Source organism: Kineococcus mangrovi (genome assembly GCF_041320705.1).
GTDB classification, from domain to species: Bacteria; Actinomycetota; Actinomycetes; order Actinomycetales; family Kineococcaceae; genus Kineococcus; species Kineococcus mangrovi.
Window position 1 is genome coordinate 228,054 of the sequence record NZ_JBGGTQ010000004.1, and the last position, 114,079, is coordinate 342,132.

Consider the following 114,079-nt stretch of genomic DNA (forward strand, 5'->3'; position numbering starts at 1 on the left):
CTGCCGACCGCCTCGACCAACGCGGCGGGGCAGCCGGTCTCGGTCTTCCCCGACGCGGTCAACCCCCTGCTCGTGGCGCGGGTCTGGACCGGCGACCTGGGCCTGGACGACGGGGTCGCGCAGAACGTCTACACGCTCGACACCTCCGGCATGAGCGAGGTCGCCGGCGCCGACGGGCAGCCGCTGGCGCTGACGATGAGGCCGGGGCAGACGGTGCAGCTGCCGAACGGGCTGGGCTCGGTGGAGTTCGCCGGCGTCGAGCGGTTCGCCAGCTTCGACGTGCGCTACACCCCGGGCCAGACGGCCGCGCTCGTCTTCGCCCTGCTCGCCACGACCGGTCTGATCCTGTCCCTGTTCCTGCCCCGCCGCCGCGTGTGGGTCAAGGCGGCGGCCGGTGCCGGGGGCACCTCCGTGCAGGTCGGCGGCCTGGCCCGCGGCAACGACGCGGGCCTGGCCGAGGAGGTCGAGGGCGTCCTGCGCCGCCTGCGCGAGGCCCTGGGTGAACCGGCACCCGAGCCGGCGCCGGACCCCGGTGGTTCGCCACCACCCCCCGCGGTGGGGGACGATGAGCAGCCAGTGCACGTTCCCGAGGAGAGACCGTGACCGTCGACGAGAACATCGCGAACGTCAGCAACGTCCTGCTCTACGGCGGGATGACCGCGTACCTGTTCTCCTTCATCGCCTACGCGAGCGACCTGGCCGAGGGCGCCAAGGAGATCAAGTCCCGCGAGGCGAGCCGTGCCGCGGCCGCCGCGAGCGCGGGGGGTGGCACGACCACGCTGGAACGCCCGGCCACCGCGCGCCGTCGCCGCGCCGCCGCCGTCGGCACGTCGCTGTTCGTCGTGGCGACCCTGCTGCACCTCGGCGCCGTCGTCACCCGCGGCCTGTCGGTGCACCGCGTGCCGTGGGGCAACATGTTCGAGTTCGCCCTCACCGGCTCGTGCGTGGTGGCCGTGGCCTACCTCGTCGCGGTGCTGCGGGCGCACCGGGCCGGTCTGGGCGGCGGGCGTGACGCCCGCTACCTCGGCACCTTCGTCGCCGGCCCGGTGCTGGCGACGCTCGGCATCGCGCTGCGCAGCTTCTACGTCGAGGCGGCCCAGCTCGTCCCGGCCCTGGACAGCTACTGGCTGATCATCCACGTCTTCGTCGCGATCCTGGCCACGGCGCTGTCGACCCTCGGCTTCTCGGCGACCGTCCTGCAGCTCGTCCAGCAGAAGCGGGACGCCACCCGCGCCGCCGGCGGCCGTCCCGGGGGTGTGTTCATGGACGCCCTGCCGGGGTCGGTGGAGCTGGAGCGCACCGCGTTCCGCCTCAACGCGGTCGCTTTCGTCATGTGGACGTTCACCCTCATCGCCGGTGCGGTGTGGGCGCAGGTGGCCTGGAACCGCTACTGGAACTGGGACTCCAAGGAGGTGTGGACGTTCGTCATCTGGGTCGTCTACGCCGCCTACCTGCACGCCCGCGCGACGCGCGGCTGGGACGGCAAGCGCGCCGCCTGGCTCTCGGTCCTCGGCTTCACCTGCATGCTCTTCAACTACCTGGTCGTGAACATCTTCTTCCCCGGCCTGCACTCCTACGCGGGGGTCTGAACCATGGGTGTGACGCTGCGCTACACCGTCCTGCGGCTCGGCATCTTCGTGCTGTGCCTCGTCGTGGCCCGCGAGGCCGGCGCCGTCGGCTGGCTCGCGATCCTCATCGCCGCCGTGGTGTCCGTGCTGCTCTCGCTCGTCCTGCTGCGCAAGCAGCGCGAGCAGATGGCGACGGCGCTGCAGCAGCGCGTCGACGGGCGCATCGACGCCCGCCAGAACGGCACGGCGAAGAAGTCGCGGTTCTCCCGCGGCCTGGACGAGGACAACGCCGCCGAGGACTGAGCGGCGGTCCGCGCCTCAGCGCAACGGCACGCTCGGCAGCAGCTCGGGCCGCTCGCGGTCCAGCTCGCGCAGGTCGACGACCGCGGGCACCTCACCGCCGGAGCTCTCCACGGTCTCGAGCAGCACCTCCAGCACGCGCCGGACGAGGAACGGCTCCTCGGCCTCGGTCGCCTGGATCCGTTCCAGCAGTTCGGCGTCGCTCGTCACGAGGTGCTCGGTGCGCTCACCCGAGGACGTCTCCAGCACCGCCCGGTAGCGGTGCTCCCCGTCGGCCCGGACGTCGATCTCGCCGCGCACGTCAGTCACGGATCTCACCCATGAGCGAACTGTCCCCCGCCGGCCGCCACCGCGCCAGTCACAACGTCAGTCCGAGGGCGAGCAGCGCGCCGGTCAGCAGCTCGAGCTGACCGGTGTCCTTGAGGACGGGGACCAGGTCGCGCCCCCGGGCGCCGCCCAGGACGGTCCGCAACGGCCGCTGCGCGAGGACGCCGGCGAGCAGCACGAGGGCCGCGAACGGGTGCCGCGGGACGGTCGTGAGGGCCGCGACGAACGCGCCGACGACGAGGCCGGCGTAGAGGGTCCGGGTGCGCCGCTCGCCCAGGCGCACCGCCAGGGTGCGCTTGCCGGCGATCGCGTCGGTGGGGACGTCGCGCAGGTTGTTGGCGACGAGGATGGCGCAGGCGAGGAACCCGACGCAGAAGGCGCCCGCCACGGCGCTGCCGCCGATCCGGCCGGCCTGGACGTACGTCGTGCCCAGCACGGCGACCAGGCCGAAGAAGACGAAGACGAAGACCTCCCCGAGCCCGGCGTACCCGTAGGGGCGCTTGCCGCCGGTGTAGTACCAGGCCGCGGCGACGCTGGCGGCCCCGACGAGCAGCAGCCACCAGGACCCCGACAGGGCCACGACGGCCAGCCCGGCCAGGCCCGCGACGGCGAAGCAGGCGAAGGCGGCGTCCCGGACGTGGCGGGGCTCGGCCGCCCCGGACCCGACGAGCCGGAACGGGCCGACCCGGTCGTCGTCGGTCCCGCGGATGCCGTCGGAGTAGTCGTTGGAGTAGTTCACACCGACCTGCAGCGCCAGGGAGACCACGAGGGCGAGCAGGGCGGGCACCCAGGCGAGGCCGTCGAGCGCGGCCGCGGCGCCCGTGCCCACGAGGACGGGGGTGACCGCGGCGGGCAGCGTGCGCGGGCGGGCCGCGGCGACCCACTGCCGGGCGGTGGCGCGCCGGTGGGTCACCGGGCTGGCGGGCAGGGGCAGGGGTGCGGGGTCGGACACGAGCGTCCATCGTGCCAACCCGCCCCGGAGACCACGGGGTCGGGTTCGGGTGGTCCGTCACAGGCCACGGAGGAAGTCCTCGTCGTCGTCCGGGCCCCGCGGGGCCGGCCGCGAACCGTACGAGCGCGGCGGCTGCTCGACGGGCCGGCCGGCGACGACGTAGGCGACACCGCCGACGAGGGGCAGGAGGAGCACCAGCAGCACCCACGCCCAGCGGGGCAGGTTCCGCAGGGTGCCCTCCGGGGCCTGGGCGATGCTCACCAGGCACCACACGGTGAGGGCCAGGATCAGCACGATCGGCACCACGCGGGTCATGCCCCAGTCTCGCACCCGCCGGCGGGGTCCCCCACCGCGGAGGTCACGGACCCTCGGCCGCCAGGGCCCGCAACCGCGTCCGGTCGGGCTTGCCCGGGCCCCGCAGCGGCAGCTCCGGCAGGACGAGCAGCTGCCGGGGGGCCGCCCAGCGCTCCAGGGCCCCGGCGACCCGGTCGCGGACCTCGCCCAGCGTCGGTGGCGTGCCCGCCGGCACCACGCACGCCACGACGCGCTGGCCCCACTGCGCGTCGGGCACGCCGACGACGACGACCTCGGCGATCCCGGGGGTCCCGGTCAGCGCCTCCTCGACGAGACCGGGGGCCAGCTTCAGCCCCCCCGTGGTGATGAGGTCGTCGACCCGCCCCAGGACCCGCACCCGCCCGTCGCCGACCTCGGCGGTGTCGTCGGTGCGGAACGCGCGCGGGCCCGGACCCGCCGGGAAGGCCGGGTGCCCGGGCCGGCCGCGGTAGCCGCGCGCCACGACCGGCCCGGACAGCACGAGCCGGCCGTCCTGGACCTGTGCGTGGACGCCGTCGAGGGGCCGGCCGTCGTAGACGCAGCCGCCGCACGTCTCGCTGGAGCCGTAGGTGGTGACCACCCGGACGCCGGCCGCCCGTGCCCGGGCCAGCAGCGGGGCCGGGGTCGCGGCCGAGCCGACGAGGACCGCGGCGTACCGGCGCAGCGCGGCGACGGGCTCGTCGTCCGGCGCGTCGAGCAGCCGGACGAGCTGGGTCGGCACGAGGGAGGTCAGCAGCTGCGTGCCGGTGGTGGCGGCGGTCGCGGCGACGAACGCCTCGGGGGTGAACGGGCCGGGGGGCAGCACGACGGGTTCGGTCCCCGCGCGCGCCGACCGCAGCAGCACCTGCAGGCCCGCGACGTGGTGGGCGGGCAGCGCGAGCACCCACTGCTGGCTGCCCGGCCCGGGGGAGAGCCGCGCCGCCGTCGCGGCGGCGGAGGCGCGCAGGGCCCCGGCGGGCAGCAGGGCGCCCTTGGGGGTCCCCGTCGAACCGGAGGTCGCCACGACGACCGCCGTCGGGTCGGCCGGGTCGTCCTCACCGCCGGCCAGGACCTCCCCGGGGCGCAGGCCCGGGTCGGGGGCGGCGCCCGCGGCGTGGGGGAGCAGGGCGTGGCCGAGCTCGCCGGCCAGGGCCCGCGCCAGGGTCGGCAGGAGCTCCAGGACGGTCTCGCCGGCCGGGACGGCGAGGGGGAGCAGCGGTCGCACCGGCGCAGGCTACGTCCGCCGTGCCGTGACCGGGTCGACGCGGGGGGTGGTGATCTTCGAGCGTCGCGGGGGACGTCGCAGGTCAGCGGCGTCGCCGGGTTGCTCCGATCGAGTGCCAGGACTCCGCGCGTCCTTGATCGAGCGTGACCAAGTGGTCTCGGAGTGTCAGGATGAGCCGCGTCCGGGACGGCAGGGGACGACTGGGGGAGGTGCCGATGAGCGCAGGCGTGCGAGAACGCCGGCCGGTGGCCAGCGTCCTGTTCGACGGTGCCGTCACCGTCGCCGCCCTCGCCACCGTCGTCACGGCCGCCGGGTCCTTCCTGCGCGCCGAAGGGGGGCCGGCCTGGTCCGAGCTGGTCCTGTGCCTCGTCCTGGGCGTCCCGCTCATGCAGGTGCTGACGCGGTTCCCCTTCCAGATCAACACCAAGCACGCCGGCGTCGAGGTGCAGTTCGACGTCGGGGTCCTCGTCTTCCTGCTCTGCTTCGCGCCGCCCACCACCGCGGCGCTGGCCTGGTGCCTGTGCGTCGTCCCGACGAACCTGCTGCAGCGCAAGCGCTGGGTCAGCCGGGTCTTCAACGCGAGCGTGGGGGTGCTGTTCCTGCCGGTGGTGCTCGTCGTGCTGGGGGCCTTCGGGGTGTCCGGCGCGCTCGAAGGGGTCGGCCCCGTCCACGCGATCGCGATGAGCCCCAGCGCGACCGAGTTCGTCGCCGTCCTCACCGCCGTCCTCGCCGTGTTCGTCGTCGACGTCGGCATCTCGGCCGTCTCCGTCGCCGTGCAGGAGCGCACCGGCCTGCGCCAGGAACTGCTGCACTCCGGTGCCTGGCTCGCCGGCGGCACCATCGTCGCCGTCGGTGGCCTGGGCTACCTCGGCGGCCTCGTGTACTTCAAGCTGCCGCACTGGGTGGCGCTGCTCCTCGTCATCCCCATGGTCGTGACGATGGTCGCGACCCGCGCCATGCGCGAGACCCGCGACGTCGCCCGCCGCAGCGAGGCCCTCTTCGAGGCGGCCACCGCCCTGCACACCCAGGGCCGGCGCACCGACCTCGCCCGCGCCCTGCAGAAGCACGCCCGCATGGTCGCCGGGACCCCCGCCGCGATGGTGCGCTCCGTCGGCCCCGGGGAGGACGAGATCGGCGTCCCCGTCGTCGCCGGCGACGGCCTCGTCCTCTACATCACCGCCCCCCGGCGTCGCGACCCCAACCAGCGCGCCGCGGACGAGAAGGCGCTGGAGGCCCTGGCCTCCGTGGGGGAGGCGGCGTTCTTCCGCGTCAGCGCCAGCGAGGAGATGCACGGTCTGGCCCGCCGCGACGTGGTCACCAGCCTGCCGAACCGGCTGCAGTTCTCCGAGCACCTCGCCACCGAGCTCGACCGGGCCCGCGAGAACGACCGGCTGGGCCGCCTCGTCGTCCTGTACCTCGACCTCGACGGCTTCAAGGCCGTCAACGACCGGTTCGGCCACGACGCCGGGGACGAGCTCCTGCGGGTGGTGGGGTCGCGGCTGCGCGACACCCTGCGCGGGGGCAGCACGGTCGCCCGCCTCGGCGGGGACGAGTTCGCCGTCCTGCTGCCGGACTGCCTCGACGTCGAGGGCCTGTGCCGGCGGGTGCTCACCGCCCTGCGCGGGGAGGTCCGCATGCGCGGGCACGTCGTGCGGGTCCAGGGGTCGATCGGGTTGTCCCGCGCCCGCCCCGGCGACGACGTCGGGACGCTGCTGCGCAACGCCGACACCGCCATGTACCGGGCCAAGGCCACCGGCAAGAACCGCTGGGTGGAGTTCCGGCCCGAACTGCTCGAGGAGGAGATCGCCCGCCTGCAGGTGATCGAGGACCTGCAGCAGGCGCCCGCCGAGGCGTTCGTCGTGCACTACCAGCCCATCGTGGACCTGCAGCACACCGGGGCCGGGGCCATCGGCGCCCCCGTCGTCGGCCTGGAGGCCCTGGTCCGCTGGCGCCGCGACCGCGGCGGGGCCGTCGAACCCCTCGTGGGACCGGACGAGTTCATCGGGCTCGCCGAACGCTCCGGCACCGTGGTGGGGATCGGCGACTCGGTGCTGCGCCAGGTCGCCCGCGACTCCTCCCGGATCCAGGAGCAGGCCGGCCGCCGGCTCGACCTCATGGTGAACGTCTCGCCCGTGCAGCTGCGCCACCCCGACTTCACCGTGCGCGTGGCGGCCGCCGTGCGCCAGACCGGGGCGAGCGGCTGCCGGCTGCACCTGGAGATGACCGAGTCCGTCATGATTGACGACGACGTCGTGGACCGGTTGCGCGACCTCGCCGACACCGGTGCGCAGCTCACCATCGACGACTTCGGGACCGGTTTCTCCTCCCTCGGGTACCTGCGCCACCGGCCGTTCTCCTCGTTCAAGATCGACCGCAGCTTCGTGCGCGACATCGCGACCGAGCCCACCGCCCGCGCCCTCGTCGAGGGCATGGTGAAGATGGGTCAGGCCCTCGGGCTGACGATCGTCGCCGAGGGCGTCGAGCACGTCGAGCAGGCCGAGATCCTGCGCGAGATGGGGTGCCACCTCGCCCAGGGGCACCTGTACTGCCGGCCGGTGCCCGTGGAGGAGATCGAGGACGTGCTGTCCGCGCCGCTGGCGCCCAAGCTCACCGCCTGACGCGCCGCCTCGACCCCGGGCGACGTCGCGCTCGCACGGGACGACGCGACGTCGTCCGAGCCTCCGGCCACCGGCTCCGGGAACGGCCGGGACCGCTCGCTGCCGACCCCGCTCAGAAGTACCAGGGGAATGGGGACCAGTCCGGCTCGCGCTTGCCCAGGAACGCGTCCCGGCCCTCCACGGCCTCGTCGGTCATGTACGCCAGCCGCGTCGCCTCCCCGGCGAACACCTGCTGGCCGACCATCCCGTCGTCCACGGCGTTGAACGCGAACTTCAGCATCCGCTGCGCCGTGGGGGACTTGCCGTTGATCTCCGCGGCCCACCGCAGCGCCGTCGCCTCCAGCTCGGCGTGCGGGACGACCTCGTTGACCATGCCCATCTCGTGCGCCTGCTGGGCGGTGTAGGGGCGGCCGAGGAAGAAGATCTCGCGGGCGAACTTCTGGCCCACCTGCCGGGCCAGGTACGCCGAGCCGTAGCCGGCGTCGAACGAGCCGACGTCGGCGTCGGTCTGCTTGAACCGGGCGTGCTCGGCGCTGGCCAGGGTGAGGTCGGCCACGACGTGCAGGCTGTGCCCGCCGCCGGCGGCCCACCCCGGCACGACGGCGATGACGACCTTCGGCATGAACCGGATGAGCCGCTGCACCTCCAGGACGTGCAACCGGCCGCCCTCGGCCTTCGCGCGCGCCTCGTCGACCGTGTCCGACGTCTCCCCGCCGGCGTACTGGTACCCCGAGCGGCCGCGGATGCGCTGGTCCCCGCCGGAGCAGAACGCCCAGCCGCCGTCCTTCGGGCTCGGCCCGTTCCCGGTCAGCAGCACGCACCCGACGTCGGGGGTGCGGCGCGCGTGGTCCAGGGCCCGCGCGAGCTCGTCGACCGTCCCGGGGCGGAAGGCGTTGCGGACCTCGGGGCGGTCGAAGGCGATCCGCACCGTCCCGCGCGCCGGGCCGTCCACGACGCTGCGGTGGTAGGTGACGTCCTGCAGGTCCTCGAACCCCGGCACCTCCGTCCAGGCCGACGGGTCGAAGGTCTCGCTCACACCGGGAAGGGCCGACACGCCCCGAGCCTAGGACCCGGACCCCGGGGGACCTGCGCCGGACCGTGCCGGGCCGCGCCATGCTGGGGCCGTGCCCGCCGCCCTCCCCGAGGTCCCGCCCTTCGACCTGCCGCCCGTGCAGGAGCTGCTCGAGCGCGCCCACGTCGTCCGGCTCCCGCTGCGCCGCCGCTTCCGCGGCCTCCTCGAGCGCGAGGCCGTCCTGCTCGACGGCCCGGCCGGCTGGGGGGAGTTCGCCCCCTTCCTGGAGTACGGGCCCGCCGAGGCCGGCCGCTGGCTGGAGGCCGGGGTCGAGGCCGCCTGGCACGGCTGGCCCGCGCCGCGCCGCGACCGGGTCGAGGTCAACGCCACCGTCCCGGCCGTCCCGGCGCACGACGTCCCCGCGGTCCTGGCGGCCTTCCCCGGCTGCCGCACCGCGAAGGTCAAGGTCGCCGAGGCGGGCGCGGACCCCGCGACCCGGCTGCGGGAGGACGTCGCCCGCGTCGCCGCCGTCCGCGACGTCCTCGGCCCGTCCGGGCGGGTCCGCGTCGACGCCAACGCCGGGTGGGGCGTGGACGAGGCCGAGCGCGCCCTCGGCGAGCTGGCCCCCCTGGGCCTGGAGTACGCCGAGCAGCCCTGCGCGACCCTGGAGGAGATGGCCGACCTGCGCCGCCGCCTCGCCGCCGCCGGCACGGTCGTGCCGCTCGCCGCCGACGAGAGCGTCCGCAAGGCCGAGGACCCCCTGCGCGTCGCCGGGCTGGAGGCCGCCGACGTCGTCGTGGTGAAGGTCGCGCCCCTGCGGGGGGTGCGGCCGGCGCTCGCGGTCGCGCAGGCGTGCGGGCTGCCCGTCGTCGTCTCCTCCGCGCTCGACACGAGCGTGGGCATCGCCGCCGGGACGGCCCTGGCCGCGGCGCTGCCGGAGCTGCCGTTCGCCTGCGGCCTCGGAACGGCCGCCCTGCTCGCCGCCGACGTCGTCGTCGCCCCGCTGCTGCCCACCGGCGGCGCGCTCCCGGTGGGCGCGGTCACGGCCGACCCCGACCTCCTGCGCCGCTCCCGGGCCCCGCAGGACCGGGTGCGGCACTGGCACGAGCGGCTGCGGGCCGCGCACGCCGCGGTGACGTCGGCCGCGGACCACCGACGGGACCGCTGACGTGGGCCCTGACGTGGGCACTGACGTGGGCCCTGACGTGGGCGGGCCGGGGAGCGAGCGCCCCCTGCGGGTCGTGGTGGTCGACGACGAGGCCCTGGTCCGTTCCGGGCTGACGATGATCCTGCAGGCCGGGGGTGACGTCCGCGTCGTCGGCGCCTGCTCGGGCGAGGATGCCGTCGCCCTCGTCGCCCGGGAACGGCCCGACGTCGTGCTCCTGGACGTCCGGATGCCGCTCGTCGACGGGGTCACGGTCCTGGAGGAGGTCCTGCGGGCCCCCTCACCACCGGCCGTCGCGATGCTCACCACCTTCGAGGGCGACCAGCAGGTGGCGCGGGCGCTGCGGGCCGGCGCGTCCGGGTTCCTGCTGAAGGACACCGACCCGCTCGGGCTCGTCCAGGCGGTCCGCTCCCTCGCCGCGGGCGGGGTCGTCCTGTCGCCGCGGGCGGCGCGCACCCTGCTCGCCGAGCACGCCGAGGCCGCCGGGGTGGGTCCGCCGACCTCGCGCGCGCTGGCCTCGCTGACCGCGCGTGAGCACGACGTCCTGGCCCTGCTCGCCCAGGGGATGTCCAACGCCGCCATCGGCGCCGAGCTCGACCTCGGCGTCGGCACGGTGAAGGACCACGTCAGCTCGATCCTGGGCAAGCTGGCCGTCCGCAGCCGCGTGCAGGCCGCGCTCCTGGCCCGCCGGGTTCCGCCCGCCGGCTGAGGCGGCGGGCCCGGCCGGGACCACGGCGGTGCGTGCCCGTCGTCCCCCGGGGGGAGGCACCCCCGCCGTCGGAGGGGGGTGCCGAGCCCGGTGGTCCCTCCCGCGGGCTGACGCGCCGGCACCCCCCTGTCGGGCACCGTCGAGGGGAACGGCCCGGGGTCCGGGCCGTCGGGGGGAACCGCGGGGGACCGCGGGGGGAGGCGGAGTCGTGAGCACGGACGTGCGCGGCGAGGTGCGGGTCGCGGAGCGGGTCGCGGGGGCGCCGGAGGGGCGGTGGGCGGGCCGGACCCGGGCGGGCGCCGCGCGGGTCGCGGTGCGGGTCGCGGCCCGGACCACCACGTGGGTCTTCCTGCTCTCGGGGGTGCTGTCGCTGGCGATGGCCGTGCACGCCCCGTTGTCGGACGGTGCCCAGCGGGCCCGTCCGGTCGTCGTGGACCTCGTCTTCGCCACGAGCTGGCCCAGCCTGGGGTACGGGACGGTCCTGCTGCTCCTGGCCCGGTCCCTGGCCCGGCGCAAGCGGGCCGCCTGGTGGACGGCCGTCGTCGTCACCGGTCTCAACGCCGTCTTCAACGTCCTGTGGGGCGCGCTGGACGAGGTCGCGCTGCCGCTGGGTCTGCTGCTGGTGCAGCTCGCCGTGCTGGGCGTCCTGGCGCTGGCGCGCCCGTGGTTCACCGTGCTGCCGTCCCGGTGGGGGGTGCGTCAGGCGGTCCGCACCGGGGGCGGGGCGTTCGCGGTGTGGCTCGTGGTCGGCACGGCGCTCGTCGTGGCGGCGCAGGAGCGCGCGGGCGGGCTGTTCGAGCGCCTCTGGTACGCCGCCGCCGGCACGCTCGTCTCGGTCGACAGCTTCGTGATCTTCCCCGACGGGGTGCTCGTCCCCGGGTGGGTGGACGTCGTCCTCAACGCCGCCGGGACGGTGCTCGTCCTGCTCGTCACCTGGTTCCTCTTCCAGCCCGCCGCCGACCCCGCGGCCCTCGGCGCCGACGAGGACCGGCTGCGGCACCTGCTGGCGACGGAGGGCGAGGGAGACGCGCTCGGCTACTTCAGCCTGCGCCGCGACAAGACGGCCGTCTTCGCCCCCAACGGGCGGGCCGCCGTGGTGCACCGCGTCGTCGGCGGGGTGAGCGTCGCCAGCGGTGACCCGGTGGGCAACGAGACGTCTTGGCCCGCAGCCGTGGAGGCCTGGCGCCACCAGCTCGCCGCGCACGCGTGGGTCCCGGCCGTCGTCGGCACGTCGGAGGCGGGGGCCGCGGTCTACCACCGGGCCGGGCTGCAGGTCCTGGAGGTCGGGGACGAGGCCGTGCTGGACGTGGCGGGGTTCAGCCTGGAGGGCCGTGCGGTCCGCTCGCTGCGCCAGGCCGTCAACCGCGCGCGCCGCGGCGGGACGCGGGTCGCCGTCCGCCGGCAGCGGGACGTGCCGGCCGGTGAGCTTGAGGAGATCGCCGCGTGCGCGGCCGCCTGGCGCGAGGGGCGCGAGCGCGGCTTCTCGATGGCGCTGGGGCGCCTGGGCGACGGCGCGGACCCGGACCTGCTGGTGGCGACGGCGCGGGCGGCCGGAGGGGAGCTGCTCGCGGTACTGACGTTCGTCCCGTGGGGCGAGCACGGGGTGTCGCTGGACCTCATGCGCCGGCGGCCCGGGGCCCCGAACGGCACGGTCGAGCTCGTCGTCACCGACGTCGTGGCCTTCGCCCGCGAGCACGCGCTGGCGCGCATCTCGCTGAACTTCGCGGTGTTCCGGTCGGTGTTCGACCGGGGCTCGCGGCTGGGCGCGGGTCCCGTCCTGCGCCTGTGGTACCGCGTGCTCGTCGTGTTCTCGCGCGCCTGGCAGCTCGAGCAGTTGTACCGCAGCAACGCCAAGTACCAGCCGTGCTGGGTGCCGCGCTTCGTCTGCTTCGAGCGCACGGCCGACCTGCCGCGCATCGGGTTCGCCGTCGCCCGCGTCGAGCAGTTCCTGCCCGGGCGTCCGCGCCGGGTCTGACCCTCGCTCTCCTGTCCCACCTGCACCACTGTGGTGTGACAGGTGGAGGTGTGTCGTGGGTGGTGCCGCCGGTGCCCTCCCGGTCGGGGCGCCGCTGCCGTCGGTGCGGGCGCTGGCGGCCCGCACGCTGCCGCTCGGGGTCGCCGTCCCGCGCGAGCGGGCCGAGGCCCCCGTCGTGCGGCACGCCGTGCGCCGGTACCGGGTGCAGGTCGCGGTGCTGACCGTCCTGGCCGCCGTCGTGGCCGGTCTCGTGCCGTCCCCGGCCGGGCCGCTGTCGTCCACCTGCGGTCTGCTCGTCCTCGGGTTCGCGGCGTTCGTGCTGTGCCGCGGGCCGATCCGGACGGCCGAGGCGTCCCAGGGGTGGTTCCGCGACCTGCCCGTGCGGCTCACCGCGCCCTGGGGGCCGTTCCCCGGCCGCCGGTGCCCGTGCACTGGTACGTGCTCGCGCTCGCCCGGCTCGTGCGGCGCGCACCCCTGCGACCGCGCGCCGGGCAGTCGCTGCCGGGGGTCGTGGGGGCCGTGCTGGGCTCCTGAGCCGTCAGGACGGCTCGGCCGCCCGCACGTAGTTCGTGATGCGCGCCGTGCACAGCCGCCGGCCGTCCTCGTCGGAGACGACGACCTCGTGACTGGTCAGCGTGCGTCCCAGCGAGATCGCGGTCGCGACTCCCGTCACCACGCCCGAGCGCACCGAGCGGTGGTGGGTGGCGTTGATGTCCGTGCCGAGCGCGAGACCGCCGGGCCACACGTGCAGGTAGGCCCCGACGGAGCCGAGCGTCTCGGCCAGCGCGCAGCTCGCACCGCCGTGCAGGAACCCAGCGACCTGGGTGTTCCCCGCCACGGGCATCGTGGCGACGAGGCGCTGCGGGCTCATCTCCAGGAACCGGATGCCGAGGCGGTCCACGAGCGTGTCCCGCGCGAAGGTGGCGAGGATCTCCTCGACGGTCGGGGGCGTTGCGGTCACCGCGGCAGGCTCCCACACGCTCGCGGGCGCACCATGGAGGGGTGAACCCCTCGACCGCCCTCGCGACGGTCCTCCTCGACGCCTTCGTCCGCCTCGGTCTGCGCCACCTCGTCCTCAGCCCCGGCTCGCGCAGCGCGCCCCTGGCCTACGCGGCCGCCCGCGCCGCCGACGAGGGCCGGCTGCGGCTGCACGTGCGCGTCGACGAGCGCAGCGCCGGGTTCCTGGCCCTCGGCCTGGCCCGCGCGGGCGAGCTGGTGGCCGTCGTGACGACGAGCGGGACCGCGGTCGCCAACCTGCACCCGGCCGTCCTGGAGGCCCACCACGCCGGCGTCCCGCTCGTCGTGCTGTCGGCGGACCGCCCGCACGAGCTGCGCGGGTCCGGGGCCAGCCAGACCGCCGACGCCCAGGCGCGGGTGTTCCTGCCCTCGGTCCGCTACAGCGCCGACCTGCCCGCCCCCGTCGACCCCGCCGCGCAGGCCCCCGCCTGGCGCTCGGTCGTCTCCCGCGCCGTGGCCGCCGCCCGCGGGCTGCGCGGTGACGGCCCGGGGCCGGTGCACCTCGACGTGGGCTTCTCCGACCCGCTGACGCCTTCCCCGGACGTCCCGCCGGCCTCGACCACGGGGCTGACGGTCGTCACCGGACCCGCTGCGCCGCAGCCGGTCGTGCTGGACCGCGGACCCCGCACCCTCGTCCTGGCCGGCGACGCCCCCGACCCCGCGACCGGCCGCGCCGCCCGCGAGCTGGCCGAGCACGCCGGCTGGCCGCTGCTGGCCGAGCCCAGCTCCGGGGCCCGGGGCGGGGAGCGCGCCGTCGGGCCCTACCGGCTGCTGCTGGACGCCGAGGACTCCCAAGGACGCCTCGGCGACGTCGAGCGGGTCGTCCTGTTCGGCCACCCCACGCTGTCGCGGCCCGTGACCCGGCTGCTGGCCCGCGACGACGTCGAGCTCGTCGTCGTCAGCCCCGCCGGCACCTGGCCCGACGCCGGCTTCCGGGCCGCCCGCGTCGTCCCGGCCGCCACCGTCGCCGGGCGCCCCGAACCCGGCGAGCAGGAGTTCGCCGCCCGCTGGGACCGCGCCGCCAAGCTCGCGGCCGACGCCGTGGACGCCGTCGTCGACGAGGAGACGGCGCTCGCGGGCCCCTGGGCGGCCCGCGAGGTCGTCCGCGCCTGCGCCGCCGACCGCTCGGTGCTCGTCGTGGCGGCCAGCAACGCCGTGCGCGACGTCGACCTCGCCGGGCACCCCCTGGGGGTGCGGACGGTCTCCAACCGGGGACTGGCGGGCATCGACGGGACGCTGGCCACGGCCGAGGGCGTCGCGACGGTGCTGGGGCCGACCCGGTTGCTCGTGGGTGACCTGGCGTTCCTGCACGACGTCAACGCGCTGCTGCCGGTGCCGGGGGAGCGGCGCCCGGACCTCACCGTCGTCCTCGTCAACGACGACGGCGGCGGGATCTTCGAGACGCTGGAGCACGCCGCGGTCGTGGCGCGCCCCACGTTCGAGCGCGTCGTCGCCACGCCCCACGGCGTGGACGTGGCCGCCCTGTGCGCCGCCTACGGCGTCCCGCACGTGCGCCCGCGCACCCGCGCCGAGGCGGCCACCGTCCTGGCCGCCGCGCCCGCGGGCCTGCGCGTGGTGGAGCTGCGCACCGACCGCGCGGCGGTCCGCCCGCGCCTGGAGCGCGTCGCCGCCGCCGTGCGCGCCGCCGTCCTCGACGCCTGACGGAGGCGGCCCCCGGCGTCACGGGTGGTGGCGGCGCTTCTGCCTGTACATGCCGTCGTCCGCCTGCTTCAAGGCGGCGCTCACGTCCTCGCCCCGGCCCGGGGGCAGGACCGCGGCGACCCCGATGGAGACGCCGACGGTGATGTCCTCGCCACTGCCCTGCAGGGTGATCGGTCCCGTGACGGCCTCCTCCAGCCGGTGCAGCAGCTGCCGGGTGGACGTCGAAGCAGGAGGTCCCGTGTCGAGGAGAGCCACGAACTCGTCGCCGCCGAAGCGCGCGAGGATGCCGTGTCCGTCGATGACCTCCGCGGCGCGCTGGGCCACGACGCGGAGCACCGTGTCACCGGCGTCGTGGCCGAAGGTGTCGTTGACGGCTTTGAAGCCGTCGAGGTCCAGCAGTGCGACGCTCCAGCCGTCGGTCGGCGCCGGCCCGGCCTGCGCCGGGACGAGCCCGGCTCGGGGGTGGCCGCCGGGCGCCGGGTGGCGGCCCGCGGGGTGGTGGTGTTCGTGGAGGTGGCGGAGGGCGAAGGCCGTGAACCCGCGGCGCGTGTAGGCGCCGGTGAGCTCGTCCCGACCCGCGGCGGCGGCGTGCTGCTCGTCCCGGTGGGCACGCACCAGCCGGAGCCCGGCGTGCAGCAGGGACAGCGCCACCGCCGCCGCGGCCGTCCCGACGGTCGCCGCCTGCACCTCGTCCCCGCCGCCGCGCTGGGCGGTCACCACGTGCGCCGTGGCGAGGACGGTGATGACCACCGGCAGGACGAGCTGCACGACGACGGCGGCGGTGACGCCCAGACGGGGGTGGGAGCGCACCGGGGGCGGCGGCAGGGCGGACTCCGGGCCGGTGGGGCGCGGCGCGGGGTGCAGCCACGTGACCATGACGACCACCGCCCCGGTCACCGCGAAGACCACCCCGGCCGTCCAGCCGGGGGACGAGGCGCGGGCCAGGCCCACCGCTGTGAGCGCGTCCCCGAGCACGAGCCCGACGACACCGGTCGCGGTGGCGACCAGCTGACGCAGCTGCCGACGAGGCGGGCGAGCCGGGGCGGCGAGGGCGCGCCCCACGACGGCGGCGGCGACGGCGGTGACGACGAGGTCGAAGAAGGAGTAGACGGAGTAGCTCTTGCCTTCCGCCACGATCGTTCCCACGGGGGTGACCAGCAGGACGACGGCGGCGGTGCTGGCGCCGGCCTGCAGCAGCACCAGGGCCGAGCTGCGGTCCGGCCCCCCGCGTCCGGTCCTCCGTCCTCGTCCGGCCCGGGGTGTGGGCGCCGCGTCGGCCGCCCGCGCAGAGGGGGGTGCCGCTCGACCACCGGGCCCGGGGCCGGGGGGAACGGCGAGGTGCACCAGGAGCACCAGCGCCAGGTAGCGCACGATCTGGGTGGCGACGGTGAAGCCCGGTTCGACCTCACCCGCGGTGTAGTCCGGACCGCCGGGGGCCACGCTCAGCAGCCAGTAGCCGTCGCCGAGCAGCGTCAGGCCGAAGTAGGCGGACAGGAGGAGCAGCGCCCGGCGGGCGTGGGCGGTGCGGGTCAGGAGCGCGCACCCCACCGGGGCGGCCGTCGCGGCGACCTCCAGCGCGAGGACGCCCGCGTCGAAGGCGTCCGTGCGGCTGGTGACGAGGCTCCACGTGCAGGTGACGACGAGCGCGGCGGGCGCCAGCAGGGCCGTGCGGCGACCCCGCAGCGGCGGACGCGGTCCCCGGTCTCGTCGCTGCGGCGCACGGAGCCCGGCCCGGCGAGCGGCCTGGTCGGGACGGGCGGGGCACATGCCGGGGACGCTCCGGAGGTTCTCGCCGGCCGCGGGGCTCGGGCCGGGGTGGCGACGTGGGTGGTGCGGTGGCGCGGACGGCCGGTGCGGATCCCCGGAACGGCACGACCGGGGAGGCGGAGCGCGTCAGGGTCGACGCGCGATGATCATCCCATCGGCGACCCCCGGGCGGGCCTCGATCGACCACTTCCGTCCCGTGGAGGGGGTCGGCGAGCCGTCTGCCGCGCGGGAGCGTGTGACGGCCCGTCGGGCGGGGTGTCCGGGATCACCGCTCCCGGCCGGTGACCGGGACGGCGGGACCGCCGGCGGCTGCGAGACTGGAGGGGTGGGCACCCCCGACGTCTCGACCCGGCACGACCTGGCCGACCTCAGCAAGCGACCGGCGCAGGTCGCGGGCATGTTCGACGACGTCGCGCAGAGGTACGACCGCACGAACGACGTCCTGTCCGCCGGTCAGGACCGGCTGTGGCGCCGGGCCGTCCTGCGGGCCGTCGACGCCCGCCCGGGGGAGACCGTGCTCGACCTCGCGGCCGGCACGGGCCGTTCCAGCGAACCGTTCGCCGACCGCGGGGTGCGCGTGGTCCCGTGCGACTTCTCGGTCGGGATGGTCCACGCGGGCAAGCGCCGCCGCCCCGACCTCGGCTTCGTCGTGGGCGACGCGACGCGCCTGCCGTTCGCCGACGGGGTCTTCGACGCGGCCACGATCTCCTTCGGGCTGCGCAACGTCGTCGACCCGGACGCGGGGCTGCGCGAGATGGCGCGCGTCGTCCGCCCCGGCGGCCGGCTCGTCGTCTGCGAGTTCTCGACGATCCCGAACCCGTTGCTGCGCAAGGCGTACACCACGTACCTGCACCACGGGCTGCCGCGGGTGGCGCGGCTGGTGAGCTCGCACGGGGAGGCGTACAGCTACCTCGTCGACTCCATCGACGCGTGGCCGGACCAGGCCGAGCTGGCCCTGCGCATCGGTGCGGCCGGCTGGGAGCGCGTCGCCTGGCGCAACCTGTCCTTCGGGGTCGTCGCGATGCACCGGGCCGTGCGCGCCGTGGGCTGACGGGGGCGACTAGACTTCGTGAAAACTTTCACGAGCGGAGGGGTGATGGAGACGCAGGACGCGGACGTGCTCGTCGTCGGGGCCGGGCCGGCCGGCGCGACGCTGGCGCGCCACCTCGCCGACGCCGGCCGGCGCGTCCTGGTGCTCGAGAAGTCCTCCTTCCCGCGCGAGAAGGTCTGCGGCGACGGCCTGACCCCGCGGGCCGTCCACGAGCTCGACCAGCTCGGCCTGCGCACCGGAACCTCCGAGGGCTGGATCCGCAACCAGGGGCTGCGACTGCTCGGCGGCGGGGTGCGGATGCAGGTCCCGTGGCCCGAGATCACCGACTTCCCCTCCTACGGCCTCGTCGCGACGCGCTCGAGCTTCGACCAGGCCCTCGTCGAGCACGCCCGCGCCGGGGGCGCGACCGTCGCCGAGCGCACGAGCGTCACCGGTCCCGTCCTCGACGAGCGCACCGGGCACGTCGTCGGCGTCACCGCCCGCCCGGTCGACGAGAAGGGCCGCAAGGCCGGCGATGCCCGCACCTACCGCGCGCCCGTCGTCGTCGCGGCCGACGGGGTCGGCGGTCGCCTCGCGCTGTCGATGGGCCTGGCCAAGCGCGACGACCGCCCGCTCGGCATCGCCGTCCGCACCTACTTCACCAGCCCCCGTCACGACGACGACTGGATGGAGGCGTGGATGGAGCTGCGCGAGGCCGACAGCTCCGCCGGCCCGCTGCTGCCCGGCTACGGCTGGGTCTTCGGCGTCGGCGACGGCACCTCGAACGTCGGCCTCGGCGTCCTGGACCCCGGCTCCGGCGACGTCGACTACCGGGACCTGCTGCGGCGCTGGGTGTCCGGGATGCCCCCCGAGTGGCGGTTCCGCGAGGAGGACCAGGTGGGCCCGATCCGCGGGGCGGCGCTGCCGATGGCCTTCAACCGCACGCCGCACTACACGCGCGGGCTCGTGCTCATCGGCGACTGCGGCGGCATGGTCAACCCGTTCAACGGCGAGGGCATCGCCTACGCCATGCAGTCCGGGCGCCTCGCGGCGCGGGCCGTCGACGACGCCCTGGCCGCCACCGACGAGCGCGCCCGCGAGCGCGCCCTGCAGTCCTACCCCGCTGCGGTTCGCGCGGACCTGGGTGGGTACTACACGCTGGGTCGCGTGTTCGTCTCCCTCATCGGCCACCCCGAGGTCATGCGCGTCGCGACCCGCTTCGGGCTGCCGCGCCCGGGCCTGATGAAGCTGGTCGTGAAGCTCCTGGCCAACCTGGCCGACCCGACGTCGAAGGACGCCACCGACCGGGTGGTCGTGGCGCTGAAGCGATTGGCCCCTGCCTCGTGAACACGTCCGTCAACACCACCGGCACGACCGCGGGGCAGGGCGGGTTGCCGACCACCGACCCGGCCCTGGAGGACGCGCTGCGCGAGGGCCTCGACGCGGTCGAGGTGCGGCTGCGCCAGGCCGTCAGCACCACCGACCCGATCGCCGACGCCCCCGCCCGCCACCTCGTCGAGGCCGGCGGCAAGCGCGTGCGGCCCATGCTGACCCTGCTGGGGGCCCACCTGGCCGCCCCGGGCGCCGCGGTCGTGCCCGGCGACGTCCTGGAGGCGGCGGTCGTGTGCGAGTTGACCCACCTCGCCTCGCTGTACCACGACGACGTCATGGACTCCGCGCCCACCCGACGCGGAGCGCCTGCGGCGCAACAGCTCTACGGCAACAACACGGCCATCCTCATCGGTGACCTGCTCTTCGCCCGCGCCTCGAACGTGGTCGCCGCGCTCGGCCCGGAGGCCGTGCTGCTGCAGGCGGCGACGTTCGAGCGGCTGTGCCTGGGGCAGTTGCACGAGACCGTCGGGCCGCGTCCGGACGAGGACCCGGTGCGGCACTACCTCGACGTCCTCAGCGACAAGACGGCCTCGCTCATCGCCACCGCCGGCCGCTTCGGCGCGCTGTTCGCGGGCGGGTCCGAGGAGGTCGTGCAGGCCATGGTCCGCTACGGCGAGGACGTCGGCGTCGCCTTCCAGCTCGCCGACGACGTGCTCGACCTGGCCAGCGACGCCGGGGAGTCCGGCAAGCGCCCCGGCACCGACCTGCGCGAGGGCGTCCCGACGCTGCCGGTCCTGCTCGCGCGCCGCGCCGCCGCCGAGGGCGACGCCGCCGCCCGCGCCGTCGTCGACCTCCTCGACTCCGGCCGCCTGGCCGCCGACGACGTGCTGGCCGAGGCCGTCGCCGCCCTGCGCGCCCACCCCGCCACCGAGGCCGCCCGCGCCACCGCCCGCGAGTGGGCCCACCGCGCCGCCACCCACCTCACCGCCCTGCCACCGTCGCCCGCCCGCGAGGCGCTCGAGGCGTACGCCGCCACCGTCGCGGACCGGGTGGCCTGAGGCCCGTCCCGGTCGGGCGCCCCCGGTCCCGCGCCCGGTCCCGCGACGGTGCGGCGGAGCTGCTGGCGGGGGTCAGACGCGGAAGCGGCCGACGAGGGCGCTGAGCTCACCCGCCATCCGGTGCAGGTCGTCCGTCGCGGCGCGGGTGCCGGTGACGACCTCGGCCGTCGTCCGGGCCGAGCCCGTGATCCCGCGGATCCCCGCCGAGATCGACTCCGACCCGGCGGCGGCCTCACCGACGCTGCGGCTCATCTCGGCCGTCGTCGCGGACTGCTCCTCGACGGCCGAGGCGATGGTCGTCTGGTGGTTGCTGATCTCGCCGACGACCTCGGCGATGCTCTCGATGGCCCGCACCGCCTCGGCGGTGTCGGCCTGGATGGACCCGACGCGGGAGGCGATGTCCTCGGTCGCGCGGGCGGTCTGGGCGGACAGCTCCTTCACCTCACCGGCGACGACGGCGAAACCCTTGCCGGCCTCGCCGGCCCGCGCCGCCTCGATGGTGGCGTTGAGCGCCAGCAGGTTCGTCTGCTCGGCGATCGCGGTGATGGCCTTGACGACGTCGCCGATCTGGGTGGAGCTGACCCCCAGGCGGGCGACGGTCTCCCCGGCCCGGCCGGCCAGGTCGTCGGCGCGGGCCGCGACCGCGGTGGCCTCGGAGGCACCGGAGGCGATGTCGCGGATGGCGGCCTGCATCTCGGTGGCACCCGCGGCGACGGTCGCGACGCTGGCGGCGACGGTGGCCGCGGTCTCCGCGGCGTCCGCGGCCACGGCGGCCGTCTGCCCGGCGGTCGCGCCGATGCGTTCGCTGTCGGCGGCCAGCTGCGTCGAGGCGGCGGCCAGGGACGCCGACGACGAGGCGATCGCGGCCACCGTCCCGCGCACGCTGTCCCGCGCCTTCTCCAGGGAGGCGGCCATCTGCCCGACCTCGTCGCGGCTGTCGACGTGCGCGGTGACGGTGAGGTCCCCGGCCGCCATGGCCTCCAGCGAGCGCGACACCTCGTGCAGCGGGCGGGTGATGGAGCGCACGACGGCCAGGGCGATCGCGGTGGCCAGCCCCAGCCCGAGCACCAGCCCGGCCAGGACGAGGGTGCGCGAGCGCGCGGAGTCGGAGGCGGCGGTCTGCGCGTTGGCCTCGGCGTCGCGGTCCTCGGCGGCCTCGACGGCGTCCAGCGCGTCGGCGGCCCCGCTGACCAGCGGCTGGGCGACGGCGGAGTTCGCGGCGGCCCAGCCCGCCAGGTCCCCCCGGTCCGAGGCCGGCAGCAGCTGGCTGTCGCGGGCCTGGCGCCACTGCGCCCAGGTGTCGGTGAAGGTCTTCCAGCCCGCCGGGTCGGCCAGCGGGGTCGCGGAGTACCTCCCCGCCCAGTCGTCGAGCTCGGCGTCGCTGTCCTGGATCTTCCGCGCCACCTCGGCCTTGCCGGCCGCGTCCGGCGTCGCGGCGTGCTGCGCCACGAGCATCCGGGTCTTCAGCTCCTCCTGGTGCACGCGCCCGAGCGCGGTGAGGCCGACGACGCTGTCCTGGTAGAGGGTGTTCGACCGCGTCGTGCCCTCGTGCAGCGCGGTGAGGGAGGCCGCGCTGACGGCGACGGTCACCAGGCCGAGCGCTCCCAGGGCGCCGAGGACCTTGGTGCGGACGCTGCGGTCGGCCAGCAGCGAGCGCGAGGGACGGGTGGCGGTGCTCGGCATCGAAGGCTCCCGGGGGTCGCGCCGGGGCGCCCCGGCTCACCTTCTCCTCTCGGCCCGTCCCCGGCGCACCTTGAACCGTCGTCGGTCCCGGTCAGGCGTTCCTGGCCCGCGACGGCTGCACCCGCGCCGGCTCACCCGGCACCTTGGGGTGGTTCGGCGGGTACGGCAGGTCCCCCAGACCGGCCTCGGCGTCGGCGTCGGCCAGGGCCAGCAGCGGTTCCAGCGAGTGCGCCCGCCCGCCGCGGTCGGCCCACACGTCGCCCACCTCGGCGTACCGGGCCGGGAACGTCGTCAGGGTGAAGTCGTCCGGGTCGAGGTCGTCGGTCAGCTCCTCCCACCGCAACGGCGCCGACACCGTCGCCCGGGCCGTCCGGCGCAGCGAGTAGGCGCTCGCGATCGTCCGGTCGCGGGCGTTCTGGTTGTAGTCGACGAACACCGCCTCGCCGCGCTCCTCCTTCCACCAGGCGGTGGTGACGAGGCCGTCGGCCCGCCGCTGCACCTCCCGGGCCAGCGCGATCCCCGCCCGGCGCACCTGCGTGAAGGTCCACCGCGGCTCGATCGCCACGACCACGTGCAGACCCCGCCCGCCGGACGTCTTGACGAACCCCTCGCACCCCAGCTCGGCGAGCAGGGGACGCAGCACGTCCCGCGCCACCGCCCGCGCCTGCGCGAACCCCGTGCCCGGCTGGGGGTCGAGGTCGACGCGCAGCTCGTCGGGGTGGTCGACGTCGGGGGCCGTGCACGGCCACGGGTGGAAGGTGATCGTCGACTGCTGCGCGGCCCAGACGAGGGTGGCCGCGTTCGTGGGCCGGACCACGTCCGCCGACCGCCCCGACGGGAACGTCACGCGCACGGTCTCCACGTGCCCGGGGGCCGACCGCGGGACGCGCTTCTGGTACACCTCCTCGCCCCCGACCCCGTCGGGGAAGCGCTGCAGGTGGGTGGGCCGGTCCCGCACGGCGCCCAGCAGCGCCGGGGCCAGGAGCCGGTAGAACTCCACGACGCGCCGCTTCGTCCCGGCCTCGCCCAGCGCCGGGTAGTACGGCTTGTCGGGGGAGGTCAGCCGCACGGGCGTGCCGTCGACGTCGATCTCCTCCGCCGGTGCCCGCGGGTTCACCGCGACGCCCCCGACAGCACGTCGGCGAGGTCGTGGTCGGCGGGGACGTCGAGCTGGTCCAGCCGGCACTGCTCCGGTGGCTTGTCCGGCCGCCACCGCAGGAACCGCGGGTTGTGCCGGAACCGCCGCCCCTCGAGCTGGTCGTACTCGACCTCGCACACCAGTTCCCGCCGCACCGGGATCCACGCGTCGTCCCGCCGCGCGTTCCACCGGTTCCCCTCACCCCGCGCCGGTTCGTCGCCGGTGCGCAGCGCGGCGAGCTGCTCGAGCAGCTCGACCCGCCGCTGGGCGGTGAACGCCGTGGCCCCGCCGACGAACGCGACGCCGTCGTCGGCGTGCAGCCCCAGCAGCACCGACCCGACCCCGGGCAGGCTCTTGTGCGGGCGGTACCCCACGACGACGCAGTCGGCGGTCCGCCGGTGCTTGACCTTCGTCATGACCCGCCGGCCCTGCTCGTAGGGCGCGTCCAGGGGTTTGGCGACGACCCCGTCGAGCCCGGCCCCCTCGAACGTGGTGAACCACCCGGCCGCCACGGCCGCGTCCCGCGTGGCCGTCGTGACGTGGGTGACCGGGCCGCAGCCCGCGAGCGCCTCGACGAGCCGCGCGCGGCGCTCGGCGGTGCCCGCACCGGTGAGGTCGTCGGCGCCGAGGGCGAGCAGGTCGAAGGCGACGAACTGCGCGGGCGTCCGCCGCGACAGCTCCTCGACGCGGCTGCGCGCCGGGTGGACCCGCTGCGAGAGCAGTTCCCAGGACAGCCGGCCCCCGTCGGGCTGCGGCACGAACAGCTCCCCGTCCACGACGCAGCGCTGCGGCAGCTCGGCCCGCACGGCGTCCTCGACCTCCGGGAAGTACCGGGTGAGGGGTTTGGCGGTGCGCGAGCCGAGCACGACCTCCTCGCCGTCGCGGAACACGATGCAGCGGAAGCCGTCCCACTTCGGCTCGTAGAGCCAGGCCGGCCCGTCGGCGGGCTGGTCCGGGACGGCGGCGGCGGCCCTGGCCAGCATCGGAGAGACGGGCGGGTTCACCGGCAGGTCCACCGCACCCACTCTGCCGCACGGGGGTGTCCCGGCACGAGGACGCAGCAGGAGAACTCGTGCCGGGGTCTGGTCTACTGCCAGGCGTGAACCACAAGACCGTCGTCCTGGACGACGACCCCACCGGGACGCAGTCCGCGACGGGGGTGCGCGTCCTGCTGCGCTGGGGGGCGCCGCACCCGCCGCTGGCCGAGCTGCTGCACGAGGCCCTGCGCGAGGCCGACGGCGTGTACGTGCAGACCAACTCCCGCGCGCTCGACGAGGCGGCGGCGCTCGCCCTCGTGACCGAGGTCCGGGACGCCGCCCGCGAGGCCGGCCGGCTCCTCGGCGCCCGGGTGCGGTGCGTGCTGCGCGGGGACTCCACGCTGCGCGGGCACGTGTTCGCCGAGACGGGCGCGTTCACCGGCCCCGACGACGTCGTCCTCTTCGTCCCGGCCTTCCCCGCGGGTGGCCGCACGACCGTCGACGGCGTGCACCTGGTCCGCACCGCCGACGGCGACGTCCCGGCGGGGGAGACGGAGTACGCGGCCGACCCCGTGTTCGGGTTCACCAGCTCCCGGCTGAGCGAGTACGTGCGGGAGAAGTCCGGGCGCACCCCGGTGCCCGTGGCCCGGCCCGACGCCCTCGCCCGCGCCCTCGAGGAGGCCCCCGCCGGTGCCGTCCTGCTGCCCGACGTGCGCGACGACGCCGACGTGCAGGCGCTGGCGGACGCGGTGCGCGCTTGGACGCCGCCGCCGGGGCGGGACGTCGTCGTGCGCTGCGCCGCCCCGCTGGCGGCCGCGCTGGCGGGGGTGACGAGCACGGGGTTCCTCGACCGGCCCCTGCGGCCGGGGTCCCCGCACGTGCTCGTGGTCTGCGGGTCGCACACCGACGGCGCCCGCGCCCAGCTCGAGGCCCTCGCCCGGCGGCACGGCCCTGCGCACGTCCTGCCCACGGCCGACGCGCTCGCCGACCCCGTCGCCGCGGGCGAGGACCTCGCCGAGCGCGCCCGCGCCGACCTCGCGGCCGGGGTGGCCGTCGTGGCCACCGAACGCGTCCGCTCCGGCGAGCACGGCACCCTCGCCCACGGCGAGGCGGTCATGACGGCCCTCGTGGCGGCCGTGCAGCGCCTCGTCCCGGACGCCGACGCCGTCGTCAGCAAGGGCGGCATCACCGCCGCCGAGGTCGCCCGCACGGGCATCGGCGCGGACACGGCGCTCGTCGAGGGTCAGGTCGCCGCCGGGATCTCCGTGTGGCGGATGGCGGTGCAGGGCGGGGACGGGGACCGCGACGTGCTGCAGGTCGTGGTCCCCGGCAACGTCGGCGGCCCGGACGCGGTCGTCGACGCCGTCGCGGCGCTCGGCCGGTGACGCTGCGCCGACCCGTCGTGCGGCTGGCCGTGGTGCTCGCCGTCCTCGCCGCGGTCGCCAACGCGAACTTCCTCCTCGAGCCCGTCGTCGGCGGGCGCGTCGACCTCGCCGTCGGGGTCGTCAGCGAGCTGTCGGTGCCCTCGGAGCCGGGGTCGGTGTGGTTCCGGCTGGGGGACGGGACCTCCGGTCTCCTCGGCGCCGTCCTGGGGGTCCTGCTGTGGCGCGGGGCCGGGGCGAGGGGGGCCCGGCACGTGAGGTTCCGCGCGCTGTGCCTGCTGGCGTTCGGGGTGGGGACGTTCGTCTCGGCCCTGGTGCCCATCACCTGCGCCCCGTCCCTGGGCCCGTGCCCGCCCTCGTCGGAGACCGCCGAGCTCGTCCACGACGGCGTCTCGGTCCTGGCCACGACCGGGGCCGTGCTGGGCGCGGGGGAGCTGGCCTGGCGGGCGCGCGGGGTGCTCAAGGTCCTGGCGGTGCCCACGGCGCTCGTCTCGGCCGGCTGCGGGCTGTACGAGGTCGTGACGTTCTCCCAGGGCGGCAACGGCGGCGGTGGGGACTCCCAGCGCTGGCAGGTGCTGGCCGTCTCGGCTTGGCTCGTCCTGGAGGCGCTGAGCTGGCGGCCGGGCGCGAGGACCCCCCGGCCCGCGCCGGGGTAGCGACCCGCGGGCGCGAGCCCGGGGCCCACCGCCGGCGAGGACCGCGCTCACGCCTCCTCCGGGAGGGCCGGCGACCCGGCGAGCACGACCGAGCAGCCGACGACGACGAGCAGGGCGGCCACGGTCGGCACCCACCAGCCGGGCCGCACGACGTCCCCGAGCAGCCAGAACCCGGCGACCGCGGGGACGACGACCTCGACCGACCACAGCAGCGCCGTCGCCGGCCCCACGGGGCCCTTCTCCAGCGCCGCCGCGTACCCGAGCGTGCCCGCGACCCCGGCCACCACCACGGCCCACGCCACCGGTTCGAGCCCGACCCGCCACGCCTGCGACCACGCGTCCGGCAGCGTCACCGCCCGCGCCCCCAGCGCCGCGACGGAGTAGCCGAGCCCGGCGAGCCCGGCGAAGGCCGCCGACCCGCTGCGGCGCAGCCCGAGCACGGCGACGAGCGCGAGCCCCGCGGCCACGCACAGCGCGACCTGCCCACCTGGCCCGACGGTGGGGGAGGGCTGCTCGGTGCCGGCCCCGCCGACGACGGCGAGGGCCGCGACGAGCCCCAGCACGGCGGCGGTGTCGCGCGGGCGCAGCCGGGAGCCGAGGAAGGCCCGCGCGAGCAGCACGGTCAGGGCCAGCGACCCGGCCAGCAGCGACTGCACCGCGAACGTCGGCAGCCGGCGCAGCGCCACGAGGGACAGCAGCCACGCCAGCCCGTCGCAGCCCAGGCCGGTGAGGTAGAGCGGGGACCGCGTCAGCGCCGCCGCCCCGGACCCGCCGCGCACCCCGACGGCCTGCAGGATCGACCCGGCCGCGTACCCCAGGGCGGCCAGGACGGCGGCCGCCAGCGCCGGCCCCACTCAGGACCCCGTGCCCGAGGCCGGGGTCGACGGCCGGCGCCCGAGGAACCGGCCGACGACGGGCAGCTCGGCCACGCCCTCGGCGTCGGCGATCGTGAAGCCCTGCGCGGCGGAGAACTCCACGGAGTCCAGGACGACGTACCGCGGCCGCCACTGCGGGTCGTACTTGGCGTTGAACTTCCACAGCGACTCGATCTGGGCGCTGCGCGACAGCGCGTGCAGCGCCTTGCGGCCGAGGTCGGCGAACGTGCCCTCGCGCTCCCCGGCGACGACCTCGCGCAGCACCGCGAAGTTCAGGCCGAGCCCGCGCATCCCGTTCTCCGCCAGGTGGGTCGCCGTCGCCACGATGAGCGCGTCGGTCAGACCGTTGGGCACGTCCTCGGCGGTCGAGCGGCGCATGACGTCGAGGGAGTAGCCCTGCACCTTCGGGGCCGGGGCCCACTGGACGAACCCGGCCGGGCGACCGTCGGCGAAGCGGGCGACGCTCACGAGCACGCCGGTGTCGGCGGGGTCGAACAGGCGCGACAGCGTCATCGAGTAGCCGCGTTCGGCCCCGCCGTGCCGGGACTCCCCGGAGATCGACAGCAGTTCCTGCCGCACCGCGGCCGGCAGCGTCGCGCCGTCGTGGAACTCCACGGTGATCCCGGCCTTGGCGACGCGGTTCACCGCCCCGCGCAGGCTCTTCATCGCCGAGCCCTTGAGGGAGAACCTCGAGCAGTCCAGGACGGCCTCGTCGCCGAGGTAGACCGGGCGCAGCCCGACGGCCTCGTACGAGGGCAGCCAGTCCGCCGCCGCGCCCACGACGGCGACCGACCAGCCCGACCGCTCGCAGTGCTCGAGGAAGTCCAGCAGCAGCGCGCCGCGGCGTTCCCCGGGCCCGATGGGGTCGGGGGAGACGAGGCACACGCCGTTGCGGACGCTGTGCGCCACGACGCCCTCGCCCTCGGGGTAGGTGGCGAAGAAGAAGTCCTTGTCGTCGCGCAGCGCGAAGAAGTCCAGGGTGTCCCCGCCGTGCGCGTCGACGACCGCACGGGCGCGTTCGCGCTGGGCCAGGCGCTGCTCGGCGGTGAGCTGCGGGGCCCGGTGCGGGCTGAACAGCAGCCAGGCCAGCACGACGAGCAGGGCCAGGCCCAGGGCCAGCAGCGAGGGGTTCAGCAGCGGCAGGAAGACGTGGTCCTCGTCCCCGCGCAGCCGCGGCAGCGGGCGGCTCCGGTCCCCGACGAGCCGTTCGACGACGGCGGCGGTCGTCTCCCGCGGGTGCCGCTCCTCCCCGACGGCCACGACGAGCGCCGCGGACACCGCCAGCGTGGCGAGCGCCCCGACGACGAGGACGCGGACCGCCTGCCGCCGGCGGGCCGGGCTCGGCAGGACGGGGAAGGCGCGGGCGTTGGCGATCAGCCAGACCAGGGCCACGACGTCGAGCGCGGCCTCCTCCACGTCGATGCCCTTGACCAGGTGCAGCACCACCGAGGCCGCCAGCAGCCCGATCGTCGTGCCCCACGCGAGGCGCTGCCCGCGGCGCAGGCCACCGGCCAGCAGCAGCAGGGCCAGCGAGACCGGGACCAGGACGGTCTTGCCGAGCAGCGGGACACCGAGCGGCAGCACCTCCAGGAGCGGGCCGAAGCGTTCGCGGGCGGGGGCGGTGATCGCGGACAGGACACCGAGGACCGCCAGGAGCACGACGGCCCCGGCGCCGAGGCGGCGGGTGCGGTCGCGGCGGGCGCGGCCGGCCAGGAGCGGGGGGAGCACGGTCAGCAGTCTGGTGCTCGACCGGCCCCCACCGCAGCGGCACAGCGCACCACCAGGTCAGCCGGCCGGTTCCGGGACCCGGGCCCGCCGCTGGTGGCGCAGCACGTCCACCGTCAGCAGGGCCAGCGCCGCCCACACGAGGCCGAAGCCGATCCACCGCGAGGTGGGCATCGTCTCCCCGAGCAGTAGGGCCGCGGCGAACTGCAGGACGGGGGTGACGTACTGCAGCATCCCGATGACCGTCAGCGGCACCCGGGCCGCGGCGGCCGCGAACAGCACGAGCGGCACCAGCGTCGTGGGGCCGGCCAGGACGAGCAGCGTCGCATGCAGCGGGCCCTCGCTCGCGAACGTCAACCGGTCGCCGAGGACGGCGAGCGCCGCGACGGCGGGCACGAGCAGCACCCCCGTCTCCACCGTCAGCCCCGTCAGCGGGTCCACCCCCGCGCCCCGGCGGGCGAGCCGGTTCTTCAGCAGGCCGTAGCTGCCGAAGGAGACGGCCAGGGTCAGCGCCATCCACGGCAGCCGCCCCAGGTCGGCGGTGATGACCAGGACCGCGACCAGGCCCACCCCGACGGCCGCCCACTGCCCCCGGCGCAGCCGTTCGCGCAGCACGAGCACGCCCAGCAGCACCGTCAGCAGCGGGTTGACGAAGTACCCCAGCGACGCCTCCAGGACGTGCCCGGTGACGACGGCCAGGCCGTACACGCCCCAGTTCGCGGCGATCGCGACCGCCGCGAGCGCGAGCAGCCCGCGCTGGGCCGGGTCGCGCAGGACGAGGAGCACGCGCGCCCACCGGCGCAGCACCGTGACGAGGACCACGGACAGGGCGAGGGAGAAGACGATCCGCCACGCCAGCAGCTCGACCGCCCCCGCCGGTCGCAGCGCGTGGAAGTAGAAGGGGAACAGCCCCCACATCCCGTAGCAGGCCAGCCCCGCGGCGACCCCGGCCGTCCCGGCGCGGGGGGTGCGCGACCGGTGGACGATCCGTGCGCGTGCTGGGCGGGTCCGGCCCGGGGTGTCCTCCACGTGGTTCACGCAGCCATCGTGACGGCGGTCGTGCCCCGCGCCCGGCGTTAGGCTTGCCTACGCACGTTCGCTCCACCGATCCAGCTGCACCGACCGAGAGGGACACCGAGACCTGTGACCGATTCGAACCGTTCGCTGCGCGTCGCCGTCGTCGGAGCCGGGCCGGCCGGGATCTACGCCTCGGACATCCTCTCCAAGGCCGACCTGTCGGGCACCGGGTTCGACGGCGTCGGCATCGACCTCTTCGAGCGCCTGCCCGCGCCCTTCGGCCTCGTCCGGTACGGCGTCGCCCCCGACCACCCGCGCATCAAGCAGATCGTCGTGGCGCTGGAGAAGGTGCTCTCCCGCGGGGACATCCGCCTCCTGACGAACGTCGACTTCGGCACCGACGTCACGCTGGAGGACCTGCGGCGGCACTACGACGCCGTGATCTTCTCCACGGGCTCGATCGAGGACGCGCGCCTGGAGATCCCCGGGGTCGACGCCCCCGAGAGCTACGGCGCGGCCGACTTCGTCTCCTGGTACGACGGCCACCCCGACTACCCGCGCACCTGGCCGCTGCAGGCCGAGCGCGTCGCGGTCCTCGGCGCCGGGAACGTCGCCCTGGACGTGGCCCGCATCCTCGCCAAGCACGCCGAGGACCTCCTGCCGACGGAGATCCCGGACAACGTCCACGAGGTGCTCCAGGCCTCGCCGGTCACCGACGTGCACGTCTTCGCCCGCCGCGGGCCCGCGCAGGTGAAGTTCTCGTCGCTGGAGCTGCGTGAACTCGGTCACGTCCCCGACGTCGACATCGTCGTGGACCCGGAGGACTTCGACTTCGACGAGGGGTCCGAGCAGGCCATCGCCTCCTCCAACCAGACCAGGCAGGTCGTCAAGACGCTCACCGACTGGACCTTGAAGGAGGGGGACTCGACGGCCTCGCGCCGCATCCACCTGCACTTCCTGCACGCCCCGGCCGAGATCGTCACCGGACCCGACGGGCACGTCACGGGGCTGCGCACCGAGCGCACCCGCCTGGTCGGCGACGGCACGGTCGAGGGCACGGGCGACCTGCACGACTGGGACGTCCAGGCCGTCTACCGCGCGGTGGGCTACGTCGGTTCCCCGCTGCCGGGGGTGCCGTTCGACGCCCTCGCCGGGGTCATCGCCAACCACGAGGGCCGCGTCACCGACCCCGAGGGCGGGTCCGTTCCGGGCGTCTACTGCACCGGCTGGATCAAGCGCGGTCCCGTGGGCCTCATCGGGCACACGAAGTCCGACGCGTCCGAGACGGTCCGGCACCTGGTCTCCGACGCCGCCGGTCTGGCCCGGGCCGAGCAGCCGGACCCGCAGGCCGTGCTGGACTTCCTGCGCGGCAAGGGCGTGGAGGTCCTGACCTGGACCGACTGGGAGACGCTGGACGCCTACGAGCGCTCCCTCGGTGCGCCGCGGGGCCGCGAGCGCGTCAAGGTCGTCTCCCGCGAGGACATGATCGAGGCCTCGCGCCGCGCGGGCGCCGGGGAGGCCTGACGTGCGGGTCGTGGTGTGCGTCAAGCACGTCCCCGACGTCCAGCAGCCCCGGTCCCTGCGCCCGGACGGCCGGCTCGCCCGGGGCGGGGACGACGACACCCTCAACGAGCTCGACGAGGACGCGCTCGAAGCGGGCCTGCGCACGGCCGAGGCCGCCGGGTTCCCCGGTGAGGGGCACGACGTCACCGTCCTGACCGTGGGCCCGGCCGCCGCCGTGGAGGCCGTGCGCCGCGGGGTCGCCATGGGCGCCTCGGGGGCCGTGCACGTGCGCGACGACGCCGTGGCCGGTTCGGACGCCGTGGCGACCGCGCGGGTCCTGGCGGCCGCGATCGCCGAGCTGCACGCCGAGGCGCCCGTCGACGTCGTCGTGGCCGGGATGGCCGCGCTCGACGGCCTGACCTCCCTGGTCCCGGCCGCGCTCGCGGAGCTGCTGGGCTGGCCCCAGCTCACGCTGGCCGACCGGATCACCGTCGCCGACGGCGTGGTGACGGTGCGCCGCGAGACGTCCACCGACGTCGAGGAGCTCACCGCGCCGGCCCCCGCGGTGCTCTCGGTCACCGACCAGGCGTTCCGCGCCCGCTTCCCGGGCTTCAAGGGGATCCTGGCCGCCCGCAAGCACCCCGTGACGACGTGGTCGCTGGCCGACCTCGGCCTCGACCCGTCCACGGTCGGCCCGGCCGGGTCCGCGACGCGGGTCGTGCACGCCGCCGAACGCCCCGAGCGGGCCGACCGCGTCCTCGTCACCGGGGACGCCGAGACGGTGCCCGCCCTGGTGGACTACCTGTCGCAGAAGGGTTTCGCGTGAACGAGAGGGAGAACGGCGGACAGGCCGGTGGATCGGTGGCCGTCCTCGTGGACCACCTCGACGGGACGGTCCGGCCGACCGCGCTGGAGCTGCTGACCCTGGCCCGCGGGCTGGGCCGCGAGGTCCACGCCGTGTGGGTGGGGGACCGGGCTCCGGCGGCCGAGCTCGCGGCCCACGGCGCGGACGTCGTGCACGAGGTGGAGGTCTCGGGTGCCGACGCCCGGTTGACGGCCTCGGTCGTCGACGCGCTCCAGGCCGTCCTCGCCGCCGGCGTCGTCGGGCTCGTGCTCGTCCCGTCCACGTTCGAGGGGCGGGAGGTGGCCGCCCGCCTGGCCGTCCGCACCGGCGCCGGTGTCGTCACGGGCGTTTCCGGCGTGGCCGTCGAGGACGGGTGCTGGACCGCCCGCAAGACCGTCCTGGCCGGCGGCTGGGACACCGCCTGCGCCGTCACCGGTCCGCTCGCGGTCGTCGCCGTGGCCCCGCACGCCGTGCAGGCGCTCGCGCGGGACGGGGCGGCGGAACCGGTCGTCGTCCGCCGCACCGCGGAGGCGTCCGCGGCGGCCCGGGCCGTCACGGTCGTCTCCCGCACCCGCCGCCCCGCGAGCGAGCGGCCCCCGCTCGCCGAGGCCGAGGTCGTCGTCGTCGGCGGCCGCGGCGTCGAGGGGGACTTCTCCGGCGTCGAGGAGCTGGCCGACGTCCTCGGCGGTGCCGTCGGCGCCACGCGCGTCGCCACCGACGAGGGCTGGATCGGGCACGAGGCCCAGGTCGGGCAGACCGGGGTGACGATCTCCCCGCGCCTGTACGTCGGGCTCGGCGTGTCCGGCGCCGTGCACCACAAGGGCGGCATGGCGGCCTCCGCCACGGTCGTCGCGGTGAACAACGACCCCGACGCCCCCGTCTTCGAGTTCGCCGACTACGGGATCGTCGGGGACCTCACCGAGGTCCTGCCCGCCCTCACCGCCGAACTGCGCCGCCGCCGCGGCTGACCCGCTGACCCCCTCCCGCGCCCGGGTCCCGGGCGCGGGAGGGGCCTCAGGCCGACGTCGGCGCGAAGCCCTGCAGGTTCTCGCCGAGCCATTCCAGGGCCTGCGGGACGAAACCGGCCCAGATGCTCGTGCGGTGCCCGCCCTGCTGCTGGGTCACCAACGTCACCTGCAGCGGCCCGTGCGCGGCGGCGGCCAGGGCCGACGTCGACGGCCAGGACAGCGAGTCGCTCTCGGAGGCCATGGCCCACACGCGGACGGCGGGCGGGCTGACCTTCGCCAGGGTCACGAGGTCGAGCCGCTGACCCGCGGGGCTGTCCAGCGCGAACGGCGTCCACGACCCGAAGTTCGGCGTGAAGTACCCGCCGAAGGAGATCGTCGCCCCGAACCGGTCCGGGTGCAGCATCGTCAGCTGGTTCGCGCACCACCCGCCCATCGACAGGCCCATCGTCGCCCAGGAAGCGGCCGTGCGGGCGGCCTGGTAGTGGCTCTCGACCCAGTCCGGGACGTCCTTCGACATCCACGTCTCCAGTTGCGGCTCACCGGGTCCACCGTTGACGCACTCGGTGTCGCGGCCCGCGGGGATCTCCAGGTCGGGGAACACGAGGATGGGCGGCACGATCTGCCGGCTGGTCACGGCGCCGTCGACCGCGGGCTGGACGTCCATCGCGTCCAGCCACTGCTGCGGGGTCCCCGGGTAGCCGTGGAAGGCCTCGACGACGGGGTACCCGCCGGCCGGGGCGGGCTTCGTGCCGTACCCGGCGGGGAGCATGACGAGCACCGTCCCGGTGACGCCGGACGCCGGTCCGGGCACCTGCGCCCGGAACACGCGGCCGTCGTAGCCCGCGATCTGCTCGGCCTTCGGGTCGCTCACCGTCGTCGTGCCGCCGGTGTCCCCGCCGGACGTCGTGGTGGTCGTCGCGGACTGGGCGGACCGGGTGCCCAGGAGGTCGTCCCAGTCGGAGTACAGGCCGAACTCGGAGTTCACGACGAGGAACACCGCCACGAGGACGGTCAGGTTGACCGCGATGAGCGAGGCCGCCCGGCCGAGCAGCGCCAGCACCCCCCGTCGCGCCAGCAGCCGCCAGCCGACGACGATCGCGACCAGTGCCGCGCACGCCACCCCGATGGCCACCCCCTGGGTGACCGGACTCGACAGACCCACCGTGGAACCTCCCCCGTGCCTGCGAACGCCGGTGGGCGTTCCTCCCGATCATCGGGGCGGGGAGGACCGGGAGGGAGCGTTCTCAGCGGATGTCCGGTGAACGTGGAGCGCGTTCGGAGGACAGCGCCGCCAGCACGGCGTCCGCGATGGCCCGCTGGCCCTCCGCGTTCGGGTGGTCGCCGTCGTCGGCCAGCAGCGGCGCGGGGTCCAGGCTCCCGTCGTCGCCGTGGAAGACCTGCCGGAGGCCCACGAACGTCACCCGCGCCCCCTCGGCGTCCACGGCCGCCTGCAGCCGGTCGTCGAAGGAGTCCGTCAGCTGCTCCTGCACGGCCCGCTGGGCCGGCGTGTACTCCTGGTCGGCGACCGCCCCGTCGAGACCCACGGCCCAGTAGTCCAGGACGACCACCCGCGCGCCGGTGGGCGCGATGCGGCCGACGGTGGCCGAGACGGTGGCGACGGCCTCGGCCGCGGCGGCGTCGACCTGCTGCTCGTCCGGCAGGGGGTCGGACCCGTCGACCAGGTCGGCGACGTCGTTGGCGCCGGCCTCGAGCAGGACAACGTCGGTGGCGGAGAAGTCCGACAGGTTCTCCTCGACCGTGGCCGCGACGTCGTCGGACGTCGCGCCGTCCTCGGCGAGCTGCTCGAGCCCGACACGCTGCCCGGGGGCCGCCAGGTCGGCCGCGACGAGGACCGGGAACGGGGAGCAGTTGCACTGGGCGCCGGTCGGGACGGAGTCGCCGAGGGAGACGACGCGCGTCGGGCGCCCGGACCCGCCGTCCCGGGTGCTGTCGGTCACCGCGCCGGACTCCTCGGGCAGGGAGGCGGCCACGCTGCCCAGCAGGAGCAGCACGACGGCGAAGACGCGGAGGGGTCTCACGCTCCGCACTGTGACACCACCACCTGTGCTCGACCCGCGGGGCGGGGGAGGGACCGGCCGGGGTCGATGCTCGGTCCTGCGGGCCCTCCTCGCCACCCCGGCCCCGGACGCGACGGGAGGTCAGCCGACGTCGCGCACGGCCAGCACCGCGCAGTCGTCCTCGGAGTTCGCGACGTGCTCGGTGACGAGCTCGTCGAGCAGGGTCTCCAGCGGCGCCGCGCGGGAGCGCTCCAGGCTCGCCCGCAGGACGAGGACGCCCTGCCCGACGTCGCGCCCGCGCCGCTCCACCAGGCCGTCGGTGTAGAGGACGAGCGTCCCCCCGGCGGGCCAGTCGTGGACGTGGTCGTGCCGGGCCCGTTCCGGGGCCACGCCCAGCGGCAGGTCCGGTTCCGCCGCCAGGGCCGTGCTGCCGCCCCGGGCGTCGACGAGCAGCGGCGGCGGGTGCCCGGCGAGCGTCCAGCGCACGACCCGCGGGTGCCCGGGCGGGTCCAGGCGCACGACGGCCAGCGTCGCGAGCGTGGCGTCCCCCAGGACGTCCAGGACGTGGTCCAGCCGCCGGACCAGGGCCGCCGGGTGCTCCTCGGGGCGGTCGACCGCCAGCGCCCGGAACATCGAGCGCACCCGGCCCATCCGGGCGGCGGCCTCGATGTCGTGCCCGGCGACGTCGCCGATGAGCAGGAGCACCCCGCCGTCGGGCAGGGCCATCGCGTCGTACCAGTCCCCGCCGACCTGCTCGTCCGTCGGCGACCACGGCAGGTACCGGCTGGCGAGCTGCAACCCCGGCAGCGCGGGCAGCTCCGGCAGCATCGCGGCCTGCAGCGTGTGGGCCACGTCGCGGCGCTCGCGGTACAGCTGGGCGCGCCGGGCGGCCTGGGCGATCGCGTCGGCCACGGCCGCCACGAGGACGGCCTCCTCCTCGCCCAGGGTCCGCTCGACGTCCCACGCGATCGTCAGCGCGCCGATGCGGAACCCGCCGGCGACCAGCAGGGGCAGCACGACCCCGGAACGCAGGCCCGCGCGCCGGTAGGTGTCGGCGGCGCCGGGGAAGGTCTCCAGCAGGTCGCGCTGGCGGTGGAAGACGAGGGGGCGGCCGGTGCGGGCGACGCGGTGGGCGGGGGAGTCGACGTCGAGCGGCAGCCGCAGCCAGCGCTGCTCGGTGTCGTCGTCGAGCTGACCGAGGGCGGGGGTGGTGAGCCAGGGCCCGTCGATCATCGAGACCGACGTGTAGCTCGCGTCGAGGTCCCGGCGCACGAGGTCGCGCACCGCGAGGGCCACGTCCTCGACGGTGTCGGTGGCGGCCAGCGCGGTCGCCAGGCCCAGCAGGGTCGCGTCGCGACGGCCGGTCGTGGTGCTGGTCGTGGGGGTGGTCGTGGGGGTGGTCGTGCCCGCACTGCTCGCCTCCACGCGCCGCGTCCCCGTCCTGGTGGTTCCCGATGAGTCCCGGGGAGTCCCGGTGAGTCCTGCACGTTGCCTCGACGCCCCCTGGAAGTCACTCACAGTCCTGCCGCGTGACGCAACCACCGCGGGTGGTCCTCCCGACTGGGCCCGGTGTGCCGGTCGTCGTGGGGCGCGCCCGGGTCGCCGCGCCGTCCCGAGGGGCCCGGCACCGGTGGGGGGTGGCGGAACGCGCGGCGGGCGTGCCGCGTTCAGCCTGACGAGACTCACCCGGGGGAAGGGACGGCATGCACCGGCACCACAACGGGGTCAAGACCGCCGTGCTCTTCGGCGCGATCTGGGCCGTGCTGCTGCTCATCGGGGGCCTGCTGGCGTCCTCGTTCCGCGCCCCCGTGATCCTCCTGGTCTTCGTCCTCATCGGCGTCGGGACGTCGGCCTACGGCTACTGGAACTCCGCGACGCTGGCCCTGCGCGCCATGCGGGCACGCCCGGTCTCCGAGGCCGAGCAGCCCGCGATGTACCGGATCGTGCGCGAGTTGTCGACGGCGGCGCGTCAGCCGATGCCCCGGTTGCACGTGTCACCGACCATGGCGCCGAACGCCTTCGCGACGGGACGCAACCCGCAGAACGCGGCCGTGTGCTGCACCGAGGGCATCCTGCAGCTGCTCGACGAGCGCGAGCTGCGGGGGGTCCTCGGCCACGAGCTGATGCACGTCTACAACCGCGACATCCTCACCAGCTCGGTCGCCGGCGCCCTCGCCGGGGTCATCACCTCGATCGCGCAGTTCGGGTTGTTCTTCGGCTCGGTGCTGGGCGGGGGGCGCGACGAGGACCGGCCCAACCCGCTCGCGATGCTGCTGCTCTCCCTCGTGGCCCCGCTGGCCGCGACCGTCATCCAGCTCGCGATCTCCCGCACCCGCGAGTACGACGCGGACGAGGACGGCGCCAAGCTGACGGGGGACCCGCTGGCCCTGGCCTCCGCGCTGCGCAAGCTGGAGATGGGCACCCGTCAGCTGCCGCTGCCGCCCGAGCGCGAGCTCGTGAACTCCAGCCACATGATGATCGCGAACCCGTTCCGCGGGCAGGGGGTCGCCAAGCTCTTCTCCACCCACCCACCCATGGCCGAGCGCATCGCGCGGCTGGAGGCCCTCGCCGGCTACCGGCGCTGAGGGGTCGACCGGCCGGTGGGCCCGACGGCGCCGGGGCGGGGCCGGCGGGGAGGTCCGCACCGGCGCCGCCGCACCCCCGGAGCACCCCGCGAGGACACCGCCGGTCGGTGCCGGCCACCGCCGGGTCGAGCGGGGCTCGCCGGCCCTGACCCGCGGGACCCCCGGGGGGGGTCTCGGTCACCTCAGCGGTAGTTCACGAACTGGAGCGCGACGTCGAGGTCGGCCCCCTTGAGCAGCGCGATGACGTCCTGCAGGTCGTCGCGGCTCTTGGAGCTGACGCGCATCTCCTCGCCGGTGACCTGCGTCTTGACGCCCTTGGGACCCTCGTCGCGGATGATCTTGCCGATCTTCTTCGCGACGTCCTGGGCCAGGCCCTCCTTGAGGGTGGCGGTGATGCGGTGCTCCTTGCCGGACGGGAGCGGCTCGGAGGTGTCGAGCGCCTTGAGGGACACCCCGCGCTTGACGAGCTTGGTCTGCAGCACGTCGAGCACCGCGTTCACGCGGTCCTCGGAGCTGGCGACCATGAGGATCGACTCCCCGCTCCAGCGGACGTCGGCCCCGACGCCCTTGAAGTCGTAGCGCTGGGAGATCTCCTTGGCGGCCTGGTTGAGGGCGTTGTCGACCTCCTGGCGGTCCACCTTGCTGACGACGTCGAACGACGACTCGCTGGGCACGAGGGGGGTCCTCCTGGTGTGGATCGGGATCTCGGTTTCCGAGCAGTGCCTCGGGCTTGCTATCGTCTCACCCGTCACCAGCTCGCTGGTGGCACTGGCGGGTTGCCCGAGCGGCCAAAGGGAGCGGATTGTAAATCCGCCGGCGTAGCCTACGTTGGTTCGAATCCATCACCCGCCACGTCGCGAGTCGCGACCCGGTGCTCCGCGCGGAGCACCGGGTCGTGCCGTGTAAGGTCTTCACCGGCCGCGCACGCGGCAGTACGACCAGCAACATCGCAGCACTGCCCCGATAGCTCAGTGGTAGAGCACTTCCTTGGTAAGGAAGAGGTCTCGAGTTCAATCCTCGATCGGGGCTCGCAGCCGGCGGCCTCCGCCGGACGCACGGCGGGGTAGCTCAGTTGGTAGAGCAAGCGGCTCATAATCGCTGTGTCGCCGGTTCAAGTCCGGCCCTCGCTACAGCGCACGACGCGCCCCGAGCGGTCACCGTCCCGGTGGCCGCTCGTCGCGCGTCCGGGCGTCGTGCGCTCATCGCGTACCCTGGTAGGCAGTTCGGCGGAGCAGTCCTGGACACCGCCCGCAGTTGACGACACGCAGTCGCTACAGACCGAGGAAGAGGCACCCGCCGTGGCCAAGACCACCGACGTCCGCCCGAAGATCACCATGGCTTGCACCGAGTGCAAGGAGCGGAACTACATCACCAAGAAGAACCGCCGGAACGACCCCGACCGTCTCGACCTGGCGAAGTTCTGCCCGCGCTGCGGCAAGAAGACCACGCACCGCGAGACCCGCTGACCCTCTCGTCCCGACCGGGGAGCCGCACCGCCGTGACCGTCACCGTCGACGAGTCCTTCGCGGGGCGCGTCTACCCCTCCACCGGGGCGACCCTGGTGACCGCCGACGCGGTCCGGGCCTTCGCCCGGGCCGTGCGGGCGGCCCACCCCAGCCACCACGACTCGGGCGCGGCCCGTGCGGCCGGCCACGCCGACGTGGTCGCGCCCCCGACGTTCGCCGTCACCCTCGCCCAGGCCGCCGAGCAGCAGTTCGTCGCCGACCCGGCCGCCGGGATCGACTTCTCCCGCGTCGTGCACGGCGAGGAGCAGTTCACCCACCACCGCCCGATCGTCGCCGGTGACGAGGTGGCCGCCGAGCTGCACGTCGACCGCGTCCGCGTCGTGCGCGGCAACGCCATGGTCACCACGCGCGTCGAGCTGACCCTCGCCGACGGCACCCCGCTGACGACGGTCGTCTCGATGCTCGTCGTCCGCGCCCCCGACCCCGCGCCCGCCCCGGAGGAGACCTCGTGAGCGAGGAGCTGAGCGCCGAGGTCGGCACCGAGCTGCCGACCGCCCGCTACGAGCTGTCCCGCGAAGACCTGCGCTCCTACGCCGAGGCCTCGGGCGACCGCAACCCGATCCACCTCGACGAGGCCACCGCGCGCTCGGTCGGGCTGCCCGACGTCATCGCCCACGGGATGCTGACGATGGGCCTGGCGGGCACCGTGGTCGCCGACTGGGTCGGCGACCCCGCGCGCGTGCTGTCCTACGGCACGAAGTTCACCGCGCCCGTCGTCGTCCCCGCCGACGCACCGGCCGTCGTCGAGGTGGCGGGGACGGTCGTCGCGCTCGACGAGGCCGCCGGCACCGCCGAGGTCGACCTCGTCGTCACCAGCGCCGGCGCGAAGGTCCTGACGCGAGCCCGCGCGGTCGTCGCGCTCCGGTGACCACCCCGCCCGTCCCCGCCACCGCGGCGCTGCGGGCGCGGACGGCCGTGTACGCGGCGTTCGTCCTCAACGGCGCCTTCACGTCGGCCTGGGTGTCCCGCATCCCCTCCGTCCGCGACACCCTGGACCTGTCCAACGCCCGGATGAGCCTGCTGCTGCTGGCGCTCTCCCTGGGGTCGGTCACCGCCATGCCGCTGGCCGGGGCCGTCGTCCTGCGCATCGGCCCGGCCCGCACGGTCTTCCTGGGGTCGGTGGCCGTCGCGACCGGCCTGGTCGTCGTGGGGCTGTCCGTCGACGGCCTCGGGCTCGTGGTCCCGGCCGCCGTCGGCCTGTTCGTCGCCGGCGCCGGGACGGCGAGCTGGGACGTCGCCATGAACGTCGAGGGCTCGGCCGTCGAGCGACGGCTCGACCGCGCGATCATGTCCCGCTTCCACGCCGCGTGGAGCCTGGGCACGGTGCTGTCCGCCGGGCTCGCCGTCCTCCTGCTGCGCCTGGGCGTGCCGACCTGGGCGCACCTGGCGGGGTTCGCCGTCCTCGTCGTCACGGGGACGGCGATCGCCACCCGCTCGTTCCTCGTGGGCGCGGCCCCCGCGGCGGGACAGGAGCGCCCCGCGGGCAGCATCACGCTGGGTCAGGCGTGGCGCGAGCCCCGCACCCTCGTCATCGGCGTCCTCGTCCTGTGCATGGCGTTCGTCGAGGGGACCGCCAACGACTGGCTCGCCCTCGGCATCGTCGACGGCCACGAGGCGGCCCACTCCGTCGGCGTCGCGGGCTTCACCGTCTTCGTCGTCGCCATGACGGCTGGTCGCCTCGGTGGCCCCTGGGCGCTGGAGACCTTCGGCCGGGTCCGCGCCCTGCGGTTCAGCGCCGCGGTCGCCGCCGTCGGGATCGGCGCCTTCGTGCTGTCCCCGAACGTGGGTGTGGCGGTGGCGGGCGCCCTGCTGTGGGGGCTCGGCACGGCCCTGGGCTTCCCGACCGGCATGAGCGCGGCCGGTGACCAGGAGGTCAACGCGGCCGTGCGCGTCAGCGTCGTGTCCTCCGTGGGCTACACGGCGTTCCTCGCCGGCCCGCCCCTGCTCGGGCTGCTCGCCGACCACGTCGGCGTCATGACGGCCGTGGTCGCCGCCGCGGTCGCGGCCGTCGTGGGGTCGTTCGTGGCCGGGGCCACCGCCCCGCACGCCGACGGGACGGCCCTCGGATCGGCGCGCCGCCGCCCGGAGGGCAAGCTGTCCTCGTGACCACCACCCTCGCCGACCTCACCACCCTGCGCGTCGGGGGACCGGCCCGGCGCCTCGTCGAGGCGCGCACCGAGGACGAGCTGGTGACCGCGGTCGCCGCGGCCGACGCGGCGGGCGAGCCGCTGCTCCTCGTCGCGGGCGGGTCCAACCTCCTCGTCGCCGACGCCGGGTTCGACGGCACGGTCGTCCACGTCGCCACCGAGGGCGTGCAGGTGGCCTCCGAGGACGCGTGCGGCGGCGGGATCGTCACCGTCGCCGCCGGCCACCGCTTCGACGACTTCGTCGCCACCGCCGTCGAGCGGGGCTGGGCCGGCGTGGAGGCCCTGTCCGGCATCCCCGGCAGCGTCGGCGCCACCCCCGTCCAGAACGTCGGCGCGTACGGCCAGGAGGTCGCCCACACGGTCGAGACCGTCCGCACCTGGGACCGGGTGGAGCGGCGGCGGAAGACCTTCGTGGCCGCCGAGCTGGGCTTCGGCTACCGGACCTCGCTGCTCAAGCGCTCCCGCGTGGCCCTGAACGGCCCGCACCCCGAGAGCCGCTACGTCGTCCTGGCCGTGACGTTCCAGTTCCCGTTGCGCGCCCACGCCTCCGAGGTCCGCTACCCGGAGCTGGCCCGCCGCCTCGGCGTCGCGGTGGGCGACCTGGCCCCCGCCCGCGACGTGCGCCGCGCGGTGCTGGAGCTGCGCGCGGGCAAGGGGATGGTGTGGGACCCGGCCGACCGCAGCGACCACGACACGTGGAGCGCCGGATCCTTCTTCACCAACCCCGTGCTGACCCCCGAGGAGGCCGCGGCGCTCCCCCCCGAGGCGCCGCGGTTCCCCGCCGGGGACGGCCGGGTCAAGACGTCCGCCGCCTGGCTCATCGACCGCGCCGGGTTCGGCAAGGGGTTCGGCGCCCCCGGCCCGGCGACCCTGTCGACGAAGCACACCCTCGCCCTGACCAACCGCGGGTCCGCCACGGCCACCGACCTCCTCGACCTCGCCCGGACCGTGGCCGACGGCGTCGAGAGGGAGTTCGGGGTGCGGCTCGTCAACGAGCCCGTGCTCGTGGGGGCCTCGCTCGACTGACGGGCTTCAGCCGACGGGACGCCGGGACCGTCCCACCGAGTCCAGGGCCGCGCGGACGACGTCGAGCGCCTGGTCGGGGGTCAGTCCCGAGCTGAGCGCCCGCTCGACGAACCCCTCCGCGGCCCACCGCACGTCCTCCTCCACGCTCACCCCGGCCGCGACGACGGTCCCGGTCCGTCGCCGGGAGACCACCGTCCCCGCCAGTTCCAGCTCGCGGTAGGCCCGCTGCACGGTCCCCACCGCGAGTCCGAGGTCCGCCGCGAGCGCGCGCGCCGCGGGCAGCCGGTCGCCCTCGCGCAGCGCACCGGTCGTCACGAGGGTCGTGACCTGCTCGCGCAGCTGCTCGTAGGCGGGGACGGCCGAGGCCGTGTCGACGAGGACCCGCAGCTCGCTCACGAGAGCACGCGCTCGCGCTGAAGGCCACGGGCCGGGACGAGCAGGACGGCGAGGGCCAGGAGCAGCAGCGGGACGCCCGACAGGGCCACGCCCGCCGCGACGGCGTCGAGGGCGGGCGGCAGGCTCGTGGTCCCCGTCACGACCCTTCCGCCCTCCTCGTAGCTCCAGGACCCGCCCGCTCGGTGGGCGGCGGACCCGCCGACGGCGACGAGCGCTGCCGCGGTGGTCAGGACGGCGGCGGTCGTCGCCCGGAGGGCCCGGTGGGCCGCGGCACGGCGCAGCGTGCCGTCGGTCGCCGCGTCGGCCCCCGTGACGGTGGGCCGCTGCGGGACGCGCAGCAGGACGGCGACGGTCAGCGCGACGGCCAGGGCCCCCGCGAGCGCGATCGGGCCCGCGTAGAAGGCTCCGGGGAAGGGGGTGGCGGTTCCGGTGCTCGGGGGGACGGACACGGTGATCCCCCGTCCCGAGTCGTCGGCCAGCACCGTCCCCGCCACGCAGACGGCCCAGAGCAGCCCGCAGGCCCCGGCGAACAGCACGACCATCCCGCGCGGCGCGTCCTGCCGGACGGTGCGCACGGCCAGCCGCGCGGACCGCAGCCGCTGCGCCGGCCGCGGCCAGGTGAGCTCCCCGGCCAGGAGGACCGCCGCGTGCAGGGCGGCCGCGGCCAGCGGGGCCACGGCGACGAGCTGGGTCCGGCGCAGCGACGTCGGCGGCAGCGACAGCCCGGTGACGAGCAGCGCCACGGCGACGGCGAGCGCCGCGCCGGCGACGACCGTCCCGCGGCGCCGGGCACGGACCACGGGCAGGGTGAACTGCGCCGAGGGTGCGTGCCGGACGAGGAGCACGCAGCCCACCACGATCCCGCCGATGAGCAGGAGGGTCAGCGGTAGGGCGACGACGAGCGGTGCGAACACGGCGACCTCCCGGTATCAATGAATCAACTCATTGAGTCAATCACACCGCGACGCCCCGCGTCCCCCGTTCCGCGGACCCGGCGGGCTGCGCGATCCAGTCGTCCACCGTCGCGTGCAGCTCCGCCTTCGTCGCCGCCGGGGCCCGCGAGGCGCTGATCGACGCCTTCGCCAGCCCGGCCAGGCCCTCGTCGTCGAAGCCGTGGTCCTCCCGGGCGCTGCGGTACTGCGCGGCCAGCCGCGGTCCGAACAGCAGCGGGTCGTCCGCGCCCAGGGCGATGATCGCGCCCGCGGACACCAACTGCCGCAACGGGACCCGCGGCAGGTCGGGGTAGACGCCGAGCGAGACGTTGCTCGTCGGGCAGACCTCCAGCGCGATGCCCGCGTGGACCAGCCGCTCCAGCAGTCGCGGGTCCTCGCCGCTGCGCACCCCGTGCCCGAGCCGGTCCGGGCGCAGGGCCCGCAGCGTCGCCTCGACGTGCTGCGCGCCGAGCAGCTCACCGGAGTGCGGCACGCACGCCAGCCCCGCGGCCCGGGCGATGTCGAAGGCCCCGGCGAACTCGGCCGTGTCCCCGCGCCGTTCGTCGTTGGACAGGCCGAAGCCGACGACCGTGCCGGGGCCGTCCCCGGCGTACCTGGCCGCCAGCCGGGCGAGGGTCCGCGCGTCGAGGGGGTGCCGGATCCGGCTGGCCGCCACGACGACCGCCACCTGCGTCCCCGTGAGGGCCGTGGCGTCGCGCGCGGCCTGCAGGACGATCTCCAGGGCCGGGGTGATGCCGCCGACGTGCACGGCGTAGGAGGTGGGGTCGACCTGCAGCTCCAGCCACCGCGACCCCTCCGCCGCGTCGTCGGCGGCCGCCTCCAGGACGATGCGCCGCATGTCGTCGGCCGTGCGCACGCAGGCGCGCGCGGCGTCGTAGAGCCGCTGGAACCGGAACCACCCGCGGGCGTCGGGGGACAGGGTGATCATGGCCTGCGAGCTCAGCGTCGCGGGGAGCCGGGTGCCGTGCCGCTGCGCGAGCTCGAGCAGGGTCGAGGTCCGCATCGACCCGGTGAAGTGCAGGTGCAGGTGGGCCTTGGGGAGGGTCTCGACCGCGCGCGTCACGCTCCGTGAGTCTGCCAGCACGCCCGGCTCCGCGCGGGGCCGGAGGGGCCTGGTGGAACGCCTCGGTGGCCCCGTGGGGTCGATGATCGGCCGCGTGGGGCCACCGAGGTCGACCCCGCGCCCCTGCGCGCATCACGCGGGGGGCGAGAGCAGCCCCCGCTGCAACGCCACGGTCACCGCGTGCGTCCGGTCGTCCACGCCGAGCTTGGCGAACACCCGCAGCAGGTGCGTCTTGACCGTCGCCTCGGCGATGAACAGCTCCCGGCCGATCTCGGCGTTCGTGGCCCCGCGGGCGACGGCGCTCAGCACGTCCAGCTCCCGCCGGGTGAGCGTCTCCTGCACCGGCGCCCGCAGGCGCGCCATGAGCCGGGCGGCCACCGGGGGCGCCAGGACCGTCTCACCCCGCGCGGCCGCCCGCACCGAGTCCACGAGCTCCACGAGCGGGGTGTCCTTGAGCAGGTACCCCGTGGCGCCCGCCTCGACGGCGCGCACGATGTCGGCGTCCGTCTCGTACGTGGTGAGCACCAGCACGTGCACGCAGGGGTGCTCGGCCCGGATCCGTTCCGTCGTGCTCGCCCCGTCCAGCCCCGGCATCCGCAGGTCCATGAGGACGACGTCGGGCCGCAGCGAGGCGACGAGCTCCACGGCCTCCAGCCCGTCCCCGGCGCTGCCCACGACCTCCAGGTCACCCGCGGTCGCCAGGAGCGCCTCGATGCCGCCGCGGACGACGGGGTGGTCGTCGACGACGAGGACGCGGATCACCCGGCACCACCACCGAGGTGGTCGACGGGTCCCGTGGGCACCGCGATCCGCACGCGGGTCCCCGCGCCCGGTTCCCCGGCCACGTCGAGCACCCCGCCGACCTCCTCGACGCGCCGGCGCATCCCCGTCAACCCGAAGCCGGTGCTGCCGGCCAGGTCGGCGGGGACGAGGCCCACGCCGTCGTCCCGGACCTCCAGCGCCGCGGTCCCCTCGGCGCCCGAGAGCACCACCTGGGCCCGGACCGCCCCCGCGTGCTTGCGCACGTTCGCGAGCGCCTCCTGCGCCGCCCGCAGCAGCACGACCTGCTGGGCCCGGGGCAGCGAGCGGGGGTCCTGGCCCGTCACGACGACCTCGACGCGCACCCCGCTCTCGCGCGAGACCCGTTCGGCGAGGCGCCGCAGCGCCTCCGCGAGCGTGCCGGCGTCCTCCAGCCCGACGGGGCTCATCGCGGCGACGAGGGTCCGCGCCTCGGTGAGCCCGGACCGGGCCGCGTCCTCGATGAGGCCGAGCGAGCGCCGGGCCGGTTCCTCGCGCGCCACCGCCCGGGCCGACCGCGCGAGCAGGAGGATGCCCGTGAACCCCTGCGCCAGGGTGTCGTGGATGTCGGCGGCCATCCGCGCGCGCTCCGCCGCCGCTCCCGCGTCGTGGTGCGCCGCAGCGAGTTCGGCCCGGGTGTCCTCCAGCTCGGCGATGAGCTCGGCGCGGTCGGCGCTCTGCTCGACCACGAACGAGATCCACACGCCGAGCACGCACGTGAACCCGACGGACACGAGCATCGACACCGCGATGTCCATCGTGCCCACCGTCGGCCCGTACCCGGCGGCCATCCCGACCAGGCCCGCCAGCGCGGTCGCCACCGTCCACAGCACGCCCTCGCGGCGGGTGTCGGTGAGGAACCACGTCTGCGGGAAGGCGATGAAGAGCAGGAAGTTCAGCTGGGGGTCCGCCGCGTAGGCCGCGCAGCACCCCGCGACCGCGACGGCAAGGTAGGCCCGGGCCCGCCAGTCCCGCCGGCGGGCGCCGGGGACCCCCAGCGCCGCGTACGCGACGGCGACGGCGCCGACGGCCAGGGCCGCCGCGCCCCGGTCGGGGTCGCGCGAGGCGAGGAGGACGGCCGCGGCGATGACGACGAACAGGGCGAACGCCCCGTGCCACCCCGGCACGCTGCGCACCCACCAGGACCCCGCGCCCCGCGGGTCCGTCTTCGACCAGCGCTCCCGGGGTGTCGGCACGGTCCCCATGGTGCCGCCTGCGCGTGCGCGACCGGCCGACGCCGGGTCAGCGCACCTCGGCCAGCAGCCGCTGGACCCGTTCGACGCCTGCGACGAGGTCGGCGTCGGCCAGCGCGTAGGACAGGCGCAGGAACCCGCCGGGTCCGAACGCCTCGCCCGGGACGACCGCGACCTCGGCCTCGGTGAGGATCAGCTCGGCCAGCCGCGCCGAGGACGTGATCTCGTGCCCCCGCAACGACTTCCCGATGAGCCCCTCGACGCTGGGGTACGCGTAGAACGCGCCCTGCGGCAGCGGGCACCGGACCCCCTCGATCGCGTCGAGCATCGAGACCATCGTCCGGCGACGGCGGTCGAAGGCCTCCCGCATCTGCGCGACGGCCGTCAGGTCGCCCGTGAGGGCCCGCACGGCCGCCCGCTGGGACACGTTGGCGACGTTGGACGACAGGTGCGACTGCAGGTTGCCCGCGGCCCCGACGACGTCGGCCGGCGCGATCATCCAGCCCACCCGCCAGCCCGTCATGGCGTAGGTCTTCGCGACGCCGTTGAGCACGATCGTCGTGTCGGCGAGCTCGGGGACCTCCACGGGCATCGACGCGGCGCGCACGCCGTCGTAGACGAGGTGCTCGTAGATCTCGTCGGTGACGACCCAGACGCCGTGCTCGAGCGCCCAGTGGCCGATCGCCCGGACCTCCTCGGGCGCGTAGACGGCGCCCGTGGGGTTGGACGGGGAGCAGAACAGCAGCGCCTTGGTGCGCGGGGTCCGCGCCGCCTCCAGCTGGTCGACGGTCACCTTGTAGCCCGCGTCGAGACCCGCGAACACCTCGACCGCCACCCCGCCGGCCAGCCGGGCCGCCTCGGGGTACGTGGTCCAGTACGGCGCCGGCAGCAGCAGCTCGTCGCCGGGGTCCAGGATCGCCGCGAACGCCTCGTACACGGCCTGCTTGCCGCCGTTGGTCACGAGGACCTGACCGGGGGAGACCTCGTACCCGGAGTCGCGCAGCGTCTTCGCCGCGATCGCCTCCTTGAGCGCGGGCAGCCCCCCGGCGGGCGTGTACCGGTGGTTGGCGGGGTCCTGGCAGGCCGCGACGGCCGCGTCCACGACGGCCTGCGGGGTGGGGAAGTCCGGCTCGCCGGCGCCGAAGCCGATGACCGGCCGGCCCGCGGCCTTCAGCGCCTTCGCCTTGGCGTCCACCGCGAGGGTCGCGGACTCCGCGATGCCGCCGACGCGGGCCGAGACCCGGGTCCGGGCCTGCTCGGGGGCGGTGGGCTGGGGACTCGTCTGCGCGGTCACGCGGCTCATCCTCCCACCCCCGCCGGGGGACGGTTCGACTCGCGGGGCCGCCGTCACCTATGGTGGTCACGGCGGTCCCCGTACCGCTGCGGTGGAGCACGCCTCACGGCGGGCGATCCGCGAAGGGCAGTGGCGCAATTGGTAGCGCACCGGTCTCCAAAACCGGCGGTTGTGGGTTCGAGTCCCTCCTGCCCTGCGAGCACCACCCGTGGGCCGGTCTCCCGGCCCACGTTCCCAGGAGGCGAGCACAGGAGCGGGGCAGCCGACGTGAGCCAGACGACGAAGGCCGTGGCCGAGCCCGGCGAGTCCAAGCGGCGCACCGGTCTCCTCCTGTTCCTGCGGCAGGTCGTCGAGGAGCTGCGCAAGGTCGTCTGGCCGAGCCGCCGGGACCTGTTGAGCTACACGGGCGTCGTCCTCGTCTTCGTCGTGGTGATGATGCTCTTCGTCTCCTTGCTGGACTACGGCATCGGCAAGCTCATCCTGCTGGTGTTCGGGTCCTGACGAACGTCGGCGCGTCCCCGCCCGGGGCGCGTGAGTCCCGAACCCCGAAGGAAGCAGGTCAGCACGTGTCGGAGCAGTGGGGTCGTCCCTCGGACGACGACCGGTCGGACGAGCAGTTCGACGCGACCCAGTCCTACGACGCCGAGGACGTCCGCGACGACGTCGAGGCGGACGTCGAAGCCGACGACGAGCAGTCCGCTGACACCCCCGCGGCCCCCGTGGGCGACGCCCTCGGCGCACCCGAGGCCGAGCTCGACGGCGCCGGGACGGGCGACCTGGGCGCCGGGTCCGACGACGTCCTGGCCGGGGGCGGCGCGGACGAGGGGGCCGGTGAGGCGCTCGACACCGGTGAGGGCGAGGTCGACGAGGCCGAGGAGTTCCGCAAGAAGCTGCGGCGCATGCCCGGCGAGTGGTTCGTCATCCACTCCTACGCCGGCTACGAGAACCGCGTGAAGACCAACCTCGAGACGCGCATGACGTCCCTCAACATGGAGGACTACATCTTCCAGGTCGAGGTGCCCATGGAGGAGGTCGTCGAGGTCAAGAACGGCCAGCGCAAGAACGTGCGCCGCGTGCGGATCCCCGGGTACGTCCTCGTCCGCATGGACCTGACGGACGAGTCGTGGGGCGCCGTCCGGCACACCCCGGGCGTCACCGGCTTCGTCGGCAACACCCACCAGCCCGTGCCGCTGTCGCAGGACGAGATCTTCTCGATGCTCGCCCCAAGCATGACGCCCAAGCCGCAGGCGGGGGAGAAGCCCTCGACCGGCGGTGGCACCGCCACCGCGACGCCGGCCAAGGTGGTCGACTTCGAGGTCGGGGAGTCCGTCACGGTCATGGAGGGTCCCTTCGAGACCCTCCCGGCGACGGTCTCGGAGATCTCCGCCGACCGCCAGAAGCTCACCGTGCTGGTCTCGATCTTCGGCCGTGAGACGCCCGTCGAGCTCAACTTCAACCAGGTCGCCAAGATCTGACGCGCTCCAGCACGAGCGAACCCCCTGTCCCGCACCGGGTCGGGGGGTTCGCTCTTCTCCGGGCCCGCGCGCGGTCCAGAGCCCGGGCGCGGCCGTCGTAGACTGGACGGCGGCCTCCAACCGCTCGTCGCCCGATCCGCGGGCACCGAAGGGCCGTTCACGCATCCGAGGAAGGGATCGCTCATGCCCCCCAAGAAGAAGGTCGCCGGGCTCATCAAGCTCCAGATCAAGGCCGGCCAGGCGACCCCGGCCCCGCCGATCGGCCCCGCGCTCGGTCAGCACGGCGTGAACATCATGGAGTTCTGCAAGGCGTACAACGCCCAGACCGAGGCCCAGCGCGGCAACGTCATCCCGGTCGAGATCACGGTCTACGAGGACCGCTCGTTCACCTTCATCACCAAGACCCCGCCGGCCGCCGAGCTCATCAAGAAGGCCGCCGGCGTCGACAAGGGGTCGGGCGAGCCGCACGTGAAGAAGGTCGCCAACCTCACCCAGGCCCAGGTGCGCGAGATCGCGGAGCAGAAGCTCCAGGACCTCAACGCCAAGGACGTGGACATGGCCGCGCGCATCATCGCCGGCACCGCCCGCTCCATGGGCATCACCGTCTCCGACTGAGCACCCGCTCGGCCGGTCCCAGTGGCAGGGCCCGCGCGGCCCGTCCGACCACGACCTCCCGCAACGAAGGAGCAGCAGTGAAGCGCAGCAAGGCCTACCGCGCCGCCGTCGAGAAGATCGACGGCGACGAGCTCTACGCCCCCCTCGACGCCGTGAAGCTGGCGCGCGAGACCTCCACCGTGAAGTACGACGCGACCGTCGAGGTCGCGTTCCGCCTCGGGGTGGACCCGCGCAAGGCCGACCAGATGGTCCGCGGCACCGTCAACCTGCCGCACGGCACCGGCAAGACCGCCCGCGTGCTGGTCTTCGCCGTCGGTGACCGCGCCGCGCAGGCCGAGGCCGCCGGCGCCGACGTCGTCGGTGGCGACGAGCTCATCGACGAGGTGGCCAAGGGCCGCCTCGACTTCGACGCCGCCGTCGCGACGCCGGACCTCATGGGCAAGGTCGGCCGTCTGGGCAAGGTGCTGGGCCCCCGCGGCCTCATGCCGAACCCGAAGACCGGCACCGTGACCATGGACGTGGCCAAGGCCGTCACGGAGATCAAGGGCGGGAAGATCGAGTTCCGCACCGACAAGCACGCCAACCTGCACTTCATCATCGGCAAGGCGTCCTTCGACGACACCCAGCTCGTCGAGAACTACTCCGCCGCGCTCGACGAGGTGCTGCGCCTGAAGCCGTCGTCCTCCAAGGGTCGTTACCTGCGCAAGGCGACGATCACGACGACGATGGGCCCCGGCATCCCCGTGGACCCGGCCCTCACCCGCAACCTGACGGGCGAGGCCACCTCCGCCTGAGACCGGGCGGCACGACCCGCACCACCCGCAGGGGCGGGATCCCGACAGGGGTCCCGCCCCTGCGGCGTCCCGTCTCCCGTGGACCCGGCGGGCCTCGCGCTCGTGGTCGGGACCACCCCGCGGCGGCGTGTACGCTGGTGGGGTACCGAAGACCGCCGGTCGCCGCCTCCTCCGGGGAGCGGCCGAAGGCCCCGTGCACACGGGCGACCTGCGCAGGTGAGCAAGAGCTTCGAGAGTTCCGACCTTCGACGCCCCGTGCCGCGCCTGCGCCGGGGCGTTTCGTGCGTCCAGGGCCCGACCGGCTCCCCCGAGACGAAGGAAGGAGGGCACCCGTGCCGAAGCCCAGGAACATCGCGGCCGTGAAGGAGATCACGGCCCTGTTCGAGGCGTCCAACGCCGCCGTGCTCACCGAGTACCGGGGGTTGTCCGTCGCGCAGATCACCAACCTGCGCCGGGCGCTGGGTCCTGACACGACCTACGCGGTCCTCAAGAACACGCTGACCAGCATCGCCGCGAAGGAAGCCGGCGTCACGGCTTTCGAGGGGCAGCTGTCCGGCCCCTCCGCGATCGCCTTCATCACCGGTGACCCGGTGGAGGCGGCCAAGGGTCTGCGTGACTTCGCGAGGGCCAACCCCCAGCTGATCGTCAAGAGCGGCATGCTCGACGGTCGCGCCATCAGCGCCGCTGAGGTCACGGCCCTGGCCGACCTGGAGAGCCGCGAGGTCCTCCTGGCCAAGGTCGCCGGTGTCCTCAAGGCGTCCCAGTCCAAGGCCGCGTCGCTGTTCCAGGCGCCGCTGTCGAAGACCGTCCGCACCGTGGAAGCGTTGCGGGAGAAGCAGGCCGGTTCCGAAGCCGCCTGAGCGCGGCCGCGGAGCACGACCACACCACCCGCCCGCAGGCGCACACCTGCGGATCACCCCAGCACAGGAAGGACCGCCACCATGGCGAAGCTCAGCACCGAAGAGCTCATCGACGCGTTCAAGGAGCTCACCCTCATCGAGCTCTCCGAGTTCGTGAAGCAGTTCGAGGAGACCTTCGACGTCACCGCCGCCGCCCCCGTGGCGATCGCGGGCCCGGGCGGCGGCGGTGGCCCCGTCGCCGAGCCCGAGGACGAGAAGGACGAGTTCGACGTCATCCTCGCCGCCGCCGGTGACAAGAAGATCGGCGTCATCAAGGAGGTCCGCGCGCTGACCTCCCTCGGCCTCAAGGAGGCCAAGGACCTCGTCGACGGTGCCCCCAAGCCCATCCTCGAGAAGGTCAACAAGGACACCGCCGAGAAGGCGAAGGCGCAGCTCGAGGGCGCCGGCGCCACCGTCGAGCTCAAGTGATGCCCGCCCCGGTCTGACCGGGGCGCACCACGCCGCGAGGGCGGCCGGACGACTCGTCCGGCCGCCCTCGTGCGTTCCCGGCCGCTCCCGGGGGAGCGGCGTCCGGGTGACGTCCCGTCCACACCCCGGGGAGTCGCCTTGACGCGACCGGCACGGCGGAGCATCCTCGTCACCGGTCGTCCCTGATCCTGGCACCGCAACGACACCGACGTCGTGGGTTCGCCAGGGGTCCGGCCCGGTTCACCGCGAGCCGGGGTTGGACTTGCGCGCCTGCGCACGCTATGGTGCTGTTTTGCGCTGCCCAAAGTCATATGGCCGGTCGTCGCCGTGGGAACGACCGAGTGGGGCGGGGAGCGCGCAACGTTCGCAGGCCCGTGGAAGGACCCCTCTTGGCTGCCTCGCGTCCAGCGTCCGCACCGAACAGCACCGGCACCACCGTCGTCGGCAACCAGTCGCCGCGCACCGTCTCCGGACGGTACTCCTTCGGCAAGATCCACGAACCGCTTGAGGTCCCCGACCTCCTGGCGCTGCAGACCGACAGCTTCGACTGGCTGCTCGGCAACAAGCGCTGGCAGGACCGGGTGGAGGCGTCCACCAACGGTGGCCTCGCCGTCCCGACGACCTCCGGTCTGGAGGAGATCTTCGAGGAGATCTCGCCGATCGAGGACTTCTCCGGCTCCATGTCGCTGTCGTTCCGCGACCACCGGTTCGAGCCGCCGAAGTACTCGCTCGACGACTGCAAGGAGCGCGACCTCACCTACGCCGCCCCGCTGTTCGTCACGGCGGAGTTCATCAACGGCAACACCGGCGAGATCAAGTCCCAGACGGTCTTCATGGGCGACTTCCCGCTCATGACCGACCGCGGGACCTTCGTCATCAACGGCACCGAGCGCGTCGTGGTGTCGCAGCTCGTCCGCTCGCCCGGCATCTACTTCGAGCGCGTCCCGGACAAGACGTCCGACCGCGACACCTGGACGGCGAAGATCATCCCGTCCCGCGGTGCCTGGCTCGAGTTCGAGATCGACAAGCGCGACACCGTCGGCGTCCGCGTCGACCGCAAGCGCAAGCAGTCCGTCACGGTCCTCATGAAGGCCCTGGGCTGGAGCGAGTCCCAGATCCGCGAGGAGTTCGCCGACTACGAGTCGATGATCTCCACGCTGGAGAAGGACCACACCTCCGGCGTCGAGGACGCGCTGCTCGACATCTACCGCAAGCTGCGCCCGGGCGAGCCGCCGACGCAGGAGGCCGCGCGCAACCTGCTCGACAACCTCTACTTCAACCCCAAGCGCTACGACCTCGCCAAGGTCGGTCGCTACAAGGTGAACAAGAAGCTGGGCATGGAGGAGCCGCTGAGCTCCAGCGTGCTCTCGGTCGACGACATCGTGCGCACCATCAAGTTCCTCGTGAAGCTGCACGCCGGCGAGGTCTCGATGCCGGGTGTGCGGGGCGGGCAGCCGGTCGACGTCCGCGTCGAGGTCGACGACATCGACCACTTCGGCAACCGCCGCCTGCGCAGCGTCGGCGAGCTCATCCAGAACCAGGTCCGCACGGGCCTGTCCCGGATGGAGCGCGTCGTGCGCGAGCGCATGACCACGCAGGACGTCGAGGCCATCACGCCCCAGACGCTCATCAACATCCGTCCCGTCGTGGCCTCCATCAAGGAGTTCTTCGGGACGAGCCAGCTGTCGCAGTTCATGGACCAGACCAACCCGCTCGCGGGTCTGACCCACAAGCGCCGCCTGTCCGCGCTGGGTCCGGGCGGTCTGTCCCGCGAGCGCGCCGGCATGGAGGTCCGCGACGTCCACCCGTCGCACTACGGCCGCATGTGCCCGATCGAGACCCCCGAGGGCCCGAACATCGGTCTCATCGGGTCGCTGTCCTCCTACGGGCGCATCAACCCGTTCGGCTTCATCGAGACGCCGTACCGCAAGATCGTCGACGGCAAGGTCTCCGACGACGTCGACTACCTGACGGCGGACGAGGAGGACTCCTTCGTCATCGCCCAGGCGAACGCGCCGCTGAACGCGGACGGCTCCTTCGCCGAGGCCCGCGTCCTGGTGCGCGCCAAGGGTGGTGAGACGGAGTTCGTCCCGAACTCCGACGTCGACTACATGGACGTCGCCGCCCGGCAGATGGTCTCCGTGGCGACCGCGATGATCCCGTTCCTCGAGCACGACGACGCGAACCGCGCGCTGATGGGCGCGAACATGCAGCGCCAGGCGGTGCCGCTGGTCAAGACCGAGGCCCCGCTCGTCGGCACCGGCATGGAGTTCCGTGCCGCCGTCGACGCCGGTGACGTCGTCGTCGCGACCAAGGCCGGTGTCGCCACCGAGGTGTCGGCCGACCTCATCACCGTGTCCAACGACGACGGCTCCACGACCAGCTACAAGGTCGCGAAGTTCCGCCGCTCCAACCACGGCACCGCGTACAACCAGCAGGTCGTCGTCGAGGAGGGCGCCCGCGTCGAGGTCGGCACCGTCCTCGCCGACGGTCCGTCCACCGACGGTGGCGAGATGGCCCTGGGCCGCAACCTCATGGTCGCGTTCATGCCGTGGGAGGGCCACAACTACGAGGACGCGATCATCCTGTCGCAGCGCCTCGTGCAGGACGACGTCCTGTCCTCGATCCACATCGAGGAGCACGAGGTCGACGCCCGCGACACCAAGCTGGGCCCCGAGGAGATCACGCGGGACATCCCGAACGTGGCCGAGGAGGTGCTGGCCGACCTCGACGAGCGCGGGATCATCCGCATCGGCGCCGAGGTCCGCGACGGCGACCTGCTCGTCGGCAAGGTCACGCCCAAGGGCGAGACCGAGCTGACCCCGGAGGAGCGCCTGCTGCGCGCCATCTTCGGCGAGAAGGCCCGCGAGGTCCGCGACACCTCCCTCAAGGTCCCCCACGGCGAGACCGGCACCGTCATCGGCGTCAAGGTCTTCGACCGCGACGAGGGCGACGAGCTGCCCCCGGGCGTGAACCAGCTGGTGCGCGTCTACGTGGCCAACAAGCGCAAGATCACCGACGGTGACAAGCTCGCCGGCCGCCACGGCAACAAGGGCGTCATCTCCAAGATCCTGCCCGTGGAGGACATGCCGTTCCTCGAGGACGGCACCCCGGTCGACGTCATCCTCAACCCCCTCGGCGTGCCGAGCCGGATGAACGTCGGTCAGGTCCTGGAGCTGCACCTGGGCTGGATCGCCAGCCGCGGCTGGGAGATCGAGGGCCAGCCGGACTGGGCCGAGCTCATCCCCGAGGAGATCCGGTCGGCCCCGGCCGGTTCCCGCATCGCGACGCCCGTCTTCGACGGTGCCCGCGAGGAGGAGATCACCGGGCTGCTGAGCTCCACGCTCAAGACGCGCGACGGCGACCGCCTCGTCCAGGGCGACGGCAAGGCGCGGCTGTTCGACGGCCGCTCCGGGGAGCCGTTCCCGGACCCGGTCTCGGTCGGCTACATGTACATCCTGAAGCTGCACCACCTGGTCGACGACAAGATCCACGCCCGCTCGACCGGTCCGTACTCGATGATCACCCAGCAGCCGCTCGGTGGTAAGGCGCAGTTCGGTGGTCAGCGCTTCGGCGAGATGGAGGTCTGGGCCCTGGAGGCCTACGGCGCCGCCTACGCCCTGCAGGAGCTGCTCACGATCAAGTCCGACGACGTCCTGGGCCGCGTGAAGGTCTACGAGGCCATCGTCAAGGGCGAGAACATCCCCGAGCCGGGCATCCCCGAGTCCTTCAAGGTGCTCATCAAGGAGATGCAGTCGCTGTGCCTGAACGTGGAGGTCCTCTCCTCGGACGGCATGGCGATCGAGATGCGCGACAGCGACGAGGACGTCTTCCGGGCGGCCGAGGAGCTGGGCATCGACCTGGCGCGGCGCGAGCCGAGCAGCGTCGAAGAGGTCTGACGGAGGAGCGGGTGGGGGAGCGCCCCCACCCGCCCCCGGCCGGACAACGGAGCCCCCCACCGGGGGTTCCTCGGATCAGTCAGACCTCGGAAGAACCTAGAGAAAGAAGATCACGTTGCTCGACGTCAACTTCTTCGACGAGCTGCGCATCGGGCTGGCCACCGCGGACGACATCCGCACGTGGTCGCACGGTGAGGTCAAGAAGCCGGAGACCATCAACTACCGCACCCTGAAGCCGGAGAAGGACGGGCTCTTCTGCGAGAAGATCTTCGGTCCCACCCGGGACTGGGAGTGCTACTGCGGCAAGTACAAGCGCGTCCGCTTCAAGGGCATCATCTGCGAGCGCTGCGGTGTCGAGGTCACGCGGGCCAAGGTCCGTCGTGAGCGCATGGGGCACATCGAGCTCGCCGCCCCCGTCACGCACATCTGGTACTTCAAGGGCGTCCCGAGCCGGCTGGGCTACCTGCTCGACCTGGCCCCCAAGGACCTCGAGAAGGTCATCTACTTCGCCGCCTACATGATCACGTGGGTCGACGACGAGGGTCGCCAGCGCGACTTCTCCTCGCTCGAGGCCCAGATCGAGGTCGAGAAGCGCGAGGTCGAGAACCGTCGCGACGCCGACGTCGACGCTCGCGCCAAGACGCTCGAGACCGACCTGGCCGAGCTCGAGGCCGAGGGCGCGAAGTCGGACGTGCGCCGCAAGGTGCGCGAGTCCGCCGAGCGCGAGATGGCCCAGATCCGCCGTCGCGCCGACACCGAGATCGACCGCCTGACGACGATCTGGGACCGCTTCCGCACGCTCAAGGTCCAGGACCTCGAGGGTGACGAGGTGCTCTACCGCGCGATGCGCGAGCGCTTCGGCATGTACTTCGAGGGCGGCATGGGCGCGGCGGCGCTGCAGAAGCGCCTCCAGAGCTTCGACCTGGAGGCCGAGGCCGAGTCCCTGCGCGAGACCATCGCGACGGGCAAGGGCCAGCGCAAGACGCGTGCCCTCAAGCGCCTCAAGGTCGTCTCGGCGTTCCTCACCACGCGCAACTCGCCCGACGGCATGGTCCTGGACTGCGTCCCGGTCATCCCGCCGGACCTGCGCCCGATGGTGCAGCTCGACGGCGGCCGCTTCGCGACGTCCGACCTCAACGACCTGTACCGCCGCGTCATCAACCGCAACAACCGGTTGAAGCGCCTCCTGGACCTCGGGGCTCCCGAGATCATCGTGAACAACGAGAAGCGCATGCTGCAGGAGGCCGTCGACGCGCTGTTCGACAACGGCCGTCGCGGCCGGCCGGTGACGGGTCCGGGCAACCGCCCGCTGAAGTCGCTGTCCGACATGCTCAAGGGCAAGCAGGGCCGGTTCCGCCAGAACCTGCTCGGCAAGCGCGTCGACTACTCGGGCCGTTCGGTCATCGTCGTCGGCCCGCAGTTGAAGCTGCACCAGTGCGGTCTGCCCAAGCAGATGGCCCTGGAGCTCTTCAAGCCCTTCGTCATGAAGCGGCTCGTGGACCTGTCGCACGCGCAGAACATCAAGTCGGCCAAGCGCATGGTCGAGCGCGCCCGCCCGGTGGTCTGGGACGTCCTGTCCGAGGTCATCACCGAGCACCCCGTGCTGCTCAACCGCGCGCCCACCCTGCACCGCCTCGGCATCCAGGCCTTCGAGCCCCAGCTGGTCGAGGGCAAGGCCATCCAGATCCACCCGCTCGTCTGCACCGCGTTCAACGCGGACTTCGACGGCGACCAGATGGCCGTGCACGTGCCGCTGAGCGCGGAGGCGCAGGCCGAGGCCCGCATCCTCATGCTGTCCTCGAACAACATCCTCAAGCCGGCGGACGGCCGTCCGGTGACCATGCCCACCCAGGACATGATCATCGGGCTGTACCACCTGACCGCCGACCGGGACGACGTCGAGGGCGTCGGCCGCGTGTTCTCCTCGCTCGCCGAGGCGATCATGGCGTTCGACGCGCAGCAGCTGCACCTCAACGCCAAGGTGCGCATCCGCCTGCAGGGCGTCGTGCCGGCCGAGGGCTGGACGGTGCCCGAGGACTGGACGGCCGGGGAGGACCTGACCGTCGAGACGACGCTGGGTCGCGCGCTCTTCAACGAGACGCTGCCGCTGGACTTCCGGTACGTGAACACGGCCGTGGACAAGAAGCACCTGTCCGCGATCGTCAACGAGCTGGCCGAGAAGTACCCCAAGGTCCAGGTCGCGGCCGCGCTGGACGCCCTGAAGGAGGCCGGCTTCCGCTGGGCCACCCGCTCGGGCACCACCGTGTCCATCGCCGACGTCGTGGCGCCGCCGAACAAGCTGGCGATCCTCGAGACCTACGAGGCCAAGGCCGAGAAGGTCCAGCAGCAGTACGAACGTGGTCTGATCACCGACGACGAGCGCCGCCAGGAGCTCATCGAGATCTGGACGCAGGCCACGAACGACGTCGCCAAGGACCTCGAGCAGGCCATGCCGCAGCACAACACGATCCACCGCATGGTGAGCTCGGGTGCGCGAGGCAACTGGATGCAGATGCGTCAGCTCGCCGGGATGCGCGGCCTCATGGCCAACCCGAAGGGCGAGATCATCCCGCGTCCGGTCAAGGCCTCGTTCCGCGAGGGCCTGACCGTGGGTGAGTTCTTCATCACCACGCACGGCGCCCGCAAGGGGCTGGCGGACACCGCGCTGCGGACCGCCGACTCCGGGTACCTCACCCGTCGTCTCGTGGACGTCTCGCAGGACGTCATCGTGCGCGAGGAGGACTGCGGCACCGTCCGCGGCCTGTCGATGCCGATCGCGGAGAAGGGTGCCGACGGCACCCTGCGCCGCCACGACGACGTCGAGACGAGCGTCTACGCCCGCACGCTGGCGACGGACGTCCTCGCGGGCGGCGAGGTCGTGCTCGCGGCCGGGGCGGACCTCGGGGACGTCGTCATCGACGCCCTCGTCGCCCAGGGCGTGGAGTCGGTCAAGGTGCGCTCGGTGCTGACCTGCGAGTCCCGCGTCGGGACCTGCGCGCACTGCTACGGCCGCTCGCTGGCGTCGGGCAAGCTCGTCGACATCGGTGAGGCCGTCGGGATCGTCGCCGCGCAGTCGATCGGTGAGCCCGGCACCCAGCTGACGATGCGCACCTTCCACACCGGTGGTGCCGCGTCCGAGTCCGGTGACATCACGCACGGTCTGCCGCGCGTGGTCGAGCTGTTCGAGGCCCGCACCCCGAAGGGGAACGCGCCGATCTCCGAGGTCGCGGGCCGTGCCCGGATCGAGGAGACCGACAAGGGCCGCAAGATCGTCGTCACCCCCGACGACGGCGCCGAGGAGGTCGAGTACCCCGTCACGCGTCGTCAGCGCCTCCTCGTCGAGGACGGCACGCACGTCGAGGTCGGGCAGAAGCTCGTCCAGGGTGCGGTCGACCCGAAGCAGGTGCTGCGGATCCTCGGTCCGCGCCGGGTGCAGATGCACCTGGTCGACGAGGTGCAGGAGGTCTACCGCTCCCAGGGCGTGTCGATCCACGACAAGCACATCGAGGTCATCGTCCGCCAGATGCTCAAGCGGGTGACGATCATCGAGCAGAACGGCTCCGAGCTGCTGCCCGGGGAACTCGTCGAGCGCGCGCGCTTCGAGGAGGAGAACCGCCGGGTCATGGCCGAGGGCGGTCAGCCGTCCTCCGGCCGCCCGGAGCTCATGGGGATCACGAAGGCGTCGCTCGCGACCGACTCGTGGCTGTCCGCCGCCTCCTTCCAGGAGACGACCCGCGTCCTGACCAACGCGGCCATGGAGGGCAAGAGCGACCCCCTGCTCGGGCTCAAGGAGAACGTCATCATCGGCAAGCTCATCCCGGCCGGCACGGGGCTGCCCCGCTACCGCAACATCCGGGTCGAGCCGACCGAGGAGGCCAAGGCGCAGATGTACTCGGTGCCCGGCTACGACGACGTCGACTACGCGCAGTTCGGCGTGGGCTCCGGCCAGGCCGTGCCGCTGGAGGAGTTCGACTACGGCAGCAGCGACTACCGCTGACGCCGGTCCGGGCCGCCCCCTCCTCCCTCGCCGGGGGAGGGGGCGGCCCCCTCGCGGGCCCTCACCGCCGGTGTGCGCCCGTTTTGACCACTCAGCAACAGCGCGGGTAGTCTCGTGTCCGCTTGACACGAGCGCGCCCGCGACCAGGTGACAGGACGTCACTCCTGCGGGACCTCGACCGAACGACACGCCCGACCTCGTGGGTCGGCGGGGGTCGAGCGCCAGCCCACGACGGGCGGCGCGTTCCCAGGACAGCCGAACCACCAGATCGAGACAGACGGAGACAGGGTGCCCACCATCCAGCAGCTGGTCCGCAAGGGCCGGGAGGACAAGGTCGTCAAGACCAAGACGCCCGCCCTCAAGGGCAGCCCGCAGCGCCGTGGCGTGTGCACGCGCGTGTACACCACGACGCCGAAGAAGCCGAACTCGGCGCTGCGCAAGGTCGCTCGCGTGAAGCTGACCAGCGGCATCGAGGTCACGGCCTACATCCCCGGCGTGGGTCACAACCTGCAGGAGCACTCGATGGTCCTGGTCCGCGGTGGCCGCGTGAAGGACCTGCCGGGTGTCCGCTACAAGATCGTCCGCGGGTCGCTCGACACGCAGGGCGTGAAGAACCGCAAGCAGGCGCGCAGCCGCTACGGCGCGAAGAAGGAGAAGAGCTGACATGCCGCGCAAGGGCCCCGCACCCAAGCGTCCCCTCGTGGTGGACCCCGTCTACCAGTCCCCGCTGGTGACGCAGCTCGTCAACAAGATCCTCCTCGACGGCAAGAAGTCCGTCGCCGAGTCGATCGTGTACGGCGCCCTCGAGGGTGCCCGCGACAAGACCGGTGGCGACCCCGTCGTCGTGCTGAAGCGTGCGCTCGACAACGTCAAGCCCGCGATCGAGGTCAAGTCCCGCCGCGTCGGCGGCTCGACTTACCAGGTGCCCATCGAGGTGCGCCCGAGCCGTTCCACGACGCTGGCCCTGCGCTGGCTCGTCGGCTACGCCCGGCAGCGCCGCGAGAAGACGATGACCGAGCGTCTGCTCAACGAGATCCTCGACGCCTCGAACGGTCTCGGTGCCGCGGTGAAGCGCCGCGAGGACACGCACAAGATGGCCGAGTCGAACCGGGCCTTCGCGCACTACCGCTGGTGACCCCGGCGGTGAGCTGCGCTCGCCGTTCCACCCCCTCGATCCCAGGGAAGAGGCAGTAAACCGTGGCACAGGACGTGCTGACGGACCTGACCAAGGTCCGCAACATCGGCATCATGGCGCACATCGACGCCGGCAAGACCACGACGACGGAGCGGATCCTCTTCTACACGGGGATCAACTACAAGATCGGCGAGGTCCACGACGGCGCGGCCACGATGGACTGGATGGAGCAGGAGCAGGAGCGGGGGATCACCATCACCTCCGCCGCCACCACCTGCTTCTGGGAAGGCACCCAGATCAACATCATCGACACGCCCGGCCACGTCGACTTCACGGTCGAGGTCGAGCGGTCCCTGCGCGTCCTCGACGGTGCTGTCGCCGTCTTCGACGGCAAGGAGGGTGTCGAGCCCCAGTCCGAGACCGTGTGGCGGCAGGCGGACAAGTACGACGTCCCGCGCATCTGCTTCGTCAACAAGATGGACAAGCTGGGCGCCGACTTCTACTTCACGGTGAAGACCATCGTCGAGCGCCTCGGCGCCGAGCCGCTGGTCATGCAGATCCCGATCGGGGCCGAGAACGACTTCCTCGGCGTCGTCGACCTGGTGTACATGCGCGCGCTGACCTGGCGCGGCGACACCGCCAAGGGCGAGGCGTACGAGAAGGAGGACATCCCGGCCGAGCTGCAGGAGACGGCCGAGGAGTACCGCACCAAGCTGCTCGAGCGCGTCGCCGAGACCGACGAGGCGCTGCTCGAGAAGTACCTGGGCGGCGAGGAGATCTCCCCCGAGGAGATCAAGGCGGCCGTCCGCAAGCTCACGATCGCCAGCGAGGTCTACCCGATCTTCTGCGGCTCCGCGTTCAAGAACAAGGGCGTGCAGCCCATGCTCGACGCGGTCCTGGACTACCTGCCCTCCCCGCTCGACGTGAAGCCGATGATCGGCCACAAGGTCGGCGACGAGTCGGTCGAGATCTTGCGCAAGCCGGACTCCACCGAGCCGTTCTCCGCCCTGGCGTTCAAGGTCGCGGCGCACCCGTTCTTCGGGAAGCTCACCTACGTGCGCGTCTACTCGGGCGTCGTCTCCGCCGGCTCGCAGGTCGTGAACTCGACCAAGGGCAAGAAGGAGCGCATCGGGAAGCTCTTCCAGATGCACTCCAACAAGGAGAACCCGGTCGACGAGGCTCGCGCGGGCCACATCTACGCGATGATCGGCCTGAAGGAGACGACGACGGGCGACACGTTGTCCGACCCGGCGCAGCAGGTCGTCCTCGAGTCGATGACCTTCCCCGAGCCCGTCATCTCGGTCGCCATCGAGCCGAAGACGAAGGGCGACCAGGAGAAGCTGGGCACCGCGATCCAGCGCCTGGCCGAGGAGGACCCGACCTTCCAGGTCGAGCTCGACCAGGAGACCGGCCAGACCATCATCAAGGGGATGGGCGAGCTCCACCTCGACATCCTCGTGGACCGCATGAAGCGCGAGTTCAAGGTCGAGGCCAACGTCGGCAAGCCGCAGGTCGCCTACCGCGAGACCATCCGCCGGGCGGTGCTCAAGGAGGACTACACCCACAAGAAGCAGACGGGTGGGTCCGGCCAGTACGCGAAGGTCCAGGTCTCGATCGAGCCCCTGGACACCACCGACGGGACGTTCTACGAGTTCGTCAACGCCGTCACCGGTGGTCGTGTGCCGCGCGAGTACATCCCCTCGGTGGACAACGGGATCCAGGAGGCCATGCAGGAAGGTGTCGTCGCCGGCTACCCGCTGGTCGGCATCAAGGCCTCCCTCGTCGACGGTGCGGCGCACGACGTCGACTCGTCCGAGATGGCCTTCAAGATCGCCGGCAAGATGGTCCTGCGCGAGGCTGTCCGCAAGGCGCAGCCCGTGCTGCTCGAGCCGGTCATGGCCGTCGAGGTGCGCACGCCCGCCGACTACATGGGCGAAGTCATCGGCGACCTGAACTCCCGCCGTGGGCAGATCGAGTCCATGGAGGACGTCAGCGGGGCCAAGCTCGTCAAGGCCGCCGTCCCGCTGTCGGAGATGTTCGGCTACGTCGGGGACCTCCGGTCCAAGACCCAGGGCCGCGCGGTCTACTCGATGCAGTTCCAGAACTACGCCGAGGTGCCGCGCAACGTCGCGGACGAGATCGTGAAGAAGGTCCGCGGGGAGTGACCCGCTCCTGACACACCCGGGGGAGCGGTCCGCGAAGCCGTTGCCAGCAGACCGCTTCCCCACGGCACGACCCCTGGACCACCGCCGTGTGGGCCAGTGACCAGCCAGGTCACCCACCCACCCGTTGAGAACCGGGTCGGGAAGAAACGACAGTCCGAGGAGGACCCCCAGTGGCGAAGGCGAAGTTCGAGCGGACCAAGCCGCACGTCAACATCGGCACGATCGGTCACATCGACCACGGGAAGACGACGTTGACCGCGGCGATCACCCGCGTGCTGCACGACAAGTTCCCGGAGCTCAACAAGGCTTCGGCGTTCGACCAGATCGACAAGGCCCCTGAAGAGCGTCAGCGCGGCATCACGATCTCGATCGCTCACGTCGAGTACCAGACCGAGGCGCGTCACTACGCCCACGTCGACTGCCCGGGTCACGCGGACTACATCAAGAACATGATCACGGGTGCGGCGCAGATGGACGGCGCCATCCTCGTGGTCGCGGCCACCGACGGCCCGATGCCGCAGACGAAGGAGCACGTCATCCTGGCCCGCCAGGTCGGCGTCCCCTACATCGTCGTCGCGCTGAACAAGGCCGACATGGTCGAGGACGAGGAGCTCCTCGAGCTCGTCGAGATGGAGGTGCGTGAGCTCCTCTCGTCCTACGAGTTCCCGGGCGACGACGTCCCCGTGGTCCGCGTCTCCGCGCTCAAGGCCCTCGAGGGCGACGCCGAGTGGGGCGACAAGCTCATGGAGCTCATGAACGCGGTCGACACCGCGATCCCCGAGCCCGAGCGCGCCGTCGACCAGCCCTTCCTCATGCCGATCGAGGACGTCTTCACGATCACCGGCCGCGGCACCGTCGTGACCGGCCGCATCGAGCGCGGTGTCCTGAACGTCAACCAGGAGGTCGAGATCGTCGGCATCAAGCCGACGTCCTCGAAGACCACCGTCACCAGCATCGAGATGTTCAACAAGATGCTGGACTCCGGCCAGGCCGGCGACAACGCCGCCCTGCTGCTGCGTGGTCTCAAGCGTGACGACGTCGAGCGCGGCCAGGTCGTGACCAAGCCGAACTCGATCACCCCGCACACCGAGTTCGAGGGTCAGGCCTACATCCTGTCCAAGGACGAGGGTGGCCGTCACACGCCCTTCTACAACAACTACCGTCCGCAGTTCTACTTCCGGACGACCGACGTCACGGGCGTCGTCTCGCTGCCCGAGGGCACCGAGATGGTCATGCCCGGTGACAACACCGAGATGAAGGTCGACCTCATCCAGCCCATCGCGATGGAAGAGGGTCTGAAGTTCGCGATCCGTGAGGGTGGCCGCACCGTCGGCGCCGGTCGGGTCACGAAGATCATCAAGTGAGTCGAGCCGCCGCGGGGGAGTGATCCCCCGCGGCGGAACGCTCGCCACGCGAAGGGGCGGGTCCTCCTGGACCCGCCCCTTCGTCGTGGGCGAGCCGCCCAGCACCGGTACGCCGCTGCTCGATTCGCCAAGGGACGCCTCCGTCTGGCACACTGTCGGGGTTGCTGCGCCGCTGGACCGCGCCTGGATCACGATTCCACCCGATCCGGGGACCGGGTCAGAGCACCGGCCCGCAACCGCGAACGTCGAACGTCTCGGACGGGCGGCGAACGGTTCACCTGGACCTCCAGGGCAACCTGAACAGGACGACAGGACCACACCGGGCAACCGGGTGAGGGTGCAGAACGTGCGAAAGCGCGACACGCCCGACCTCGGGGGTCGGGGCCTCACCACACGGGGCTCCGCGCCGCGCGCGAGTCAGTAGCGGTACGAAGAGAGAGAGTCAGACGACGCCATGGCGGGACAGAAGATCCGCATCAGGCTCAAGGCCTACGACCACGAGGTCATCGACAGCTCGGCGCGCAAGATCGTCGACACGGTGACCCGCACTGGTGCTTCGGTCGCAGGGCCCGTGCCGCTGCCGACCGAGAAGAACGTCTACTGCGTCATCCGCTCGCCGCACAAGTACAAGGACAGCCGCGAGCACTTCGAGATGCGGACGCACAAGCGTCTCATCGACATCATCGACCCGACGCCGAAGACCGTCGACTCGCTCATGCGGCTCGACCTGCCGGCCGGGGTCGACATCGAGATCAAGCTCTGAGGGACTGCACACGATGAGCGACAGGCAAGTGCGAGGGGTGCTCGGCACCAAGCTCGGCATGACGCAGCTGTGGGACGCGGACAACCGCGTCGTCCCGGTGACCGTCGTCAAGGTCGAGCCGAACGTCGTCACCCAGATCCGCACCACTACCACCGACGGCTACGAAGCCGTCCAGCTGGCCACCACGGCGATCGCGCAGCGCAAGGCCAACAAGCCCGCTGCCGGCCACTTCGCGAAGGCGGACGTCGCGCCTCGCCGTCACCTGGTGGAGCTGCGCACGACCGACGCCGGTGAGTACCAGCTCGGTCAGGAGGTCACCGCCGAGGTCTTCGAGACCGGCACGACCGTCGACGTGGTCGGCACCACCAAGGGCAAGGGCTTCGCCGGGGTCATGAAGCGTCACGGCTTCTCCGGCGTCGGCGCCTCCCACGGTGCGCACCGCAACCACCGCAAGCCGGGGTCCATCGGCGGCTGCGCCACCCCCGGCCGCGTGTTCAAGGGCATGCGGATGGCCGGGCGCATGGGTGCTGCCCGCCAGACGACCCAGAACCTGACCGTGCAGGCCATCGACGCGGAGAAGGGTCTGCTGCTCATCACGGGCGCGATCCCCGGTCCCCGCGGCGGGCTCGTGCTCGTCAAGAGCGCCTCCAAGGCGCGCGTGAAGGAGGCCTGAGCCAGATGTCGACCGAAACTCACGCCACCGAGAACGTCACCGTCCCGCTGCGGACGGCTGACGGTGGCACCAACGGCACCGTCGAGCTGCCGGCCGAGCACTTCGCCCGCCAGGCGAACGTCGCCCTGATCCACCAGGTCGTCACCGCCCAGCTCGCCGCGGCCCGCCAGGGCACCCACGCGACGAAGACGCGGGGCGAGGTCCGCGGTGGCGGCAAGAAGCCGTACAAGCAGAAGGGCACCGGCCGCGCCCGCCAGGGTTCGCTGCGCGCCCCGCAGTTCACCGGTGGTGGCACCGTGCACGGTCCCCAGCCGCGCGACTACTCCCAGCGCACCCCCAAGAAGATGAAGGCCGCCGCCCTGCGCGGTGCCCTCTCCGACCGGGTGCGCCACGACCGGCTGCACGTCGTCGAGGGCCTGGCCGCCGGCGAGGTCCCCTCGACCAAGACGGCGCGCACGCTCATCGCGACGCTGTCCGGCCGCAAGAACGTGCTGGTCGTCCTGACCCGCGACGACGAGGTCTCGCAGAAGTCCCTGCGCAACCTCGACAACGTGCACGTCCTGCCGGCCGACCAGCTCAACACCTACGACGTTCTGAAGAGCGACGACGTCGTCTTCACCCGCGCGGCCCTCGACGCCTTCGTCGCCGGCCCGCGCAAGGGTCGCAGCGCGACCGCGGTGGCGGCGGAGTCCGAAGGGAGCACCCTGTGAGCGCGCTCGGCGGAACCCAGAAGGACCCGCGCGACATCCTGCTCGCGCCGGTCGTCTCGGAGAAGAGCTACGGGCTCATCGACGAGGGCAAGTACACGTTCCTGGTGGACCCGCGGGCCAACAAGACCGAGATCAAGATCGCGGTCGAGAAGGTCTTCGGCGTCAAGGTCTCCGCGGTGAACACCGCGAACCGTCAGGGCAAGAGCCGTCGCACCCGGTTCGGTACGGGCAAGCGCAAGGACACCAAGCGGGCCATCGTGACGTTGCGCGAGGGCACGATCGACATCTTCGGCGGCTCGGTCGCCTGAGCCCGGTAGGGCTCGCACGACTGCCGTAGACACCTTCGAACCCGAGGAAACGCTGCAATGGGAATCCGCAAGTACAAGCCGACGACGCCGGGCCGCCGTGGCTCGTCCGTCGCCGACTTCGTCGAGATCACGCGGAGCGAGCCGGAGAAGTCGCTCGTCCGCCCGCTGTCCAAGACCGGTGGCCGCAACTCGTCCGGGCGCATCACGACCCGCCACATCGGCGGTGGCCACAAGCGCGCGTACCGCGTCATCGACTTCCGTCGCCACGACAAGGACGGCGTCGTCGCCAAGGTCGCGCACATCGAGTACGACCCGAACCGCACCGCGCGCATCGCGCTGCTGCACTACGTGGACGGCGAGAAGCGCTACATCATCGCCCCCGCGAAGCTGAAGCAGGGTGACCGGATCGAGAACGGCCCCGAGGCCGACATCAAGCCGGGCAACAACCTGCCGCTGCGCAACATCCCGGTGGGTACGGTCGTCCACGCCATCGAGATCCGTCCCGGTGGCGGCGCCAAGATCGCCCGCTCCGCGGGCGCGAGCGTCCAGCTGGTGGCCCGCGAGGGCCGGTACGCGCAGCTGCGCATGCCGTCCGGCGAGATCCGCAACGTCGACGTCCGCTGCCGCGCGACGATCGGTGAGGTCGGCAACGCCGAGCAGTCGAACATCAACTGGGGCAAGGCCGGCCGCATGCGCTGGAAGGGCAAGCGCCCGACCGTCCGCGGTGTCGCCATGAACCCGATCGACCACCCGCACGGTGGTGGTGAGGGGAAGACGTCCGGTGGGCGTCACCCCGTCAGCCCCTGGGGCAAGCCTGAGGGCCGTACGCGGCGTCCGGGCAAGGAGAGCGACAAGCTCATCGTCCGTCGCCGCCGCACCGGCAAGAAGCGCTGATAGGGAGCTAGAGCCATGCCTCGCAGCTTGAAGAAGGGCCCGTTCATCGACGACCACCTCCAGAAGAAGGTGGACGCGCAGAACGAGGCCGGTACGCACAACGTCATCAAGACGTGGTCCCGCCGTTCGGTCATCACGCCGGACTTCCTGGGTCACACGTTCGCGGTGCACGACGGCCGCAAGCACGTCCCCGTCTTCGTCACCGAGTCGATGGTGGGGCACAAGCTCGGCGAGTTCGCCGCCACGCGGACGTTCAAGGGCCACGAGAAGGACGACCGCAAGGGTCGTCGCCGCTGAGCCACCGGCTCACGCGACACAACCTTTCGAGACCGAAACCAGGAAGCAGGACAGGGATGGAAGCCAAGGCGCAGACGCGGCACCTCCGCGTCACGCCCCAGAAGGCGCGCCGAGTCGTCGACCTCGTCCGGGGCAAGCAGGCCACCGAAGCCGTCGCCGTGCTCTCGTTCGCCCCGCAGGCGGCGGCCGAGCCCGTGCGCAAGCTCGTCGAGAGCGCCATCGCGAACGCGAAGTTCCTCGCGGACAAGCACTCCGAGGCGTTCGACCCGAACGAGTACGTCGTGAAGGCGATCCACGTCGACGAGGGTCCGACCATGAAGCGCTTCCGTCCGCGGGCCCAGGGCCGCGCCGGACGCATCCTGAAGCGCACGAGCCACATCACCGTGGTCGTGGCCCCCGCCGTCGCCGGCGCCAAGAAGACGAGGAGGACCCGCTGATGGGACAGAAGGTCAACCCGCACGGGTTCCGGCTGGGCATCACCACGGACCACAAGAGCCGTTGGTTCGCCGACTCCACCAAGACCGGTCAGCGCTACGCCGACTACGTCAAGGAGGACGTCGCGATCCGCCGCCTCATGTCCAAGGGCATGGAGCGCGCCGGCATCTCCAAGGTCGAGATCGAGCGCACCCGCGACCGCGTGCGCGTCGACATCCACACCGCCCGGCCGGGCATCGTCATCGGCCGTCGCGGCGCGGAGGCCGACCGCATCCGCGGCGAGCTCGAGAAGCTCACGGGCAAGCAGGTCCAGCTGAATATCCTCGAGGTCAAGAACCCCGAGACCGACGCCCAGCTGGTCGCCCAGGGCATCGCCGAGCAGCTCGCGAGCCGCGTCTCGTTCCGTCGCGCCATGCGCAAGGGGATGCAGACGTCGCTCCGCTCGGGCGCCAAGGGCATCCGGGTGCAGTGCGCCGGCCGTCTCGGCGGCGCCGAGATGAGCCGCTCGGAGTTCTACCGCGAGGGTCGGGTGCCGCTGCACACGCTGCGCGCGAACATCGACTACGGGTTCTACGAGGCCCGCACCACCTTCGGTCGCATCGGCGTGAAGGTCTGGATCTACCACGGTGACGTCACCAGCCGTGAGCTCGCCCAGTCGCAGGCCGCCGCCCCGCGCGCGCCGCGTCGCGGTGAGCGCGGTGACCGCGGTGAGAGCCGCGGGCGTCGTCGCCCCACCGCCGAGCAGCAGCCGGCAGCCGAGGCTGCTCCCGCTGCGGCCCCGGCCAGCACCGGAACGGAGGCCTGAGTCGTGCTCATCCCACGGCGAGTCAAGCACCGCAAGCAGCACCACCCCACGCGCCGTGGTGCGGCGACCGGCGGCACCCGCGTCACGTTCGGTGAGTACGGGATCCAGGCCGTCGAAGGTGGCTACGTCACCAACCGGCAGATCGAGTCGGCCCGTATCGCCATCACCCGCCACATCCGTCGTGGCGGCAAGGTCTGGATCAACATCTACCCGGACCGGCCGCTGACGAAGAAGCCCGCCGAGACCCGCATGGGTTCCGGGAAGGGTTCGCCGGAGTGGTGGATCGCGAACGTCAAGCCCGGACGCGTCATGTTCGAGCTGTCGTTCCCCAACGAGAAGGTCGCTGCGGAAGCGCTCACCCGCGCCATCCACAAGCTGCCCGTCAAGTGCAAGATCGTGCGCCGCGAAGGTGGTGAGTGAGTTGGCCATCGGGACCAAGGGCCTGAGCGCCGACGAGCTGCGTGAGTTCGACGACGCGAAGCTGGTCGACGAGCTGAAGAAGGCAAAGGAAGAGCTGTTCAACCTGCGCTTCCAGTCCGCCACCGGTCAGCTCGAGAACAACTCGCGGCTGAAGGCCGTCAAGCGGGACATCGCCCGCATCTACACGACGATGCGCGAGCGCGAGCTCGGCATCACCGAGGCGCCGATCACGAAGGAGGCTGCGAAGTGAGCGAGCAGGACACCACCGTGTCGTCCCAGGCGACCACCGAGCGCGGCTACCGCAAGACGCGTCGCGGGTACGTCGTCAGCGACAAGATGCAGAAGACCGTCGTCGTCGAGGTCGAGGACCGCGTGAAGCACCCGCTCTACGCCAAGGTCATCCGCCGCACGACGAAGGTCAAGGCGCACGACGAGGTCGAGACGGCCGGCGTGGGGGACCTCGTCCTCATCGCCGAGACCCGGCCGCTGTCGGCGACCAAGCGTTGGCGCGTCGTCGAGGTCCTCGAACGCGCGAAGTGACGCACGCGTCCTCGGACGCGTTCGACCGAGGGCGGGCCGCACGTGCGGCCCGCCCCCAGATTCCATGTCCGTTCGGCCAGGCTCGCCCCCACGCGGGTGGTCGAGAACCGGCGCGACGAAGGAGTAGAGAGTGATCCAGCAGGAGTCGCGGCTCAAGGTCGCCGACAACACGGGTGCCAAGGAGATCCTTTGCATCCGCGTGCTCGGCGGCTCCGGCCGCCGCTACGCCGGCATCGGTGACGTGATCGTGGCCACGGTCAAGGACGCCATCCCCGGCGGGAACGTCAAGAAGGGCGATGTGGTCAAGGCCGTCATCGTCCGCACCAAGAAGGAGCGTCGGCGTGCCGACGGTTCGTACATCCGTTTCGACGAGAACGCCGCGGTGATCCTCCGCGCTGACGGCGACCCGCGCGGTACCCGCATCTTCGGGCCCGTCGGTCGCGAGCTGCGTGAGAAGAAGTTCATGCGGATCATCTCGCTGGCGCCGGAGGTGCTGTGAAGATGAGTGCGAAGACGCCGAAGCTGCGCATCAAGAAGGGTGACCTGGTCCAGGTCATCACCCGCGTCCGCGGTCGCAAGAACGAGGACGGCACCAAGACGTCCGACCTCGGCAAGCAGGGCAAGGTCCTCGAGGTCAACGCCGAGACCCAGCGCGTCCTGGTCGAGGGTGTGAACCGCATCAAGCGCCACACCAAGGCCCGTCCGGGTGTGGAGGGCGGCATCGTCGAGCGCGAGGCCCCCATCCACATCAGCAACGTGCAGCTCGTCGACCCGGAGACCAAGAAGCCGACCCGCGTCGGCATCCGCGAGGAGAAGGTCGAGCGCGACGGTCGCACCAAGACGAACCGCATCCGCGTCGCCAAGCGTTCCGGCAAGGACATCTGATGACCACCACCACTGAAGCGCCCGCCCTGCCTCGTCTGAAGCAGCGCTACCGCGAAGAGATCAAGGGTCAGCTGAACACGCAGTTCTCGTACCCGAACGTCATGCAGATCCCCGGCCTGGTCAAGGTCGTGGTGAACATGGGTGTCGGCGAGGCCGCGCGTGACTCCAAGCTGATCGACGGCGCCGTCCGCGACCTCATGGCCATCACCGGCCAGAAGCCGCAGATCACCAAGGCCCGCAAGTCCATCGCGCAGTTCAAGCTGCGCGAGGGCATGCCGATCGGCTGCCACACCACCCTGCGCGGGGACCGGATGTGGGAGTTCCTGGACCGTCTGCTGTCGCTCGCGCTGCCGCGCATCCGCGACTTCCGCGGGCTGTCGCCGAAGCAGTTCGACGGCAACGGCAACTACACCTTCGGTCTCACCGAGCAGTCGATGTTCCACGAGATCGACCAGGACAGGATCGACCGCGTCCGAGGGATGGACATCACGGTCGTGACGACGGCGAAGACCGACGACGAAGGCCGTGCGCTGCTGCGTGCTCTGGGCTTCCCCTTCAAGGAGAACTGACCGTGGCGAAGACCGCTCTGATCCACAAGGCCGCGCGCAAGCCGAAGTTCAAGGTGCGCGCCTACACCCGCTGCCAGCGTTGCGGTCGCCCGCACGCCGTGTACCGCAAGTTCGGCCTGTGCCGCGTCTGCGTGCGCGAGATGGCGCACCGCGGCGAGCTGCCCGGTGTGACCAAGAGCAGCTGGTGACCTCCTACTCCTTCACGACCCTGATCACTGAGACGCCGAAGGTCCGGCCCGCACGGCGAGGCACGGAAACCGCGGCGAGGAAGGGCGGACGAGCCCGATGACGATGACCGACCCCATCGCGGACATGCTGACGCGTCTGCGGAACGCCAACTCGGCGTACCACGACACCGTCCAGATGCCGTACAGCAAGCTGAAGTCCCACATCGCCGACATCCTCCAGGCCGAGGGGTACATCGCCTCCTGGACCGTCGAGGACGCCGAGGTGGGCAAGAAGCTCACGCTGAACCTGAAGTTCGGCCCGAACCGTGAACGTGCGATCGCCGGCCTGCGCCGCGTGAGCAAGCCCGGTCTGCGGGTCTACGCGAAGTCGACGAACCTGCCCCGCGTGCTCGGTGGCCTCGGCGTGGCGATCCTGTCCACGTCCTCGGGGCTGCTGACCGACAAGCAGGCCAACAAGAAGGGCGTGGGTGGGGAAGTCCTCGCCTACGTCTGGTGAGGGAGGAGAACTCATGTCGCGCATCGGTCGACTCCCGATCACCGTCCCCTCGGGCGTGGACGTGACCATCGACGGTTCCGCCGTCACGGTCAAGGGCCCCAAGGGCGAGCTGAACCACACCGTCGCCTCCCCCATCGCGGTGGAGCGCACCGAGGACGGGGCCCTGTCGGTCACCCGTCCCGACGACGAGCGCACCTCGCGCTCGCTGCACGGCCTGACCCGCACCCTCCTCTCGAACATGGTCGAGGGTGTGACGAACGGCTACGAGAAGAAGCTCGAGATCGTCGGCACGGGGTACCGCGTCACGGCCAAGGGCTCCGACCTCGAGTTCGCGCTCGGCTACAGCCACCCGGTCGTCGTCAAGGCGCCGGCCGGCATCACCTTCGCCGTGGAGAACAACACCAGGTTCTCCGTGGCCGGCATCGACAAGCAGCAGGTCGGCGAGGTCGCCGCGAACATCCGCAAGCTCCGCAAGCCCGACCCGTACAAGGGCAAGGGCGTGCGCTACGCCGGCGAGCAGATCCGCCGCAAGGTCGGAAAGGCTGGTAAGTGACGATGGGACTCTCCACCCAGAAGACCCAGAAGGGCACTGCGCCGGCGCGCAAGCGTCGTCACACCCGCGTGCGCAAGAAGGTCGTCGGCACGGCCGTGCGTCCTCGCCTCGTCGTCACGCGGTCCACGCGGCACGTGTTCGTCCAGGTCATCGACGACGCCGCGGGTCACACCCTGGCGTCGGCCTCGACCATGGAGGCGGACCTGCGCGCCAGCGGCGACGACAAGTCGGCCAAGGCCAAGGCCGTCGGTGTGCTCGTCGGCGAGCGGGCCAAGGCGGCCGGTGTCGAGTCCGTGGTCTTCGACCGCGGCGGCAACCGCTACGCCGGGCGCGTCGCGGCGATCGCGGACGGCGCTCGTGAGGCGGGGCTGTCCCTGTGACCTACGAAGTCGATGAGATGAGGAACGTCTGATGCCTGGACCCCAGCGCCGAGGCGCCGGTGCGGCCGGCGGCGGCGACAACCGCAACGACAACCGCGGGAACGACCGCGGTCGTGGCGGTCGCGACGGCGGCCGCGACAACCGCGGACGTAGCGACGCGGGCGACCGCAGCAACTTCGTCGAACGCGTCGTGACGATCAACCGCGTCGCCAAGGTCGTCAAGGGCGGTCGTCGCTTCAGCTTCACGGCCCTCGTGGTCGTGGGTGACGGTGACGGCACCGTCGGTGTCGGCTACGGCAAGGCCAAGGAGGTGCCCGCGGCGATCGCCAAGGGCGTCGAGGAGGCCAAGAAGAACTTCTTCCGCGTCCCCAAGATCCAGGGGACGATCCCGCACCCCGTGCAGGGCGAGAAGGCTGCCGGCGTGGTCATGCTGCGCCCGGCCTCCCCGGGTACCGGTGTCATCGCCGGTGGTCCGGTCCGCGCCGTGCTCGAGTGCGCGGGCATCCACGACGTGCTGTCGAAGTCGCTCGGCTCCGACAACGCGATCAACATCGTGCACGCGACGATCGAGGCCCTGCGCGGTCTCGAGCGCCCCGAGCAGGTGGCGGCCCGCCGCGGTCTGTCCGTGGAGCAGGTCACCCCGGTCGCGCTGCTGCGCGCCCAGGCCGCGGGGGTGAGCTCCTGATGGGTCGCATCAAGGTCACGCAGATCAAGTCCGGCATCGGCGGCAAGCGGAACCAGCGCGACACGCTCCGCAGCCTCGGGCTCCACAAGATCGGGCAGTCGGTCGTCAAGGACGACAAGCCCGAGTTCCGTGGCATGGCGAACACCGTCGCGCACCTCGTGAAGGTTGAGGAGGTCGACTGATGGCGAACCAGGGTGACCACGTCCTGAAGCTGCACCACCTGCGTCCCGCCCCGGGGTCGAACACGGCGAAGACCCGTGTCGGTCGCGGTGAGGGCAGCAAGGGCAAGACCGCCGGTCGCGGCACCAAGGGCACGAAGGCCCGCTACCAGGTGCCCGAGGCGTTCGAGGGCGGGCAGATGCCCCTCCACATGCGCCTGCCGAAGCTGCGCGGGTTCAAGAACCCGTTCCGCGTCGAGTACCAGGTCGTCAACCTCGACAAGCTCGCGACCCTCTTCCCCGAGGGCGGCACCGTCGGTGTCGACGAGCTCGTCGCCAAGGGCGCGGTCCGCAAGGGCCAGCCCGTCAAGGTCCTCGGCACCGGTGAGGTGTCCGTGGCCCTGCAGGTGACGGCCGACAAGTTCTCGACCTCGGCGGCCGAGAAGATCGCGGCTGCGGGCGGGTCCACGACCGTCCGCTGACGCCCAGCACCACCGCCCACGGCGGTAGCGGCGAGTGATCGCCCGCTACCGCCGTGTGTGCGTTTGGGGGAAGGTAGGGTCTACCGGGGTGGCGCGCCTCGTGCGGCGTCGTCCCAGCGCCACCACCAGAACCACCAGCACCACCCGCAGTGCCCGAACCACCCTGTTCGACCCACCCGTCCGACCAGCCAGGAACGACTCCGGCTCCTCCGGGAGCGCGGTGCAGGAGGTCGTAGTGCTCACCGCAATCGGTCGCGCCTTCCGGACGCCCGACCTGCGCCGCAAGCTGCTCTTCACGATCGGGATCATCGTCCTGGTCCGGCTGGGCTCCTTCGTGCCGGCTCCCGGGGTCTCGTACTCCGCCGTGCAGCAGTGCATCGACGTGGCGCAGACCGGCAACGACCTGCTCGGCCTCGCGAACCTCTTCTCCGGCGGCGCGCTGCTGCAGCTGAGCATCTTCGCGCTCGGGATCATGCCGTACATCACCGCGAGCATCATCGTGCAGCTGCTGACGGTGGTCATCCCGCGCTTCGAGGCCCTCAAGAAGGAGGGCCAGCAGGGGACGAGCAAGCTCACGCAGTACACGCGGTACCTGACGATCGGTCTGGCGGTCCTGCAGTCGACGACCTACGTGACGATCGCCCGCGAGCCCTCGCGCCTGTTCGGCACCTCGTGCAACGCCCAGGTCCTGCCCGACCAGAGCGTCCCGACGATCCTGCTGATGGTCCTCACGATGACCGCCGGGACCGGGCTCATCATGTGGATGGGGGAGCTCGTCACCGAGCGCGGTGTCGGCAACGGCATGTCGCTGCTGATCTTCGCCCAGATCGCCGCGACCTTCCCGACCTCGCTGTTGGCCATCGGCCGCGAGCGCGGCTGGCTGACCTTCGCGGGCGTGCTCCTCATCGGGCTCGTCGTCGTCGCGGCGGTCGTGGCCGTCGAGCAGTCCCAGCGTCGCGTGCCCGTCCAGTACGCCAAACGGATGATCGGCCGGCGGATGTACGGGGGCACCTCCACCTACATCCCGCTCAAGGTCAACATGGCCGGCGTCATCCCGGTGATCTTCGCCTCGTCGCTGCTCTACCTGCCCGCCCTCGTGGCCCAGTTCAACGACCCGAACGCGGCCTGGGTGGCCTGGATCACCGACCACTTCACCAAGGGTGATCACCCGCTGTACATGGCGGTCTACTTCCTGCTCATCATCTTCTTCGCGTACTTCTACGTCGCGATCACGTTCAACCCGGACGAGGTCGCCGAGAACATGCGCAAGTACGGCGGTTTCATCCCCGGGGTGCGCGCCGGACGGCCCACCGCGGAGTACCTCGACTACATCCTCACCCGCATCACCCTGCCAGGATCGCTGTACCTGGGGCTCATCTCGCTGCTTCCCCTCATCGCGTTCGTGCTCTTCAATGCGAACACGAACTTCCCCTTCGGGGGCACGTCGATCCTGATCATCGTCGGGGTGGGGCTCGAGACGGTGAAGCAGATCGAGTCCCAGCTCCAGCAGCGCAACTACGAAGGGTTCTTGCGATGACTCGTCTCGTCCTCCTCGGTCCGCCCGGTGCGGGCAAGGGCACCCAGGCCAAGCTCCTGTCCGAGCGCCTCGGCGTCCCCGCCATCTCGACCGGCGACATCTTCCGCGCGAACGTCGCGGAGGAGACCGAGCTGGGCACGACGGTCAAGGAGTACCTGGACGCCGGCAAGTACGTCCCGGACTCGGTCACCAACGCGATGGTCCGCGACCGCCTCCGGCAGCCGGACGCGGCCGAGGGCTTCATCCTCGACGGCTACCCGCGCACGACCGACCAGGTCCGCGAGCTCGACGACATGCTGCGCGAGACCGGGGCCAAGCTCGAGCACGTCCTGGAGATCACCGCCGACACCGACGAGCTGGTGCGCCGGCTGTCGCGCCGGGCCGCCGAGCAGGGCCGCAGCGACGACACCGAGGACGTCATCCGCACCCGCCAGCAGGTCTACCTGGACCAGACGGCCCCGCTCGTGGAGGTCTACTCCGAGCGCGGCCTGCTGCGCTCGGTGGACGGGCTGGGGGAGATCTCGGCGGTGACCGAGCGCCTCGTCAAGGCCCTCGACCTGCCCGACGCCTGAGGTCGCCCGCCGTGTTCGGACGTGAACGGGTCGAGTACAAGACCCCCCAGCAGGTGCTGGCCATGCGCCGGGCCGGGCTGCTGACCCACGCCGCGCTGCAGAGCGTGCGCTCGGCCCTGCGGCCGGGCGTCAGCCTCGCCGAGCTGGACGCCCTGGGGGCCGAGGTCATCCGCGCCGGTGGTGGCACCTCGAACTTCCTCGGGTACCACGGCTACCCCAAGACGCTGTGCATCTCGGTCAACGAGGTCGTCGTGCACGGCATCCCGGGGGACCAGGTCCTCGCCGAGGGCGACGTCGTCTCCGTGGACGGGGGCTGCGTCGTCGACGGCTGGCACGGCGACTCGGCCTTCACCGCGATCGTGGGGGAGCCGGCCGACGCCGGCGACGTCGAGCTCGTCGAGATCACCCGCCAGGCGCTGTGGGCCGGCATCGCCGCGCTCGACGCCCGCGGTCGCGTCGGGGACGTGGGAGCGGCCGTGGAGGACGCCGTCGACGGCCGCCTGGGCATCGTCGACGGCTACACCGGCCACGGCATCGGCACGGCCATGCACATGGCTCCCGAGGTGCTGAACCACCGCGTCCGGGAGAAGGGCCCGAAGGTCAAGGCCGGGCTCGTCCTGGCCATCGAGCCGATGTGCACGCGCGGCGGCGTTGAGACCGACGTGCTGGCCGACGACTGGACCGTCGTGACGTCCGACGGCGCGCGGGCCGCGCACTGGGAGCACACCGTCGCCGTCCTGGACGAGGGCCTGTGGGTGCTCACGGCGCCCGACGGCGGGGCCTCGGAACTGGCCGCCTTCGGAGTCAGCGTCCCGCAGGACTGAGCGTCCCGGCTCCCCGGGTGCTCTTCGGTTGCGCCGCAACGCCGAGCGGCGGCGTGATCGCTCGATTTCGCCCAGGGCGCGCCGTCGCGTAAGCTTGAGCGTCGGTCCGCCATGCCTCCCGTTGGTTCCACCAGCGGGGCCGGGCTGACTCCCACCGACACTTGATGAAAAGCGGAGGACATGCCGAAGAAGGACGGCGTCATCGAGATCGAAGGCACCGTGATCGAGGCCCTGCCGAACGCGATGTTCCGCGTCGAGCTGAGCAACGGTCACAAGGTGCTCGCCCACATCTCCGGGAAGATGCGTCAGCACTACATCCGCATCCTCCCCGAGGACCGGGTGGTCGTCGAGCTCAGCCCGTACGACCTGTCCCGCGGGCGCATCGTCTACCGCTACAAGTGACCACCCACTGGCCGCCGGCCCGCCCCGAGACCGGGGCGGGTTCTGCACGACCGGAGACACGATGAAGGTCAAGCCGAGCGTCAAGAAGATCTGCGACAAGTGCAAGGTGATCCGCCGTCACGGGCGGGTCATGATCATCTGCGACAACCTGCGCCACAAGCAGCGCCAGGGCTGACGCAGCGGGTCGCACCGCCGCACGGACCCGCAGTCCTCGCCGAGGACGCGCACCACCCATTCGCAGGACCCGCCGACCGCACCCGTCAGGGGCGGTGCGGTGACACCCCCGGTCGGAGGCCGGGGCCCGCTCGAGACGGCGGGGCCGGTCCTGCGGCAGACCTCCGCGACAGAAGAGGGACCATCCCGCATGGCACGTCTCGTCGGCGTCGACCTCCCCCGCGAGAAGCGGCTGGAGATCGCGCTCACGTACATCTACGGCGTCGGTCGCACCCGCGCCCAGGAGACCCTGGCCGCGACGGGCGTCAGCCCGGACCTGCGCGTCCGCGACCTCACGGACGACGACCTGGTCGCTCTGCGCGACCACATCGAGGGCAACTACCGCGTCGAGGGTGACCTCCGCCGCGAGGTGGCCGCCGACATCCGCCGCAAGGTGGAGATCGGTTGCTACGCCGGTCTGCGGCACCGCCGCGGCCTGCCCGTCCGCGGGCAGCGCACCAAGACCAACGCGCGCACCCGCAAGGGCCCCAAGCGCACCGTGGCCGGCAAGAAGAAGGCCGGTCGCAAGTAACCGTCCCCGTGACGGTGCGGTCCACCAGCGGGCCGCCTCGCGAACCCGTGGTTCGCCCTCGCACCCCAGTCGTCGCAGTCCACCAGGAGTCCGGAGAGCATGCCTCCCAAGAGCCGTCAGGCCAGTGCGACGCGCAAGCCGCGTCGCAAGGAGAAGAAGAACGTCGCGCACGGCCACGCGCACATCAAGTCGACGTTCAACAACACGATCGTCTCGATCACCGACCCGACGGGCGCGGTCATCGCGTGGGCGTCGGCCGGTCAGGTCGGGTTCAAGGGGTCCCGCAAGTCGACCCCGTTCGCCGCGCAGATGGCCGCCGAGGCGGCTGCCCGCCGTGCGCAGGAGCACGGCATGCGCAAGGTCGACGTCTTCGTCAAGGGCCCGGGTTCGGGCCGCGAGACCGCGATCCGCTCGCTCCAGGCCACCGGCCTGGAAGTCGGCGCGATCCAGGACGTGACCCCCAGCCCGCACAACGGCTGCCGTCCGCCCAAGCGTCGGCGCGTCTGACGAGGGTGCGGCCTTGACCCCCACCCGCGCGGTGGGGGTCGGGGCCGTCCCGACCGGAACCCAGTTCTAGCAGTCAGACCCCGTCGGCGGACCGATGTCGACGGGCGTGCGGGGCGTCATATGGCGGACGCCCGCGGGAAGGAACCTCCGTGCTGATCGCACAGCGCCCCACCCTCACCGAGGACGTCGTCGACGAGTACCGCTCGCGCTTCGTCATCGAACCCCTCGAGCCCGGCTTCGGGTACACCCTCGGCAACTCGCTGCGCCGCACCCTGCTGTCGTCCATCCCGGGCGCCGCGGTGACGAGCCTGCGCATCGACGGCGTGCTCCACGAGTTCACCTCCGTGCCGGGGGTCAAGGAGGACGTCACCGAGATCGTCCTCAACGTCAAGAACCTCGTCGTCTCCTCCGAGCACGACGAACCCGTCGTGATGTACCTGCGCAAGCAGGGCCCGGGCGCGGTCACCGCGGCCGACATCGCCCCGCCCGCCGGGGTCGAGGTGCACAACCCCGACCTGCACATCGCGACGCTCAACGGCAAGGGCAAGCTCGAGCTGGAGCTGACGGTCGAGCGCGGCCGCGGCTACGTCTCGGCGGCGCAGAACAAGTCCGGTGAGCAGGAGATCGGCCGCATCCCGGTCGACTCGATCTACTCGCCGGTCCTGAAGGTGACGTACAAGGTCGAGGCGACCCGCGTCGAGCAGCGGACGGACTTCGACCGCCTCGTCGTGGACGTGGAGACCAAGCACGCCATCTCCCCGCGCGACGCCGTCGCCTCCGCCGGCAAGACGCTCGTCGAGCTGTTCGGGCTGGCGCGTGAGCTCAACGTCGAGGCCGAGGGCATCGACATGGGCCCCTCGCCGACCGACGCCGCGCTCGCGGCCGACCTCGCGCTCGAGATCGAGGCGCTGGACCTCACCGTCCGCTCCTACAACTGCCTCAAGCGCGAGGGCATCCACACCGTCGGCGAACTGGTCTCGCGCAGCGAGGCCGACCTGCTCGACATCCGCAACTTCGGGCAGAAGTCCATCGACGAGGTCAAGGCCAAGCTGGTCGGCATGGGCCTGCACCTGAAGGACTCCCCGCCCGGGTTCGACCCGAGCGCCGTCGTCAACGACTTCGAGGACGACGACCAGTCGTTCGCCGAGGACGAGCAGCTCTGACCGTCCGCAGCCGCGCGCTCTGAGAACACGCGCGGCAACACCGAGGAGACAACACAATGCCCACCCCCACCAAGGGTCCGCGGCTCGGCGGCGGGCCGGCCCACGAGAAGCTCATCCTCGCCAACCTGGCGACTGCGCTCTTCGAACACCGCAGCATCACCACCACCGAGGCCAAGGCGAAGCGGCTGCGCCCGCACGCCGAGCGCCTCATCACGTTCGCGAAGAAGGGTGACCTGGCGGCCCGCCGCGAGGTCATGAAGACGGTGCGCGACAAGTCCGTCGTGCACTTCCTCTTCACCGAGATCGCCCCGGCCATGGCCGAGCGCAACGGCGGTTACACCCGCATCGTGAAGATCGGCCCCCGCAAGGGCGACAACGCCCCCATGGCCGTGATCCAGCTCGTCATGGAGCCGGTCAGCGCCAAGCAGGGCGTCGTCCGCGAGGCCGAGCAGGCCGCCGCGGCGTCCACCCCGGCCGAGGAGACCCCGGCGGAGGAGACCACCGCGACCGAGTCGACCGAGGACACCACCTCGGACGCGGTCGAGGTCGACGCCGCCGAGGCCGACCCGAGCGACGAGAGCGCCACCGAGCAGGACGGCGAGAAGAAGGACCAGGCCTGAGCGCCTCCCTCCCCGCCGACGAGCCCGTCCACCCCGACACCGGGGGGGACGGGCTCGTCCGCGTCCGGCTCGACCTCGGCTACGACGGGACGCGCTTCGCGGGCTGGGCCGAGCAGCCGGGCCTGCGCACCGTCCAGGGCGAGGTGACCGCCGCTGTGGGGCGCGTGCTGCGGCTCGACCCGGCTCCTCGGCTGACCGTCGCCGGGCGCACCGACGCGGGGGTGCACGCGAGCGGCCAGGTGGCCCACGTGGACGTCCCGGCCGCCGCGTGGGCCGCGGTCCCCGGACGGTCCGGCGCTGCGCCGGGCACGGCCCTCGTGCGGCGCCTGGCGGGCGTCCTGCCGCCCGACGTCCGCGTCCAGCGCGCTCGGCAGGCCCCCACCGGTTTCGACGCGCGGTTCGGCGCCCTGCGGCGCCGCTACGCCTACCGGGTGTGCGACGACCCCGCCGGCGTCCCGCCCCTGCGGCGCTTCGACGTGCTGCACCACCGCCGTCCCCTCGACGTCGCCGCGATGGACCTCGCGGCCCGCAGCCTGGTCGGGCTGCGGGAGTTCGCGGCCTTCTGCAAGCCGCGCGAGGGGGCCAGCACCGTGCGCACCCTGCTCGCGTACTCGTGGCGGCGCACCGACGACGGCCTGCTGGTCGCCGACGTCCGCGCCGACGCGTTCTGCCACTCGATGGTCCGCGCCCTGGTGGGTGCCGCGCTCGCCGTCGGCGACGGCCGGCGCGACGTCGACTGGCCGCGCCTGGTGCAGGACCGCGCCGTGCGCGACCCCGCCGTCGCCGTCGTGGGCCCCCGGGGCCTGACGCTGGAGGAGGTCGTCTACCCCGCCGACGCCGACCTCGCCGCCCGCGCCGCGCAGTCCCGCGCCGTGCGCACCCTCCCGTGACCGGCTGCCCCCGCGTGGGGGACGGGGTGGGCCGTGCGGGTGAGGGGCGGGTGGGTCGCGGGGCCGGGCGTGCGGCAGGCTGGGCCGGGTGCCCACGCTCGTCGTCGTCCGCCACGCGAAGGCCGACTCGCCGGTAGGACTGCAGGACATCGCCCGCCCCCTGGCCGAGCGCGGCAAGGTCGACGCGCGGCAGGCCGGTCGTTGGCTGGGCGAGCACGTCGGCGGTTGCGACCTGCTCCTGGTCTCCCCGGCCCGGCGCACCGAGGAGACGACCGCCCGGCTGCTCGACGGCTGGGGCGCCGCGCCCGTCGTCGTCGACGAGGAACGGCTCTACGAGGCCACCCTGGGCGACCTGCTGCGCGTCGTCCGCGGCCTGGACACCGAGACCGCCGACGCCACCGTCGTCCTCGTGGCCCACAACCCCGGCGTCAGCGCGCTCGTGGAGGCCCTCACGGGTGAGGTGGTGCAGTTGCGCACGGCCGGCATCGCGGTGCTCGACGTCAGCGGGGCGTGGGCGGACGCGGACACGACGAGCTGCACCCTGCGGCTGCAGCACACCGCCCGCGCCGAGACCACCGGTCCCGGGGGCGCCGGGGAAACCAGCGGCGGGCACTGACCCCGACCCGGCACACTGGCCGCTCACGCGAGGAGGAGCGGGGAAGTGGCTGGAACAACGGGTGGGCACGTCGACGTCGCAGGGTTGAGCCACGAGCTCCCCGACGGCCGGCCGCTGCTGAGCGAGGTCTCGTTCCGCGTGGCCGACGGGTCGACCACGGCCCTCATCGGCCCCAACGGCACGGGCAAGACGACGCTGCTGCGGCTGGTCGCGGGGGACGAACCCGTCCAGGAGGGGGCCGTCGCGCGCAGCGGCGGTCTCGGGGTCATGCGCCAGTTCGTCGGTTCGGTGCGCGACGGCACGACGGTCGCCGAACTGCTCGTCTCGGTGGCCCCCGCCCCGCTGCGGGAGGCCTTCGCGGCCGTCGAGACGGCCGAGGCGGCCATGGTCGAGCAGGAGACGGAGAAGTCGCAGCTGCGGTACGCGCAGGCCCTGGCCGACTTCGGCGACGCCGGCGGGTACGAGCAGGAGGTGCTGTGGGACGAGTGCACCCGGGCCGCCCTCGGCGTCCCCTTCGACTCCTGCCGCAACCGGCTCGTGCGGACCCTGTCGGGCGGTGAGCAGAAGCGGCTCGTGCTCGAGGCGCTGCTGCGCGGGCCCGAGGGCGTCCTGCTGCTGGACGAGCCGGACAACTACCTCGACGTGCCCGGCAAGCGCTGGCTCGAGGAGCAGCTGCGCGCCACGCCGAAGTCGGTGCTGCTCGTCAGCCACGACCGCGAGCTGCTGGCCGCGGCGGCCGACCGCGTCGTCACCCTCGAACCCGGCGCGGCCGGTGCGGTGTCCTGGACGCACGGCGGGTCCTTCGCCGACTACGGCGCGGCCCGCCGCGCGCGGGGGGAGCGGCTGGAGGAGCTGCGCCGCCGCTGGGACGAGGAGCGCGTCAAGCTGCGCACCCTCGTGGTGACGCTGCGGGAGAAGTCGAAGTTCAACGACGGCATGTCCTCGCGCTACGCGGCGGCGCAGACGCGGCTGGCCAAGTTCGAGGAGGCGGGTCCGCCGCAGGCGCCGCCCGCCGCGCAGGACGTCCGGATGCGCCTGCGCGGGGGGCGGACCGGCAAGCGCGCCGTCGTCGTCGAGCGCCTGGAGCTCACCGGGCTCATGCGGCCCTTCGACGCCGAGCTGTGGCTGGGGGACCGGGTGGCCGTGCTCGGTGCCAACGGCTCGGGCAAGTCGCACTTCCTGCGGCTGCTCGCCGCCGGCGGTTCCGACCCCGACGCCGAGCACCGCCCGGTCGACGAGCACGTCCCGGACCCGGTGCAGCACGCGGGCAGCGCCCGGCTGGGGGCACGCGTGCGGCCGGGCTGGTTCGCCCAGACGCACGAGCAGCCGGCCCTCCTCGGCCGGTCCCTGCTCGACGTCCTGCACCGCGGCACCTCCCACCGCGACGGCCTGGACCGCGAGGCCGCCTCGCGGGCGCTGGACCGGTACGGGCTGGCCGAGGCCGCCGAGCAGCTGTTCGAGAACCTCTCCGGCGGGCAGCAGGCCCGGTTGCAGATCCTGCTGCTGGAGCTGTCGGGGGCGACGCTGCTGCTGCTCGACGAGCCGACCGACAACCTCGACCTGCACTCGGCCGAGGCGCTCGAGCAGGCCCTCGCCGCCTTCGAGGGCACGGTCGTGGCCGTCACCCACGACCGGTGGTTCGCCCGCGGCTTCGACCGCTTCCTGCTGTTCGGGGAGGACGGGCGGGTCGTGGAGACCCCCGAGCCCGTGTGGGACGTGCAGCGCGTCGAGCGGGTCCGCTGAGACGGGGAGCGGGTGCCCGAGCCGTTTTGACCCGCCAGGTGGACGGCGGGTAACGTCATGGGTCGTTGTGCCCACGCAGTGCCTGCCACACGGCGCCGGGATCCCCCGGTGCCGGAGGACTCGAGCGCGGGCCCAGTCCGCAACAAGTCCGAGGAGATGGGCAACCCCCGTGCGCACGTTCACCCCGAAGCCGGGCGACATCGACCGCCGCTGGCTCGTCATCGACGCGGAGGACGTCGTCCTGGGCCGTCTGGCCGTCCAGGCCGCCACCCTCCTGCGCGGCAAGCACAAGCCGACCTTCGCCCCGCACGTCGACGGTGGTGACTACGTCATCATCGTCAACGCCGCCAAGGTCGCCCTCACGGGTTCCAAGCGCGAGCAGAAGGTCGCCTACCGCCACTCCGGCTACCCGGGCGGCCTGAAGGCCACCGGTTACGTCGAGCTGCTCGACAAGAACCCGGAGAAGGCCGTCGAGAAGGCCATCCGCGGCATGATCCCCAAGAACTCGCTCGGCCGTCAGGTCCTGAGCAAGCTCAAGGTCTACGCGGGCCCCGAGCACCCGCACGCGGCGCAGCAGCCCGTGCCCTTCACGATCACCCAGGTCGCGCAGTGAGCCGCGGCGAAGCCCGATCCGCCGTCCCGGCCGTCTGAGCGAGGAGCACTGTGAGCGAGTACACCGAAGAGGTCGTCGAGGACGTCACCGAGACGGACGAGTTCGACGGGACCTACACGTCCGAGTCGTCCGCCCCGGCCACCGGCGGCAACAGCGTCATCGCCCCCGGCGGGGCCACCGGCCGCCGCAAGGAGGCCATCGCCCGCGTCCGCATCGTCCCCGGCTCCGGCCAGTGGAAGATCAACGGCCGTGAGCTGGACGACTACTTCCCGAACAAGGTCCACCAGCAGCTCGTCAACGAGCCGTTCCGGGTGACCGCGCTCGAGGGGTCGTTCGACGTCATCGCCCGCATCCACGGCGGCGGCTCGTCCGGCCAGGCCGGCGCCCTGCGCCTCGGCGTGGCCCGCGCGCTCAACGCGGTGGACCTCGAGGCCAACCGCCCGGCGCTGAAGAAGGCCGGGTTCCTGACCCGCGACCCGCGCGCCATCGAGCGCAAGAAGGCCGGTCTGAAGAAGGCCCGCAAGGCGCCGCAGTTCAGCAAGCGCTGATCCCGGCAGCACGCCGGCCAGCGAACATCGTCACGACGGCCCCGGGAGCTCTCCCGGGGCCGTCGTGGTGTCCGGGGGCCGTGTCCGCAGCGGCACGGCCCGTGAACGCAGGGAGAGGACGACAGGGTGGGGCGGCTGTTCGGGACCGACGGTGTGCGGGGGCTGGCGAACGTCGACCTGACCGCCGAGATGGCGCTCGGGCTGGCGGCCGCCGCGGCCACCGTCCTCGTGGACGAGGGTGGGACGGCGCACCCCCGCGCCCTCGTGGCCCGCGACCCCCGGGCCTCCGGGGAGTTCCTGTCGGCCGCCGTCGTGGCGGGGCTCGCGAGCTCCGGGGTCGACGTGCTCGACCTCGGCGTCGTCCCCACCCCGGCCCTGGCCCACCTCGTGGGCACCTCCGGCGCCGACTTCGGCGTCATGCTGTCCGCGTCGCACAACCCCATGCCCGACAACGGGCTGAAGATCTTCGCCCGCGGCGGGACGAAGCTGCCCGACGAGGTCGAGGACCGCATCGAGGCGGCCCACCGCGCGGGGACGCCGCGACGGCCGACCGGCAGCGGTGTCGGCCGCGTCCACGCCGGCCCCGACGTCGAGCAGGACGCCCAGGACACCTACGTCGACCACCTGCTGTCCACCCTGCCCGGCGGCCCCGGCTCGCTCGCGGGGCTGCACGTCGTCGTCGACTGCGCCGACGGCGCTGCGAGCGCCGTCTCCCCGCGCGTGCTGCGCGAGGCGGGCGCGCGCGTCACGACGCTGCACGACGTCCCCGACGGGCTCAACATCAACGACGGCTGCGGGTCGACGCACCTGGGACCCGTGACGGCCGCCGTCCTCGCGCACGGTGCCGACCTGGGGTTGGCCCACGACGGTGACGCCGACCGCTGCCTGGCCGTGGACGCGGCCGGGAACACCGTCGACGGCGACCAGATCATGGCCGTCCTCGCCCTGGCCCTGCGCGACCGGGGCCGGCTGACCGACGGCACCCTCGTCGCGACCGTCATGAGCAACCTCGGCCTCAAGCTCGCCATGCAGCGCGAGGGCGTCACCGTCGTGGAGACGGGCGTGGGGGACCGCTACGTCCTGGAGGCGCTGAGCGCCGGCGGGTGGAGCATCGGCGGGGAGCAGAGCGGGCACGTCGTGCTGCCCGCGCACGCCACCACGGGCGACGGCGTCCTGACGGGCCTGCAGCTGGCCGCCCGGATGGCCGAGACGGGCCGCACCCTCGCCGACCTCGCCTCGGTGGTGCAGCGGCTGCCGCAGGTGCTCGTCAACGTGCGCGGGGTCGACAAGTCCCGGGCGGGCGCGGACGCCGACCTGCTGGCGGCCGTGGCGCAGGCCGAGCACGAGCTCGGCGGGACCGGCCGGGTGCTGCTGCGGCCCAGCGGCACCGAACCGCTGGTGCGGGTCATGGTCGAGGCCGCGCACACGCAGCACGCGCAGGCCGTCGCGGACCGGCTCGCCGACGTGGTGCGCGCCCGCCTCGCGCTCTGAAACCGTTCGCGCTGCCCCGGTCCGGTCTGGCTGACTGGGGGAGTGCTCCCCACCCCGACCCTGCGCGGCACGTCCTCGGCCGACCCCGGCCGGAGCCGGTGGGCGCGGGCCCACTTCGACCGCTGGTACGACGCGCTGGCCGCCGCCGAGGCCGTGGACCGGCCCGACCCCTCGACGTGGCGGCGCGGTGAGCTGCGGGCCCTCCTGGACCGGGGCACCTCGGACGAGCGGGTGCACGTCCTGCTCGCCGAGGAGGACGGCGACGTCGTGGGCGTGGTCGACGTCCGCTGCCCCCTCACCGACAACCGGCACGTGGCCGTCGTGCAGGTCGCCGTCCCGCCCGCGCACCGGCGCCGCGGGGTGGGGTCGGCGCTGCTCGCGGCGGCCCTGGACGTGGCCGCGGCCACGGACCGGACCACCGTGCGGGTGCGGGTGGACCGGCCGGCCGGCCGTTCGCCGCGGGAGTGGCCGGGGTCGCTCGCCGCGACCCGCTGGGGCTTCGGCGCCGGGGTGCCGACCGCCCGGCGCCGGCTCGACCTCCCGCCGGACGCCGCTCACCTCGCCGCGCTGGAGGCCGCGGCCACCCCGCACGCCACCGGGTACCGGGTGCGCGCGTACGCCGGGCCCGTCCCGGAGGAGGACCTGGACCAGGTGGCCCACCTGAGCGCCCGGATGAGCACCGACGCCCCCCACGGCGACCTGCGGGTCGAACCCGAGCACTGGGACGGCGAGCGCGTCCGCGAGGCGGAGGCCCTGCGGGCGGCCCAGGGCCGGCACCAGTGGGTGGCGGTCGCGCAGGACGAGGAGGGGCGCCTCGTGGCGCACACCGTGCTCGTCCGCTCCGACCACGAACCGGAACGGCTGGTCCAGCTCGACACCCTCGTCCTGGCCGAGCACCGCGGTCACCGTCTCGGCACGCTCGTCAAGCTGGCCTGCCTGCGCCGCGCCCTGGCCGACAACCCCGCGGCGCAGCGGGTCTCGACGTGGAACGCGGTGTCCAACACCCCGATGATCGCCGTCAACGAGGCGCTGGGGTTCGTCCTCGACGAGCTCCAGGAGGAGCGCGAGGCACCCGTGCAGCGGGTGGCTCAGACCTTGCGCAACCGCACCTGACGCACGGAGTGGTCCGGCCCCTTCTGCAGCACGCAGGTGGCCCGCCCGCGCGTGGGCAGCACGTTCTCGGCGAGGTTCGGGCCGTTGATCTCGTTCCAGATGCCCCGGGCCCGGGCCACGGCCTCGTCGTCGGTGAGCGAGGCGTAGCGGTGGAAGTAGGACTGGGGGTCGGAGAACGCGGTGCGGCGCAGTTCGAGGAACCGGTCCACGTACCAGGTGCGGACGTCCTCGCTGCGGGCGTCGACGTAGAGGGAGAAGTCGAAGTAGTCGCTGACGGCGACGCCCTGGGTCCCGTCCGCGCGCACCCGCGCCGGCTGCAGGACGTTCAGCCCCTCGACGATGAGCACGTCCGGCTGCCGGACGAGGACCTCCTCGTCCGGGACGATGTCGTAGACGAGGTGGGAGTACACCGGGGCCCGCACCTGCGGCACCCCGGACTTCACCGCGGCGAGGAACCGCAGCAGCGCCCGTCGGTCGTAGCTCTCCGGGAACCCCTTGCGGTGCAGGATGCCCCGGCGTTCCAGCTCGGCGTTCGGGAGCAGGAAGCCGTCGGTCGTCACGAGTTCGACGCGCGGTGTCTCGGGCCAGTGCGAGAGCAGTTCGCGCAGCACGCGGGCCGTCGTCGACTTCCCCACCGCCACCGACCCGGCGATCCCGATGACGAACGGGGTGCGCTGGACGGCTTCGCCGAGGAAGGTGGAGGTCGCGGCGTGCAGCGACCCCGCGGACCGGTCGTACAGGGTCAGCAACCGGGACAGCGGGAGGTAGACCTCCTCGACCTCGCGCAGGTCGACCCGGTCGCCCAGGCCCCGCAGCCGCGCCACGTCCTGCGCCGTGAGGGTCATCGGGGTGTTCGCCCGCAGGGCGCTCCAGTGCGCGCGGTCCAGCACGACGTACGGGGTGGGGGAGCTCCCCGGGGACGGGGGAGGGGCGGTCGGGGACGTGGCCGGTGCAGTGGTCGTCGCGCCCGTCCTCACCGGTGTGAGGCTACCGGGTGACGGAACGGGCCGAGGTGACCGGGACGGGCCGGCGGGACCGTAGCCTGGTGCTCATGTGCGGAATCGTCGGGTACGTGGGCCCCCAGGGCGCGGGAGACGGCGGTGCGGGCGTCGAGGTGGTCCTCGAGGGGCTGCGCCGGCTGGAGTACCGCGGCTACGACTCGGCGGGGATCGCCGTCGTGACCCCCGACGGCGTGCAGACGCGCAAGAAGGCCGGCAAGCTCGCCAACCTCGTCGAGGAGCTGCAGGCCGACCCGCTGCCCGCCGTCGCCACCGCCATCGGGCACACCCGGTGGGCCACCCACGGCGGGCCGACGGACGCCAACGCGCACCCGCACGTCGGGATCGGCGGCCGCGTCGCCGTCATCCACAACGGCATCGTCGAGAACTTCGCGACCCTGCGCGCCGAGCTCGCCGCGGCCGGGGTCGAGTTCACCAGCGAGACCGACACGGAGGTCGTCGCCCACCTGCTGGCCCGTGCCTGCGAGGACACCCCCGACCTCGCCGCGGCCATGCGCGCGGTCTGCGCGCGCCTCGAGGGCGCGTTCACGCTCCTCGCGGTGCACGCCGACGCACCGGGCACCATCGTCGGGGCGCGCCGGAACTCCCCGCTCGTCGTCGGTCTCGGCGACGGCGCGAACTACCTCGGTTCCGACGTCGCCGCGTTCATCGCCTCCACCCGCGACGCTCTCGAACTCGGCCAGGACCAGGTCGTCACCATCACCCCCGACAGCGTCGTCGTCACCGGGTTCGACGGTTCGCCCGCCCAGGGGCGCCGGTTCCACGTCGACTGGGACGCCGCCGCCGCCGAGAAGGGCGGTTTCCCCTCCTTCATGGCCAAGGAGATCCACGACCAGCCGCAGGCCATCGCCGACACCCTCCTCGGCCGGGTCGACGCCGGCGGCCGGTTGCAGCTGGACGAGATGAAGATCTCCGAGGCCGAACTGCGCACGGTCGACAAGATCGTCGTCATCGCCTGCGGCACCGCGGCCTACGCGGGTCAGGTCGCCAAGTACGCCGTCGAGCACTGGTGCCGGATCCCGGTCGAGGTGGAACTGGCCCACGAGTTCCGCTACCGCGACCCCGTCGTCTCCGAGCGCACCCTCGTCGTCGCCATCTCCCAGTCCGGGGAGACGATGGACACCATCATGGCCGTCCGGCACGCCCGTGAGCAGGGCGCCAAGGTGCTGGCGATCTGCAACACCAACGGCTCCACCATCCCGCGCGAGTCCGACGCGGTCCTCTACACCCACGCCGGCCCCGAGATCGCCGTCGCCTCGACGAAGGCGTTCCTCGCCCAGATCACCGCCTGCTACCTGCTCGGGCTGTTCCTGGCCCAACTGCGGGGCAACAAGTTCTCCGACGAGGTGGCGCAGGTCCTGGAGCAGTTGCACGAGATCCCCGGGCAGGTCCGGCAGGTCCTCGACGGGCTCGAGCAGGTCCGCGAGATCGCCCGCTACATGGCCGACACCCGCTCGGTGCTGTTCCTCGGCCGGCACGTCGGGTACCCCGTCGCGATGGAGGGTGCGCTCAAGCTCAAGGAACTCGCCTACATCCACGCCGAGGGTTTCGCGGCGGGCGAGCTCAAGCACGGGCCCATCGCGCTCGTCGAACCCGGCCAGCCCGTGTTCGTCGTTGTGCCGAGCCCCCGCGGCCGGGACTCCCTGCACTCCAAGGTCGTCTCGAACATCCAGGAGGTCCGCGCCCGCGGGGCGCGCACCCTCGTCATCGCCGAGCAGGGCGACACCGCCGTGGAGCCGTACGCCGACGTGGTGATCCGCGTGCCGCAGACGTCCACGCTGCTCTCGCCCCTGCTGGCCGTCGTGCCGCTGCAGGTCTTCGCCTGCGAACTGGCGACCGCCAAGGGCCTCGACGTCGACCAGCCGCGCAACCTCGCCAAGTCCGTCACCGTGGAGTGACCCCCGCCGTCGGGCGACCCCGCCGTCCACCGCCGCAGGCCCGCGTGGGAGCGTGACGCCCGCGGACGCCGTCGGCGGAGGGACAGCACTGGTGATCATCGGCATCGGGATCGACGTCGTGGACGTCGCCCGCTTCAGACGTCAGGTGGAGCGCACGCCGCTGCTGCTCGAACGGCTCTTCGGCGACGGTGAGCGGGGTCTGCCCGCCGAGTCGCTCGCGGCGCGGTTCGCGGCCAAGGAGGCCGTCGCCAAGGCGCTCGGCGCACCCGTCGGGCTCGTCTGGCGCGACGTCGTCGTGGAGCGCGAGGACGGGCACCGGCCCGAGATCGTCGTGAAGGGCAGCGCGAAGGAGACCGCCGAGGAGATGGGGGTGGCGACCTTCCACCTGTCCCTCTCGCACGACGCGGGCATCGCGACCGCCATGGTGGTCGCCGAGTCGGCGTGAGCCGGGGGTGAGCCCCTCCGGGGAGCGGCCGGGCGCGCGGCCGGGGAGGGTGGGGCCGTGATCGCCGCGCACACCGTCGAGGACGTCCGCCGCACCGAGGCCGCCGCGATGGCCGCCCTGCCCCCCGGCACGCTCATGCAGCGCGCCGCCGCCGCCCTGGCCGTCGCCTGCGCCGACGTCCTGCGCGAGAGCGCGGGCGGGGTCAACGGCCGCTCCGTCGTCGTCCTGGCCGGGGCCGGCGACAACGGCGGGGACGCGTTGCTCGCCGCCGCCCGGCTCGCCCGCCGCGGCGCCGCCGTCACCGCCCTGCTCACCGCCGACCGCGTCCACGACGACGCGCTCGCCGACGCCCACCGCGCCGGGGTCCGCAGCCGCCCGTGGCGCGCCGGCGACGAGGACGTGTGCGCCGCGGCCGACCTGCTGCTCGACGGCATCGCCGGGATCGGCGGTCGCGGGGGCCTGCGCCCCGCGTTCGAGGGCCTGTCGGCCGTCGACGGGCCCGCCGTCGTCGCCGTCGACCTGCCCTCGGGCCTGGACGCCGACACCGGCGCGGTGACGGGCGAGGTCCTCGCCGCCGACCTCACCGTGACGTTCGGGACGGCCAAGCCCGTCCACCTGCTGGGCCCGGCAGCCGCCCTCTGCGGGCGGCTGCTCGTCGCCGACATCGGCCTGACCGACCTGCCCGCCGCGGCGGTCGAGCGGGTGGAACCCGCCGACGTGGCCGCCCGCTGGCGCCGGCCCCGGCCCTCGGACGACAAGTACTCCCGCGGGGTCGTGGGCGTCGTGGCGGGCGGACCGGACTACACCGGCGCGGCCGTCCTGGCCGTGCAGGCCGCCGTCCGCGCCGGGGCCGGGATGGTCCGCTACGTCGGGCCCGCGCACCCGAGCGAGCTCGTCCGGCACGCCCGGCCCGAGGTCGTCGCCGGCCCCGGGCGCGTCCAGGCGTGGGTCCTGGGCCCCGGGGTCTCCCCGGACGACCCCGAGCAGCGGGCCCACGTCCGCGAGGCCCTGCGCGGCGGGGAACCGGCCGTCGTCGACGCCGGAGCCCTGGCCGACCTGCCCGCGCTCGGGCCGCAGCACGTCCTCACCCCCCACGCCGGCGAGCTGGCGCGCCTCCTCGGCGCCGACCGGTCCGCCGTGGAGGCCGACCCGCTCACCCACGCACGCCGGGTCCACGAGGAGACGGGCGCGACCGTCCTGCTCAAGGGCACGGTGACGACCGTCGTCGGGGCCCGCGTCCTCACCGCGGCCGCCGCCCCCGCCTGGCTCGCGACCGCGGGCGCCGGGGACGTCCTGGCCGGGATCCTCGGCACGGCGCTCGCCGGCCTGCGCGACCCGCACGACCCCGAGGCCGTCGCGTGCGCGGCCGCCGACGCCGCCGTCCTGCACGGCCGGGCCGCGGCCCTGGCCTCGGCGACCGGTCCGCTCGCCGCCCTCGACGTGGCCGAGGCCGTGCCCGCCGCGCTGACCTCCCTGCCCGGGTGGGACGCGCTGTGAGGCCCGCCCCGCCCTGACGCACACCCCGTGCCCGGTGGCGGTACGGGGACGACGGGTGCCGGGCCGGGCCGGTGGGGGCGCGAGTACCGTCGAGGGCGTGGACCTGCCCACCGAGCTGCCGGCCGTGGCGCTCGTCGACCTCGACGCCGTCGCCCGCAACGTCGCCGTCGTGCGCCACCGGGTCGGCTCGGCCGCGGTCATGGCCGTCGTCAAGGCCGACGCGTACGGCCACGGTCTCGTCCCCGTCGCCCGCGCCGCCCTCGCCGGGGGCGCCACCTGGCTCGGCGTCGCCCACGTCCACGAGGCGCTGACCCTGCGCCGGGCGGGCGTCGACGCCGACGTCCTGGCCTGGATCCTCACCCCGGGCACCGACCTCGTCCCCGCCGTCCGCGCCGACGTCGACCTGTCGGTCGCCGCCCCCTGGTCCCTGGAGACCGTCGTCGCCGCGGCCCGGGAGGTGGGCCGCCGGGCGAGGGTCCACCTGGAGGTCGACACCGGCATGTCCCGCGGGGGCGCCTCCCCGGCCGAGTGGCCGGCGCTGCTGGACGCCGTGGCGAAGCACGTCGAGGCCGGCGACGTCGAGGTCCGCGGGACGTGGGCGCACTTCGCCAGCGCCGACGTCCCCGCCGACCCGTCGGTGCCCGCCCAGCTCGCGGCCTTCGAGGCGGCCCTCGCGACCGCGCGCGAGCACGGCGTCGACCCCGGCCTGCGCCACCACGCCAACTCGGCCGCCGCCCTCTTCGTCCCGCAGTCCCGCTACGACCTCGTCCGCGCCGGGCTCGCGGTCTACGGCCTCAGCCCCGCCCCCGACCTCGCCACGGGCGCCGAGCTGGGGCTCGTCCCGGCGATGACCCTCGCGGCCCGCCTGGCCCACGTCCGCCGCGTGCCGGCCGGTTCCGGCGTCTCCTACGGCCTGACGTACACCGTCGGTGCCGACACGACCCTCGGCCTGGTGCCCCTCGGGTACGGCGACGGCGTGCCCCGGCACGGCTCCTGGGACGGGCAGCGCTCCGGGGAGGTCCTCGTCGGCGGGGCCCGGCGCCGCATCGCCGGGCGCGTCTGCATGGACCAGGTCGTCGTCGACCTCGGCGACGAGGCCGCCGCACCCGGTGACCCCGCGGTCGTCTTCGGCCCCGGCACCGACGGCGAGGCCACGGCCGACGACTGGGCGCGGGCGGCCGGGACGATCCCCTGGGAGGTCGTCACCCGCGTCGGCGCCCGCGTCCCCCGCCGGCACACCGGGACGGCCGGCGTCCCGCACCCCTCGGAGGTTCCCGCGTGAGGCCCGTCCTGCCCACCCTCCCCGGCCTGCCCGTCCGCCGCCGTCCACCGCGCCGGCGCCCGGCCGGCCGCCGCGAGGAGCTGCTGCCCCTGACGGGTACCCCCGTCGAGGTCGTCACCGACGACGGGGCCCGGCTGCACGTCGAGGTCGACGAGGTGGACCGGCCGGCCGCCGACGCTCCCGCCGCCACGGTCGTGCTGTGCCACGGGTACGCCCTGTCGGCCGACTGCTGGCACTTCCAGCGGCTCGCGCTGCGCGGGCGGCACCGCCTCGTGCTGCCCGACCTGCGCGGTCACGGCCGGTCCACGCGCGGACCGGGGGGGCCGGTGAGCGTGGCCCGGCTCGCCGACGACCTCGGCCGGGTCCTCGACGCCGTCGCCCCCGAGGGCCCCCTCGTGCTCGTCGGGCACTCCCTGGGCGGCATGACGGTCATGGAGCTCGCCGCGCGCCGGCCCGACCTGCTGGTGCGGACCACCGGTGCCGCGCTCGTCGCGACGTCGGCGGGCGGGCTGGCCGCCGTCGACCACGGGCTGCCGCTGCTCGGGCACCACCTCGTGCACTGGGCCGAGCTGGCCCTCGACCGCGCCGGCGGCCGCTACGACGTCCTCGAACGCAGCCGCCGCGTCGGCGCCGACCTCGAGCAGCGCCTCGTGCGGCACTGGAGCTTCGCCGGACCCGTCGCGCCCGAGCTCGTCCGGCTCAGCGCCCGCATGATGGCGCAGACCCCCGTCGACGTCATCGCCGACCTGCTGCCCGCCTTCGCCACCCTCGACGAGCGGGGGGCGCTCGCGGGTCTGGCGGGCCGGCCCGTCCTCGTCGTCGCCGCCGAACGGGACCTCATGACCCCCGCCGCCCACGGCCGCGAGATCGCCGACGCGCTGCCGGAGGCCGAGCACGTCCTCGTCCGCGGGGCGGGTCACCTCGTCATGCTGGAGCACCCCGGTGTCGTGACCGCCCGGCTGGAGCGGCTGCTCGCCCGGGCCGCCGACGCGTCCGGACCACCGGCCGCGGCGCACGAGGTCGTCGTGCCCCTCACCGGTCGCGGACGCCGGGGGCGGGGGTGAGCGCCGCGCCGGAGGCCGCGGAGCTGCTGCTGGGCACCCCCGAGGCGACCGCCGCGTTCGGCGAGCGCGTGGGACGGCTCCTGCGGGCCGGTGACCTCGTGCTGCTGTCCGGCGACCTCGGCGCGGGCAAGACGACCTTCACCCGCGGGCTGGCGCGGGGGCTGGGGGTGCGCGGGCCGGTGACGTCCCCGACGTTCGTCATCGCCCGCGAGCACCCCTCCCTCGTCGGCGGGCCGGTGCTGGTGCACGTCGACGCCTACCGGCTCGGCTCCCTCGCGGAGGTCGACGACCTCGACCTCGACACCGCGGCCGAGGAGGCCGTGACGGTCGTGGAGTGGGGCCGCGGGTTCGTCGAGGAGCTGGCGGGGGACCGGCTCGAGGTCGACCTCCTGCGCCCGCACGGGGCGGCCCCGATAGGCACCGACGCCGAGGGCGAAGCCCCCGTGGAGCCCCGTCGGGCGCGGGTGCTGGGGATCGGTGGGCGCTGGGCGGGGGTGCGGCTCGCGTGAGCGCCGAAGGGTCGCTCGCCGGGCGGACCGACGACGCCCGGGTCCACGGCTTCGCGCGCCGGCACGCGGTCCGCCCGCGGGCGGGCGTCCTGGTCCTGCACGGGTTCACGGCCACCCCGCTGTCCGTGGCGGGCTGGGCCGAGGAGTTCCACGCCGCCGGGTTCGACGTCGAGGTCCCGCTCCTGCCCGGGCACGGCACGACCGTCCCCGACTGCGAGCGCACGACGTGGGCCGACTGGCTCGGCGCCGCGCAGGCCGCGCTGGACCGGCTGGACCACGAGGTGGTCCTCGTCGCGGGCATCTCCATGGGCGGGGGTCTCGCCCTGCGGCTGGCGCAGCTGCACCCCGACCGCGTGCACGGTCTCGTCCTGGCCAACCCGGCCGTGCTCCTGGAGCCCTGGAAGCTGGCGGCGGTGCAGACCCTGGGCCGGGTCCTGCCGCGCTGGCCCGGCGTGGCCGGGGACCTGCGGGACACCTCCGCGCGGGTGCTCGCCTACGAGCGCACGCCGCTGCGCGCGCTCGTCTCCCAGACCGGCGGCTGGCGGGACGTGCGCCGCGACCTCGCCCTGGTCCGGCAGCCCGTGCTGCTGCTGCGATCGCGTGTCGACCACGTCGTCCCGGCGGCTTCGTCGCGGGCCGTGCTGGCCGGGATCTCCTCGGCCGACGTCTCGGAAGTGGTGTACGCCAACAGCTTCCACGAGCTGACGTCGGATCGCGACGCCCCCGCCGTGTTCGCCGCCTCGGTGCGCTTCGCCCGCCGCCGGGCGCACCCCGACCACCCGGGCGGGACGGGTCCGGGCCCGGCCTAGACTCCCGCCGTGCTGCTGCTCGCGCTCGACACCGCCACCGACGGCGTGGCGGTCGCCGCCCACGACGGGGAGCGGGTCCTCGCCGCCGCCCGGGCGGGGACGGCCCGCAGCCACAACGAGGTCCTCGTCCCGACCGTCGCCCAGGTGCTGCGCGCCGCGGGCCGGGAACGCCGCGACGTCACCGACGTGGCCGTCGGGGTCGGCCCGGGGCCCTTCACCGGTCTGCGCGTGGGGATCGCCACCGCCCGCACCCTCGCCCTCGCGTGGGGGGCCCGCGTCCACGGCGTCTGCTCCCTGGACGCCCTCGCCGCCGAGGCCGCCGCGCGGGGACGGACGGGGGAGTTCCTCGTCGCGACCGACGCCCGCCGGCGCGAGGTCCACACCGCGCGGTACGCGGTCGCGGGCGGCTCGCTGCGGCGGACCGCGGGCCCGGACGTGCTGCGCCCGGCCGACGTGGTCGTGGACGTGCCGGTCGTGGGGTCGGGGACGCGGCTGTACCCCGACGTCCTCGGCGGGGAGCAGGGCCCGTTCGACGTCGACGGCGGGGCGCTGGCCCGGGTCGTCGTGGACGCGCTCGCCGGGCGTCCCGGTCCCGGGCTGCTGCCGCCCGAGCCGCTCTACCTGCGCCGGCCCGACGCGACGGCACCGGGGGCGCGCAAGCGCGTCACGGCGTGACCGGCCGGGGACCCGACGTGCGGCTGCGCCTCGCGGCACCGGCCGACCTGCCCCGGCTGCAGGACGTCGAACGCGCCGCGGGCGAGGCGTTCCGGTCCCTGGGCATGACCGCCGTCGCCGACGACGACCCGCCCGCCCTCGACGTGCTCGCCGCCCACCAGGAGGCCGGTCGCGCGTGGGTGGCGGTCGAGGGGGACGGTCCGGCCGAGGTCGTCGTCGGGTACCTGCTGCTCGACCTCGCCGGCGTCGACGGCAACGGGCACGTCGAGCAGGTCACCGTCCACCCCGGCCACGCCCGCCGCGGCACCGGCCGGCGCCTGCTCGCCCTGGCCGCCGACGTCACCCGCGCCCAGGGGCGCCCCGCGCTGACGCTGACGACGTTCGCCGACGTGCCGTGGAACGCGCCGTGGTACCGGCGGCTGGGCTTCCGCGACGTCGCCGACCCCGGTCCGCAGCTGCGGGCCCTGGTCGCGCACGAGGCCGGGCTCGGCCTCGGCGCGTGGCCGCGCGTCTGCCTCGGGCTCGACCTGACCGGTCCGGCCCTGCGGGACATGCGCTGGTGGGACGTCGCCGACGTGCACGCCCTCGAGACCGACCTGTTCGGCCGCGGCGCCTGGAGCGTCGAGGCGTTCTGGGGGGAGCTCGCGCAGCCGAACCGGCGCTTCCTGGTCGCCGAGGAGGACGGGCGGGTCGTCGGCTACGGCGGGATCGTCGTGGCCGGCGCCGACGCGGACGTGCAGACCATCGGCGTCGCCCGCGACCAGCAGGGCCGCGGGACGGGCCGGGCCCTGCTGCGCGAGCTGCGCGCCCGGGCCGTCGCGGCGGGCGCGAGGCACCTGCTGCTGGAGGTGCGCGCGGACAACGAGCCGGCGCAGCACCTCTACCGCAGCGAGGGGTTCGAGCAGATCGCCCGGCGGGCCCGGTACTACCAGCCCGAGGACGTCGACGCCCTCGTCCTGCGCGCCTCGATCACCGGCCCGGTCAGCTGAGCGGTTCCACCACCAGCGCGCTCTGCCTGCCCGCCACGCGCGTCAGCACGATCGTCGCGGGCCGGGACCCCTTGAGCGCCAGCTGCCTGCGCAGCTGGTCGGGGTCGACGGCCGTCCCGCGCTTCTTGACGGTCAGCGGCCCCACGTCGCGGGAGCGCAGGTGCGCCCGCAGGCTCTTGAGCCCGAAGGGCAGCACGTCCAGGACGCGGAAGGACCGGGCGAACGGGGAGGTGACCTCCGCGTCCGTCGTGACGTAGGCGATCGTCTCGTCGACGAGCCGGCCGCCGAGGTCGGCCGCGACCCGCCCGACGAGACCGGCGCGGATGACGGCCCCGTCGGGTTCGTGCAGGTACCCGCCCACCCCACCGACCTCCGCGACGGGCAGGTCGGTGTCGTCGAGCTCGACCGCGGCGTCCTGGCGCACGACGCGGGCGCTGCGCCCGGTGCCCGGGACGGCCAGCGGGCCGCACCACAGCGCGCACTCGACGACCTCCCCGTCCACCGACGTCCACTGCGCCTCCGCGCCGGCCGGCACCAGCTCGTGCGGCAGGCCCGGGGCGAGCTTGGCGCCCGTCACCGGGACGCGGGCCGCGGTCGCCAGGACGAAGGACAGGGGAGGGGAGGTGGCCTCGGGGTCGAAGACGCGCCGCCCGCCCGAGGTGCGCCGGGCCGGGTCGAACCACGCCCCGTCCCCCGGCCCCAGCTCGTCCACGACTCCCGCCGTGACGTCCTCGCAGCGGACCGGGACGCCGAGGTTGTGCCCGGCGACCGCGGCCGTGACCGGATCGGCGTCGACGGGCAGGACGGTCAGGCCCGCGTCGAGGAAGGCGAGGGAGTCGGCGCCGACCCCGCAGCCGAGGTCGGCGACGCGCTGCACGCCGGCGGCGGCGAAGCGGCGGGCGTGCTCGCGGGCGACCACCGCGCGGGTGGCCTGCTCGGTCCCGGCGGCGGTGAGCAGCAGCCCGGCCGCCCGGGCGCCGAACTTGGCCGCGGCCCTGGCCCGCAACCGGGACTGGGTCGTGGCCAGGGCGGCGAGCGCCGGGTCGTGACCCGCGCGCCGCAGCCGAGCGGCGAGCGAGACCGGGTCGGCGTCGGTGGTGCCGGCCAGTTCGGTGAGCAGGGCGCGGCCCGCCGGCGAGAGCAGGGCGTCGACGTCGGCGGTGTTCACCCGGAGGATGCTCTCAGAGCCCCCCTGCGTCTGGCACTCGTCAGGGCTGAGTGCTAGCGTCTCGCGCAGCGTCGGTGGCACTCCCCGGTGGGGAGTGCCAACGGGGCAGCGGCCGTCCGGCACCCGCGACGACGGTCGTCCGCTCCCCACCGTTCCGACCGTCCCGCACACCAGTTCGCTGAAGCAGAAGGGGAGGGCCGCACCAGTGTCGGTCTCCATCACTCCGCTCGAGGACCGCATCGTCGTCAAGCCGCTCGACGCGGAGCAGACGACCGCTTCCGGTCTCGTCATCCCGGACACCGCCAAGGAGAAGCCCCAGGAGGGCGAGGTCCTGGCCGTGGGCCCGGGCCGCGTGGACGACAACGGCAACCGCGTGCCGGTCGACGTGTCCGTCGGCGACAAGGTCATCTACTCCAAGTACGGCGGCACCGAGGTGAAGTACGGCGGCGACGAGCTGCTGATCCTCTCGGCGCGCGACGTCCTCGCCAAGGTCGCCAAGTAAGCGGCACGAGGTCCTGACGCCCCGGGCACCCGTTCTCCGGGTGCCCGGGGCGTCCCTCGTTCCCCGCTCACCGACCTGCCCGACCCGGAAGGAAAACGCACATGGCCAAGCAGCTCTCGTTCGACGACACCGCGCGCAAGTCCCTCGAGCGCGGCGTCGACGCCCTCGCCAACGCCGTCAAGGTGACCCTGGGCCCCAAGGGCCGCAACGTGGTCATCGACAAGAAGTGGGGGGCGCCGACGATCACGAACGACGGCGTCACCATCGCCCGCGAGGTCGAGCTCGAGGACCCGTACGAGAACCTCGGCGCCCAGCTCGCCAAGGAGGTCGCCACCAAGACGAACGACATCGCCGGTGACGGCACCACCACCGCGACCGTCCTGGCCCAGGCCCTCGTCAAGGAAGGCCTGCGCAACGTCGCGGCCGGCGCGGCCCCGGCCGGCCTCAAGCGCGGCATCGACGCGGCCGTCGAGGCCGTCAACGACAAGCTCCTGTCGCTGGCCCGCGACGTCGACGGCAAGGGCGACATCGCCCACGTCGCGACGATCTCGGCCCAGGACGCGACCGTCGGCGACCTGCTCGCCGACGCGTTCGACAAGGTCGGCAAGGACGGCGTCATCACGGTCGAGGAGTCCTCCACGACCGCCCTCGAGCTGGACTTCACCGAGGGGATGCAGTTCGACAAGGGCTACATCTCGCCGTACTTCGTCACCGACGCCGAGCGCCAGGAAGCGGTCCTCGAGGACGCCTACGTGCTCGTGCACCAGGGCAAGATCTCCACGGTGCAGGACCTGCTGCCGCTGCTGGAGAAGGTCCTCAAGGCCTCCAAGCCGCTGCTGATCATCGCCGAGGACGTCGACGGCGAGGCGCTGTCGACCCTGGTGGTCAACAAGATCCGTGGCACCTTCAACGCCGTCGCGGTCAAGGCCCCCGGCTTCGGGGACCGCCGCAAGGCGATCCTGCAGGACATCGCCACCCTCACCGGCGCGCAGGTCGTCGCCGAGGAGGTCGGCCTCAAGCTCGACCAGATCGACCTCGACGCGCTGGGCACCGCCCGCCGCATCACGGTCACCAAGGACGACACGACGATCGTCGACGGCGCCGGCTCGGCCGACGACATCGCCGGCCGCGTCGCCCAGATCAAGGCCGAGGTCGAGCGCACCGACTCCGACTGGGACCGCGAGAAGCTCCAGGAGCGCCTCGCCAAGCTGTCCGGTGGCGTCGTCGTCATCAAGGTCGGCGCGCACACCGAGGTCGAGCTCAAGGAGAAGAAGCACCGCATCGAGGACGCCGTCTCCGCGACGCGCGCCGCGATCGAGGAGGGCATCGTCGCCGGCGGCGGCTCGGCCCTGGTGCACGCCGTCTCCGTGCTCGAGGACGGCCTGGGCAAGACCGGGGACGAGGCGACCGGTGTCGCCCTCGTGCGCAAGGCGGCCTCCGAGCCGCTGCGCTGGATCGCCGAGAACGCCGGCCTCGAGGGCTACGTCGTGGTCGAGAAGGTCCGTTCGCTCGAACCGGGCAGCGGTCTGAACGCCGCGACGGGTGAGTACGTCGACCTGCTGGCCGGCGGGGTCCTGGACCCGGTCAAGGTGACGCGCTCCGCGCTGCGCAACGCCGCCTCGATCGCGTCGATGGTCCTGACCACCGACACGCTCGTCGTGGACAAGAAGGAGGAGGAGCCCGCCGCCGCGGGTCACGGTCACGGTCACGGCCACTGACCCCTCCTGACCGCGTCCGTCCGCGGACGCACGAAGGGCCCGGTCCCCTGGGGGGACCGGGCCCTTCGTCGTTCCGGGCACTGCTGCCGTGCGCCGCACCACACCGCGCACGGGGTGGAGCGGGGTGTCAGCCGACGGCGCGCATCCCGCGCCGACGCTCGGTCGCGTAGACGGCTTCGCGGTCGTCCTCGGTCATGCCGCCCCACACGCCGTAGGGTTCGCGCACCTTCAGCGCGTGCTTGCGGCACATCTCCAGGACGGGGCAGCCGGCGCAGATGGCCTGGGCGGCCGCGTCGCGGTTGCGGCGGGCGGGGCCACGCTCACCCTCGGGGTGGAAGAAGAGGTTCGGGTCGGCTTCGCGGCAGGAGCCGTCGAGCTGCCACTCCCAGACGTCGGCGACGGGTCCGGGGAGACGAGAGATCTCGGCCATGGTGGTGCGCTCCTCGCTGGAGGGGACGTGCTGACTGATCGCGACGTTACAACCGAGTCAGAAGTTGTTCAAGCCCCTGGGTCGAGGTCGTCACCGATCGGGTCAGGACCCGGTCCCGCGCGGGTGGCCGCCGAGCCGGCGGCCGGGTGAACAACTCTTTGAACCAGGTGTGAACAAGGTGCAGAGAGCAGGTGTCCCCGCCACCCGAACAACGTCGACCGTGCGCTGAACAACCGTGAACAGGGTTGGCGCGGTGAGGCGAGTGGCGCGGCGGGGACCGTCGCGACAGACTTCGGCCATGCCGTCCGCCGTCGACCCCGTCAACGGGAGCGCGTCCGCGCCGCCCGCGCCGCGCATGACCCTCACCGTGGCGGCCGTGGCCCGGCGGCTCGGCGTCGCCCCGGCCACGTTGCGGACGTGGGACCGGCGCTACGGCCTCGGGCCCTCCGAGCACACCGCGGGCGCGCACCGCCGCTACTCCGCCTCCGACCTCGCCCGCCTCGTGGTGATGCGGCGCCTGACCCTGGAGGGGGTCTCGCCCGCCGAGGCGGCGCAGCTGGCCGCGACGACGGCGGTCGCCGGCGGCGGGTTCGCGCTGGCGAGCGTCTCGACGATCCCGACGGCGGTCATCGAGGCGGCCGTGACCGACGCCGCCGCCATCGCCGGGCCCACCTCGGGTCTCCTCCCCCCGGGTGCCAGCGGCCCGGAGGGCCCGGACGCCGTCCGTCCCGACGAGTCCGAGGACGCCGAGAGCCGTCCCTCACCGGCCCTGCCCGGTGCTGACGCGCCGGGTCGGGCCGCCGTCGACGACGAGGACTGGGCGGTCGCGAGCCTGTCGGACCGCTTCGCGGACGAGGTCCGCGTGCGCGGGGTCGCCCGCGCGTGGGACGAGGTGCTCGGCCCGGCCTCGGCCGCGCGGGACGCGGCGATGCACGCCGCCGTCGCCCGCGCCCTGTCCGCCCTCCCCACCGCCGACGGCGAGCGGGCGGTCCTGCTGGCCGGAGCCGGCACCGCCGACGACCGGGACCGCACCCCCGTCCTGCTCGCCGCCGCGGCCGCGCTGGCCGAGCGCGGTGCCGGGGCGCGCAGCGTCGGGGACGGCGTCCCGGCGCGGATGCTCGCCGCCGCCGTGCGCAGGGTCCGGCCGCCGGCCCTGCTGCTCGTCGCTCCCGGGGCCACCTCGCGCGAGGACGTGCTGCCCGAGCTGGCCGACCTCCTGCGGGTGCGCCCGGCCCCCCTGCTCGTCGTGCTCGGCGGGCCGGACCTCGTCGCCGACCTGCAGCGGGTGCGGGAGGAGGCCGCCGGCCCCGAACGCGACCTCGTCCCGGTCGCCGGTCTCACCGAGGCCGTCGCCGCCTGCGTGGGGGCCGTCTCCTCGTGAGCACCACCGGGGACCGACCGCTCTCGTAGGGGCTAATAACACGGCGACCGGGTAGTCGTCCAGTCTCCGGTGCTTCTCGTCGGTCCCAGGCGCTCAGGTCGGGTCCAGGGTGTGCCGACAACTCTCTTCGTGGGGCACCCGACGTGCGCCGCAGCGGGGCCACGGACGGCCACGCTCCACCCGCACAGGGAAGAGGTTTGTGGTGGCAACGGTACTGGTCTGCGATGACCTTCCGCTGGCCCGCGAGGCCATGCGACGCATGGTGGCGGCCGTCCCGGGCGTGACCCGCGTCGTGGGTGCGAGCTCGGGCGAAGAGGCGCTGCAGCGGTGGCCCGTGGAACGGCCCTCGCTGGTGATCATGGACGTGCGGATGCCCGGCATCGGCGGGGTGGAAGCCGCTCGCCGGCTGCTCGCCCGTCACCCGGAGGCCAACGTCCTCATGGCCACGATGGCCGAGGACGGCGACGGGGTGGCCCGCGCGGTCGCCGCCGGCGCACGCGGCTACCTGGTCAAGGACGTCTCGCGCGAGGAGCTGGCCACGGCCGTGCTCCAGGCGCTGCAGGACGTCAGCCGCCGGCGCGCCGGCGGCCGCACCCGCACGGTCCTCACCGGCCGCGCGCCGGTGCTGACCGAGCGCGAGCAGCAGGTGCTCGTCGGCATGAGCCGCGGGCGCAGCAACGCCGAGATCGGCCGCGAGCTGTTCCTCTCGGAGGACACGGTGAAGACGCACGCGCGTCGGCTGTTCCGCAAGCTCGAGGCGGCCGACCGTGCTCAGGCGGTGGCTGTGGGATTCCGCTGGGGTCTCGTACGGTAGGCGGGTGAGCCCGGGGGGCGACGAGTCCGTCGATGCGCGCGGCGGCCGGTCCGACGCAGACTCCCGACACGCGGACGGCGGACGTGACGTCGGACGTGACGTCGGTGCCGTCGTCGTGCCCGACACCCCCCGGGTCGAACGGTCCTCCCCGGACCTGGAGGTCGACGGGGACCTCGGCGCTCCCGGTGACCTGGTCCCGGGCGCGGTGGACGGGGTGCGCGTCGAGGCCCGGCCCGGTCCCGACCTCCAGGTCGACGGTCGTCCCACCGACGGGGAGGACGACCGGCCCGGCCGGAGCCACGACCAGGACCACGACGAGGACGAGGGGGCAGGGGCGACCCGGCACCCGTCGGCGGGGGAGCGGGGTGTAACGCCCGGTCGTCCCGCGACGATGGACAGTTCGGAAGCCGGGGGGCTCCAGGCACTGGCGGCGCGTGCCCTGTCGGGGGAACAGGGCGCCGTCGCCGACCTCCTGGCAGCGGTTCGCCGCCTCGTCCACCGTTACTGCCGGGCCAAGCTCGGGCGCCTGCCCGGAGCTGATCACGCCGCAGAGGATGCGGCACAGGAGGTCTGCATCGCCGTGTTGACGGCCCTGCCCCGCTACAAGGACACGGGACGCCCGTTCGAGGCGTTCGTGTACCGGATCGCGGCCAACAAGGTCGCCGACGCCCAGCGCGCCTCCTACCGCGCTCCCGTCCCGACCGACGACGTCCCCGACGCCGCGACGGCCGAGCCGGGCCCCGAACAGCTGGCCCTCGACGCCTTCGACGCCGAGACCGTCGGCCGGCTGCTCGACACGCTGCCGCCCAAGCTGCGCGAGATCATCACGCTGCGGGTGGGGGCGGGCATGTCCGCCGAGGAGACGGGCCGTGCCCTGGGCATGACGGCCGGGGCCGTGCGGGTCGCCCAGCACCGCGCCATGCAGAAGCTGCGCAAGACCGCCCTCGAGGACGCCTCCCTGCAGGTGGCGCCGTGAACGGGGACACGACCGGGGGACCGGGCCGCCGCCGGGGGCACCTGCGCGGTGTGCGCGGGCAGGCCGGCTCGACGGGCACGAACGGGACGAACGGCGACGACACGTGGGGAGGGGACACCGTGGACGAGGACTCCTTCTCCGTCCCCGACCTCCTGGCCACCGACGCCCTCCTGGACCGGCTCGGCCGGCACGAGAGCACCGACGGCGACCTCGCCGACGCGGTCGCGCGCCTGCTGGACTCCTACGCCCTCAACGCCGACCCCGAGACCGCGGGCGTGCGCCCGGTGGAGCTGCCGGACCTCGACACCGCCGAGGAGCGGGCGGCCCACGCACCCGCGCCGCGCGTCCTGCTGGCCCGGCGCCGCGCGGTGCAGCGCCTCGGTCGCGGCACGGTCGCCGCGGCCGCCGTCCTGACCCTGCTCGGCGGGACCGCCGCCGCGGCCGCCACCAGCGTCAGCCCCCTCGGCGGTCCGGGGGGCGCGGTGTCGGCCTCGATCGCCTCGCAGCTGCCGGGCTGGTTCCCGGACACCGTCTTCAGCGTCTTCGCCGGTTCGCCGACCGACCGCGCCCAGCGTGAGCTCGTCCAGGCGAGGGCCGACGCGCTCGCCGGGAACGGCGAGGACGCCAAGGCGCGGCTGAAGTACCTGCAGCGCCAGCTCGACGACACCTCGGTCGACCCGCAGGTCGTCCGGGAGGTCCAGCGGACGCTGGACGCCCTCGAGGACGACGACCTCGACGCCGTGGCGGGCCCCTCGCCGTCCGGTGCGCCGACGACGTCCCCGGCCCCGTCGCCGACGGGCACCAAGCTCGCCGACGTGGTGACACCGACCGCCTCGCCGACGAGCACGTGGCAGGTGCCGCTGAGCCCGGGCCGCACGACGGGCACGGCCCCCTCGAGCGCGCCGACGAGCCCGCCGAGCGCTGACCCGGGGGCGACCGGGACGCCGGCGCGCCCCTCGACCCCGTCCGCGCCGGTCACCCCCACGGCCCCCGCGGTCGTGCCGAGGCCCTCCACCGGCGGGGGCGCGGGCGCCCCGTCGACGCCGGTCGCGACCGACCCCCCGGCCACCCAGGCCCCCGGCACGCCCACCGGCGGTCCGACGGGGACACCGACGGGGACACCGACGGGGACACCGACGGGGACGCCGACGAGCAGCGGGGGGCCCACCGGCGGCACCCCGACGAGCGGCACCCCGACCGGTGTCGCCCCGACCGAGGGCACCCCGACCGGGGGCCTCCCGACCGGCGGCACCCCGAGCGAGGGCACGGACCCGGCACCGGGCCCCGCTGCCACGGCTGCACCGACGTCCGGGGCGACGGACGGGACCGCCGACGGCCCGACCCCGACCGACGTCCCCGCCGACCCGGTCCCGGTCGGCCCCGGCGTCGTGGGCCCGGGCCCGACCGTCGTGACGCCCACCCTCCCGGTCCTCCAGCCGTCGCCGAGCACCGGCGTCGCGCCGGTCCCGGGGGAGTCCCCGGGTGCTGTGGACGCCACCGGTTCCACGGACCCCGGGGTGCCCGCCGGCTCGTAGACTCGGGGGGGTGAGCGCGCAGATCCCCGACGGACGGACGACGTCCGCACACGACCCCTTCGGCTTCGTGGGCCTGACCTACGACGACGTCCTCCTGCTGCCCGGTGAGTCCGACGTCATCCCGTCCGAGGTCGACACCTCGACGCGGGTGTCCAAGCGGGTCAGCCTGCGGATCCCGTTGCTGAGCTCGGCGATGGACACGGTCACCGAGTCCCGCATGGCCATCGCGATGGCCCGTCAGGGCGGTCTGGGCGTGCTGCACCGCAACCTGTCCGCCGAGGAGCAGGCCGCGCAGGTCGACCTCGTCAAGCGGTCCGAGTCCGGCATGGTGACCCAGCCGGTGACGACGACCCCGGACGCGACGCTCGCCGACGTCGACGCCCTGTGCGGCCGCTACCGGATCTCCGGCGTCCCCGTCGTCGACCCCGACGGCACCCTCGTCGGCATCGTCACCAACCGCGACCTGCGGTTCGAGTCCGACTTCACCCGTCCCGTGCGCGAGGTCATGACGAAGGCCCCGCTGGTGACCGCGCCCGTGGGCGTGTCCGCCGACGACGCGATGCAGCTGCTGCGCCAGCACAAGATTGAGAAGCTGCCGATCGTCGACGGCCGCGGTCGCCTCACCGGTCTCATCACCGTCAAGGACTACGTGAAGTCCGAGCAGTACCCGCTCGCGACGAAGGACGCGGACGGCCGGCTGCGCGTGGCCGCCGCCGTCGGCATCTTCGAGGACGCGTGGAAGCGGGCGATGGGCCTGGTCGAGGCGGGGGTCGACGTGCTCGTCGTCGACATGGCCCACGGCCACTCCCGCGCCGTGCTCGAGATGATCTCGCGCCTCAAGGGCGACCCGGCCGCCGCGCACGTCGACGTCGTCGGCGGCAACGTGGCGACGCGGGCCGCCGCCCAGGCGCTCGTGGACGCGGGCGTCGACGGCATCAAGGTCGGCGTGGGCCCGGGCTCGATCTGCACGACCCGCGTCGTCGCCGGCGTCGGCGTCCCGCAGGTCACCGCGATCCACGAGGCCGCCCAGGCCGCCGGGCCCGCGGGCGTGCCGGTCATCGGCGACGGCGGGCTGCAGTACTCCGGCGACATCGCCAAGGCCCTCGTCGCCGGCGCCGACACCGTCATGCTCGGCTCGCTGCTCGCCGGCTGCGACGAGAGCCCGGGCGACCTGGTCTTCATCAACGGCAAGCAGTTCAAGAGCTACCGCGGCATGGGGTCCCTCGGCGCCCAGCAGACCCGTCAGGGCGGCCGGTCGTTCTCCAAGGACCGCTACTTCCAGAACGACGTCGCCACGGACGACCGCTTCGTGCCCGAGGGCATCGAGGGCCAGGTCCCGTACCGCGGTCCCCTCGGCGCCGTCGCGCACCAGCTCGTGGGCGGGCTGCGGCAGTCGATGTTCTACGCCGGCGCCCGCACGGTGCCGGAGCTGCAGGCCAACGGCAGCTTCGTCCGCATCACGCCGGCGGGTCTGAAGGAGTCGCACCCGCACGACATCCAGATGACCGTCGAGGCGCCGAACTACAGCGGCCGCTGACCACCACCCGGGGCGGGCCGCGCGCGGACGGGCGCGCGGTCCGCAGCGGGTAGCCTGCTGCCGTGTCTGAGATCGAGATCGGCCGCGGCAAGCGGGGGCGACGCGCCTACAGCTTCGACGACATCGCCGTCGTCCCGAGCCGTCGCACGCGCGACCCCGAGGACGTCTCCACGACGTGGCAGATCGACGCGTACCACTTCGACATCCCCGTGATGAGCGCGCCGATGGACTCGGTCGCCTCGCCCGCGACGGCCGTCGCGCTGGGGCGGCTCGGCGGTCTGGGCGTCCTCGACCTCGAGGGGCTGTGGACCCGGTACGCCGACCCCGAACCCCTCCTGGCCGAGATCGCCGGCCTCGACCCGGCCGTCGCGATCCCGCGCATGCAGGAGATCTACGCCGAACCCGTCAAGGCCGAGCTCATCACCAGCCGGCTGGCGGAGGTCCGCGCCGCCGGGGTGACCGTGGCCGGGGCGCTGTCCCCGCAGCGGACGCAGGAGTTCTGGAAGGTCGTCGTCGACGCCGGGGTCGACCTGTTCGTCATCCGCGGCACCACGGTCTCGGCCGAGCACGTCTCCGGCACGACCGAACCCCTGAACCTCAAGCGGTTCATCTACGAGCTCGACGTCCCCGTGGTCGTCGGCGGCGCGGCGGGCTACACCGCCGCGCTGCACCTGATGCGCACGGGGGCGGCCGGTGTCCTCGTCGGGTTCGGCGGGGGAGCGGCGCACACGACGCGCACCGCGCTGGGCATCCACGCGCCGATGGCCTCGGCCGTCGCCGACGTCGCGGCCGCGCGCCGCGACTACATGGACGAGTCCGGCGGCCGGTACGTCCACGTCATCGCCGACGGCGGGGTGGGCACGTCCGGCGACATCGTCAAGGCCATCGCCTGCGGGGCGGACGCCGTCATGCTCGGTGCGGCCCTGGCCCGCGCCACCGAGGCCCCGGGCCGCGGCTGGCACTGGGGACCGGAGGCCCACCACTCCGTGCTGCCGCGCGGGGAACGTGTCCGGGTCGGGACGTCGGCCCCGTTGGCGGAGATCCTGGGCGGTCCCGGCCGGGTGGCGGACGGGACGACGAACCTCATGGGCGCGCTGCGCCGGTCGATGGCCACGACGGGGTACTCCGACCTGAAGGAGTTCCAGCGCATCGAGGTCGTCGTCTCGCCGTACCAGCCCGCCTGACGCCACCCGTCACCCGCGCCCCGAGGAGCCCCGTGAGCCAGCACGACAGCACCCCCTGGACGCCCGACGCGATGGGCCGGCAGGAGGGCCGCACCGTCCTGGTCACGGGCGCGAACTCCGGGCTGGGCCTGCACGTGGCGACCGAGTTCGCCCGCCGCGGCGCCGACGTCCTGCTCGCCTGCCGCAACCCCGAGCGGGGCCGGGCCGCGGTGGCGCAGGTGCGGGCCGAGGCCGGCGACTCCGGGGTCGACGCGCACGTCGAGCTCGTCGCCCTCGACGTGGCCGACCTCGCCAGCGTCCGGCGCGCCGCCTCCGACGTCCTGCACCGCCGGTCCAGCATCGACGTCCTCGTCAACAACGCGGGCGTCATGGTGCCGCCGTTCGGCCGCACCGTGGACGGGTTCGAGACGCAGGTCGGCACGAACCACCTGGGCCACTTCGCCTTCACGGGCCTGCTGCTGCCGGCGCTGCTGGCCGGTGGCGGCGGCCGCGTCGTCAGCGTGGCGAGCGTGGCCCACAAGTTCGGCCGGCTGAACCGGGAGAACTACCAGAGCGAACGCAGCTACCAGAAGTGGCTGGCGTACGGGCGGTCCAAGCTGTCGAACCTCCTGTTCGCCTTCGAGCTGCAGCGCCGCGCGACCGCGGTCGGGGCGCCGCTGGTGTCGGTCGCCGCCCACCCCGGGCTGTCCGAGACGAACCTGTGGAAGACGACCCCGCTCGGCGGGAACCGCGTCGGTGAGGCGCTCGCCCAGGTGCTCGGCCGGGCCGTCGGGCAGTCCGCGGCCCTCGGCGCGTGGCCGCTGCTGCGCGCCGCGACCGACCCCGAGGTCGTGGGCGGGGAGTACTTCGGCCCCGGCGGGCGGCAGGAGTGGCGGGGTTTCCCCGTCCTGGTCCCCGCCAGCCCGCACGCCTACGACACCTCCGACGCGGCCTGGTTGTGGGCCCGTTCGGTGCAGTGGACGGGCGTGGACCCGGCCGAGCTCAGCGCCTGAGCGGGGCCGCCAGCGCGCTCACCGCGAGCAGCGCCCCGGCCACCGCCACGACGGTGAACCCCGCGGCGGGTCCGGCGTGCTCGGCGACCGTCCCCCCGAGGGAGGCGCCGGCGGCGACGCCCAGGACGATCCCGGAGTTCAGCAGCGCCATGAGGAACGCCCCGCGCTCGGCGGGCACGAGCCGGGCAGCCGCCGTGTTGACGGTCACGAGGGCGGGGCCGATGAACAACCCCGTGACGAGGACGGCGCCGGTCAGCGTCCCGAGGTGGGTGGCCGTGGCGGCCATCAGCCCGGCGCCGGCCAGCAGCCCCAGGCCGCACACCAGCCACCGGGCCCGCAGGCCGAAGCGCGCGGGCAGCAGCACGAGGCAGACGGTCGTGGCGGTGGACCCGACCGCGGACACGGCGTAGACGAGGGACCCCAGCGAGGGGGAGCCGATGCGTTCGGCCGCGGCCGTCACCCCGGTCTGCGTCGCGCCGAACGTGGCGCCCATGCAGACCATCGCCAGGACGGGGACGGCCACGACCCACGGCACCCGCGCCTGCGGCCGGGAGGTGTCCCGGGGGACCGGCGCGGTGTGCCGGTGGCTGCGGTGGCAGGCGAACGCCGTGACGAACACGGACGTCAGCGCCGCGGACGTCAGCAGCGCGGCGGCCGGGCTCCCCAGGACACCGACCACGCCGACGAGGGCGGGGCCCAGGATGAACGCGGCCTCGTCGACGGTGCCCTCGGCGGCGAACGCCGTGGCCAGGTCGTCCCGGTCACCGGTCATCCGCAACCAGCGGGCGCGGGAGAGACCGCTGACCGACGGCAGCGTCAGCCCGACGACCGCGGCGGCCGCGAGCACCGCGGGGGTCCCGGAGGTGGCGAGGGCGGTGAACAACCCGGCCACGGCGAGCAGGTGCAGCGCGACGACGACGAGCAGGACGGCCCGCTGCCCGCGCCGGTCCGCCGACCAGCCGACGACGGGGACGCCGACGGCCTCACCGATCGCGGCGGCCGCGCTGGCGAGGCCACCGACCGCGACGGACCCGCTGGAGGCCGTGACCAGCGCCAGGACTGCGAGCGGGACCATCGTGATGGGCAGCCGGCCCAGTGCGGAGACGGGCAGGTAGGCCCTGCCGGCGATCTGCGGCAGCCGCGCGTAGCGCGAACGCAGACCAGTCGAGGGGGAAGTGGTGGACGGGGGTGTGGTCGTGCTCACGGGTACGCTCCAAATGCGTGGGTGCGCCTCCCCACCACAAGCGCACCGGGGCCCTGAGCTGTGACCATTAGACCGTACATCATCCCTGCGCCCAGCATGATGCAGTGCTCCTCACTCGCTGTTGTTGCGCTTCCGCACCAGGTTGGCGACTGCTACGACCCTCGGCCTACCGCTGGCTCGGAAGCCAAGACCATGACGGAAAATCTCAGGGATCCAGAATCGGTCGTCCTCCCGGAAGACGACGCCACTCTCGGCGAGAAGTTCTAATTGCGTGATAGACAACTGGACGGAGTCCTGAGTAAAGGGCACCTGGCGTTCCTCGGCCCCCAGGTTTCTCAAATGTTGCAACAGGTCGCCGATAACGGGTGACTCCTCGCTGATGGCGCTGATCTTCTGGCTGCTGCAGGTGATCAATGCATCGCGCATAGCGGCGGGAGCCAGAAGTCGATCGGTCCACCGGGCCTCGCCAATGGAACGCCGCGCCGATTCCTGCATGAAGATTACAATGTCGCGCGCCTGGATATTGTCATTGAAGTCTGACAGGGCTGCGAGGAACCACCCAGAGCTTCGAGCCTCGCGGGAGCGGAGGCTTCCCATCTTCTCGCCCCAAACATCAATGAGCAGGCGGTTGAGGTCATCCTCGTTGGCCTCTCGAACAACGTCTTCCGTTACTCCGGGCATGGCGCTGGAGCTTTGCGCCAACCATAGGGCCAAACGCTTAGCCTCGGATGGGTCCCATCGGAGTGAGAAATCTTGGTAGCGCGCCAGGAATTGCGCGCTATTTTGTGGGAAAGCCGCTCTCACTAGGTCGATGCGGACGAAAACGATGAGGCCGAATGGGCGTCCCCTCAAACTCTGCAGCCATTCGATGCAGTCTGCAAGCAGTACTCGAAGGGCGCGCTGTTGCTCGGGGTTCCGGGTGACTTCCGGAAGGGTGTCCTCTAGGCCGTCGATGAGAAAAATGCGGCGTTCAGTGCGGCCAAGTTCGATAAAGAACTTCTCGGCTTCTTCTGGTCTAACGTCGGCGCCGATGGATTTAGCCAGAAGGGCGAGCCAGAGGTGGCGCCACTGCCTGTCGCTCAGGTGAGCTTCCAGTCCTCCGCCGATCATCTCGCGGATCTCAAGCTGCGTGGCTGGTTGACCAGACTCGCTGACCCCAACCTGCTCAAGAATCGCGTCAAGTCGTTGGCGCGTGTCGTCGCTCATGTTGCGTGAGTACAGGGTCGGCACAAGGGGCGCACTCAGCTCAGCTCCCGGCACGTCGACTCGGTCGGCGTAACTTCGCCAGTCGAGCGTGTATAGCATCTGAAGTTGAGTGAAAGTTTTGCCCGCGCCTTTCGCTCCTGTGACGACGCATAGAGGGAGAGTCGTTTTGTGTGCCTCCACCAAGTTTCGCAGAGACTCAGTTGGAAGGAAGGCTTGTTCCTCCGTCGTCTCGGCGTAAGCTAAAGACTTCGAGAAGTCCGCGAGTCGACGACGACGGTCATCTGCAGCTGCCGCGGAGGGTGCCTCTTGTGGGGCTGACTTTTCCGGTGTCTGGCGTAGAGCAAGCTCGCGCGCCAAGGGGTGAAGCACGTTTAGTAGGCCTGTCTCATGTATGGTCGCGGCAAGATCGTCCCAATCCGAACTTAGGCCTAGCAGTGCCTCTTGAAAGCCGCTGTAAAGGGTCGAAGTGCGAACGTCGTCATCCACCAAGCCCGTCTCACGGGCCGCGGCCTCCTCATTCCCGCCAGCGCTGTTAAGTGCACGCAACTCCGCGACCAGAGGCGCAACAACCGACTGGGCCATGGCCTCTTGGTCGGTTCGCCGGTACTGGGTGACGATCAAGCTACCGCCAGGATCTGTGGCTTGACTCGGTGCTCGCGTGTTGATTGCTCGGATCATCATCGCGGTACCGTCGGCGGATTGGGCGCTAACGGTCGTGACAAAGACCTTTTGGATCCTGGGATCCAGCAGTAAAGGCGCGGCGAGTTCGGAGGCGCCTGCCCTGAGGTCAACAAGGATGACATCAACGTTCGCTTGTCGGCCAAGTTCCACAAGACCGTCGGTGAGAAAATACGGCGACCGATTGGGTGTGAGTAGATGTTGAGGCTCGATGCGAGCTGGCGCAATTCGTTGCAATTCTCGCCGGGAGGGCATGATCAAGATATCGTCAAGAGTCTGGTTCTTGGTGTAGGCCGCCGCAAGTGTGGCGGCATCCGTCACCGAACCGTCACGAGACGCATGAAGGAGTGCGATCATGTCCTCGAACGAGAAGT

At 73.5% G+C, this 114,079-nt stretch carries 116 protein-coding genes, 4 tRNA genes and 2 pseudogenes (2 of these 122 only partly in view); 94 read left to right on the forward strand and 28 right to left on the reverse strand.

The features are described 5' to 3' along the window. The 3 genes in view from resB to AB2L28_RS09945 are tightly spaced (at most 3 nt apart) and all read left to right on the forward strand, a layout consistent with a single transcriptional unit that may run on beyond the window. Positions 1-603: the 3' portion of a cytochrome c biogenesis protein ResB gene (resB, locus tag AB2L28_RS09935; protein ID WP_370718598.1), read on the forward strand. Its footprint begins 1,125 nt before the window's first position; only the last 603 of its 1,728 coding nucleotides appear in the window; its start codon lies beyond the left edge, outside the window; the stop codon is at positions 601-603. Further along, positions 600-1,589, forward strand: a complete 990-nt coding sequence (gene ccsB, locus AB2L28_RS09940) for a c-type cytochrome biogenesis protein CcsB (RefSeq protein ID WP_370718599.1) — start codon at positions 600-602, stop codon at positions 1,587-1,589. The genes resB and ccsB overlap by 4 nt, the downstream gene beginning before the upstream one ends. 3 nt (positions 1,590-1,592) lie before the next feature. Continuing rightward, entirely contained in the window at positions 1,593-1,871 is a 279-nt protein-coding gene (locus AB2L28_RS09945; RefSeq protein WP_370718600.1) for a DUF4229 domain-containing protein, read from the forward strand. Between the two features lie 15 nt (positions 1,872-1,886). Here the strand turns inward: AB2L28_RS09945 and AB2L28_RS09950 are convergent, their stop codons facing one another. The 4 genes from AB2L28_RS09950 to menE are packed head-to-tail and all read right to left on the reverse strand — an operon-like array spanning position 1,887 to position 4,684. Beyond that, positions 1,887-2,177, reverse strand: coding sequence for a hypothetical protein (locus tag AB2L28_RS09950; protein WP_370718601.1), 291 nt, complete (start codon positions 2,175-2,177; stop codon positions 1,887-1,889). 49 nt (positions 2,178-2,226) lie between these two features. Next, positions 2,227-3,147: a 1,4-dihydroxy-2-naphthoate polyprenyltransferase gene (locus AB2L28_RS09955; RefSeq protein WP_370718602.1), complete on the reverse strand. Its 921-nt coding sequence runs from the start codon at positions 3,145-3,147 to the stop codon at positions 2,227-2,229. A gap of 57 nt (positions 3,148-3,204) precedes the next feature. Then, positions 3,205-3,462, reverse strand: a complete 258-nt coding sequence (locus AB2L28_RS09960; protein WP_370718603.1) for a PLDc N-terminal domain-containing protein — start codon at positions 3,460-3,462, stop codon at positions 3,205-3,207. 43 nt (positions 3,463-3,505) lie between these two features. Continuing rightward, the gene (gene menE / locus AB2L28_RS09965; RefSeq protein WP_370718604.1) at positions 3,506-4,684 is read right to left on the reverse strand and encodes an o-succinylbenzoate--CoA ligase; all 1,179 of its coding nucleotides are present in this window, start codon (positions 4,682-4,684) and stop codon (positions 3,506-3,508) included. Positions 4,685-4,899: 215 nt separating this feature from the next. Between menE and AB2L28_RS09970 the strand changes: the two genes are divergently transcribed. After that, positions 4,900-7,302, forward strand: coding sequence for a putative bifunctional diguanylate cyclase/phosphodiesterase (locus AB2L28_RS09970; RefSeq protein WP_370718605.1), 2,403 nt, complete (start codon positions 4,900-4,902; stop codon positions 7,300-7,302). A 112-nt stretch (positions 7,303-7,414) separates the two neighbouring features. Here AB2L28_RS09970 and AB2L28_RS09975 read toward each other — a convergent pair whose 3' ends face one another. Then, positions 7,415-8,356 carry a 1,4-dihydroxy-2-naphthoyl-CoA synthase gene (locus AB2L28_RS09975; protein WP_370718606.1) on the reverse strand — a complete coding sequence of 314 codons (942 nt, stop codon included), beginning with the start codon at positions 8,354-8,356 and terminating at the stop codon, positions 7,415-7,417. A 70-nt stretch (positions 8,357-8,426) separates the two neighbouring features. Here AB2L28_RS09975 and AB2L28_RS09980 point away from each other — a divergent pair, with 70 nt between their 5' ends. The 3 genes from AB2L28_RS09980 (at position 8,427) to AB2L28_RS09990 (ending at position 12,163) form a co-directional block, all read left to right on the forward strand. Next, positions 8,427-9,482, forward strand: coding sequence for an o-succinylbenzoate synthase (locus tag AB2L28_RS09980; RefSeq protein WP_370718607.1), 1,056 nt, complete (start codon positions 8,427-8,429; stop codon positions 9,480-9,482). A 25-nt stretch (positions 9,483-9,507) separates the two neighbouring features. Then, a complete protein-coding gene (locus tag AB2L28_RS09985; protein ID WP_370718608.1) occupies positions 9,508-10,188 on the forward strand; it encodes a response regulator in 681 nt (226 codons plus the stop codon). A gap of 208 nt (positions 10,189-10,396) precedes the next feature. Further along, complete coding sequence (locus tag AB2L28_RS09990; RefSeq protein ID WP_370718609.1) at positions 10,397-12,163, forward strand: phosphatidylglycerol lysyltransferase domain-containing protein; 1,767 nt, start codon at positions 10,397-10,399, stop codon at positions 12,161-12,163. A gap of 538 nt (positions 12,164-12,701) precedes the next feature. Here AB2L28_RS09990 and AB2L28_RS09995 read toward each other — a convergent pair. Then, complete coding sequence (locus AB2L28_RS09995) at positions 12,702-13,124, reverse strand: hotdog fold thioesterase (protein WP_370718610.1); 423 nt, start codon at positions 13,122-13,124, stop codon at positions 12,702-12,704. A 41-nt stretch (positions 13,125-13,165) separates the two neighbouring features. On the opposite strand from AB2L28_RS09995, the gene menD reads away from it, so the two are divergent. Continuing rightward, entirely contained in the window at positions 13,166-14,842 is a 1,677-nt protein-coding gene (gene menD, locus AB2L28_RS10000; RefSeq protein WP_370718611.1) for a 2-succinyl-5-enolpyruvyl-6-hydroxy-3-cyclohexene-1-carboxylic-acid synthase, read from the forward strand. Positions 14,843-14,860: 18 nt separating this feature from the next. Here menD and AB2L28_RS10005 read toward each other — a convergent pair whose 3' ends face one another. Continuing rightward, on the reverse strand, positions 14,861-16,609 hold the full coding sequence (locus tag AB2L28_RS10005; RefSeq protein ID WP_370718612.1) for a GGDEF domain-containing protein: 1,749 nt from the start codon (positions 16,607-16,609) through the stop codon (positions 14,861-14,863). Positions 16,610-16,934: 325 nt separating this feature from the next. On the opposite strand from AB2L28_RS10005, the gene AB2L28_RS10010 reads away from it, so the two are divergent. The 3 genes from AB2L28_RS10010 to AB2L28_RS10020 are packed head-to-tail and all read left to right on the forward strand — an operon-like array spanning position 16,935 to position 20,029. Continuing rightward, the gene (locus tag AB2L28_RS10010) at positions 16,935-17,660 is read left to right on the forward strand and encodes a demethylmenaquinone methyltransferase (protein ID WP_370718613.1); all 726 of its coding nucleotides are present in this window, start codon (positions 16,935-16,937) and stop codon (positions 17,658-17,660) included. A gap of 45 nt (positions 17,661-17,705) precedes the next feature. Further along, a complete protein-coding gene (locus AB2L28_RS10015) occupies positions 17,706-18,986 on the forward strand; it encodes a geranylgeranyl reductase family protein (RefSeq protein ID WP_370718839.1) in 1,281 nt (426 codons plus the stop codon). Continuing rightward, positions 18,983-20,029: a polyprenyl synthetase family protein gene (locus tag AB2L28_RS10020; RefSeq protein WP_370718614.1), complete on the forward strand. Its 1,047-nt coding sequence runs from the start codon at positions 18,983-18,985 to the stop codon at positions 20,027-20,029. Before AB2L28_RS10015 ends, AB2L28_RS10020 begins: the two co-directional genes overlap by 4 nt. A gap of 72 nt (positions 20,030-20,101) precedes the next feature. Here the strand turns inward: AB2L28_RS10020 and AB2L28_RS10025 are convergent, their stop codons facing one another. From AB2L28_RS10025 to AB2L28_RS10035, 3 genes are all read right to left on the reverse strand, one after another. Next, positions 20,102-21,712 carry a methyl-accepting chemotaxis protein gene (locus tag AB2L28_RS10025; RefSeq protein WP_370718615.1) on the reverse strand — a complete coding sequence of 537 codons (1,611 nt, stop codon included), beginning with the start codon at positions 21,710-21,712 and terminating at the stop codon, positions 20,102-20,104. A gap of 91 nt (positions 21,713-21,803) precedes the next feature. Next, entirely contained in the window at positions 21,804-22,829 is a 1,026-nt protein-coding gene (gene ligD, locus AB2L28_RS10030) for a non-homologous end-joining DNA ligase (RefSeq protein ID WP_370718616.1), read from the reverse strand. Next, on the reverse strand, positions 22,826-23,866 hold the full coding sequence (locus AB2L28_RS10035; RefSeq protein ID WP_370718617.1) for an ATP-dependent DNA ligase: 1,041 nt from the start codon (positions 23,864-23,866) through the stop codon (positions 22,826-22,828). Before AB2L28_RS10035 ends, ligD begins: the two co-directional genes overlap by 4 nt. Before the next feature lie 83 nt (positions 23,867-23,949). Here AB2L28_RS10035 and AB2L28_RS10040 point away from each other — a divergent pair, with 83 nt between their 5' ends. Both AB2L28_RS10040 and AB2L28_RS10045 read left to right on the forward strand, forming a co-directional pair. Beyond that, a complete protein-coding gene (locus tag AB2L28_RS10040) occupies positions 23,950-25,212 on the forward strand; it encodes a four-carbon acid sugar kinase family protein (RefSeq protein ID WP_370718618.1) in 1,263 nt (420 codons plus the stop codon). Continuing rightward, positions 25,209-25,865 (forward strand): DUF998 domain-containing protein, encoded by a 657-nt coding sequence (locus AB2L28_RS10045; RefSeq protein ID WP_370718619.1) that lies wholly within the window; start codon positions 25,209-25,211, stop codon positions 25,863-25,865. The genes AB2L28_RS10040 and AB2L28_RS10045 overlap by 4 nt, the downstream gene beginning before the upstream one ends. Before the next feature lie 47 nt (positions 25,866-25,912). Here AB2L28_RS10045 and AB2L28_RS10050 read toward each other — a convergent pair whose 3' ends face one another. Genes AB2L28_RS10050 through rarD form a run of 3 tightly spaced genes read right to left on the reverse strand, consistent with a single transcriptional unit; the run spans position 25,913 to position 29,503 of the window. Further along, entirely contained in the window at positions 25,913-26,719 is an 807-nt protein-coding gene (locus tag AB2L28_RS10050; protein ID WP_370718620.1) for a hypothetical protein, read from the reverse strand. Next, positions 26,720-28,468 carry a bifunctional lysylphosphatidylglycerol flippase/synthetase MprF gene (locus AB2L28_RS10055; RefSeq protein WP_370718621.1) on the reverse strand — a complete coding sequence of 583 codons (1,749 nt, stop codon included), beginning with the start codon at positions 28,466-28,468 and terminating at the stop codon, positions 26,720-26,722. It lies immediately after the preceding gene. Positions 28,469-28,525: 57 nt separating this feature from the next. After that, a complete protein-coding gene (gene rarD / locus AB2L28_RS10060; protein ID WP_370718622.1) occupies positions 28,526-29,503 on the reverse strand; it encodes an EamA family transporter RarD in 978 nt (325 codons plus the stop codon). A gap of 105 nt (positions 29,504-29,608) precedes the next feature. Here rarD and AB2L28_RS10065 point away from each other — a divergent pair, with 105 nt between their 5' ends. Genes AB2L28_RS10065 through AB2L28_RS10075 form a run of 3 tightly spaced genes read left to right on the forward strand, consistent with a single transcriptional unit; the run spans position 29,609 to position 32,797 of the window. Beyond that, positions 29,609-31,006 (forward strand): FAD-dependent oxidoreductase, encoded by a 1,398-nt coding sequence (locus AB2L28_RS10065; RefSeq protein ID WP_370718623.1) that lies wholly within the window; start codon positions 29,609-29,611, stop codon positions 31,004-31,006. A gap of 1 nt (position 31,007) precedes the next feature. Continuing rightward, positions 31,008-31,811, forward strand: coding sequence for an electron transfer flavoprotein subunit beta/FixA family protein (locus AB2L28_RS10070; protein WP_370718624.1), 804 nt, complete (start codon positions 31,008-31,010; stop codon positions 31,809-31,811). Further along, the gene (locus AB2L28_RS10075) at positions 31,808-32,797 is read left to right on the forward strand and encodes an electron transfer flavoprotein subunit alpha/FixB family protein (protein ID WP_370718625.1); all 990 of its coding nucleotides are present in this window, start codon (positions 31,808-31,810) and stop codon (positions 32,795-32,797) included. The genes AB2L28_RS10070 and AB2L28_RS10075 overlap by 4 nt, the downstream gene beginning before the upstream one ends. 46 nt (positions 32,798-32,843) lie before the next feature. Here the strand turns inward: AB2L28_RS10075 and AB2L28_RS10080 are convergent, their stop codons facing one another. The 3 genes from AB2L28_RS10080 to AB2L28_RS10090 all read right to left on the reverse strand — a co-directional run bounded on the left by AB2L28_RS10080 (position 32,844) and on the right by AB2L28_RS10090 (position 36,240). Next, complete coding sequence (locus AB2L28_RS10080) at positions 32,844-33,959, reverse strand: alpha/beta hydrolase (RefSeq protein WP_370718626.1); 1,116 nt, start codon at positions 33,957-33,959, stop codon at positions 32,844-32,846. An 82-nt stretch (positions 33,960-34,041) separates the two neighbouring features. Further along, positions 34,042-34,836, reverse strand: coding sequence for an SGNH/GDSL hydrolase family protein (locus AB2L28_RS10085; protein WP_370718627.1), 795 nt, complete (start codon positions 34,834-34,836; stop codon positions 34,042-34,044). 120 nt (positions 34,837-34,956) lie between these two features. After that, positions 34,957-36,240: a PP2C family protein-serine/threonine phosphatase gene (locus AB2L28_RS10090; protein WP_370718628.1), complete on the reverse strand. Its 1,284-nt coding sequence runs from the start codon at positions 36,238-36,240 to the stop codon at positions 34,957-34,959. A gap of 278 nt (positions 36,241-36,518) precedes the next feature. Here AB2L28_RS10090 and htpX point away from each other — a divergent pair, with 278 nt between their 5' ends. Next, positions 36,519-37,400, forward strand: a complete 882-nt coding sequence (gene htpX / locus AB2L28_RS10095) for a zinc metalloprotease HtpX (protein ID WP_370718629.1) — start codon at positions 36,519-36,521, stop codon at positions 37,398-37,400. A gap of 182 nt (positions 37,401-37,582) precedes the next feature. Here htpX and AB2L28_RS10100 read toward each other — a convergent pair whose 3' ends face one another. After that, on the reverse strand, positions 37,583-38,074 hold the full coding sequence (locus tag AB2L28_RS10100) for a YajQ family cyclic di-GMP-binding protein (RefSeq protein WP_370718630.1): 492 nt from the start codon (positions 38,072-38,074) through the stop codon (positions 37,583-37,585). Positions 38,075-38,170: 96 nt separating this feature from the next. On the opposite strand from AB2L28_RS10100, the gene AB2L28_RS10105 reads away from it, so the two are divergent. The 8 genes from AB2L28_RS10105 to AB2L28_RS10140 all read left to right on the forward strand — a co-directional run bounded on the left by AB2L28_RS10105 (position 38,171) and on the right by AB2L28_RS10140 (position 42,099). After that, positions 38,171-38,252 (forward strand) — tRNA-Tyr (locus AB2L28_RS10105). Between the two features lie 105 nt (positions 38,253-38,357). Further along, positions 38,358-38,429: transfer RNA gene (locus AB2L28_RS10110), tRNA-Thr, on the forward strand. 28 nt (positions 38,430-38,457) lie between these two features. Beyond that, positions 38,458-38,530, forward strand: a tRNA-Met gene (locus tag AB2L28_RS10115). A 168-nt stretch (positions 38,531-38,698) separates the two neighbouring features. After that, a complete protein-coding gene (gene rpmG / locus AB2L28_RS10120; RefSeq protein ID WP_012085006.1) occupies positions 38,699-38,866 on the forward strand; it encodes a 50S ribosomal protein L33 in 168 nt (55 codons plus the stop codon). A gap of 32 nt (positions 38,867-38,898) precedes the next feature. Beyond that, positions 38,899-39,378, forward strand: a complete 480-nt coding sequence (locus tag AB2L28_RS10125) for an FAS1-like dehydratase domain-containing protein (RefSeq protein WP_370718631.1) — start codon at positions 38,899-38,901, stop codon at positions 39,376-39,378. Further along, positions 39,375-39,794, forward strand: coding sequence for a MaoC/PaaZ C-terminal domain-containing protein (locus AB2L28_RS10130; RefSeq protein WP_370718632.1), 420 nt, complete (start codon positions 39,375-39,377; stop codon positions 39,792-39,794). The genes AB2L28_RS10125 and AB2L28_RS10130 overlap by 4 nt, the downstream gene beginning before the upstream one ends. After that, complete coding sequence (locus tag AB2L28_RS10135; protein WP_370718633.1) at positions 39,791-41,032, forward strand: MFS transporter; 1,242 nt, start codon at positions 39,791-39,793, stop codon at positions 41,030-41,032. The genes AB2L28_RS10130 and AB2L28_RS10135 overlap by 4 nt, the downstream gene beginning before the upstream one ends. Continuing rightward, positions 41,029-42,099, forward strand: coding sequence for a UDP-N-acetylmuramate dehydrogenase (locus tag AB2L28_RS10140; protein ID WP_370718634.1), 1,071 nt, complete (start codon positions 41,029-41,031; stop codon positions 42,097-42,099). Before AB2L28_RS10135 ends, AB2L28_RS10140 begins: the two co-directional genes overlap by 4 nt. Before the next feature lie 6 nt (positions 42,100-42,105). Here the strand turns inward: AB2L28_RS10140 and AB2L28_RS10145 are convergent, their stop codons facing one another. From AB2L28_RS10145 to AB2L28_RS10170, 6 genes are all read right to left on the reverse strand, one after another. Next, on the reverse strand, positions 42,106-42,495 hold the full coding sequence (locus tag AB2L28_RS10145; RefSeq protein ID WP_370718635.1) for a GntR family transcriptional regulator: 390 nt from the start codon (positions 42,493-42,495) through the stop codon (positions 42,106-42,108). Continuing rightward, the gene (locus AB2L28_RS10150; RefSeq protein WP_370718636.1) at positions 42,492-43,409 is read right to left on the reverse strand and encodes a hypothetical protein; all 918 of its coding nucleotides are present in this window, start codon (positions 43,407-43,409) and stop codon (positions 42,492-42,494) included. Before AB2L28_RS10150 ends, AB2L28_RS10145 begins: the two co-directional genes overlap by 4 nt. A gap of 40 nt (positions 43,410-43,449) precedes the next feature. Next, a complete protein-coding gene (locus AB2L28_RS10155; RefSeq protein WP_370718637.1) occupies positions 43,450-44,511 on the reverse strand; it encodes an adenosine deaminase in 1,062 nt (353 codons plus the stop codon). Between the two features lie 132 nt (positions 44,512-44,643). Then, positions 44,644-45,273 (reverse strand): response regulator, encoded by a 630-nt coding sequence (locus AB2L28_RS10160; RefSeq protein ID WP_370718638.1) that lies wholly within the window; start codon positions 45,271-45,273, stop codon positions 44,644-44,646. Next, complete coding sequence (locus tag AB2L28_RS10165) at positions 45,270-46,505, reverse strand: sensor histidine kinase (RefSeq protein WP_370718639.1); 1,236 nt, start codon at positions 46,503-46,505, stop codon at positions 45,270-45,272. Before AB2L28_RS10165 ends, AB2L28_RS10160 begins: the two co-directional genes overlap by 4 nt. A gap of 46 nt (positions 46,506-46,551) precedes the next feature. After that, a complete protein-coding gene (locus tag AB2L28_RS10170) occupies positions 46,552-47,805 on the reverse strand; it encodes a pyridoxal phosphate-dependent aminotransferase (protein ID WP_370718640.1) in 1,254 nt (417 codons plus the stop codon). A 114-nt stretch (positions 47,806-47,919) separates the two neighbouring features. Here AB2L28_RS10170 and AB2L28_RS10175 point away from each other — a divergent pair. The 50 genes from AB2L28_RS10175 to AB2L28_RS10420 all read left to right on the forward strand — a co-directional run bounded on the left by AB2L28_RS10175 (position 47,920) and on the right by AB2L28_RS10420 (position 88,193). Then, positions 47,920-47,992: transfer RNA gene (locus AB2L28_RS10175), tRNA-Trp, on the forward strand. A gap of 71 nt (positions 47,993-48,063) precedes the next feature. Continuing rightward, on the forward strand, positions 48,064-48,297 hold the full coding sequence (gene secE / locus AB2L28_RS10180; protein WP_366172940.1) for a preprotein translocase subunit SecE: 234 nt from the start codon (positions 48,064-48,066) through the stop codon (positions 48,295-48,297). A 65-nt stretch (positions 48,298-48,362) separates the two neighbouring features. Next, entirely contained in the window at positions 48,363-49,271 is a 909-nt protein-coding gene (gene nusG / locus AB2L28_RS10185) for a transcription termination/antitermination protein NusG (protein WP_370718641.1), read from the forward strand. 183 nt (positions 49,272-49,454) lie between these two features. Beyond that, positions 49,455-49,886, forward strand: a complete 432-nt coding sequence (rplK, locus tag AB2L28_RS10190) for a 50S ribosomal protein L11 (protein ID WP_367636821.1) — start codon at positions 49,455-49,457, stop codon at positions 49,884-49,886. Between the two features lie 77 nt (positions 49,887-49,963). Next, a complete protein-coding gene (rplA, locus tag AB2L28_RS10195) occupies positions 49,964-50,680 on the forward strand; it encodes a 50S ribosomal protein L1 (RefSeq protein ID WP_370718642.1) in 717 nt (238 codons plus the stop codon). Positions 50,681-51,012: 332 nt separating this feature from the next. Beyond that, positions 51,013-51,540, forward strand: coding sequence for a 50S ribosomal protein L10 (gene rplJ, locus AB2L28_RS10200; RefSeq protein WP_370718643.1), 528 nt, complete (start codon positions 51,013-51,015; stop codon positions 51,538-51,540). 81 nt (positions 51,541-51,621) lie between these two features. Then, entirely contained in the window at positions 51,622-52,008 is a 387-nt protein-coding gene (gene rplL / locus AB2L28_RS10205; protein WP_370718644.1) for a 50S ribosomal protein L7/L12, read from the forward strand. A 389-nt stretch (positions 52,009-52,397) separates the two neighbouring features. Then, positions 52,398-55,907 carry a DNA-directed RNA polymerase subunit beta gene (rpoB, locus tag AB2L28_RS10210; protein ID WP_370718645.1) on the forward strand — a complete coding sequence of 1,170 codons (3,510 nt, stop codon included), beginning with the start codon at positions 52,398-52,400 and terminating at the stop codon, positions 55,905-55,907. A 115-nt stretch (positions 55,908-56,022) separates the two neighbouring features. Then, positions 56,023-59,904, forward strand: a complete 3,882-nt coding sequence (locus AB2L28_RS10215) for a DNA-directed RNA polymerase subunit beta' (RefSeq protein ID WP_370718646.1) — start codon at positions 56,023-56,025, stop codon at positions 59,902-59,904. Positions 59,905-60,192: 288 nt separating this feature from the next. Continuing rightward, positions 60,193-60,567 carry a 30S ribosomal protein S12 gene (gene rpsL / locus AB2L28_RS10220; protein WP_012084987.1) on the forward strand — a complete coding sequence of 125 codons (375 nt, stop codon included), beginning with the start codon at positions 60,193-60,195 and terminating at the stop codon, positions 60,565-60,567. 1 nt (position 60,568) lies between these two features. Further along, a complete protein-coding gene (gene rpsG, locus AB2L28_RS10225) occupies positions 60,569-61,039 on the forward strand; it encodes a 30S ribosomal protein S7 (protein WP_106209636.1) in 471 nt (156 codons plus the stop codon). 62 nt (positions 61,040-61,101) lie between these two features. Next, positions 61,102-63,204, forward strand: coding sequence for an elongation factor G (gene fusA, locus AB2L28_RS10230; RefSeq protein ID WP_370718647.1), 2,103 nt, complete (start codon positions 61,102-61,104; stop codon positions 63,202-63,204). Positions 63,205-63,374: 170 nt separating this feature from the next. Beyond that, a complete protein-coding gene (gene tuf, locus AB2L28_RS10235) occupies positions 63,375-64,568 on the forward strand; it encodes an elongation factor Tu (RefSeq protein WP_370718648.1) in 1,194 nt (397 codons plus the stop codon). Positions 64,569-65,022: 454 nt separating this feature from the next. Beyond that, positions 65,023-65,331 carry a 30S ribosomal protein S10 gene (gene rpsJ, locus AB2L28_RS10240; RefSeq protein WP_012084982.1) on the forward strand — a complete coding sequence of 103 codons (309 nt, stop codon included), beginning with the start codon at positions 65,023-65,025 and terminating at the stop codon, positions 65,329-65,331. 13 nt (positions 65,332-65,344) lie between these two features. Beyond that, positions 65,345-66,004 (forward strand): 50S ribosomal protein L3, encoded by a 660-nt coding sequence (rplC, locus tag AB2L28_RS10245; protein ID WP_367636830.1) that lies wholly within the window; start codon positions 65,345-65,347, stop codon positions 66,002-66,004. A 5-nt stretch (positions 66,005-66,009) separates the two neighbouring features. Beyond that, positions 66,010-66,714, forward strand: coding sequence for a 50S ribosomal protein L4 (gene rplD / locus AB2L28_RS10250; RefSeq protein ID WP_370718649.1), 705 nt, complete (start codon positions 66,010-66,012; stop codon positions 66,712-66,714). Next, positions 66,711-67,022, forward strand: a complete 312-nt coding sequence (gene rplW / locus AB2L28_RS10255) for a 50S ribosomal protein L23 (protein WP_370441233.1) — start codon at positions 66,711-66,713, stop codon at positions 67,020-67,022. Before rplD ends, rplW begins: the two co-directional genes overlap by 4 nt. A 57-nt stretch (positions 67,023-67,079) precedes the next feature. Further along, positions 67,080-67,916, forward strand: coding sequence for a 50S ribosomal protein L2 (gene rplB, locus AB2L28_RS10260; RefSeq protein WP_370718650.1), 837 nt, complete (start codon positions 67,080-67,082; stop codon positions 67,914-67,916). A 15-nt stretch (positions 67,917-67,931) separates the two neighbouring features. Then, on the forward strand, positions 67,932-68,213 hold the full coding sequence (rpsS, locus tag AB2L28_RS10265; RefSeq protein ID WP_367636833.1) for a 30S ribosomal protein S19: 282 nt from the start codon (positions 67,932-67,934) through the stop codon (positions 68,211-68,213). A gap of 56 nt (positions 68,214-68,269) precedes the next feature. Further along, a complete protein-coding gene (rplV, locus tag AB2L28_RS10270) occupies positions 68,270-68,650 on the forward strand; it encodes a 50S ribosomal protein L22 (RefSeq protein WP_366172914.1) in 381 nt (126 codons plus the stop codon). Then, a complete protein-coding gene (gene rpsC, locus AB2L28_RS10275) occupies positions 68,650-69,453 on the forward strand; it encodes a 30S ribosomal protein S3 (RefSeq protein WP_370718651.1) in 804 nt (267 codons plus the stop codon). Before rplV ends, rpsC begins: the two co-directional genes overlap by 1 nt. 3 nt (positions 69,454-69,456) lie before the next feature. Beyond that, positions 69,457-69,873 (forward strand): 50S ribosomal protein L16, encoded by a 417-nt coding sequence (rplP, locus tag AB2L28_RS10280; protein ID WP_370718652.1) that lies wholly within the window; start codon positions 69,457-69,459, stop codon positions 69,871-69,873. Position 69,874: 1 nt separating this feature from the next. Further along, a complete protein-coding gene (gene rpmC, locus AB2L28_RS10285; RefSeq protein WP_370441320.1) occupies positions 69,875-70,123 on the forward strand; it encodes a 50S ribosomal protein L29 in 249 nt (82 codons plus the stop codon). Beyond that, positions 70,120-70,413: a 30S ribosomal protein S17 gene (rpsQ, locus tag AB2L28_RS10290; RefSeq protein WP_370718653.1), complete on the forward strand. Its 294-nt coding sequence runs from the start codon at positions 70,120-70,122 to the stop codon at positions 70,411-70,413. Before rpmC ends, rpsQ begins: the two co-directional genes overlap by 4 nt. Before the next feature lie 130 nt (positions 70,414-70,543). After that, positions 70,544-70,912, forward strand: coding sequence for a 50S ribosomal protein L14 (gene rplN, locus AB2L28_RS10295; protein WP_012084971.1), 369 nt, complete (start codon positions 70,544-70,546; stop codon positions 70,910-70,912). Between the two features lie 2 nt (positions 70,913-70,914). After that, positions 70,915-71,298, forward strand: coding sequence for a 50S ribosomal protein L24 (gene rplX / locus AB2L28_RS10300; RefSeq protein ID WP_366172906.1), 384 nt, complete (start codon positions 70,915-70,917; stop codon positions 71,296-71,298). Further along, positions 71,298-71,867 carry a 50S ribosomal protein L5 gene (gene rplE, locus AB2L28_RS10305; RefSeq protein WP_370718654.1) on the forward strand — a complete coding sequence of 190 codons (570 nt, stop codon included), beginning with the start codon at positions 71,298-71,300 and terminating at the stop codon, positions 71,865-71,867. Before rplX ends, rplE begins: the two co-directional genes overlap by 1 nt. 2 nt (positions 71,868-71,869) lie before the next feature. Next, positions 71,870-72,055, forward strand: coding sequence for a type Z 30S ribosomal protein S14 (locus tag AB2L28_RS10310; RefSeq protein WP_366172902.1), 186 nt, complete (start codon positions 71,870-71,872; stop codon positions 72,053-72,055). A 97-nt stretch (positions 72,056-72,152) separates the two neighbouring features. Beyond that, positions 72,153-72,551: a 30S ribosomal protein S8 gene (gene rpsH, locus AB2L28_RS10315; RefSeq protein ID WP_370718655.1), complete on the forward strand. Its 399-nt coding sequence runs from the start codon at positions 72,153-72,155 to the stop codon at positions 72,549-72,551. A gap of 13 nt (positions 72,552-72,564) precedes the next feature. Continuing rightward, entirely contained in the window at positions 72,565-73,104 is a 540-nt protein-coding gene (gene rplF / locus AB2L28_RS10320; protein WP_370718656.1) for a 50S ribosomal protein L6, read from the forward strand. Positions 73,105-73,106: 2 nt separating this feature from the next. Next, positions 73,107-73,484, forward strand: a complete 378-nt coding sequence (rplR, locus tag AB2L28_RS10325; protein ID WP_370718840.1) for a 50S ribosomal protein L18 — start codon at positions 73,107-73,109, stop codon at positions 73,482-73,484. Positions 73,485-73,515: 31 nt separating this feature from the next. Further along, positions 73,516-74,169: a 30S ribosomal protein S5 gene (gene rpsE, locus AB2L28_RS10330; RefSeq protein ID WP_370718657.1), complete on the forward strand. Its 654-nt coding sequence runs from the start codon at positions 73,516-73,518 to the stop codon at positions 74,167-74,169. Further along, positions 74,169-74,351 carry a 50S ribosomal protein L30 gene (rpmD, locus tag AB2L28_RS10335; RefSeq protein WP_370718658.1) on the forward strand — a complete coding sequence of 61 codons (183 nt, stop codon included), beginning with the start codon at positions 74,169-74,171 and terminating at the stop codon, positions 74,349-74,351. Before rpsE ends, rpmD begins: the two co-directional genes overlap by 1 nt. Then, entirely contained in the window at positions 74,351-74,809 is a 459-nt protein-coding gene (gene rplO, locus AB2L28_RS10340) for a 50S ribosomal protein L15 (protein WP_370718659.1), read from the forward strand. Before rpmD ends, rplO begins: the two co-directional genes overlap by 1 nt. 235 nt (positions 74,810-75,044) lie before the next feature. Then, positions 75,045-76,346: a preprotein translocase subunit SecY gene (gene secY, locus AB2L28_RS10345; RefSeq protein ID WP_370718660.1), complete on the forward strand. Its 1,302-nt coding sequence runs from the start codon at positions 75,045-75,047 to the stop codon at positions 76,344-76,346. Next, positions 76,343-76,918, forward strand: coding sequence for an adenylate kinase (locus AB2L28_RS10350; protein WP_370718661.1), 576 nt, complete (start codon positions 76,343-76,345; stop codon positions 76,916-76,918). The genes secY and AB2L28_RS10350 overlap by 4 nt, the downstream gene beginning before the upstream one ends. An 11-nt stretch (positions 76,919-76,929) precedes the next feature. After that, positions 76,930-77,742 (forward strand): type I methionyl aminopeptidase, encoded by an 813-nt coding sequence (gene map / locus AB2L28_RS10355; RefSeq protein ID WP_370718662.1) that lies wholly within the window; start codon positions 76,930-76,932, stop codon positions 77,740-77,742. 180 nt (positions 77,743-77,922) lie between these two features. Beyond that, a complete protein-coding gene (gene infA, locus AB2L28_RS10360) occupies positions 77,923-78,144 on the forward strand; it encodes a translation initiation factor IF-1 (protein ID WP_012084955.1) in 222 nt (73 codons plus the stop codon). A gap of 61 nt (positions 78,145-78,205) precedes the next feature. Beyond that, positions 78,206-78,319, forward strand: a complete 114-nt coding sequence (gene rpmJ / locus AB2L28_RS10365; protein ID WP_106209588.1) for a 50S ribosomal protein L36 — start codon at positions 78,206-78,208, stop codon at positions 78,317-78,319. Between the two features lie 189 nt (positions 78,320-78,508). Next, positions 78,509-78,889: a 30S ribosomal protein S13 gene (gene rpsM, locus AB2L28_RS10370; protein ID WP_366172883.1), complete on the forward strand. Its 381-nt coding sequence runs from the start codon at positions 78,509-78,511 to the stop codon at positions 78,887-78,889. A gap of 99 nt (positions 78,890-78,988) precedes the next feature. Then, positions 78,989-79,396: a 30S ribosomal protein S11 gene (gene rpsK, locus AB2L28_RS10375; protein WP_366172881.1), complete on the forward strand. Its 408-nt coding sequence runs from the start codon at positions 78,989-78,991 to the stop codon at positions 79,394-79,396. Between the two features lie 149 nt (positions 79,397-79,545). After that, positions 79,546-80,559: a DNA-directed RNA polymerase subunit alpha gene (locus AB2L28_RS10380; RefSeq protein ID WP_367636854.1), complete on the forward strand. Its 1,014-nt coding sequence runs from the start codon at positions 79,546-79,548 to the stop codon at positions 80,557-80,559. A 56-nt stretch (positions 80,560-80,615) separates the two neighbouring features. Further along, entirely contained in the window at positions 80,616-81,179 is a 564-nt protein-coding gene (rplQ, locus tag AB2L28_RS10385) for a 50S ribosomal protein L17 (protein WP_370718663.1), read from the forward strand. After that, positions 81,176-82,069 carry a tRNA pseudouridine synthase A gene (locus tag AB2L28_RS10390; RefSeq protein WP_370718841.1) on the forward strand — a complete coding sequence of 298 codons (894 nt, stop codon included), beginning with the start codon at positions 81,176-81,178 and terminating at the stop codon, positions 82,067-82,069. The genes rplQ and AB2L28_RS10390 overlap by 4 nt, the downstream gene beginning before the upstream one ends. Before the next feature lie 88 nt (positions 82,070-82,157). Next, complete coding sequence (locus AB2L28_RS10395) at positions 82,158-82,685, forward strand: SixA phosphatase family protein (protein WP_370718664.1); 528 nt, start codon at positions 82,158-82,160, stop codon at positions 82,683-82,685. A gap of 45 nt (positions 82,686-82,730) precedes the next feature. Further along, positions 82,731-84,428: an ATP-binding cassette domain-containing protein gene (locus AB2L28_RS10400; RefSeq protein ID WP_370718665.1), complete on the forward strand. Its 1,698-nt coding sequence runs from the start codon at positions 82,731-82,733 to the stop codon at positions 84,426-84,428. Positions 84,429-84,597: 169 nt separating this feature from the next. Then, complete coding sequence (rplM, locus tag AB2L28_RS10405) at positions 84,598-85,041, forward strand: 50S ribosomal protein L13 (RefSeq protein ID WP_370441251.1); 444 nt, start codon at positions 84,598-84,600, stop codon at positions 85,039-85,041. A gap of 50 nt (positions 85,042-85,091) precedes the next feature. Beyond that, positions 85,092-85,589: a 30S ribosomal protein S9 gene (gene rpsI / locus AB2L28_RS10410; RefSeq protein WP_370718666.1), complete on the forward strand. Its 498-nt coding sequence runs from the start codon at positions 85,092-85,094 to the stop codon at positions 85,587-85,589. A 126-nt stretch (positions 85,590-85,715) separates the two neighbouring features. Beyond that, complete coding sequence (gene glmM, locus AB2L28_RS10415; RefSeq protein ID WP_370718667.1) at positions 85,716-87,080, forward strand: phosphoglucosamine mutase; 1,365 nt, start codon at positions 85,716-85,718, stop codon at positions 87,078-87,080. Positions 87,081-87,122: 42 nt separating this feature from the next. Then, entirely contained in the window at positions 87,123-88,193 is a 1,071-nt protein-coding gene (locus tag AB2L28_RS10420; protein WP_370718668.1) for a GNAT family N-acetyltransferase, read from the forward strand. Here AB2L28_RS10420 and coaA read toward each other — a convergent pair. Further along, a complete protein-coding gene (gene coaA / locus AB2L28_RS10425) occupies positions 88,169-89,170 on the reverse strand; it encodes a type I pantothenate kinase (protein WP_370718669.1) in 1,002 nt (333 codons plus the stop codon). The two genes, AB2L28_RS10420 and coaA, sit on opposite strands and share 25 nt — an antisense overlap. A gap of 74 nt (positions 89,171-89,244) precedes the next feature. Between coaA and glmS the strand changes: the two genes are divergently transcribed. The 10 genes and pseudogenes from glmS to rimI form a co-directional block, all read left to right on the forward strand. Beyond that, entirely contained in the window at positions 89,245-91,110 is a 1,866-nt protein-coding gene (gene glmS / locus AB2L28_RS10430; RefSeq protein WP_370718670.1) for a glutamine--fructose-6-phosphate transaminase (isomerizing), read from the forward strand. Between the two features lie 91 nt (positions 91,111-91,201). Further along, positions 91,202-91,555 (forward strand): holo-ACP synthase, encoded by a 354-nt coding sequence (locus AB2L28_RS10435; protein ID WP_370718843.1) that lies wholly within the window; start codon positions 91,202-91,204, stop codon positions 91,553-91,555. A gap of 57 nt (positions 91,556-91,612) precedes the next feature. After that, positions 91,613-93,052: an NAD(P)H-hydrate epimerase gene (locus AB2L28_RS10440; protein WP_370718671.1), complete on the forward strand. Its 1,440-nt coding sequence runs from the start codon at positions 91,613-91,615 to the stop codon at positions 93,050-93,052. Positions 93,053-93,149: 97 nt separating this feature from the next. Continuing rightward, the gene (gene alr, locus AB2L28_RS10445) at positions 93,150-94,334 is read left to right on the forward strand and encodes an alanine racemase (protein WP_370718672.1); all 1,185 of its coding nucleotides are present in this window, start codon (positions 93,150-93,152) and stop codon (positions 94,332-94,334) included. Continuing rightward, positions 94,331-95,398: an alpha/beta hydrolase gene (locus AB2L28_RS10450; RefSeq protein WP_370718673.1), complete on the forward strand. Its 1,068-nt coding sequence runs from the start codon at positions 94,331-94,333 to the stop codon at positions 95,396-95,398. Before alr ends, AB2L28_RS10450 begins: the two co-directional genes overlap by 4 nt. Further along, positions 95,395-95,907, forward strand: a complete 513-nt coding sequence (gene tsaE / locus AB2L28_RS10455; RefSeq protein WP_370718674.1) for a tRNA (adenosine(37)-N6)-threonylcarbamoyltransferase complex ATPase subunit type 1 TsaE — start codon at positions 95,395-95,397, stop codon at positions 95,905-95,907. Before AB2L28_RS10450 ends, tsaE begins: the two co-directional genes overlap by 4 nt. Further along, positions 95,904-96,716 carry an alpha/beta hydrolase gene (locus tag AB2L28_RS10460; RefSeq protein WP_370718675.1) on the forward strand — a complete coding sequence of 271 codons (813 nt, stop codon included), beginning with the start codon at positions 95,904-95,906 and terminating at the stop codon, positions 96,714-96,716. The genes tsaE and AB2L28_RS10460 overlap by 4 nt, the downstream gene beginning before the upstream one ends. A gap of 9 nt (positions 96,717-96,725) precedes the next feature. Then, a complete protein-coding gene (gene tsaB / locus AB2L28_RS10465; RefSeq protein WP_370718676.1) occupies positions 96,726-97,391 on the forward strand; it encodes a tRNA (adenosine(37)-N6)-threonylcarbamoyltransferase complex dimerization subunit type 1 TsaB in 666 nt (221 codons plus the stop codon). A gap of 17 nt (positions 97,392-97,408) precedes the next feature. Beyond that, positions 97,409-97,909: pseudogene (locus AB2L28_RS10470) on the forward strand (GNAT family N-acetyltransferase); the annotation flags it as partial. Positions 97,910-97,969: 60 nt separating this feature from the next. Beyond that, a pseudogene (rimI, locus tag AB2L28_RS10475) lies at positions 97,970-98,380 on the forward strand (ribosomal protein S18-alanine N-acetyltransferase); the annotation flags it as partial. Here the strand turns inward: rimI and AB2L28_RS10480 are convergent. Beyond that, positions 98,373-99,548 carry a class I SAM-dependent methyltransferase gene (locus tag AB2L28_RS10480; RefSeq protein ID WP_370718677.1) on the reverse strand — a complete coding sequence of 392 codons (1,176 nt, stop codon included), beginning with the start codon at positions 99,546-99,548 and terminating at the stop codon, positions 98,373-98,375. The pseudogene rimI and the gene AB2L28_RS10480 overlap by 8 nt on opposite strands. 205 nt (positions 99,549-99,753) lie before the next feature. Between AB2L28_RS10480 and groES the strand changes: the two genes are divergently transcribed. Both groES and groL read left to right on the forward strand, forming a co-directional pair. Beyond that, entirely contained in the window at positions 99,754-100,050 is a 297-nt protein-coding gene (gene groES, locus AB2L28_RS10485) for a co-chaperone GroES (protein WP_166615173.1), read from the forward strand. A 101-nt stretch (positions 100,051-100,151) separates the two neighbouring features. Then, positions 100,152-101,768, forward strand: a complete 1,617-nt coding sequence (gene groL, locus AB2L28_RS10490) for a chaperonin GroEL (RefSeq protein ID WP_370718678.1) — start codon at positions 100,152-100,154, stop codon at positions 101,766-101,768. 127 nt (positions 101,769-101,895) lie between these two features. On the opposite strand, the gene AB2L28_RS10495 is transcribed toward groL, so the two are convergent. Next, a complete protein-coding gene (locus tag AB2L28_RS10495; RefSeq protein ID WP_370718679.1) occupies positions 101,896-102,198 on the reverse strand; it encodes a WhiB family transcriptional regulator in 303 nt (100 codons plus the stop codon). A gap of 355 nt (positions 102,199-102,553) precedes the next feature. On the opposite strand from AB2L28_RS10495, the gene AB2L28_RS10500 reads away from it, so the two are divergent. From AB2L28_RS10500 to AB2L28_RS10530, 7 genes are all read left to right on the forward strand, one after another. Beyond that, positions 102,554-103,579 carry a MerR family transcriptional regulator gene (locus tag AB2L28_RS10500; protein ID WP_432526094.1) on the forward strand — a complete coding sequence of 342 codons (1,026 nt, stop codon included), beginning with the start codon at positions 102,554-102,556 and terminating at the stop codon, positions 103,577-103,579. A gap of 202 nt (positions 103,580-103,781) precedes the next feature. Next, entirely contained in the window at positions 103,782-104,393 is a 612-nt protein-coding gene (locus AB2L28_RS10505; protein WP_370718681.1) for a response regulator transcription factor, read from the forward strand. Positions 104,394-104,508: 115 nt separating this feature from the next. Then, positions 104,509-105,369: an RNA polymerase sigma factor ShbA gene (gene shbA, locus AB2L28_RS10510; protein ID WP_370718682.1), complete on the forward strand. Its 861-nt coding sequence runs from the start codon at positions 104,509-104,511 to the stop codon at positions 105,367-105,369. Then, the gene (locus AB2L28_RS10515; RefSeq protein WP_370718683.1) at positions 105,366-106,904 is read left to right on the forward strand and encodes a hypothetical protein; all 1,539 of its coding nucleotides are present in this window, start codon (positions 105,366-105,368) and stop codon (positions 106,902-106,904) included. The genes shbA and AB2L28_RS10515 overlap by 4 nt, the downstream gene beginning before the upstream one ends. A gap of 10 nt (positions 106,905-106,914) precedes the next feature. After that, positions 106,915-108,441 (forward strand): IMP dehydrogenase, encoded by a 1,527-nt coding sequence (gene guaB / locus AB2L28_RS10520; RefSeq protein ID WP_370718684.1) that lies wholly within the window; start codon positions 106,915-106,917, stop codon positions 108,439-108,441. Positions 108,442-108,503: 62 nt separating this feature from the next. Continuing rightward, positions 108,504-109,625, forward strand: a complete 1,122-nt coding sequence (locus AB2L28_RS10525; protein ID WP_370718685.1) for a GuaB3 family IMP dehydrogenase-related protein — start codon at positions 108,504-108,506, stop codon at positions 109,623-109,625. Between the two features lie 32 nt (positions 109,626-109,657). After that, positions 109,658-110,617 (forward strand): oxidoreductase, encoded by a 960-nt coding sequence (locus AB2L28_RS10530; protein ID WP_370718686.1) that lies wholly within the window; start codon positions 109,658-109,660, stop codon positions 110,615-110,617. On the opposite strand, the gene AB2L28_RS10535 is transcribed toward AB2L28_RS10530, so the two are convergent. Together AB2L28_RS10535 and AB2L28_RS10540 are read right to left on the reverse strand one after the other, a co-directional pair. Then, positions 110,607-111,821: an MFS transporter gene (locus tag AB2L28_RS10535; protein WP_370718687.1), complete on the reverse strand. Its 1,215-nt coding sequence runs from the start codon at positions 111,819-111,821 to the stop codon at positions 110,607-110,609. The two genes, AB2L28_RS10530 and AB2L28_RS10535, sit on opposite strands and share 11 nt — an antisense overlap. 111 nt (positions 111,822-111,932) lie before the next feature. Next, positions 111,933-114,079, reverse strand: partial view of a KGGVGR-motif variant AAA ATPase gene (locus AB2L28_RS10540; RefSeq protein ID WP_370718688.1) — the 3' portion only. Its footprint extends 568 nt past the window's final position; only the last 2,147 of its 2,715 coding nucleotides appear in the window; its start codon lies beyond the right edge, outside the window; it ends in the stop codon at positions 111,933-111,935.

Coding starts and splice junctions, on each gene's coding strand:
- AB2L28_RS09945 (WP_370718600.1), top strand. CDS start 1,593: ATGGGTGTGACGCTGCGCTACACCGTCCTGCGGCTCGGCATCTTCGTG.
- AB2L28_RS09960 (WP_370718603.1), bottom strand. CDS start 3,462: ATGACCCGCGTGGTGCCGATCGTGCTGATCCTGGCCCTCACCGTGTGG.
- AB2L28_RS09970 (WP_370718605.1), top strand. CDS start 4,900: ATGAGCGCAGGCGTGCGAGAACGCCGGCCGGTGGCCAGCGTCCTGTTC.
- AB2L28_RS10005 (WP_370718612.1), bottom strand. CDS start 16,609: ATGTGCCCCGCCCGTCCCGACCAGGCCGCTCGCCGGGCCGGGCTCCGT.
- AB2L28_RS10015 (WP_370718839.1), top strand. CDS start 17,706: ATGGAGACGCAGGACGCGGACGTGCTCGTCGTCGGGGCCGGGCCGGCC.
- AB2L28_RS10025 (WP_370718615.1), bottom strand. CDS start 21,712: ATGCCGAGCACCGCCACCCGTCCCTCGCGCTCGCTGCTGGCCGACCGC.
- htpX (WP_370718629.1), top strand. CDS start 36,519: ATGCACCGGCACCACAACGGGGTCAAGACCGCCGTGCTCTTCGGCGCG.
- AB2L28_RS10170 (WP_370718640.1), bottom strand. CDS start 47,805: ATGAGCCGCGTGACCGCGCAGACGAGTCCCCAGCCCACCGCCCCCGAG.
- rplK (WP_367636821.1), top strand. CDS start 49,455: ATGCCCCCCAAGAAGAAGGTCGCCGGGCTCATCAAGCTCCAGATCAAG.
- rplL (WP_370718644.1), top strand. CDS start 51,622: ATGGCGAAGCTCAGCACCGAAGAGCTCATCGACGCGTTCAAGGAGCTC.
- rpsG (WP_106209636.1), top strand. CDS start 60,569: ATGCCGCGCAAGGGCCCCGCACCCAAGCGTCCCCTCGTGGTGGACCCC.
- rpsJ (WP_012084982.1), top strand. CDS start 65,023: ATGGCGGGACAGAAGATCCGCATCAGGCTCAAGGCCTACGACCACGAG.
- rplC (WP_367636830.1), top strand. CDS start 65,345: ATGAGCGACAGGCAAGTGCGAGGGGTGCTCGGCACCAAGCTCGGCATG.
- rplD (WP_370718649.1), top strand. CDS start 66,010: ATGTCGACCGAAACTCACGCCACCGAGAACGTCACCGTCCCGCTGCGG.
- rplB (WP_370718650.1), top strand. CDS start 67,080: ATGGGAATCCGCAAGTACAAGCCGACGACGCCGGGCCGCCGTGGCTCG.
- rpsS (WP_367636833.1), top strand. CDS start 67,932: ATGCCTCGCAGCTTGAAGAAGGGCCCGTTCATCGACGACCACCTCCAG.
- rplV (WP_366172914.1), top strand. CDS start 68,270: ATGGAAGCCAAGGCGCAGACGCGGCACCTCCGCGTCACGCCCCAGAAG.
- rpsC (WP_370718651.1), top strand. CDS start 68,650: ATGGGACAGAAGGTCAACCCGCACGGGTTCCGGCTGGGCATCACCACG.
- rplX (WP_366172906.1), top strand. CDS start 70,915: ATGAGTGCGAAGACGCCGAAGCTGCGCATCAAGAAGGGTGACCTGGTC.
- rplE (WP_370718654.1), top strand. CDS start 71,298: ATGACCACCACCACTGAAGCGCCCGCCCTGCCTCGTCTGAAGCAGCGC.
- rpsH (WP_370718655.1), top strand. CDS start 72,153: ATGACGATGACCGACCCCATCGCGGACATGCTGACGCGTCTGCGGAAC.
- rplF (WP_370718656.1), top strand. CDS start 72,565: ATGTCGCGCATCGGTCGACTCCCGATCACCGTCCCCTCGGGCGTGGAC.
- rplR (WP_370718840.1), top strand. CDS start 73,107: ATGGGACTCTCCACCCAGAAGACCCAGAAGGGCACTGCGCCGGCGCGC.
- rpsE (WP_370718657.1), top strand. CDS start 73,516: ATGCCTGGACCCCAGCGCCGAGGCGCCGGTGCGGCCGGCGGCGGCGAC.
- rpmD (WP_370718658.1), top strand. CDS start 74,169: ATGGGTCGCATCAAGGTCACGCAGATCAAGTCCGGCATCGGCGGCAAG.
- rplO (WP_370718659.1), top strand. CDS start 74,351: ATGGCGAACCAGGGTGACCACGTCCTGAAGCTGCACCACCTGCGTCCC.
- AB2L28_RS10350 (WP_370718661.1), top strand. CDS start 76,343: ATGACTCGTCTCGTCCTCCTCGGTCCGCCCGGTGCGGGCAAGGGCACC.
- infA (WP_012084955.1), top strand. CDS start 77,923: ATGCCGAAGAAGGACGGCGTCATCGAGATCGAAGGCACCGTGATCGAG.
- rpmJ (WP_106209588.1), top strand. CDS start 78,206: ATGAAGGTCAAGCCGAGCGTCAAGAAGATCTGCGACAAGTGCAAGGTG.
- rpsM (WP_366172883.1), top strand. CDS start 78,509: ATGGCACGTCTCGTCGGCGTCGACCTCCCCCGCGAGAAGCGGCTGGAG.
- rpsK (WP_366172881.1), top strand. CDS start 78,989: ATGCCTCCCAAGAGCCGTCAGGCCAGTGCGACGCGCAAGCCGCGTCGC.
- rplQ (WP_370718663.1), top strand. CDS start 80,616: ATGCCCACCCCCACCAAGGGTCCGCGGCTCGGCGGCGGGCCGGCCCAC.
- glmS (WP_370718670.1), top strand. CDS start 89,245: ATGTGCGGAATCGTCGGGTACGTGGGCCCCCAGGGCGCGGGAGACGGC.
- groL (WP_370718678.1), top strand. CDS start 100,152: ATGGCCAAGCAGCTCTCGTTCGACGACACCGCGCGCAAGTCCCTCGAG.
- AB2L28_RS10495 (WP_370718679.1), bottom strand. CDS start 102,198: ATGGCCGAGATCTCTCGTCTCCCCGGACCCGTCGCCGACGTCTGGGAG.
- AB2L28_RS10500 (WP_432526094.1), top strand. CDS start 102,554: ATGACCCTCACCGTGGCGGCCGTGGCCCGGCGGCTCGGCGTCGCCCCG.